This window comes from Clostridium paridis (genome assembly GCF_016765615.1).
Classification (GTDB): Bacteria; Bacillota; Clostridia; order Clostridiales; family Clostridiaceae; genus Clostridium_T; species Clostridium_T paridis.
In genome coordinates, this window is record NZ_JAESWA010000023.1 from 268,093 (window position 1) to 383,435 (window position 115,343).

115 protein-coding genes, 1 other RNA gene, 1 pseudogene and 1 other annotated feature (1 of these 118 running past the window's edge) are annotated in these 115,343 nt (G+C 29.9%); of the genes and pseudogenes, 91 read left to right on the forward strand and 26 right to left on the reverse strand.

Annotated features, from left to right (window positions below):
- Window positions 1-169: 169 nt before the first annotated feature.
- Together JK634_RS14390 and JK634_RS14395 are read right to left on the reverse strand one after the other, a co-directional pair.
- Window positions 170-1,471 (reverse strand): DUF4179 domain-containing protein, encoded by a 1,302-nt coding sequence (locus JK634_RS14390; protein WP_202768370.1) that lies wholly within the window; start codon window positions 1,469-1,471, stop codon window positions 170-172.
- Complete coding sequence (locus JK634_RS14395; RefSeq protein WP_202768371.1) at window positions 1,461-1,988, reverse strand: sigma-70 family RNA polymerase sigma factor; 528 nt, start codon at window positions 1,986-1,988, stop codon at window positions 1,461-1,463. The genes JK634_RS14390 and JK634_RS14395 overlap by 11 nt, the downstream gene beginning before the upstream one ends.
- A 215-nt stretch (window positions 1,989-2,203) precedes the next feature.
- On the opposite strand from JK634_RS14395, the gene tpx reads away from it, so the two are divergent.
- From tpx to ppdK, 18 genes are all read left to right on the forward strand, one after another.
- On the forward strand, window positions 2,204-2,698 hold the full coding sequence (tpx, locus tag JK634_RS14400) for a thiol peroxidase (protein WP_202768372.1): 495 nt from the start codon (window positions 2,204-2,206) through the stop codon (window positions 2,696-2,698).
- Between the two features lie 416 nt (window positions 2,699-3,114).
- Entirely contained in the window at window positions 3,115-4,056 is a 942-nt protein-coding gene (gene prmA, locus JK634_RS14405) for a 50S ribosomal protein L11 methyltransferase (RefSeq protein WP_202768373.1), read from the forward strand.
- Between the two features lie 12 nt (window positions 4,057-4,068).
- Complete coding sequence (locus tag JK634_RS14410) at window positions 4,069-4,815, forward strand: 16S rRNA (uracil(1498)-N(3))-methyltransferase (RefSeq protein ID WP_202768374.1); 747 nt, start codon at window positions 4,069-4,071, stop codon at window positions 4,813-4,815.
- Window positions 4,815-6,128 (forward strand): tRNA (N(6)-L-threonylcarbamoyladenosine(37)-C(2))-methylthiotransferase MtaB, encoded by a 1,314-nt coding sequence (gene mtaB, locus JK634_RS14415; protein ID WP_202768375.1) that lies wholly within the window; start codon window positions 4,815-4,817, stop codon window positions 6,126-6,128. Before JK634_RS14410 ends, mtaB begins: the two co-directional genes overlap by 1 nt.
- Window positions 6,129-6,170: 42 nt before the next feature.
- On the forward strand, window positions 6,171-6,515 hold the full coding sequence (locus JK634_RS14420; protein WP_202768376.1) for a histidine triad nucleotide-binding protein: 345 nt from the start codon (window positions 6,171-6,173) through the stop codon (window positions 6,513-6,515).
- 118 nt (window positions 6,516-6,633) lie between these two features.
- A complete protein-coding gene (gene rpsU / locus JK634_RS14425) occupies window positions 6,634-6,810 on the forward strand; it encodes a 30S ribosomal protein S21 (protein ID WP_021801013.1) in 177 nt (58 codons plus the stop codon).
- Between the two features lie 43 nt (window positions 6,811-6,853).
- The gene (locus JK634_RS14430; RefSeq protein WP_202768760.1) at window positions 6,854-7,303 is read left to right on the forward strand and encodes a GatB/YqeY domain-containing protein; all 450 of its coding nucleotides are present in this window, start codon (window positions 6,854-6,856) and stop codon (window positions 7,301-7,303) included.
- A 147-nt stretch (window positions 7,304-7,450) separates the two neighbouring features.
- Window positions 7,451-7,735 carry a sporulation protein YqfC gene (gene yqfC / locus JK634_RS14435; protein WP_202768377.1) on the forward strand — a complete coding sequence of 95 codons (285 nt, stop codon included), beginning with the start codon at window positions 7,451-7,453 and terminating at the stop codon, window positions 7,733-7,735.
- Complete coding sequence (gene yqfD / locus JK634_RS14440) at window positions 7,736-8,878, forward strand: sporulation protein YqfD (RefSeq protein ID WP_202768378.1); 1,143 nt, start codon at window positions 7,736-7,738, stop codon at window positions 8,876-8,878.
- A 26-nt stretch (window positions 8,879-8,904) separates the two neighbouring features.
- On the forward strand, window positions 8,905-10,962 hold the full coding sequence (locus JK634_RS14445; RefSeq protein WP_202768379.1) for an HD family phosphohydrolase: 2,058 nt from the start codon (window positions 8,905-8,907) through the stop codon (window positions 10,960-10,962).
- A gap of 3 nt (window positions 10,963-10,965) precedes the next feature.
- Entirely contained in the window at window positions 10,966-11,469 is a 504-nt protein-coding gene (ybeY, locus tag JK634_RS14450) for an rRNA maturation RNase YbeY (protein ID WP_202768380.1), read from the forward strand.
- Between the two features lie 58 nt (window positions 11,470-11,527).
- Window positions 11,528-12,226, forward strand: a complete 699-nt coding sequence (locus tag JK634_RS14455) for a diacylglycerol kinase (protein WP_202768381.1) — start codon at window positions 11,528-11,530, stop codon at window positions 12,224-12,226.
- Window positions 12,227-12,237: 11 nt separating this feature from the next.
- Window positions 12,238-12,639 (forward strand): cytidine deaminase, encoded by a 402-nt coding sequence (locus JK634_RS14460; protein ID WP_202768382.1) that lies wholly within the window; start codon window positions 12,238-12,240, stop codon window positions 12,637-12,639.
- A gap of 14 nt (window positions 12,640-12,653) precedes the next feature.
- Window positions 12,654-13,544, forward strand: coding sequence for a GTPase Era (gene era, locus JK634_RS14465; protein WP_202768383.1), 891 nt, complete (start codon window positions 12,654-12,656; stop codon window positions 13,542-13,544).
- An 11-nt stretch (window positions 13,545-13,555) separates the two neighbouring features.
- Window positions 13,556-14,305, forward strand: a complete 750-nt coding sequence (recO, locus tag JK634_RS14470) for a DNA repair protein RecO (protein ID WP_420839048.1) — start codon at window positions 13,556-13,558, stop codon at window positions 14,303-14,305.
- Window positions 14,306-14,307: 2 nt separating this feature from the next.
- The gene (locus JK634_RS14475) at window positions 14,308-14,901 is read left to right on the forward strand and encodes a DUF4342 domain-containing protein (RefSeq protein ID WP_202768384.1); all 594 of its coding nucleotides are present in this window, start codon (window positions 14,308-14,310) and stop codon (window positions 14,899-14,901) included.
- A gap of 216 nt (window positions 14,902-15,117) precedes the next feature.
- A complete protein-coding gene (gene ccpN / locus JK634_RS14480) occupies window positions 15,118-15,747 on the forward strand; it encodes a transcriptional regulator CcpN (protein WP_202768385.1) in 630 nt (209 codons plus the stop codon).
- Window positions 15,748-15,973: 226 nt separating this feature from the next.
- Entirely contained in the window at window positions 15,974-18,604 is a 2,631-nt protein-coding gene (gene ppdK / locus JK634_RS14485; RefSeq protein ID WP_202768386.1) for a pyruvate, phosphate dikinase, read from the forward strand.
- A gap of 43 nt (window positions 18,605-18,647) precedes the next feature.
- Here the strand turns inward: ppdK and JK634_RS14490 are convergent, their stop codons facing one another.
- Complete coding sequence (locus JK634_RS14490; RefSeq protein WP_202768387.1) at window positions 18,648-19,712, reverse strand: CotS family spore coat protein; 1,065 nt, start codon at window positions 19,710-19,712, stop codon at window positions 18,648-18,650.
- A gap of 252 nt (window positions 19,713-19,964) precedes the next feature.
- On the opposite strand from JK634_RS14490, the gene JK634_RS14495 reads away from it, so the two are divergent.
- The 8 genes from JK634_RS14495 (at window position 19,965) to rnpB (ending at window position 27,462) form a co-directional block, all read left to right on the forward strand.
- Window positions 19,965-20,993 (forward strand): deoxyguanosinetriphosphate triphosphohydrolase, encoded by a 1,029-nt coding sequence (locus JK634_RS14495; RefSeq protein WP_202768388.1) that lies wholly within the window; start codon window positions 19,965-19,967, stop codon window positions 20,991-20,993.
- Between the two features lie 206 nt (window positions 20,994-21,199).
- Window positions 21,200-22,978 carry a DNA primase gene (gene dnaG, locus JK634_RS14500; protein ID WP_202768389.1) on the forward strand — a complete coding sequence of 593 codons (1,779 nt, stop codon included), beginning with the start codon at window positions 21,200-21,202 and terminating at the stop codon, window positions 22,976-22,978.
- Window positions 22,979-23,004: 26 nt separating this feature from the next.
- On the forward strand, window positions 23,005-24,117 hold the full coding sequence (gene rpoD, locus JK634_RS14505) for an RNA polymerase sigma factor RpoD (protein ID WP_202768390.1): 1,113 nt from the start codon (window positions 23,005-23,007) through the stop codon (window positions 24,115-24,117).
- Between the two features lie 121 nt (window positions 24,118-24,238).
- Window positions 24,239-25,126, forward strand: coding sequence for a PH domain-containing protein (locus tag JK634_RS14510; protein WP_202768391.1), 888 nt, complete (start codon window positions 24,239-24,241; stop codon window positions 25,124-25,126).
- 12 nt (window positions 25,127-25,138) lie between these two features.
- Window positions 25,139-25,828, forward strand: coding sequence for a tRNA (adenine(22)-N(1))-methyltransferase (locus JK634_RS14515; RefSeq protein ID WP_202768392.1), 690 nt, complete (start codon window positions 25,139-25,141; stop codon window positions 25,826-25,828).
- Entirely contained in the window at window positions 25,825-26,619 is a 795-nt protein-coding gene (locus JK634_RS14520) for a Nif3-like dinuclear metal center hexameric protein (protein WP_202768393.1), read from the forward strand. Before JK634_RS14515 ends, JK634_RS14520 begins: the two co-directional genes overlap by 4 nt.
- Before the next feature lie 94 nt (window positions 26,620-26,713).
- Entirely contained in the window at window positions 26,714-27,049 is a 336-nt protein-coding gene (locus JK634_RS14525) for a hypothetical protein (RefSeq protein ID WP_202768394.1), read from the forward strand.
- 68 nt (window positions 27,050-27,117) lie between these two features.
- Window positions 27,118-27,462: RNase P RNA component class A (gene rnpB, locus JK634_RS14530), an RNA gene on the forward strand.
- 68 nt (window positions 27,463-27,530) lie between these two features.
- On the opposite strand, the gene JK634_RS14535 is transcribed toward rnpB, so the two are convergent.
- Both JK634_RS14535 and JK634_RS14540 read right to left on the reverse strand, forming a co-directional pair.
- Complete coding sequence (locus JK634_RS14535) at window positions 27,531-28,700, reverse strand: tyrosine-type recombinase/integrase (protein WP_202768395.1); 1,170 nt, start codon at window positions 28,698-28,700, stop codon at window positions 27,531-27,533.
- Between the two features lie 362 nt (window positions 28,701-29,062).
- Window positions 29,063-29,446: a helix-turn-helix domain-containing protein gene (locus JK634_RS14540; RefSeq protein WP_202768396.1), complete on the reverse strand. Its 384-nt coding sequence runs from the start codon at window positions 29,444-29,446 to the stop codon at window positions 29,063-29,065.
- 181 nt (window positions 29,447-29,627) lie between these two features.
- Between JK634_RS14540 and JK634_RS14545 the strand changes: the two genes are divergently transcribed.
- From JK634_RS14545 to JK634_RS14595, 11 genes are all read left to right on the forward strand, one after another.
- Window positions 29,628-29,864, forward strand: coding sequence for a helix-turn-helix transcriptional regulator (locus JK634_RS14545; protein WP_202768397.1), 237 nt, complete (start codon window positions 29,628-29,630; stop codon window positions 29,862-29,864).
- Between the two features lie 74 nt (window positions 29,865-29,938).
- Window positions 29,939-30,154, forward strand: a complete 216-nt coding sequence (locus tag JK634_RS14550) for a helix-turn-helix transcriptional regulator (RefSeq protein ID WP_202768762.1) — start codon at window positions 29,939-29,941, stop codon at window positions 30,152-30,154.
- A 1-nt stretch (window position 30,155) separates the two neighbouring features.
- Window positions 30,156-30,365 (forward strand): helix-turn-helix domain-containing protein, encoded by a 210-nt coding sequence (locus tag JK634_RS14555; RefSeq protein ID WP_202768398.1) that lies wholly within the window; start codon window positions 30,156-30,158, stop codon window positions 30,363-30,365.
- Window positions 30,366-30,547: 182 nt separating this feature from the next.
- Entirely contained in the window at window positions 30,548-31,480 is a 933-nt protein-coding gene (locus JK634_RS14560; RefSeq protein ID WP_202768399.1) for a phage replisome organizer N-terminal domain-containing protein, read from the forward strand.
- Window positions 31,422-32,156, forward strand: a complete 735-nt coding sequence (locus JK634_RS14565) for an ATP-binding protein (RefSeq protein WP_202768400.1) — start codon at window positions 31,422-31,424, stop codon at window positions 32,154-32,156. Before JK634_RS14560 ends, JK634_RS14565 begins: the two co-directional genes overlap by 59 nt.
- Before the next feature lie 253 nt (window positions 32,157-32,409).
- Window positions 32,410-32,625, forward strand: a complete 216-nt coding sequence (locus tag JK634_RS14570; RefSeq protein ID WP_202768401.1) for a hypothetical protein — start codon at window positions 32,410-32,412, stop codon at window positions 32,623-32,625.
- Between the two features lie 249 nt (window positions 32,626-32,874).
- Window positions 32,875-33,396 carry a hypothetical protein gene (locus JK634_RS14575; RefSeq protein ID WP_202768402.1) on the forward strand — a complete coding sequence of 174 codons (522 nt, stop codon included), beginning with the start codon at window positions 32,875-32,877 and terminating at the stop codon, window positions 33,394-33,396.
- A 65-nt stretch (window positions 33,397-33,461) separates the two neighbouring features.
- On the forward strand, window positions 33,462-33,707 hold the full coding sequence (locus JK634_RS14580) for a hypothetical protein (protein ID WP_202768403.1): 246 nt from the start codon (window positions 33,462-33,464) through the stop codon (window positions 33,705-33,707).
- A gap of 1,398 nt (window positions 33,708-35,105) precedes the next feature.
- On the forward strand, window positions 35,106-36,338 hold the full coding sequence (locus JK634_RS14585) for a hypothetical protein (RefSeq protein WP_202768404.1): 1,233 nt from the start codon (window positions 35,106-35,108) through the stop codon (window positions 36,336-36,338).
- Between the two features lie 73 nt (window positions 36,339-36,411).
- A complete protein-coding gene (locus JK634_RS14590; RefSeq protein ID WP_202768405.1) occupies window positions 36,412-36,792 on the forward strand; it encodes a hypothetical protein in 381 nt (126 codons plus the stop codon).
- A 144-nt stretch (window positions 36,793-36,936) separates the two neighbouring features.
- Complete coding sequence (locus tag JK634_RS14595) at window positions 36,937-37,248, forward strand: hypothetical protein (RefSeq protein WP_202768406.1); 312 nt, start codon at window positions 36,937-36,939, stop codon at window positions 37,246-37,248.
- 202 nt (window positions 37,249-37,450) lie between these two features.
- On the opposite strand, the gene JK634_RS14600 is transcribed toward JK634_RS14595, so the two are convergent.
- The 4 genes from JK634_RS14600 to JK634_RS14615 form a co-directional block, all read right to left on the reverse strand.
- The gene (locus JK634_RS14600) at window positions 37,451-37,669 is read right to left on the reverse strand and encodes a DUF2922 domain-containing protein (RefSeq protein ID WP_202768407.1); all 219 of its coding nucleotides are present in this window, start codon (window positions 37,667-37,669) and stop codon (window positions 37,451-37,453) included.
- 43 nt (window positions 37,670-37,712) lie between these two features.
- Window positions 37,713-37,937: a DUF1659 domain-containing protein gene (locus JK634_RS14605; protein ID WP_202768408.1), complete on the reverse strand. Its 225-nt coding sequence runs from the start codon at window positions 37,935-37,937 to the stop codon at window positions 37,713-37,715.
- Window positions 37,938-38,016: 79 nt separating this feature from the next.
- Entirely contained in the window at window positions 38,017-38,205 is a 189-nt protein-coding gene (locus JK634_RS14610; protein ID WP_202768409.1) for a YvrJ family protein, read from the reverse strand.
- A 52-nt stretch (window positions 38,206-38,257) separates the two neighbouring features.
- On the reverse strand, window positions 38,258-38,686 hold the full coding sequence (locus tag JK634_RS14615) for a hypothetical protein (RefSeq protein ID WP_202768410.1): 429 nt from the start codon (window positions 38,684-38,686) through the stop codon (window positions 38,258-38,260).
- A 316-nt stretch (window positions 38,687-39,002) separates the two neighbouring features.
- Here JK634_RS14615 and JK634_RS14620 point away from each other — a divergent pair, with 316 nt between their 5' ends.
- Both JK634_RS14620 and JK634_RS14625 read left to right on the forward strand, forming a co-directional pair.
- Complete coding sequence (locus tag JK634_RS14620; protein WP_202768411.1) at window positions 39,003-39,242, forward strand: hypothetical protein; 240 nt, start codon at window positions 39,003-39,005, stop codon at window positions 39,240-39,242.
- 111 nt (window positions 39,243-39,353) lie between these two features.
- Window positions 39,354-40,325, forward strand: coding sequence for a DUF4046 domain-containing protein (locus tag JK634_RS14625; protein ID WP_202768412.1), 972 nt, complete (start codon window positions 39,354-39,356; stop codon window positions 40,323-40,325).
- Between the two features lie 453 nt (window positions 40,326-40,778).
- On the opposite strand, the pseudogene JK634_RS14630 reads toward JK634_RS14625, so the two are convergent.
- A pseudogene (locus JK634_RS14630) lies at window positions 40,779-41,941 on the reverse strand (IS110 family RNA-guided transposase).
- Window positions 41,942-42,203: 262 nt separating this feature from the next.
- Between JK634_RS14630 and JK634_RS14635 the strand changes: the two are divergent.
- From JK634_RS14635 to JK634_RS14650, 4 genes are read left to right on the forward strand one after another with little or no spacing between them, the layout of a single operon-like run.
- Window positions 42,204-42,422, forward strand: coding sequence for a helix-turn-helix domain-containing protein (locus tag JK634_RS14635; protein WP_202768413.1), 219 nt, complete (start codon window positions 42,204-42,206; stop codon window positions 42,420-42,422).
- Window positions 42,415-44,328: a site-specific DNA-methyltransferase gene (locus JK634_RS14640; RefSeq protein WP_202768414.1), complete on the forward strand. Its 1,914-nt coding sequence runs from the start codon at window positions 42,415-42,417 to the stop codon at window positions 44,326-44,328. The genes JK634_RS14635 and JK634_RS14640 overlap by 8 nt, the downstream gene beginning before the upstream one ends.
- Entirely contained in the window at window positions 44,325-46,538 is a 2,214-nt protein-coding gene (locus JK634_RS14645; RefSeq protein WP_202768415.1) for a DEAD/DEAH box helicase, read from the forward strand. Before JK634_RS14640 ends, JK634_RS14645 begins: the two co-directional genes overlap by 4 nt.
- Before the next feature lie 9 nt (window positions 46,539-46,547).
- On the forward strand, window positions 46,548-47,474 hold the full coding sequence (locus tag JK634_RS14650) for a hypothetical protein (RefSeq protein WP_202768416.1): 927 nt from the start codon (window positions 46,548-46,550) through the stop codon (window positions 47,472-47,474).
- A gap of 666 nt (window positions 47,475-48,140) precedes the next feature.
- Here the strand turns inward: JK634_RS14650 and JK634_RS14655 are convergent.
- Entirely contained in the window at window positions 48,141-48,368 is a 228-nt protein-coding gene (locus tag JK634_RS14655; RefSeq protein ID WP_202768417.1) for a sigma-70 family RNA polymerase sigma factor, read from the reverse strand.
- Between the two features lie 282 nt (window positions 48,369-48,650).
- Here JK634_RS14655 and JK634_RS14660 point away from each other — a divergent pair, with 282 nt between their 5' ends.
- The 3 genes from JK634_RS14660 (at window position 48,651) to JK634_RS14670 (ending at window position 53,700) form a co-directional block, all read left to right on the forward strand.
- Window positions 48,651-51,428 (forward strand): TrlF family AAA-like ATPase, encoded by a 2,778-nt coding sequence (locus JK634_RS14660; RefSeq protein ID WP_202768418.1) that lies wholly within the window; start codon window positions 48,651-48,653, stop codon window positions 51,426-51,428.
- A 1,523-nt stretch (window positions 51,429-52,951) separates the two neighbouring features.
- Entirely contained in the window at window positions 52,952-53,422 is a 471-nt protein-coding gene (locus JK634_RS14665) for a hypothetical protein (protein ID WP_202768419.1), read from the forward strand.
- Window positions 53,423-53,436: 14 nt separating this feature from the next.
- Window positions 53,437-53,700 (forward strand): hypothetical protein, encoded by a 264-nt coding sequence (locus JK634_RS14670; protein ID WP_202768420.1) that lies wholly within the window; start codon window positions 53,437-53,439, stop codon window positions 53,698-53,700.
- A gap of 60 nt (window positions 53,701-53,760) precedes the next feature.
- Here JK634_RS14670 and JK634_RS14675 read toward each other — a convergent pair whose 3' ends face one another.
- On the reverse strand, window positions 53,761-54,354 hold the full coding sequence (locus tag JK634_RS14675) for a sigma-70 family RNA polymerase sigma factor (RefSeq protein WP_202768421.1): 594 nt from the start codon (window positions 54,352-54,354) through the stop codon (window positions 53,761-53,763).
- Window positions 54,355-54,422: 68 nt separating this feature from the next.
- Between JK634_RS14675 and JK634_RS14680 the strand changes: the two genes are divergently transcribed.
- From JK634_RS14680 to JK634_RS14740, 13 genes are all read left to right on the forward strand, one after another.
- Window positions 54,423-55,142, forward strand: a complete 720-nt coding sequence (locus JK634_RS14680) for an N-acetylmuramoyl-L-alanine amidase (protein ID WP_202768422.1) — start codon at window positions 54,423-54,425, stop codon at window positions 55,140-55,142.
- Window positions 55,143-55,259: 117 nt separating this feature from the next.
- Complete coding sequence (locus JK634_RS14685) at window positions 55,260-55,478, forward strand: DUF1659 domain-containing protein (protein WP_202768423.1); 219 nt, start codon at window positions 55,260-55,262, stop codon at window positions 55,476-55,478.
- A 566-nt stretch (window positions 55,479-56,044) separates the two neighbouring features.
- Window positions 56,045-58,711: an SIR2 family protein gene (locus JK634_RS14690; RefSeq protein ID WP_202768424.1), complete on the forward strand. Its 2,667-nt coding sequence runs from the start codon at window positions 56,045-56,047 to the stop codon at window positions 58,709-58,711.
- Between the two features lie 1,063 nt (window positions 58,712-59,774).
- Entirely contained in the window at window positions 59,775-60,434 is a 660-nt protein-coding gene (locus JK634_RS14695; protein WP_202768425.1) for a zinc ribbon domain-containing protein, read from the forward strand.
- Window positions 60,435-60,510: 76 nt separating this feature from the next.
- Window positions 60,511-62,535, forward strand: a complete 2,025-nt coding sequence (locus JK634_RS14700; RefSeq protein WP_338031242.1) for a TcaA NTF2-like domain-containing protein — start codon at window positions 60,511-60,513, stop codon at window positions 62,533-62,535.
- 124 nt (window positions 62,536-62,659) lie between these two features.
- Complete coding sequence (locus JK634_RS14705) at window positions 62,660-63,112, forward strand: GNAT family N-acetyltransferase (RefSeq protein WP_202768427.1); 453 nt, start codon at window positions 62,660-62,662, stop codon at window positions 63,110-63,112.
- 447 nt (window positions 63,113-63,559) lie between these two features.
- Entirely contained in the window at window positions 63,560-64,546 is a 987-nt protein-coding gene (locus JK634_RS14710; RefSeq protein WP_202768428.1) for a magnesium transporter CorA family protein, read from the forward strand.
- A gap of 240 nt (window positions 64,547-64,786) precedes the next feature.
- Entirely contained in the window at window positions 64,787-65,062 is a 276-nt protein-coding gene (locus JK634_RS14715) for a hypothetical protein (protein WP_202768429.1), read from the forward strand.
- A 127-nt stretch (window positions 65,063-65,189) separates the two neighbouring features.
- Entirely contained in the window at window positions 65,190-65,531 is a 342-nt protein-coding gene (locus JK634_RS14720; protein WP_243425621.1) for a hypothetical protein, read from the forward strand.
- A gap of 80 nt (window positions 65,532-65,611) precedes the next feature.
- The gene (locus JK634_RS14725; RefSeq protein WP_202768430.1) at window positions 65,612-66,151 is read left to right on the forward strand and encodes a CDP-alcohol phosphatidyltransferase family protein; all 540 of its coding nucleotides are present in this window, start codon (window positions 65,612-65,614) and stop codon (window positions 66,149-66,151) included.
- Window positions 66,152-66,267: 116 nt separating this feature from the next.
- A complete protein-coding gene (locus JK634_RS14730) occupies window positions 66,268-66,519 on the forward strand; it encodes a hypothetical protein (RefSeq protein ID WP_202768431.1) in 252 nt (83 codons plus the stop codon).
- Window positions 66,520-66,595: 76 nt separating this feature from the next.
- Window positions 66,596-66,841, forward strand: a complete 246-nt coding sequence (locus tag JK634_RS14735) for a hypothetical protein (RefSeq protein WP_202768432.1) — start codon at window positions 66,596-66,598, stop codon at window positions 66,839-66,841.
- A 119-nt stretch (window positions 66,842-66,960) separates the two neighbouring features.
- The gene (locus JK634_RS14740; protein ID WP_202768433.1) at window positions 66,961-68,079 is read left to right on the forward strand and encodes an NAD(P)/FAD-dependent oxidoreductase; all 1,119 of its coding nucleotides are present in this window, start codon (window positions 66,961-66,963) and stop codon (window positions 68,077-68,079) included.
- 32 nt (window positions 68,080-68,111) lie between these two features.
- Here JK634_RS14740 and dmpI read toward each other — a convergent pair whose 3' ends face one another.
- The 3 genes from dmpI to JK634_RS14755 all read right to left on the reverse strand — a co-directional run bounded on the left by dmpI (window position 68,112) and on the right by JK634_RS14755 (window position 69,500).
- Window positions 68,112-68,300, reverse strand: coding sequence for a 4-oxalocrotonate tautomerase DmpI (gene dmpI / locus JK634_RS14745; RefSeq protein ID WP_202768434.1), 189 nt, complete (start codon window positions 68,298-68,300; stop codon window positions 68,112-68,114).
- Window positions 68,301-68,444: 144 nt separating this feature from the next.
- Window positions 68,445-69,014: a hypothetical protein gene (locus tag JK634_RS14750; RefSeq protein WP_202768435.1), complete on the reverse strand. Its 570-nt coding sequence runs from the start codon at window positions 69,012-69,014 to the stop codon at window positions 68,445-68,447.
- A gap of 222 nt (window positions 69,015-69,236) precedes the next feature.
- Window positions 69,237-69,500 carry a hypothetical protein gene (locus JK634_RS14755; protein WP_202768436.1) on the reverse strand — a complete coding sequence of 88 codons (264 nt, stop codon included), beginning with the start codon at window positions 69,498-69,500 and terminating at the stop codon, window positions 69,237-69,239.
- A gap of 186 nt (window positions 69,501-69,686) precedes the next feature.
- On the opposite strand from JK634_RS14755, the gene JK634_RS20710 reads away from it, so the two are divergent.
- The 16 genes from JK634_RS20710 (at window position 69,687) to JK634_RS14830 (ending at window position 86,411) form a co-directional block, all read left to right on the forward strand.
- Window positions 69,687-70,049: a DUF5658 family protein gene (locus tag JK634_RS20710; protein WP_420839047.1), complete on the forward strand. Its 363-nt coding sequence runs from the start codon at window positions 69,687-69,689 to the stop codon at window positions 70,047-70,049.
- A gap of 76 nt (window positions 70,050-70,125) precedes the next feature.
- Entirely contained in the window at window positions 70,126-70,287 is a 162-nt protein-coding gene (locus tag JK634_RS14760; RefSeq protein WP_202768437.1) for an aspartyl-phosphate phosphatase Spo0E family protein, read from the forward strand.
- Window positions 70,288-70,383: 96 nt separating this feature from the next.
- Window positions 70,384-71,136 (forward strand): DeoR/GlpR family DNA-binding transcription regulator, encoded by a 753-nt coding sequence (locus tag JK634_RS14765; RefSeq protein WP_202768438.1) that lies wholly within the window; start codon window positions 70,384-70,386, stop codon window positions 71,134-71,136.
- A 26-nt stretch (window positions 71,137-71,162) separates the two neighbouring features.
- Window positions 71,163-71,984 (forward strand): Cof-type HAD-IIB family hydrolase, encoded by an 822-nt coding sequence (locus JK634_RS14770; protein ID WP_202768439.1) that lies wholly within the window; start codon window positions 71,163-71,165, stop codon window positions 71,982-71,984.
- Window positions 71,985-72,062: 78 nt separating this feature from the next.
- Window positions 72,063-72,692: a FlxA-like family protein gene (locus JK634_RS14775; protein ID WP_202768440.1), complete on the forward strand. Its 630-nt coding sequence runs from the start codon at window positions 72,063-72,065 to the stop codon at window positions 72,690-72,692.
- 132 nt (window positions 72,693-72,824) lie between these two features.
- Window positions 72,825-74,009, forward strand: coding sequence for an MFS transporter (locus JK634_RS14780; protein WP_202768764.1), 1,185 nt, complete (start codon window positions 72,825-72,827; stop codon window positions 74,007-74,009).
- Between the two features lie 36 nt (window positions 74,010-74,045).
- On the forward strand, window positions 74,046-74,408 hold the full coding sequence (locus tag JK634_RS14785; protein ID WP_202768765.1) for a TSUP family transporter: 363 nt from the start codon (window positions 74,046-74,048) through the stop codon (window positions 74,406-74,408).
- A gap of 137 nt (window positions 74,409-74,545) precedes the next feature.
- Window positions 74,546-76,186 carry an N-acetylmuramoyl-L-alanine amidase gene (locus tag JK634_RS14790; protein WP_202768441.1) on the forward strand — a complete coding sequence of 547 codons (1,641 nt, stop codon included), beginning with the start codon at window positions 74,546-74,548 and terminating at the stop codon, window positions 76,184-76,186.
- Window positions 76,187-76,205: 19 nt separating this feature from the next.
- Window positions 76,206-76,811, forward strand: coding sequence for a hypothetical protein (locus JK634_RS14795; protein ID WP_202768442.1), 606 nt, complete (start codon window positions 76,206-76,208; stop codon window positions 76,809-76,811).
- A 106-nt stretch (window positions 76,812-76,917) separates the two neighbouring features.
- Window positions 76,918-79,488, forward strand: a complete 2,571-nt coding sequence (locus JK634_RS14800; RefSeq protein ID WP_202768443.1) for a 3'-5' exonuclease — start codon at window positions 76,918-76,920, stop codon at window positions 79,486-79,488.
- 77 nt (window positions 79,489-79,565) lie between these two features.
- Window positions 79,566-80,330, forward strand: a complete 765-nt coding sequence (locus JK634_RS14805) for a SagB/ThcOx family dehydrogenase (protein WP_202768444.1) — start codon at window positions 79,566-79,568, stop codon at window positions 80,328-80,330.
- Window positions 80,331-80,434: 104 nt separating this feature from the next.
- Complete coding sequence (locus JK634_RS14810) at window positions 80,435-80,653, forward strand: DUF6199 family natural product biosynthesis protein (RefSeq protein ID WP_202768445.1); 219 nt, start codon at window positions 80,435-80,437, stop codon at window positions 80,651-80,653.
- Window positions 80,654-80,938: 285 nt separating this feature from the next.
- A complete protein-coding gene (locus tag JK634_RS14815; RefSeq protein WP_202768446.1) occupies window positions 80,939-82,441 on the forward strand; it encodes an NlpC/P60 family protein in 1,503 nt (500 codons plus the stop codon).
- 109 nt (window positions 82,442-82,550) lie between these two features.
- On the forward strand, window positions 82,551-83,009 hold the full coding sequence (locus JK634_RS14820; RefSeq protein WP_202768447.1) for an 8-oxo-dGTP diphosphatase: 459 nt from the start codon (window positions 82,551-82,553) through the stop codon (window positions 83,007-83,009).
- 217 nt (window positions 83,010-83,226) lie between these two features.
- Window positions 83,227-85,710, forward strand: a complete 2,484-nt coding sequence (locus JK634_RS14825) for an ABC transporter permease (RefSeq protein ID WP_202768448.1) — start codon at window positions 83,227-83,229, stop codon at window positions 85,708-85,710.
- 11 nt (window positions 85,711-85,721) lie between these two features.
- Window positions 85,722-86,411, forward strand: a complete 690-nt coding sequence (locus tag JK634_RS14830; protein ID WP_202768449.1) for an ABC transporter ATP-binding protein — start codon at window positions 85,722-85,724, stop codon at window positions 86,409-86,411.
- 21 nt (window positions 86,412-86,432) lie between these two features.
- Here the strand turns inward: JK634_RS14830 and JK634_RS14835 are convergent, their stop codons facing one another.
- Both JK634_RS14835 and JK634_RS14840 read right to left on the reverse strand, forming a co-directional pair.
- Window positions 86,433-87,341 carry a cation diffusion facilitator family transporter gene (locus JK634_RS14835; RefSeq protein ID WP_202768450.1) on the reverse strand — a complete coding sequence of 303 codons (909 nt, stop codon included), beginning with the start codon at window positions 87,339-87,341 and terminating at the stop codon, window positions 86,433-86,435.
- A 210-nt stretch (window positions 87,342-87,551) separates the two neighbouring features.
- Window positions 87,552-88,217: a hypothetical protein gene (locus JK634_RS14840; RefSeq protein WP_207753651.1), complete on the reverse strand. Its 666-nt coding sequence runs from the start codon at window positions 88,215-88,217 to the stop codon at window positions 87,552-87,554.
- Window positions 88,218-88,432: 215 nt separating this feature from the next.
- Between JK634_RS14840 and lepB the strand changes: the two genes are divergently transcribed.
- A complete protein-coding gene (gene lepB, locus JK634_RS14845; RefSeq protein ID WP_338031238.1) occupies window positions 88,433-88,996 on the forward strand; it encodes a signal peptidase I in 564 nt (187 codons plus the stop codon).
- Window positions 88,997-89,059: 63 nt separating this feature from the next.
- Here the strand turns inward: lepB and JK634_RS14850 are convergent, their stop codons facing one another.
- Window positions 89,060-89,389: an SdpI family protein gene (locus JK634_RS14850; protein ID WP_202768451.1), complete on the reverse strand. Its 330-nt coding sequence runs from the start codon at window positions 89,387-89,389 to the stop codon at window positions 89,060-89,062.
- 184 nt (window positions 89,390-89,573) lie between these two features.
- Between JK634_RS14850 and JK634_RS14855 the strand changes: the two genes are divergently transcribed.
- From JK634_RS14855 to JK634_RS14875, 5 genes are all read left to right on the forward strand, one after another.
- Window positions 89,574-90,428 (forward strand): hypothetical protein, encoded by an 855-nt coding sequence (locus tag JK634_RS14855; RefSeq protein ID WP_202768452.1) that lies wholly within the window; start codon window positions 89,574-89,576, stop codon window positions 90,426-90,428.
- 184 nt (window positions 90,429-90,612) lie between these two features.
- Window positions 90,613-91,044 (forward strand): VOC family protein, encoded by a 432-nt coding sequence (locus tag JK634_RS14860; RefSeq protein ID WP_202768453.1) that lies wholly within the window; start codon window positions 90,613-90,615, stop codon window positions 91,042-91,044.
- 103 nt (window positions 91,045-91,147) lie between these two features.
- Complete coding sequence (locus tag JK634_RS14865; RefSeq protein ID WP_202768454.1) at window positions 91,148-91,327, forward strand: YjfB family protein; 180 nt, start codon at window positions 91,148-91,150, stop codon at window positions 91,325-91,327.
- A gap of 366 nt (window positions 91,328-91,693) precedes the next feature.
- Complete coding sequence (locus JK634_RS14870; protein ID WP_202768455.1) at window positions 91,694-94,087, forward strand: diguanylate cyclase; 2,394 nt, start codon at window positions 91,694-91,696, stop codon at window positions 94,085-94,087.
- A 112-nt stretch (window positions 94,088-94,199) separates the two neighbouring features.
- On the forward strand, window positions 94,200-94,946 hold the full coding sequence (locus JK634_RS14875) for a MerR family transcriptional regulator (protein ID WP_202768456.1): 747 nt from the start codon (window positions 94,200-94,202) through the stop codon (window positions 94,944-94,946).
- Window positions 94,947-94,994: 48 nt separating this feature from the next.
- On the opposite strand, the gene JK634_RS14880 is transcribed toward JK634_RS14875, so the two are convergent.
- Window positions 94,995-96,251: a CYP152 family fatty-acid peroxygenase CypC gene (locus JK634_RS14880; RefSeq protein WP_202768457.1), complete on the reverse strand. Its 1,257-nt coding sequence runs from the start codon at window positions 96,249-96,251 to the stop codon at window positions 94,995-94,997.
- A 173-nt stretch (window positions 96,252-96,424) separates the two neighbouring features.
- Window positions 96,425-97,501, reverse strand: a complete 1,077-nt coding sequence (gene asd / locus JK634_RS14885; RefSeq protein WP_202768458.1) for an aspartate-semialdehyde dehydrogenase — start codon at window positions 97,499-97,501, stop codon at window positions 96,425-96,427.
- 211 nt (window positions 97,502-97,712) lie between these two features.
- Between asd and JK634_RS14890 the strand changes: the two genes are divergently transcribed.
- Both JK634_RS14890 and JK634_RS14895 read left to right on the forward strand, forming a co-directional pair.
- The gene (locus JK634_RS14890; protein WP_202768459.1) at window positions 97,713-98,594 is read left to right on the forward strand and encodes a LysR family transcriptional regulator; all 882 of its coding nucleotides are present in this window, start codon (window positions 97,713-97,715) and stop codon (window positions 98,592-98,594) included.
- 23 nt (window positions 98,595-98,617) lie between these two features.
- A complete protein-coding gene (locus JK634_RS14895) occupies window positions 98,618-99,079 on the forward strand; it encodes a phosphohydrolase (RefSeq protein ID WP_202768460.1) in 462 nt (153 codons plus the stop codon).
- A gap of 35 nt (window positions 99,080-99,114) precedes the next feature.
- Here the strand turns inward: JK634_RS14895 and JK634_RS14900 are convergent, their stop codons facing one another.
- Both JK634_RS14900 and JK634_RS14905 read right to left on the reverse strand, forming a co-directional pair.
- Entirely contained in the window at window positions 99,115-99,519 is a 405-nt protein-coding gene (locus JK634_RS14900) for a VOC family protein (RefSeq protein ID WP_202768461.1), read from the reverse strand.
- A gap of 89 nt (window positions 99,520-99,608) precedes the next feature.
- Window positions 99,609-100,814, reverse strand: a complete 1,206-nt coding sequence (locus JK634_RS14905) for a glycoside hydrolase family 18 protein (RefSeq protein WP_202768462.1) — start codon at window positions 100,812-100,814, stop codon at window positions 99,609-99,611.
- A 135-nt stretch (window positions 100,815-100,949) separates the two neighbouring features.
- On the opposite strand from JK634_RS14905, the gene JK634_RS14910 reads away from it, so the two are divergent.
- Together JK634_RS14910 and JK634_RS14915 are read left to right on the forward strand one after the other, a co-directional pair.
- Window positions 100,950-101,918: a YbgA family protein gene (locus JK634_RS14910; RefSeq protein WP_202768463.1), complete on the forward strand. Its 969-nt coding sequence runs from the start codon at window positions 100,950-100,952 to the stop codon at window positions 101,916-101,918.
- Window positions 101,919-102,302: 384 nt separating this feature from the next.
- Window positions 102,303-106,103, forward strand: a complete 3,801-nt coding sequence (locus JK634_RS14915) for a fibronectin type III domain-containing protein (protein WP_202768464.1) — start codon at window positions 102,303-102,305, stop codon at window positions 106,101-106,103.
- Between the two features lie 116 nt (window positions 106,104-106,219).
- On the opposite strand, the gene JK634_RS14920 is transcribed toward JK634_RS14915, so the two are convergent.
- Window positions 106,220-106,903: a YjjG family noncanonical pyrimidine nucleotidase gene (locus JK634_RS14920; RefSeq protein ID WP_202768465.1), complete on the reverse strand. Its 684-nt coding sequence runs from the start codon at window positions 106,901-106,903 to the stop codon at window positions 106,220-106,222.
- A gap of 115 nt (window positions 106,904-107,018) precedes the next feature.
- Here JK634_RS14920 and JK634_RS14925 point away from each other — a divergent pair, with 115 nt between their 5' ends.
- The gene (locus tag JK634_RS14925; RefSeq protein WP_202768466.1) at window positions 107,019-107,699 is read left to right on the forward strand and encodes a Crp/Fnr family transcriptional regulator; all 681 of its coding nucleotides are present in this window, start codon (window positions 107,019-107,021) and stop codon (window positions 107,697-107,699) included.
- 80 nt (window positions 107,700-107,779) lie between these two features.
- Here JK634_RS14925 and JK634_RS14930 read toward each other — a convergent pair whose 3' ends face one another.
- Window positions 107,780-108,172 carry a (deoxy)nucleoside triphosphate pyrophosphohydrolase gene (locus JK634_RS14930; RefSeq protein ID WP_202768467.1) on the reverse strand — a complete coding sequence of 131 codons (393 nt, stop codon included), beginning with the start codon at window positions 108,170-108,172 and terminating at the stop codon, window positions 107,780-107,782.
- A 260-nt stretch (window positions 108,173-108,432) separates the two neighbouring features.
- Window positions 108,433-108,642, forward strand: a binding site (T-box leader).
- A gap of 66 nt (window positions 108,643-108,708) precedes the next feature.
- On the opposite strand from JK634_RS14930, the gene serS reads away from it, so the two are divergent.
- On the forward strand, window positions 108,709-109,986 hold the full coding sequence (gene serS, locus JK634_RS14935) for a serine--tRNA ligase (protein ID WP_202768468.1): 1,278 nt from the start codon (window positions 108,709-108,711) through the stop codon (window positions 109,984-109,986).
- A gap of 50 nt (window positions 109,987-110,036) precedes the next feature.
- Here the strand turns inward: serS and JK634_RS14940 are convergent, their stop codons facing one another.
- Complete coding sequence (locus JK634_RS14940; protein ID WP_202768469.1) at window positions 110,037-111,794, reverse strand: glycoside hydrolase family 64 protein; 1,758 nt, start codon at window positions 111,792-111,794, stop codon at window positions 110,037-110,039.
- A 382-nt stretch (window positions 111,795-112,176) separates the two neighbouring features.
- Here JK634_RS14940 and JK634_RS14945 point away from each other — a divergent pair, with 382 nt between their 5' ends.
- Genes JK634_RS14945 through JK634_RS14955 form a run of 3 tightly spaced genes read left to right on the forward strand, consistent with a single transcriptional unit; the run spans window position 112,177 to window position 114,704 of the window.
- Complete coding sequence (locus JK634_RS14945; protein WP_202768470.1) at window positions 112,177-112,887, forward strand: M15 family metallopeptidase; 711 nt, start codon at window positions 112,177-112,179, stop codon at window positions 112,885-112,887.
- A 28-nt stretch (window positions 112,888-112,915) separates the two neighbouring features.
- Window positions 112,916-113,611 carry a response regulator transcription factor gene (locus JK634_RS14950; RefSeq protein ID WP_202768471.1) on the forward strand — a complete coding sequence of 232 codons (696 nt, stop codon included), beginning with the start codon at window positions 112,916-112,918 and terminating at the stop codon, window positions 113,609-113,611.
- Window positions 113,601-114,704: a sensor histidine kinase gene (locus JK634_RS14955; RefSeq protein WP_202768472.1), complete on the forward strand. Its 1,104-nt coding sequence runs from the start codon at window positions 113,601-113,603 to the stop codon at window positions 114,702-114,704. The genes JK634_RS14950 and JK634_RS14955 overlap by 11 nt, the downstream gene beginning before the upstream one ends.
- A 32-nt stretch (window positions 114,705-114,736) precedes the next feature.
- Here JK634_RS14955 and JK634_RS14960 read toward each other — a convergent pair whose 3' ends face one another.
- Window positions 114,737-115,078 carry a winged helix-turn-helix transcriptional regulator gene (locus JK634_RS14960; RefSeq protein WP_202768473.1) on the reverse strand — a complete coding sequence of 114 codons (342 nt, stop codon included), beginning with the start codon at window positions 115,076-115,078 and terminating at the stop codon, window positions 114,737-114,739.
- Between the two features lie 189 nt (window positions 115,079-115,267).
- Here JK634_RS14960 and JK634_RS14965 point away from each other — a divergent pair, with 189 nt between their 5' ends.
- A protein-coding gene (locus tag JK634_RS14965; RefSeq protein WP_202768474.1) for a flavodoxin family protein crosses the window boundary here: on the forward strand, window positions 115,268-115,343 show its 5' end (the start). Its footprint extends 560 nt past the window's final position; only the first 76 of its 636 coding nucleotides appear in the window; it begins with the start codon at window positions 115,268-115,270; the stop codon falls past the right edge of the window.

The window sequence follows — 115,343 nt, forward strand, 5'->3', positions numbered from 1 at the left end:
TTAGCAGACCAAATTAGTATGAAAGAATATATGGACCCGTTTAAGGGTAGCAAGTAAAGCAGTATGCGGCTGCGAATCTTTTACAGGTGCCTTAAGGCACAACGCAAGTAATATGCCCTTATAGGGCTAAGGCAAAACCACCAGCTAAGCTGGTGGATTTTTATTTTAGCTACTTTACGGTAAGTTCTATTTGTTTATCATATTCAGGTATGATGTTATCTTGGTCTTTAATTACTAATTTAAAATTATCAAGAGTATCTATTTCATAGGTTAATGTACCTTCATCCAATCTTCTTAAGCTAGGATTGAATCCATACTGCTCATTTACATAAGTACCATCGTTATACCTTAATTCTATTAAATTAGGATTAAAGCATATTCCATCAAATCTATACTTAACTTGAAGAACGTTATTTTTATAAGAAATATCTAAAATGTTAATTATTAAGTTATCATTTATTTTTAATGTATGTGGCTTTTGAAGATTCAATAGTTCTGTGGCAGGAATCTCCTTGATTAGTTTACCATCATTCATATTCCCACTATATTTAAAAGGTATAAGTGTTATTTTGTTTGGTTTTTCTTTTATAGGTGAAAAATATGATTCTCCGATAGTAGTGCCATCACTTAAACCTGAGGAACCATGATAGTCAAACAAGGTTTCATTTTTATCAGTTCTAATAATATAGTTAATCAAAGGGAATTTGTCATTTGATACAGTATATTTTGCTTTGGTATAAAATTGTCCTAAAGATATTTCGTTAAAGTGCATGTCTCCATATTCAGTTTTTAAGGCTTTATCTGTATTAGCGTAATACACTTTATCATATAACTTATCTTTGGGGACATTCAAGGAGATGTTCCATTTTCCACTAACTCCATCAAAATTTTTAATAGTGTAATTTAGTTTGTAATTTTCTTGCTCTTGTAAATTCTTAATATCAAGTATGTCAATGATAGACACCATATCATAAGTATAACCAGAATCAGTTGAAGTAAGAGTTCCGTATTCTGTGGTAAGTGGATCTTTTAATGTTTTATTGTTAATTTCTAAATCTGAATCCCATATTCCTGGTAAAGAGGTGAATTTATTCGGAGAATTAACCTTATAACTTAATATTAGTGAATCTCCGCTAATTACTAAGTGACTAAAAGTAAAAGATAGATTAGAGTCCTTTATAGTGGAATTTAAGGTGTTTACGTAGTCCTTATTACTATTTTTATTAAGTACATTTAATGATTTAAACCTATCAAACATGCTATTAAAGCTTGCATATACGGGAGAAAGTGAGACTAGTACGAATAATAATGTGAAAGATGCTACTAATGGAAGAACTCTTTTTTTATTTTTTCTATATTTCTTATCTTCTAACGAGTTTAAAATATCATCAGTAAAACTTATAAAATCACTACTTGGAGTTAGTGTAGAAGTGGTTTCCTTTATTTTATTATCAAAATTATTACTTATCATTTAAATAGTACCTCTCTTTCTCATTATTTAAAATTGAATATAGTTTCTCTCGCCCTCTTGCTAGTCGAGATTTAATGGTACCTTCTTTTATATTTGTTATTTTAGATATTTCACTAATAGATAAATCATTAAAATAATATAAAATAACTATATTTTGAATATCTTCATTAAGAAGCTTAATAGCATTATAGAGATCATAATATTCAATAGGATTATCTTCATGGGTCATTTCAGAAATATCATTATTTAAGAAGATTATTTTTGAATTTTTCTTAAAAGTATCATTACACTTATTTATTAAAATTCTTATTATCCAAGTCTTAAAAAGTTTTTCATTTTCTAATGTATTGATTTTTTCATATGCTGTTAATATTGTTTCAGAAATTACATCTTTAACATCTTCTTCGTTTTTAAAAAAGCCTTTTGAGATTTTATATAAATCCACACGTATATCTTTAATTAATTTTGAAAAGGCTTCTTTGTCACCTTTTTTAGCTTTGTTAACTAATAAAAACAATTCTATCCCTCCTTTTTCACCTATTAGACAGTTGAAGGTGAGGTTTGGTTCCAAGAAGTTTATAATAAAATTTTACCATGTATTATGTAAAGTTAAAATTAAACTATAATGGATAATGTTTATTGACAAATAAATATTATCCATTATAATAAAAGTATAAAGAGTTATAACATAGCAAATATTAATTTCAGATAAATTTGAGAGGAGATAGAAATATGACAGTAAAATTTCAAGGAAATCCTGTTACTTTACAAGGACAGAAAATTAATGTAGGAGATGAATTTAGAGATTTCGTGGTAACTAAAAATGACTTAACTCCATTAACATTGAAAGATACAAGTGGAGTGAGAGTATTTTTAACAGTCCCATCTATAGATACACCAGTATGTGATTTGGAAATTAGAACTTTTAACGAAAAGATAGCAAATGTTCAAGGGGTTACAGTATATACAATCTCTCATGACTTACCATTTGCACAAGCAAGATGGTGTGGTGCAGAAGGAATTAAAAATGTAATTACTGCATCAGATTACAAAGATAGAGCATTTGGAGAGGCTACAGGAACATATGTTAAAGAGTTAGGATTATTAGCTAGAACTGCTTTTGTAGTAGATTCTAATAATAAGGTTGTTTATGCAGATTACTTAGAAGAGATAACAAGTCAACCAGATTTTGATGCAGTACTTAATGCAGCAAAGGAAGCAAAATAAATTTATAGGGTTTTGAGTTCAACTAATAACTTATTTGTGTAGGAATAAATTAAGTTTCATATAAAAACCCTCTAATTAACGCTCCAACCATATTCTCATAGGGTTTTCTAAAAGATTAATTTCATCTTTTGGAAAACCCATTTTTATTTAATAGAGATTTAAATAACTGTGTGAAATCTTAGGAGAAAATTGTTAATCCTCCCCATAGACAGAAACGCCCTTTATGTGTAAAATATAATATTAGTCAATGGTAATAGGGTTTTAAGATCAACTAATAATTTATTAATGCTCGAAAATGTCCAGAACCCGACATTTTCAAACAAGAATAAATTAAGTTTTCTATAAAAAACCCTATAGTAGGGCGTATAGTAAAATACATTAAATATGCCCTGTAATAAAGAAAGGATTGAAGTTAAATGCAAGGAACATGGATTGAAGTTAAGGTTATTACAACAAGTGAAGCACTTGAGCCTGTATCAGGTATTTTTTATGCTTTAGATTGTAAGGGAGTAGCAATAGAAGATCCAAATGATATCTTGGATAGAGAACAAGGACCTTTAACTTGGGATTTTGCAGATATAAATATATTAGAATATAAAGGTAAGGCAGCTTGTGTAAAGGGATATTTTGCAGAAGAAGATAATATTCCAGAAGTTTTAAAATATATAGAAGAAAAGTTACAAGAATTAAAAGATATGGGTATAAATTTAGGTGAGGCTCAAGTGATCTCTACTGAAATGAAGGAAGAAGACTGGGCAAATAACTGGAAGCAATACTATAAGCCAACTAAGATTGGGGAAAAAATTGTAATTAAGCCTATATGGGAAGAATATGAAGCAAGTGAAGATGAGCTACTTGTGGAATTAGATCCAGGTATGGCATTTGGAACTGGAACTCATGAAACTACTAGAATGTGTGCTCAAGCATTAGAAAGGTATGTAAAAGAAGATTCGGTAGTATTTGACGTTGGAACTGGTTCAGGGATACTTGCTATAATAGCAGGGAAACTAGGGGCTAAACACGTGGTTGGTGTTGATTTAGATCCTGTAGCTGTAGATTCAGCTAAGGAAAATCTTAAATTTAATGATGTAAGCAACATTGAAATACTACATGGAAATTTATTAGATGTTGTTAATGGAAAAGCTGATTTAGTAGTAGCAAATATTATTGCTGAAATAATATGCATTTTAACCCCAGATGTAAAGAAAGCCTTAGATAAAGATGGTATTTTTATAACTTCTGGAATTATTCATGATAGAAGAGAAATGGTTATTAATAATTTAGAAGAAACCGGATTTGAAGTTTTAGAAGTAAATAAAGATGGGGAATGGAATTGCATAGTAGCAAGGTTGAAATAAGGAGAGAAGGTAATGCATAAGTTTTTTACTCCAAATGAATTGTTTGGTGAAAAAGAGGCTATAATCCAAGGAGAAGATGTAAAACACATATATAAAGTTCTTAGATTGCAAGAAGGACAAGAGATTATCGTAAATAATTTACAAGGGGAGGAATACCTAGGAATTATAGATGAAATCTCAAAGTCAGAAGTTAGGGTGTTGTTAAAAGAAAAATTAGAAGTTAACAATGAAAGCCCACTAGAAGTGTATTTATTTCAAGGTATGCCTAAAGCATCAAAAATGGATTTAATTGTTCAAAAGGGAACAGAACTTGGAATCAAAGAAATAACCCCGGTAGTTACTGAAAGAGTTGATGTTAAGCTTAAGGGTGAATTTAAGAAATTAGATAGACTTGAAAGAATTGCACTAGAGGCTTGTAAGCAGTGTAAAAGAACATTAATACCTAAAATTAATGAACCCCTATCTTTTCTTGAATTAAATGAAGTTATAAAAAATATGGATTTAGTTGTGGTTCCTTATGAAAATGCAGAAAACTTTGGGATAAAAACTTTAGTAAAAAATATAGATAAAAAAATTAAGACTGTGGCTATAATAATTGGACCTGAGGGTGGTTTTGAAGAGAGTGAGATAATTAAATTAAAAGAAAATGGAGCTTATATTGTTACATTAGGACCTAGAATACTAAGAACAGAAACTGCAGGGTTTACTGCGGCGTCTTTATTACAATATGAGTTAGGAGATTTAGGAGGTATTATTTAATGAAAGTTGCATTTGCTACCCTTGGATGCAGAGTTAATGTATATGAATCAGAAGCGATGATGGAAAAGTTCATAAGAGAAGGTTATGAAATAGTTGACTATAGTGAAGTTGCGGATGTTTATGTAATAAATACTTGCTCAGTAACCAATATGGGAGATAAAAAATCAAGACAAATGATTTCTCGTGGAAGAAGACAAAGTCCAGAGTCGATCATCGCAGTTGTAGGATGTTATTCTCAAATTGCGACAGAAGAAGTTGGAAATATTGATGGTGTAGATGTTGTTCTTGGAACAAGGAATAAAGGAGAAATTGTTTATTGGGTAAATAAAGCTAAGGAAACAAAAGAGAAGCAAATACAAGTTGGGCAAGTTCTAAGAAATAATGAATTTGAAGATTTGAAAATAGAGGAATATCAAGATAAAACTAGAGCATTTTTAAAGATTCAAGATGGATGTAATAGATTTTGTGCATATTGTTTAATTCCATATGCTAGAGGAGCTGTTTGTTCAAAAGATCCAGAAAAAGTAATAACAGAAATCAAGTCTTTAGCAGAAAATGGATTTAAAGAAATAATTCTTTCAGGAATACATATAGCATCCTATGGCGTAGACTTAGATAAGAAGGTTACTTTAGTTGATATTATAGAGGAAATTGAATCAATAGAAGGAATCGAGAGAGTAAGAATTGGTTCTATTGATCCAACATTCTTTACAGAAGATGTAGTAAAGAAGATAGTTAACTTTAAGAAGTTATGCCCACATTTTCATTTATCTTTGCAAAGTGGAGCTAATGAAACTTTAAAGAGAATGAATAGAAGATATACTAAGGAAGAATATGAGAATATCGTTAATTTCTTGAGAGAAAACTTTAGGGATGTTGCTATTACAACAGATGTTATAGTAGGCTTCCCAGGAGAAACTCAAGAAGAATTTGAAGAAACATATGAGTTCTTGAAGAAAGTAAAATTGTCCAAAATGCATATATTTAAGTATTCACCAAGAAAAGGTACTAGAGCAGCGGAAATGGAAGAACAAATTGACGGAACCATAAAAGATGAGAGAAGTAAACTTTTAATTAAGTTAAACGAAGAAAATGAAAAAGAGTTTATAAGCAGATACATTGATAAGGAAGTAAATGTACTATTTGAACAACAATATAAAGCAGAAGAAGGAACTTATGAAGGATATACAGAAAACTATATAAAAGTAGTTTCAAAATCTTCATGTAAAGATATTATAGGTAAAATTGCTAAGGTAAAAATAAACTCTGCAGGAAATGAACTAGCTTATGGAGAAATTATATCTATAGATTAGAAATATTACAATTGCATAGATATTATTAAGGAGGTGAAAAAAATGGAGGACTGCATTTTTTGCAAAATTGTAAAAGGAGAAATTCCTTCTAATAAAATATATGAAGACGATAAGGTATTAGCTTTTTATGATATAAGTCCTGAAGCACCAGTACATTTTTTAGTTATACCCAAAAGCCATATAGAAAGTGCTAACTCATTAGACGAAAATAATGTATCAATAGTTTCACATGTTTTTATAGTTATTAATAAAATAGTTAGTGAGTTAGGAATTGCAGATAGTGGTTATAGAATTGTAAATAATTGCGGAGAAGATGGTGGTCAAACCGTAAACCATATGCATTTTCACGTGCTAGGTGGAAGGGGCTTAAAGTGGCCACCAGGCTAACAGTAATTCCATGAAAATCTTGACATTATACGAAAATTTATTGTATAATATAGCGTGTGTTGTTTAAGCCCACAGCTGTGCATAAGAAAATATTAGCTAGCGGAGGGAGGGATAGTCAATGTCAGAAATCAGAGTTGGAGAAAATGAAACATTAGAGAGTGCATTAAGAAGATTTAAAAGAAAATGTGCTAGAGCGGGTGTTCTTTCAGAAGTTAGGAAGAGAGAACATTACGAAAAACCAAGTGTTAAGAGAAAGAAAAAATCAGAAGCTGCAAGAAAAAGAAAATTCAAGTAGTAGCTAAGATTTTAAAAGAATTTCTTTGAAAGAAGGTAGTACATTGCCAACAATAAAAGAAAGACTTCAAGAAGACTGGAAACAGGCTTTAAAAGCTGGAAATAAATTTAAGGCCGGTACTTTAAGTACAGCAAAATCAGCAATTCTATTAGTAGAAAAAACTGACAATGTTAAGCTTGAGGACGAACAGGTTATTGAAATATTAGCAAGAGAAATCAAGCAAAGAAGAGAAGCTATGCTTGAGTTCGAAAAAGGAAATAGACAAGATCTAGTTGATGGCAACAAGGCTGAAATTGAGATTTTGTTAAGTTACCTTCCTCAGCAGTTAGAAGAAAATGAGATTCTTGAAATTGTTAAACAAGCAGCGATTGAAGTGGGTGCTAGTAGCATGAAAGAAATGGGCAAAGTTATGGCAAAAGTTAGACCTCAAACTGTAGGTCGTGCTGATGGAAAACTTGTTAGCTCAATTGTAAAAGAATATCTAAGTAAATAAATTACTTTAATAAAAAGGAGTTCACCGTGTGAACCCTTTTTTTTTACTCTTTGACGATTTTTTATTCTCTTGAATTTTAAGAAATATGTAATTTAATAAATGTTTTTTTCATAAATTAGTTTGAGAGTATTTTTTAGGAGTGTAATTATGGAATCAAAATGGGTGAGGGCAAAAGATAAAGTTATAGAAGAACTAGAATTGCCTAAGGATGTTATGTTTAACCTGCCTAAAATAACCATAGTCGGCAATGGTGAGGTGTGTATAGAAAATCATAAGGGGATTATATCTTTTGATAGAGAATCTGTAAAAGTAAACTCAAAGATAGGAACTGTTCTAATAACAGGAGAATCTTTTGAGATCTCATTTATTGGAGGCGAGACTTTAGTCATACAAGGTATATTTAAATCAATAGTTTATGAGGGGATAATATAGATGAATTTTATTGAGAGAGTAAAAAGAGGAACAATAACAATAGAAGTGAGGGCATTTATACCTGAAAAATTTATTAATTTACTATGGAGTCAAGGGATATATGCATCTAATATAAAGAAGATAGATTTAACAACTTTTTTAGTAGATATTGATTTGAATGATTTGAAAAACATAGATAAGATAGCTAAAAGAGCTGGAGCAAAGTATAAAGTTGTGGGTAAAAAAGGATTGGCTTTCTATATTATACGAGCTAAGAGGCAATTATCTTTGGTAATTGGCGCACTGCTATTTATTGGAGTTATGTTTTACTTATCAACATATATTTGGGGTATAGAAATCAATACCAAAAAGGTTCTTTCACCTTTTGAGGTTAGAAGACAATTAGACAAGTTGGGAATAAAACCAGGAATTAAAAAAACAGCATTAAATGTATATTCTCTTGAAAAACAAATAGAAGATTCTAATGGAGAAATCATGTGGGTAAGGGCAAGAATAGAGGGCTCAACTTTAAAAATAGATATAGAAGAAAAAACAAATCCTCCGATTTTAAGAAATGAAAATCAAAATGGTGGAGTTGTTGCAAAAGAGGATGGAGTAATCGAAAGAATTTATACTATATCGGGAAAACCAATGGTGAAGTCTGGAGATGTTGTTAAAAAAGGTGATTTATTAATTGCGCCTACACAAGGGAAAGAAGGATTTGAATATACCGTTAAGGCAGAAGGACAAGTACTGGCAAATACTTTTTACGAAAAGGATGTTGAAGTACAAGTTAGTGGTAAAATAAAAGAAAGATCAGGTAATAAACAAAATGCATTGTATTTTGAATGCTTAGGAAAGAAAATTTATATAAAAAAGCCTATAAAAAACTATGTTGACTATGATAAAATAGAATTTACAGGGAATTTAATTAAGGGTGAAACTTATTATGAAATAAATGAAAAAGAAATTGCTTTAGATGTAGAAAAAGTAAAAAAAGAAACTGTCGATAAAGCAAGAGAAACTGTATTAAAAGAAATAGATAAAGATGCTAAGATTACGCAAGAAATGGTTAATGTAGAAAATGAGGAAGAAGGAAAAGTTATCATTAAAGCAATTTTTGTAGTAAAACAAGATATAGCAGTTACTAATAGTCAAACGTAAATTTATTAAGTAGGTGATTGATATCCATGGGGAAAGAAAGGGAAAACAAAGGAATGATAGATCCTAAGAGAATGCTAACATTTATCTTAAGTTTCGTCATAATTTATGTTATAGTAATGAGTTCTTTCATTAGTAAAAAGTATAATTTGAAGGCAGGAGATATTGCCAAGGCTGATATCAAAGCTCCAAGGGATACTATAGATGAAAATGCAACTAAGGCAAAAGAGCAGGAAGTTGTAGAGAAGATAGATAAGCAATATACTTTAAAGTCAGATGTATCAAAGGATGCGTTAAATAATACAAAGAATTTTTTTCAAAAAATAACTGCATTAGTAGATTCAACAGCTAATGAAACAGATAAAATAGAAGCCTTAAAAGGCTTGAAAATTGTTCAATTAGATGATGAAGATTATAAATATTTATTGACATTAACTAAAGACAATGTTTTAGCACTTCAAAATAAGGCAAATGACGTAATTGGGAAAGTATATCAAAAAAATATTGAAGAAGACAAAATTGAAGATATACAAACTGCCAGGAATACAGTTGAGGTGGAAATATCCAATAGTGAGTTTATTAGAAAGCAAAAGGAGATTCTAATAACTTTATTAGAATCTCAAATAAAACCTAATTTTATATATGACAAAGAAAAAACCGATGAGACCATTGCAGAAGCTAAAAAAAATGTCCCTAAAATAGTTATAAAAAAGAACCAAATAATAGTCAAAGAAGGGGAACCAGTTACAGAAGACCAGGTAACGCTTCTAAATGAACTAGGACTTCTAAAAAATTCCGGAAATGAAAATAGCATAATATTATATCTAACACTAGGGATATTTGTCGCAACGATCTTGGTACTTCAATACTTTTATGTAAATAAGTACTATAAAAAAATATTCGATAACACAAACAACCTTATTCTTATAAATATAATTAACATAATATCACTTATATTGGCTAGAACCTTAGCACTAATTTCACCATATTTAATTCCTCTAGCCTTTGGACCAATTCTATTAGAATTATTGTTAAATTATAAGTTGAGTTTGGTACTAAGTTTATTTAACTGTGTGCTAATAAGCGGAGTGGTTGGCTTTAAGCCAGAAGTAATGCTTTTAGCATTTGTTTCAACTATACTTGGAGCTACCTCACTCAGAAAAATGCAACAGAGAAATGACATATTACTATCTACTGTATATATAGCAGTTACCATATCTTTAGTATGTTTTTCAGCTGGTATGCTACTTTCTAATGATATAATTGAAGTTCTTAAAGCCACAGGAATGGCTGCAATAGGGACAATAGTATCAGGAATATTATCAATAGGATTTTTGCCAATATTTGAAACTACCTTTGATATTGTTACCATAGTAAAGCTATTAGAATTATCAAACCCAAATAATCCGTTATTAAAGAAACTATTGATGGAAGCTCCTGGAACATATCATCATTCAATATTAGTTTCAAATTTAGCTGAACTTGCAGCAGAAGAAATTGGGGGAAATTCAGTTTTAGCTAGAATAGGGTCTTTCTATCACGATATTGGTAAAACTAAAAGGCCATACTTTTTTAAAGAAAATCAGATTGGAAATGATAATCCACATGATAAAATAACACCAAATTTAAGTACTTTAATTATTACATCACATGTTAAAGAAGGTTTAGAACTGGCAAAGGAGTATAATTTACCAAAAGCAATTACTGAAATGATTGCAACTCATCATGGAACAACATTAGTTAAATATTTCTATCACAAGATGAAAACTACTGCTGAAAATCCAGAGGAGATTAATGAAAAAGATTTTAGATACCCTGGTCCAAAGCCCGAAAGTAAAGAGGCTGGAATTATAATGCTAGCGGACTCAGTAGAGGCAGCAGTAAGAAGTATAAGTGAGCCAACTAAGGGTAAAATCGAAGAGATGGTAAATAATATAATTAAGGATAAACTTTTTACAGGCGAATTAGATGAATGTGAGCTTACACTTAAGGATTTAGATAAAATTCAGAAGAGTTTCTTGAAGGTGTTAACTGGTATTTATCATAAAAGAATAGAATACCCTAAAGATGAAAAAGGAGTAAAATAGCAGATGATATATTTTGATAATAGACAAGAAAAAATAGAAATAAATGAGGAATTTGAAAGATTAGTAGAGGAAATAGTTCAATTTGCCTTGAAGGAAGAAGAAGTAGATGAAAAAGTGCAAATATCAATAGTGTTTGTAGATAATAAAGAAATTAGAGAAATTAATAATGAAACTAGAGGGATTGACAAGGAAACAGACGTTTTAAGTTTTCCTATGTTAGATTATGAAGATGGCAAAGTGTTTAAGGAACAGTATAAAAACTTTTCCTTTGATGAAACTTATTACGATGGAGAAGAATTAGTTTTAGGTGATGTTGTTTTATCGCTAGAAAAATCACTTGAGCAGAGTGAAGAATATAATCATTCCTTTAAAAGAGAAACATCATATTTAATTATACACTCTATCCTTCATTTATTAGGCTATGACCATATGGAGGATAATGAAAAGGGTATAATGAGAAAAAGAGAAGAAGATATATTGAATAAATTAAACATTAAGAGAGATTAAGATTTAAAAGAGGGCTTAGTTAACATTCATGTTTAAAGCACTATGAGGGTGGGATTATATGAAATTTAAAAAACTTGTAGATAGTTTCAATCATGCTATAAATGGAATAATTCATGCAGTGAGAACACAGAGAAATATGCAGATACATATGGCTGCGACACTAGCTGTACTTATCGCGTGTTTCTTTTATGATATTTCAAGATTTGAATTTCTAATACTTGCAATTACAATAACAATGGTAATAAGTGCAGAATTAATAAATACTGCTATAGAGGCAGCAATAGATTCAACTACTAATTATTATCATCCCCTTGCAAAGATTGCAAAAAATGCAGCTGCTGGAGGTGTTCTAGTTACTGCCATTAATGCGATAATTGTAGGATATATAATCTTTTGGGATAAACTAAGCAAAGCTACATATGTAGTAATTAATAAGATAAAAAACTCAGAACCCTACACTATATTTATAGCTCTAGTAATTGTATGTATAGTTACTATAATTGTGAAGGCTATATTTGGAGAAGGAACGCCGTTAAAGGGTGGAATGCCATCGGGACATAGTGCCATAGCTTTTTCAATTGCTACAGCGATATCGTTAATTACAGAAGAGCCTATTGTTGTTAGCTTAAGCTATCTTATGGCATTCATTACAGCACAAAGTAGAGTAGATTCTGAGGTGCATTCTGTATCTGAAGTGGTCGTTGGGGCCATTTTTGGATCAGCACTTACACTGGTCATTTTTAAATTATTTAGTTAGGAGGTATTTTAATGGATATAGAAGTTTTAATTGATGAGGCAATAAAAGCTAGAGAAAAGGCTTATGTTCCATATTCGAATTTTAAAGTAGGAGCAGCAGCTTTATTTGAAGACGGAAAAATTTATTCAGGCTGTAATATAGAAAATGCATCGTTTGGTGCAACAAATTGTGCTGAAAGAACAGCTATTTTTAATGCTGTAGCAAAGGGAAATAGGGTACTTAAAGCCATTGCAGTAATAGGCGATACAAACAATTTTACAGCACCCTGCGGTATATGCAGGCAAGTAATTGCTGAATTTGCAGAAAATCCAGAAATTAAAGTTATAATTGTAAAAAATCATAAAGAATATATAGTGAAAACTTTAGATGAAATATTGCCAGGATCCTTTACAAAAAAAGATCTTGAAGTATAGGAGGAAAAAAATTAATGTTCAAATCAGGATTTATAACTATCGTAGGTAGGCCTAATGTTGGAAAGTCTACACTAACTAATCATATAATGGGTGAAAAGCTATCAATAGTTTCTCATAAACCTCAGACAACTAGAAATAATATTCAAACTATTTTAACTCGAGAAGACTATCAAATGGTGTTTGTAGATACTCCTGGTATACATAAACCTAAACATAAATTAGGAGAATATATGGTTAACTCCGCAAAGGATTCTATAAGAGATGTGGATTTAGTCTTATTCTTAATAACTCCAGAAGGAGAATTAGGAAGAGGAGATAAATTTATAATTGAGGCTCTTAAAGGCCAAAAAGCGCCTGTTTTTTTAGTTGTAAATAAAGTGGATGAAAATACACAAGAAAAAGTAGCTGAAACGTTAGTTAACTATTCTAAGGAGTATGAATTTGCGGAAATTATCCCTATATCTGCTCTAAAGGGCAAGAATACTGATAAACTTATAGAACTTATGGTTAAGTATTTACCAGAAGGTCCTCAATACTATCCAGAAGATATGATTACAGATGTTCAAGAGAAGTTTGTAGTAGCTGAAATCGTAAGAGAAAAGGCATTAAAAACACTTCGTGAAGAAATTCCACATGGAATAGCTGTAGACATAATTCAAATGAAGCAAAATGAAAAAGGTAAATACACTATTGAAGTAGAACTAATATGCGAGAAAGATTCACATAAAGGTATAATTATTGGAAAAAATGGGCAGAGTTTAAAGAAGATTGGTGAGACTGCTAGGTATGAAGTGGAAAGATTCTTGAAAGCAAGGGTTAATTTGAAGATTTGGGTTAAGGTTAGAAAAGAATGGAGAGATAATCCACTATTACTTAAAGAATTAGGATACAAGAAGCTTAAATAAAGTAGGAGGAGATTATCCTGTCATCATTTGAAACTAAAGGAGTTGTAATTAAAACTCAAGATTTTAAAGAAAATGATAAATTAGTGTGGATATTTACTGAAAAGATAGGCAAGATTACTGCTATTGCAAAAGGTGCAAAAAAAAGTAGAAGTAAATATCTATCGGTTACACTTCCACTATGTTTTGCTGATTACATGCTATTTAGAGGTAAAAATCTATATACTTTATCTGAAGGAAAGATTAATAATTCATTTCAAGGACTACTAGGCAATCTTGAAAAGCTTACATACTCCTCATACCTATGTGAATTGATAGATATATGTTTAGTAGATGAAGAAAGTAACAGAGGATTGTTTAAAGACTTTGTAACTTGCTTATATTTATTAAATACAGATGCAATTGATTATGAACTATTGGTTAGAGCATTTGAACTTAAGATATTAAAGGCAACTGGCTATGCATTAAAATTAGATAATTGTGTATTATGTAATAGCAGGATGAATACTGGAAGCTATATTAGTATATCGAGCTTTGGAGGCGTTTGTGAAAAGTGTGAAAAGGAACATGGAGTTTATATTTCAAAGGGGGCATATAATGCTCTGAGATTCTTGAATTCATTAGATATGGATAAGATGTACAGAGTAAATATCACCCCAGAAATAAAAGAAGAAATTTCAAAAGTCACATCCTTAATTTTTTCATCAAATTATTCCAAAAAACCGAAAAGTTTAGAAATGTTAGATTATATTAAGGAGAGATAAGTATGAGTGAAATATCATTAGAAAAAGTTGATAAAGTTATTGAAAGAACTGGGGTAAGTTATGGAGAGGCTAAAGAAGCTTTAGAAAGTTCTGAAGGTGATGTTTTAGATGCAATAATATATATTGAAAATCTAAAGAAGCAAAGAGAACAAGAAGAAGAAAATAATACTGGAGAAAGTATAGAAGAGTTTAAAGCATACTTAAAGGATTTAATTAATAAGGGGAATGTAACTAGAATTAAGATTAAGAAAGATGAAAAAGTAATTGTTGATGTTCCAGTAAATGCTGGTATTGCAGCTGGAGTTATAGGTATAATACTTCCTCAACTAATGGCTATTGGAGTTATTGCAGCTATTGTTACAAAAATAACAGTTGAGATCACAAAGGAAAATGGCGAAGTAGAAGTTGTGAATAAGTATATAAAAGGAGCGTATGAGGATATAAAATATAAAGCTACAGATGCCTATGATATTATAAGAAATAAAGTGAATGATATGAAAAGTGGTGTTAAAGGAACTGCTTATAAAGCTAAAAAAGGAGATTCTTCAGACGAAAAGTTTTATACTTATACAGTTAAATTTGATGATGAAGAATAAAAAAATTACACCATTATCTAAAATGGAGAAAATGAAAGCAATTTAGCATTAATTGGACGTAAAATAAACTGGTGAGGGAATATTCAGTAAATTTGGTTGATTTTTCAGAAAATTTAGTATAGTAAAACTATTAATACATGATATAATAATCATGTGAATAGCAACGCAAGTTTGAATAGTCTGAATATTCCCAAAGCTAAAAAGAGAGGGATTACTGTGAAATTTTCAAATAGGCAAGAAGAAATAATTAGACTAGTAAAAGAGGGACAGCCTATTACATCAGAGGCAATAGCAGAAAAATTAGGACTTACAAGAGCGGCATTAAGACCAGACCTATCAGTTTTAACCATGATGGGAATATTGGATGCAAGACCAAAAGTAGGATATGTTTATTCATCAAATCCTTCAAGAAGTCTAGTATATGATTACATTTCCAACATTAAAGCTAAGGATATCATGTCTAAGCCAGCGATAGTTTCAGAAGAAACTATGGTTTATGATGCTATTGTATATCTTTTCTTGAAGGATGTTGGAACTCTTTTTGTTGAAAACGATGGAAATTTGACAGGTGCGGTTTCAAGAAAAGATTTTCTTAAAATTGCAATTGGCGGTACTGATATTCACAAAGTACCCGTTGGGGTAATTATGACTAGAATGCCTAACATAATATATGCAAGAACAGATGATACTGCCTTTAGTATTGCACAGAAGATAATTGGGCATGAAATTGATAGTATACCTATTATTGAAAAAGAAACTAGGGATGGTAGAGACATAATAAGAATAGTTGGAAAAGTATCTAAAACAAACATAACAAAGTTATTTGTAAGATTAGGAGATAGCTAATCATAAATAGCTAAATACAGAATTAAAGCACTATGGTAGATAATATGGGTATTTGTATCAATAACAAAATAAATAAGGGTAAGTTCAGCTAATAAGTGTGTCTAATATGCAATTAATTAATTTTTTTAGTTGAATCCTTTAAGTTAATGTGAAACTTTCGGGGCTATAACTGATTCCCGTTAGTATATATAACAATAATTTTTGTATTGAACGGAGGAATATTGAGATGGAGAAAAATAAGTACGTATACCTTTTTAGCGAAGGTGACGCATCAATGAAAAACCTTTTAGGTGGTAAAGGAGCTAATTTAGCTGAAATGACTAAAATAGGAATACCTGTACCACAAGGTTTTACAGTAACAACTGAAGCTTGTAACAAATATTATGAAGATGGAAGAGTTATAGCTAAAGAAGTTATTGATCAAATAGAAGAAAAAATGAGTGAACTTGAAAAAATATCTGGCAAAGAATTCGGAAGTATTGATAACCCTCTATTAGTTTCAGTAAGATCTGGAGCAAGAGCATCAATGCCAGGTATGATGGATACAATCCTAAATCTTGGATTAAATGATGAAACTGTAGAAACTATGGCTAAGCTAACAAATAATGTTAGATTTGCATATGATTCATATAGAAGATTTATTCAAATGTTCTCTGATGTTGTTATGGGTGTAGAAAAGAGAATGTTCGAAGATCTTATTGATGAAATGAAAGAAGAAAATCATGTTCATTATGATACAGATTTAACAGCTGAAAATTTAAAAGAATTAGTTAAGAGATATAAGAATTTATATAAAAAGGAAAAAGGAACAGATTTTCCACAAGAACCAAAAGCTCAATTGATTGAAGCTGTAACTGCAGTATTCAGATCATGGGATAATCCTAGAGCTATAGTTTACAGAAGATTGAATGATATTCCTAGTGCTTGGGGAACAGCTGTAAACGTTCAAGAAATGGTATTTGGTAATAAAGGAGAAACATCAGGTACTGGGGTTGCATTCTCAAGAAACCCTTCAACTGGTGAAAATCTAATATATGGAGAATATCTAATGAATGCTCAAGGTGAAGACGTTGTTGCAGGTATTAGAACACCTCGTCCAATATCAGAATTAAATGATCAAAATGCAGAAATATATACTCAATTTGAAAACATAGTAAATACATTAGAAGATCACTATAGTGATATGCAAGATATGGAGTTTACTATAGAAGAAGGAAAACTATACTTCTTACAAACTAGAAATGGTAAGAGAACTGCTCAAGCAGCTTTAAAGATTGCAGTTGATTTAGTTGAAGAAGGAGTTCTTTCTAAGGAAGAAGCTATTCTAAAAGTTGAACCAAAACAATTAGATTCTTTACTTCATCCTAACTTTGATGAAAAAGAAATTAAAAATACAGACGCTATAGCTAAGGGGTTACCAGCATCTCCAGGAGCAGCTTGTGGTAAAATAGCATTTACTGCAGAAGAAGCTAAGGAAAGAGCTGAAAAAGGTGAAAAAGTAGTATTGGTTAGATTAGAGACTTCACCAGAAGATATAGAAGGTATGATTGCAGCAGAAGGTATACTTACTGTAAGAGGCGGTATGACTTCTCATGCAGCAGTTGTTGCTAGAGGAATGGGAACTTGCTGTGTAGCTGGATGTGGAGCTCTTAAAGTAAATGAAACAGCTAGAACAGTAGAAGTAGAAGGAAAAGTATTAACTTCAGAAGATTGGATATCTATAGATGGATCAACAGGAAATATTTATCCAACAGCATTAAAGACTGTAGCACCTGAAATATCAGGATACTTCGCTACATTTATGGGATGGGCAGATGAAATAAGAAAGTTAAAAGTAAGAACTAACGCTGATACTCCAAGAGATACAAAGCAAGCAGTTGAATTTGGAGCTGAAGGTGTAGGATTATGTAGAACTGAGCATATGTTCTTTGCTGAAGATAGAATAATGGCAGTAAGAGAAATGATCGTTGCTAAGACTGAAGAACAAAGAAGAAAAGCACTTGAAAAATTACTTCCAATGCAAAGAGAAGATTTCGTTGGAATCTACGAAGCATTAGAAGGAAGACCAGCAACTATCAGATTCTTAGATCCACCACTACATGAATTCCTTCCACATGCTGATGAAGATATAAGAGCATTAGCAAATGAAATGGGATTAACTTTTGAAGAATTAAAAGCAACTGTAGAAAGCCTACATGAATTCAATCCAATGATGGGTCATAGAGGATGTCGTCTTGCAGTATCATATCCAGAAATTGCAGAAATGCAAACAAGAGCAGTAATTGAAGCTGCAATTGAAGTTAAGAACAAAAAGGGTTATGATGTTGTTCCAGAAATCATGATTCCATTAGTTGGGGAAATTAAAGAACTTAAGTATGTTAAAGATGTAGTAGTTCATACAATAGAACAAGTTCTTGCAGAAAAGAATGTAGAACTTAAATATAAAGTAGGAACTATGATTGAAATACCAAGAGCAGCTATTACAGCTGACGAAATAGCTAAGGAAGCAGAATTCTTCTCATTTGGAACAAATGACTTAACTCAAATGACATTTGGTTTCTCAAGAGATGATGCAGCTAAATTCTTAAATGCATACTATGAAAAGAAAATATATGAATCAGATCCATTTGCTAAGTTAGACCAAACTGGAGTTGGAAGCTTAGTAAGAATAGCAGTTGAAAAAGGAAGATCAACAAGACCAGATATTAAATTAGGTATATGTGGAGAACATGGTGGAGATCCATCATCAGTTGAATTCTGTCATGATCTTGGATTAGATTATGTAAGTTGTTCACCATTTAGAGTACCTTTAGCTAGACTTGCAGCAGCTCAAGCACAAGTTAAAAATAAAAGATAATATGTAATAAATTAAAAGGCTTCAAGATTAATTCTTGAAGCCTTTAAATTTCTAGGTTATAATATTTATTCATAGCAGATATAATTGAGTTTGAAAAACTAACTTGATAGTCAGTTTTATTTACAACTTTTAATAGCAGAGTCATAAAAGAGGTTTTATTGCATTTCTTTATATTCTTATAGTAATCTCTAGATAACTTCCAATACTTTTGAGGGAATATTAAATAGGCTAGAATATACTTAATATCATCTTTTGTTAATGGATTAACTGAAATATAATTATTGAGACAAGATATAGCTAGTTCTAGATCCCATTTTGTGTTATTTCGTTTAAGAAGTCTCCTTAAAAAGTAGGATAGATCTTTTGCAACATAATCGTATTTACATTTATCGAAATCAATTACTTTAACAACGTTATCTTCAGAGATAAGTATATTCTTGTTTACATAATCACCGTGACATAGAGATACAGTTAAGTTGTTATTATTTACAGAGGATAATATCTCTAAGGATTGTTTAGCTAACATAAGGTTATCATCAAAATGTGTTAAGAATACTTTTGAAAATTTATCTTTATAATTAAAAGCAGAGTTTGAACATTTTATCAAATCAGAAAAGTGCTTTTGAATAGATATGTAATAATTATCAAAACCTTTTCTTATGCTTGAGCCATTAATAGGAATAAAGTTTTTGCCGCAATTATGCATTAAAGCTAAATTCTGAATAGATAGTATAATTTGTTCTAGGTTATCAAAGTCACATTTCTCTCCAGTAAGCCAAGGTGTCAATATGAAAATCATTCCTTTATAAATAACGTATCTACCTTTTGAATTAGTTGGTAAAAGTTTCGGAACAATAATTCCTTTTTTACTATACCACTCGATAGCAGAATAAACGTATAGCAAATCCATTTCATTATAATAAACTTTTTTTAAACAAAAATCTCCATGGTCAGTGGTTATTTTAAAAACTGCACGTTGCTTTTCGGTATCTTTAAATTTAACTGGGGTAACTTCACAACTATAAATATTATAGTGGGACAAGATGTTATCTTTTATTTCTTCAACACTTAAGAGTTGAGCCTGTTTCTTAAGAGCTTCCTTTGGCATAAAACCTCTCCTTATTAAATGCTTATATTTATAAGATATTAGTTGGTTTTTAAAATTATTCTAATAATAATTAATTAAAATATAATTAAAGGAGATATAATGCACTAAATAATTTACACTTCGTCACCATGAGATGCAATATGATTTTTGCATATAGATACATAAATATTATTGTTTTTATAAACTATATATAAGAGAAAAATGAAGGAATTTAATGTTTCATATAGAATAAATTAATAAGAGGTGAATTATATGAATATAAGAGAAAAAATAGAAAGAAATGAAGAGTTGACTCTAATAAATGAAGCCTCCTTCTCCAAAAAGACAAAGGGAAGAAAAATGCAAGAAGAAAAAGATTTGACTAGAACTGATTATATGATAGATAGGGATAGAATACTTCATTCGAAATCTTTTAGAAGACTTAAGCATAAAACACAAGTATACATTAAAACTTTCGGAGACCATTATAGAACAAGACTTACTCACACACTAGAGGTTTCACAAATTGGGAGAACAATAGCAGCTGGTATAGGCTTAAATGAGACTCTAGTTGAAGCGATGACACTTGGACATGATTTAGGGCATGTAGCATTTGCACATAATGGAGAAGAGGTGTTAGCTAAGTTTTTGCCTGGTGGGTTTAGACACAATGAACAAAGTGTTAGGGTTGTTGAAAGATTAGAGAAGAATGGCGAAGGCTTGAATCTCACTGAAGAAGTTTTAGATGGAATTTTACATCATAGTGGCTTCTCGAATGGAAGGGCTGATGCTAAGACATTAGAGGGACAGGTGCTTAAATATAGTGATAAAATTGCTTACATAAATCATGATATAGATGACTCAATCAGGGCGGGTTTATTGACTGAAGATATGCTGCCTAAAGAATTGATAAAAGTTCTTGGTGATTGTCATGGTGAAAGAATAGAAACTTTGGTTAATGATTGTATCAATAACACGTTAGATAATATATCAAAAGGAATAGTTAAAGTGAGCTTAAGTGAAGAAATAGGATCAGCTATGGCAGAACTTAGAAAGTTTATGTTTCAAAATGTATATTTAGGTGATGTGTTAAAAGTAGAGAGAAATAAAGCTAAGTTTGTACTAGAGCATGTAATTAATCATTATTATAAAAATCCTGATGAAATGCCGGAAATTTATAGGAATATAGCTGAGACAGAAGGGCTTCATAGAGGAGTTGCAGATTATATTGCCGGAATGAGTGATGATTATTGCTTAAATTTGTTCAATAACATTTATGTTCCAAAGTTTGTAATTTACTAAAAAAATTAGGAATAATACTATAGAATTATTGGTAAAATAAGTGTTGTCGCTATAAAATTAATAATTATCACTAAAATATTTTAATTATATTTCAGTAAAATTTTTAAAAAAATAATAAAAAAAATTTTTTTATGAAGGAATTAATATTTTTTTGTCGAATATAAAGTAAATTGTTGAAAAAAATTAATAGTAAGGAGGGGAACTCCTTGCAGATTCAAGAATCACTCATTGAGAGAATCAAGGAAGAAAATGATATTGTTGATATCATTTCAGAAACTGTAAGGCTTAAGAGATCTGGTAGAAATTACACGGGATTATGTCCATTTCATAGTGAAAAATCCCCCAGCTTTTCCGTATCACAGGATAAACAAATTTATAAATGCTTTGGTTGTGGAGAAGCAGGCAATGTTATTACATTTGTAATGAAAAGCAGAAAGTTAGACTTTATTGAAGCATTAAAAATTCTGGCCGATAGAGCTAACATTCCTCTGAATTTAGAAAATAAAGAGAATAGTGCAGCTGCAAGTAAAAAAGAATTAATGTATAAGATTAATACAGAGGCAGCTAGATTCTATTTTTCTAATCTCTTTAATGATAAAGAGGCTATGAGCTATTTTCAAAATAGAGGTTTATCAATTAAGACTATAAGAAGTTTTGGGTTAGGATTTTCCAAAAATCAATGGAATAATTTAATGAATTTCTTAAAAAGAAAAGGATACAAAGAAGAGATTTTAGAATCATTAGGACTTATCATTAAGTCAGAAAAAACAGGTAACTATTATGATAGGTTTAGAAACAGAGTGATGTTCCCAGTTTTTGATTTTAGGGGACGGATTATTGGATTTGGAGGAAGAGTACTAGATGACTCTAAACCAAAGTATTTAAATTCTCCAGATAGTCTTATTTTCTCAAAGGGAACAAATCTTTACGGACTAAATTTTGCAATAAAAGATGGTCTTCCAGAAAGATACTTTGTAATAGTTGAGGGATATATGGATTGTATTTCTTTGCATCAACATGGTATCAAAAATGCGGTAGCCTCATTAGGAACTGCTCTTACGACAAATCAAGCTAGATTAATGAAAAGATATGCTGACAAAGTAATAATATCTTATGATGCTGATTTAGCAGGTCAGAATGCTACATTAAGAGGATTGGATATATTAAAAAATGCAGGCTTCGATGTAAGAGTATTAACAGTACCACAAGGTAAAGATCCTGATGAATATATTAGAAGTAATGGAAAAGAAGCCTTTATGAATTTAATTGAAGGAGCACTACCTCTAATTGAGTATAGGCTTAAAAAAGTAAAGGAAGGAATTAATTTTTCAAATAATGAAGATGTAATACTGTATAGTCAAAGAGTTACGGAGATTTTAGCAGAATTAAATCCAGTAGAAAAAGATGTGTATGTGAAAAAAATATCTGAAGAAACAGGTATAAGAGAACAGGCATTATATGACCAACTTTCTGATAATATGACGAAATTCCAAAAAGAAGAGTATTCTATGAATAATAAGGAAGAAAATGGAACAAAATCATATATAGAGCCTGCATACTTAAAAGGCGAAAGAGCATTACTTAAATTAATGCTTAAGGATGAATATTTCAACTTTATCCTTGAGAATATTACTGAGAGTGAATTAATACTTAAAGCTCATAGGGAAATATATGGATTAATAGTAATTGCAAAGACTGAAAAGAAGAATGGGTTAGAAAGCTATGTTGAAAATAATTGTAAAACAGTAGATGCTCAGAAGGAATGGATTGAGATTGAAGAAATGGATATCTTTGATGAGAATATGGAAACATCTATAAAAGATTATATATACAACATAAGAAAACATAGACTTGATATAAGAAAAGAAGATGTAAAAAGAAGTCTAAAGGAAAGTGAAGATAAAGGCGTGTTTGAGGAAACAATTAGCTTAGCAAAAGAGTTAAAAGATATAGATATAGAGCTCAAAAGATTAAAAAGAGGTTAGTGGAGATAGCGGAAGGAGGTAAATAAATGACTGAAAAAGTAACGAAAGCAGTGGGAAAACAAGATAAAGGTGTGGAATTAAAAGATAAAAGTGCTAGAATGACGGTTGTTAAAAAACTTATAGAAAAAGGGAAGAAAAATGGAACCCTTACTTATAAAGAAATTATGGATGAGTTAGACGAGATAGATTTAAGTCCAGAACAAATAGAAAAGATATATGAAGTATTAGAGTCTATGAGTATCGAGGTAATGGGTGATATTGGTGAGACTGAAATTGAAGAGGATTTAGAACTTACAATTCCAGAAGGTATTGCAATTGATGATCCAGTTAGAATGTATTTAAAAGAAATAGGTAAAGTTCCGCTATTGTCCTCAGAAGAAGAAATAGTTTTAGCACAAAGAATAGAGAACGGTGATCCGTATGCTAAGAAAAAACTTGCAGAAGCTAACTTGAGATTGGTTGTTTCTATAGCAAAAAGGTATGTTGGAAGAGGAATGTTATTTCTAGATCTTATTCAAGAAGGAAATTTAGGATTAATCAAAGCCGTTGAAAAATTCGACTTTACAAAAGGATTTAAGTTTTCAACATATGCAACATGGTGGATAAGACAGGCGATTACTAGAGCCATAGCTGACCAAGCAAGGACTATTAGAATACCAGTTCATATGGTTGAAACAATTAATAAATTAATAAGAGTTCAAAGACAATTACTACAAGAATTAGGAAGAGATCCTTTCCCAGAGGAAATCTCAAAGGTTATGGATTTGCCAGTTGAAAAAGTTAGAGAGATACAAAAAATTGCTCAAGAACCAGTTTCTTTAGAAACTCCAATAGGAGAAGAAGAAGATTCTCACTTAGGAGACTTTATTCCAGATGATGATGCTCCAGCACCAGCTGAGCAAGCTGCATTCACAATGCTTAAAGAGCAATTAATTAATGTTTTAGATACCTTAACCCCTAGAGAAGAAAAGGTGTTAAGACTTAGATTTGGTTTAGATGATGGAAGAGCGAGAACTCTTGAAGAAGTTGGTAAGGAGTTTAACGTAACAAGAGAAAGAATTAGACAAATTGAAGCTAAGGCTCTTAGAAAGTTAAGACATCCAAGCAGAAGTAAAAAATTAAAAGACTATTTAGATTAAAAAAATTAGCACCTTTAGGGTGCTAATTTTTTTAATAACATATGGAAAAAAATTACTGCAACAGGCATTTTATAAGATTTTTTTATAATACTATGCTATAATAAAATTTGAGGTGATTTTCATGAAGGAATTTAAACCTAAAAAAAGTATAGTTATACTTGAAATATTTATATATTTAATACTAGCAAATGCTGCGTTATTTTTAATGTCTAAATTTGTGGATTCGTATGTAGAGATAAATTTATTTAAAGTATTAGTAGGAATGTTTGATATATATTGTTTATATTATATATTTCTAACAGGATCACTAAAGTATTTTATTAATGAAAGAGGAATAGTTATAAGTACTTTATTCGGTATAAGAAAGATTAATATAGATTTTAATACAATAGATGGATACTATACAGTATCAGGAGCCATAAAAGGTTTTAAGTTAACAGGCTTTGGAAGATTCAGATATGCTTTTGGAAGGTATGTAATAGAGAATGTAGGTGTAACACATATGTTTGCAACGTCAAGCAGTGAATTAGTATACATTCATACAAATAGTATGTCTTATGCAATATCACCAATTGAAGCTAATGAATTTGTAGATTCACTTAAAACAAAAGGAAAAGAATTTAAGACGTTTAAAATAAACAAAAATAAACATACCGAAATTTATAAAGATAAGAAGGTATTTATTCCGTTCATCTTAGTAACAATAATAATTATTGTTATGATATTAGTACCATTCCTTTTATATCTTAGCAATAAACTTCCTGTACAAATGCCGTTAAGTTTTGATTCGAATTTCTACCCATTAGTACAGGGGACAGGCAAAAATTTTGCCTTTAAGCAAATGTCATATGGGGTATTGAATATGATAATTCTTGTATGTATGTATTATGCATCATATTTTCACGCAAAATATGATAAGAAATCAGCATACAAATATATTTATATATCTTTAGCAATTGCATTAACATTTCTAATAGTTCAGATTAGAATATTAAATAATTTCATGTAGGCAGGAGTAATTATGGAGTTAAGCCAAAGATTAAAGTGTATAATTCAAAATATGAATAAATGCCAAAGTATAATTGATGTAGGAACAGATCATGGATATATACCAATTCATGCAGTTGAAAATGGAATAGTAGACTTTGCTATTGCATCTGATATTAATAAAGGACCAAAGGAGAAAGCAGAAAGAAATGTTAGACTACTTGGGTTATCAGATAAGATAGAATGCAGATTAGGGGCAGGTCTTAATACTGTAAAGGAAAAAGAAGTTGAAGCAGTAATTATGGCTGGAATGGGCGGAAATTTGATTAGAGATATAATCATTCAGGATATTAATAAAGTGAAGTATTTTAAATACATGATTTTAATGCCTGCTCAAAATCCAGAAATTTTAAGGGAATTTTTATATAATAATTCCTTTGAAATAATAAAGGAAGACCTATGCTTTGAAGATGGTATTTTTTATGAAGTATTTAAAGTAAGATATAGTGAACAAGCAATAAATGATAATATGGATGCATTTGATTATGAATTTAGTCCAATACTTATAAAGGATAAACATAAATTACTTAAAGATTTTGCAGAAAGTAAAATAAGTAAATATACAGCAATTCTTTCATATATAAATGATGATAGTCCTGGAGCAAGAATTAGAAAAAGCGAGATAGAAAAGAAGATTCTGAGGATAAAGGAGATTGCTATATGAAGGTAAATGATATTATTGATGTGATGGAGAATATAGCACCACCATTTTTAAAAGAGGATTATGATAATGTTGGTCTTATGGTAGGAAGTAGAGAAGCAGAGGTATCTAAAATACTTATTGCCTTAGATGCTACTCTTGAAGTTATTGAGGAAGCAAAAGAATTGGGGGCTGAATTAATAATAACTCATCATCCGTTGCTTTTTAGAAAGCCATCAAGTATAACAGATGATACTTTGCTTGGTAAAAAGATAATATCTTTAATTAAAAACAATATAAGCTTATATTCGAGTCATACTAATTTTGATTCAGTAAAAGGCGGCTTAAATGATAAGATAGTTGAATTATTGGGTTTTGAGAGTAAAGAAATAATGAGTCCAATTAATATTAAGGGTTTCAATGAAAGTGGACTTGGAAGAATAATAGAATTAGGTGAGGGGATTTCTCTTGAAGAATTAAATAATAGAATAAAATCTTCACTTAGAATAAGAAATTTAAGATGTGTAATAGGCAATAATAGGCCAATTAAGAGGATAGCGATAATAAATGGAAGTGGTCAAGATTTCTTCGCGTTAGCATATAGTAAAAATGTAGATTGTATAATAACTGGAGATACTACATATCATTATGCTAGTGATTATAGAGAGATGGGTGTTAATATAATGGATATAGGCCATTATGGAAGTGAATGGCCAGTATTTGTAGCCTTATCTGAGAAAATAAAACAAAATTTAGAAAGTAAAGTAGAAATAATTATTTCTAAAAAAACTATGGATCCTTATGATTTCTTTTAGCTTAGAAAAAATTCTAAGCTTTTTTTATTATATTATAATAACAATAGATAAAGTAATCATAATATATAAAAACAATATATTTATCGAGGGAAAAATGGGAAAAAAGAAAGATAGTAGGTATAAGCCTGGTATTGGCTATATGAGAGGAACAATAGATGACTTAACTGAAGAGTCAAAGAAGTTTTTTCATGATGTTAAAGATAATTATAACCCGTCTAAAGTTAAAAAAAGCTTTAGTGGATTTTCTAATTCGTTTTTAAGAGGGTTTGGGCTCGGCGGCATTAGAGGTTGTGGATGTGGAAGAAGGCGCTTTGGATCAATAAAGTTAGGGATATATATAGGTTTATTTTTGTTTCTAGTTTTTTGTGGACTTAGGCTTTCAGCTATAATATTAGTAATGTTATTAATTATAGCTTTAGAATTTTGCTGATTATTCCAAAAATTTTTCCAAATAAAATAATTTGCAAAAGGAAAATATATATGTTAAGATAATTCTTGCGAGTAAGCCAGACAATCGCTGCTAGTTTTAACTAGGAGAGGAAAGTCCGAGCTCCGTAGGGCAGGGTGCTGGTTAATTGCCAGTGGAGGTGACTCTAAGGAAAGTGCAACAGAGATATACCGCCTAGTTTTTTGCTAGGTAAGGATGGAAAGGTGAGGTAAGAGCTCACCAGCATATAGGTGACTATATGGCTATGTAAACCCCACCTGGAGCAAGACCGAATAGAGAGGCATATGGGATTGCCCGTCCCGCCTCTGGGTGTGTCGCTTGAGCTTATTGGTAACAATAGGCCTAGATAGATGATTGTCAAATACAGAACTCGGCTTATAGACTTATCTCGCCTTGTTAAATCAAGTGCTCAGGAAGAAGAGAAGCGAAAACTTCCGACATTCTTCCTACATTGATTTATTTATTAATAATAAGTAATTAAACTTGATAATTTTTCAGTTGCAGACTTTTGCATGTCTGTAGAAACATGAGAATATATATTTAGGGTTGTGCTGATATCTGAGTGACCAAGTCGCGATTGGATAACTTTGAAATCAATACCCTGTTGAAGAAGTAAGGTTGCATTGGTATGGCGAATATCATGAAATCTTACTTTTTTATTTATATTTAAATCTTTAATTAATCTACTAAACTTTAAAGTAAAGTAATTAGGATGAACATATTTTCCACTTTCCCAAGTAAATATAAAATTCTTCTTTTCATCATTAAACATATTTTCTTCGTACAAATTACCATATTTCAGCTTATTAGTAGATTGAACTATTTTATGTTTTTTTAATCTTTCTAATAAATCATTGGATATATATATACTCCTTTTACTTTCTTCAGTCTTAGGAGTCCCCAAAAGAACATTATTGTTTGTATAGATAAGATTATTTTTTATTTTTATAACATTGTTCTCAAAATCAATATCATCCCATTCTAATCCTGCTAATTCACCACGTCTTAACCCAAGTTCTAAGACTGTAAGTAAAGCTAAGTGAAACATATAATCTCCATAGCTGTCTTTATCAAGTTTATTAAGTAGTAAGTTGAATTCTTCAATAGTTAATGTATTTGCAGTAAATTTATCTCTTTTAGGCCTTTCAACGAACTTACACATATTATCATTAATAACTTGTAGCCTTACAGCTCTATTAAGAGAAGAATTAATTACTCCATATATTGCTTGTAGGGTAGAGTTACTTAAATTTTTATCATTTTTTAATTTCTTCTTTTTTTCAGATTGAAGAGCATTTTCTATGTGGATGGCTTTTAAATCCTTTAATAATATATTGCCCAAATGTGGCTTTATATTATTTTTATATAATTCTTTATATCTTTCATAAGTATTTATTTTTCTATTCTCTTTAATGAAGTTTTCTAACCAATCAGTTATATATTCATCAAATGTTAGTTTCTTAGGTTCTACATAACCGTTATTATATTTATACATAGCATCATTTAGAGCCTCTAGTGCTTCTTTTTTAGTATTTCCACCACTTCGTTCTATGCGCTTCCTCTTTCCATCTACTTCTGAAACTTCAAAGGAATAATACCATTTTGATCCCTTTTTCCTCACACTTCCTTGCATATTAACACCTCCGTATCCAATTCTAAAGAATTAGCCGAGTTTTTCCCACTGGTAATATTATCCCCTTTCGGTATACAGTCAACTTCTTTATTTTTAATATATACAACGTTTCCATTTACTTTAATACATAAGATATTCGCCTCCAGCACAATAATCCCCCCAGTATAACCAAATACAATTGAATGCTCTGATTTTTAAAATTTTAGCACAATAAAAAGTTATTAAAGAATCGTTAACAAATATTATACTATTATACATAATATAACGAAAACAATTAACATGTGCAAACATAATTGGAAATATTTAATAAATTTGTCATAAAACAGAGAAAGAAAAAATATGTAGTATTGTATATATCAATACTACATATTTTTTTCTTTTTTAGCCTTTTCAATTAACTTATCTACATCAAAACCAACGTTTCTTAACTGATTGATTAATAGTTCTACTTCTTCAGGTGACAAATCATGAGGATAGTTTTTATGTATTTCAACCTCTATCTCATCACCATTTACATTAGCTTTATAGGTTTTTGCTTCAGGGTTATCAGTTCTGCATAAGAGGTAATCTATGGATACGTCAAAATAATCTGCTAATTTAATTAACATACCTTTATCAGGAAACCTATCATCGCTTTCCCATTTAGCAACACCAACATTTGTTACATTGAATATCTTTCCTAATTGTGCTTGAGTTAATTCTTTATTTAATCTTAATTGTTTTAATCTTTTACCAAAACTATCCATAAAATCTCCTCCTTTCTCAATTATAACAATATGCTAATAAATTAAAATATAATTTAGCAAAGTGTATATTATTTTGCGAAAATTATAAAACTTTTATTGACATTAGCAAATTGCTAAGTTAGTATAAAAATATAAATATTAGCAAATTGCTAAGGTTAAAATTTAATATGGAGGTGGATAGATGAATAAAAAATTAGTAGCTTATAGAAAAATGCTTGATATTACTCAACTTCAAATGGCACAAGAAATAGGAGTAAGCCTTACAACTTATAATCATAAGGAAACAGGTAAAAAAGAGTTTAATCAAAGTGAAATGGTTTCTATAACAGATATAATAAAGGCAAAAGTACCAAACGTAACTATGGATGAAATTTTTTTTAACAATAGAATTGGCAATTTGCTAAATAAAGTTTTATAGATAGTTTATACAATTTGCAAACTAAAAAACTAGGGAAAAGATGGGTGCTAGGAATTTGTTCTTTGGAGGAATTTCTGATGATTTTAAAAACAAAAGAATATAGAAAAATAAACAAGTTATCAATAAGTCAATTAAGTTATAAAAGCAAAGTTGCAAGAAGTTATATTTCTGAACTAGAGGAAGGGAAATATGATAATCCAGGAATTCAAGTAGTATGTAAACTATGTAAGGCTCTAAAAATTACGCCTAATGATTTAATTAATGAAGAATTATGGAAGTGGGGAGATTAAGATGGAACAAATACTTTATACAGTTTCAGAAGTATCTGAACTATTGAAAATAAATAAAAATGCAGTTTATGAATTGCTTAAGAAGAGAAGGCTTCAAGGATTAAAACTTGGAAGTATGAAAGTCACTAGGAGTGAGTTATTAAGATTTCTAGAAGAGAACACAGGAAATGATTTATCAAATTTAGATGATGTTAAAGAACTAACTTTTTAATAAAAAAGAGACTTTTTAGAAAAATCATATTGTATCTACAGCTAAAGTTAAGGAGAGAATGATTTTGAATATTAAGATCTTACAAGCGTACATTCGAAGATGTGAAAATATGAAAATAGAACCAACTTGGAATGGCTTAAAAAACTTCAAGTGGTTTTATTTTTAATGGGGGGGAAGAGGAGATGGCAGATAATAAGCGCTATTACTATTTAAAATTAAAGGATAACTTTTTTGATACTGAAGAAATAAGGATATTAGAAAGTTTACCTAATGGAATATTCTACTCGAATTTGTTAATTAAGTTATATTTAAAATCTTTAAAGTTTGATGGAGCACTTAAATTCAATGATTTTATACCATACGATGAACAGATGATCTCAACAATAACAAATTTAAATATCGATATTGTTAAAAGTGGTCTTAATATATTAAATTCTATGAAGCTTATAGAACGTTTAGATGATGGAACAATATATTTGATGAACATACAGAGCTTTATAGGAAAATCAAGCAGTGAAGCAGATAGAAAGAGACTATATAGAGAAAAAATAGAAGAAGAAAAACTATTAATAGTTCAAGGGAAAAGTTCTACTGATGGACAAATGTCACAAGCGTGTCCTGATGATGTACCTAAAACTAATGGGACAATTTTTGGCAAACATCCTCCAGAGAAAGAGAGAGAGGATAAAGTTAAAGAGTTAGAATTAGAGTATAAAGATAAAGAGAAAGAAAAGGAAAAGAAGGTTAATAGTAAAAGCATGAATTTAGATGAACTCTCTCTAAATCTTCTCTCTTATTTTCAAAACATAGCAGGGAATATAGGAGAAGTATCATTATCAGCACTAAAGGTGGCTATAGCAAATCACGGATTTGATTATGTAAAGATGGCAATAGATACTGCTTTAGAAAAAAATAAACTCACCATTACTTATATTAATGGCATTTTAAGAAATTGGCTTAAAGAAGGATATCCAATGAAAGGAGATACTACTTTTAATGGAGGCACTAGAGAGGATATTGAAACAGATCAAGGAGAGAAATATCAATACAAACAACATGAAGGAAGAAGGCTTTCAGAAGAGGAGCGAAGAGAAATTAGTCAAGAAATCTTATAATTGTGGAAAGTGTAATGATACTGGGTGGATATTAGCACCTCAAGAACATAGCGCTCCAATAGCTATTAGTTGTAGCTGCAGAGAATTAGATAGAATAAAAACTGATTGGGAAAGATCAGGAATAAAAACAGAACAAAGTAATCTTACATTTTCAAATTTTTGCATATGGAATGAAAGTTCAGGAAGAGCTAAAGATATAGCTTTAGCATATTATAAGGATTTTAACTCAATAAGAAGAACAAGAAAAAACAGCATCCTCTTCTGTGGACAAGTTGGAAGCGGAAAGTCTCACTTGTCCATTGCTTTAGCTTTGAACTTTTTGAGGAAGAATGTCAAGGTTGTGTACATGCCGTATAGAGATGCCATTATGAAGATTAAGCAAAATATAATGGATGATGAATACTATCAGAAAATTATTTCAAAATATCAGCTGGCAGAAGTGCTTCTAATTGATGATTTGTTTAAGGGAAAGATCAGTGAATCAGATATAAGTATAATTTTTGAAATTTTGAATTACAGATACTTAAATAATCTTCCAATCATCGTAAGTACTGAATGTGTTGTAGATAAGCTTCTTTATATTGATGAGGCAATTGGTTCAAGGATATATGAAATGAGTAAGGATTATATAATGGAGATTGGAAAAGGTAAGGAAAATAATTATAGACTTAGGTAGAAGAGGGAAGATCTTAAATGAAACTAGAGATTCAGTATGATTAAAGCAGGAGAAATCCTGCTTTTTTATAAGGTGATTAGGTTTAACACTGAAAATATTGTGAATCAAATATGTTCTTGAAAATTTAATAATGTGATATTGAAATATGTTATAATTTACTAATAGGTAAATATTAATTTATCGCGATGTTTATTAAATTATGATGAAAACTTATAAACACTTATTGTACAAATCAGAATTTGGAGGACTAATTATGACGAAGAGAACTATTGCAACAAACCGGGAAGTAATTATTAAAGATGAAACAGGAGCTATGGTTAATATCGATTATACTTGTCCATACTGTCATTATAACACTGGTGAACTAATAACCATCGGAGCTGGTGACGTTGACAAAATTGATAGCGGTTTCGAAACGGATCAAGTTTGTGGTGTCTGCGGAAAAGATTTAATAATTGAGTGTCGATAATTAAGCTTGGGATTTTCCTCAAGTGCTTTGCGACATACTTGATGATGATAATTCCCCAAAGGTTCAGGATGTTACAAATACTGTTTCCGGATTATCTGTTGGTGGCAAACCGACTGAAAAACATGATGATGTTTTGTGCTACTTACAGCTTCGCTTCCGCTTATTGCACTTATTGTGGGAGCGATATTAGGAGATACATCTAATTGGTCGAAGAAACTATTAAAATGAAATTTATTGAGGTGAGTTTATATGGGAATTCCTGTTGGGCATCCTTTTTTCGGTAATCAATATACTGATGGTGGTTACAAACCCGGCACATTTAAGTATGTTCCTGAAATAGCTGAGAACGTTGTTGATTATTCTTCAGCACTGGTTTCTGAGAACACTGATAAAGCTACTACTAAAATAGTAACAAGACAGAATCCAAAGAATCTAATTCCGAAAAAGCTCAATACCAAGGGTATTAGTAAAAATGCGTTAATCGCTTTGGGTATTGGATTAGTTGCTACTGTAGGTGGGTACTTTGCTTATAAACACATAAGTAAAAAAAATAAAGTTAAAAAAAACGCTCTGCAATCCGTCGAATTGAGTCATGTAGGTACTTGCATATATTGTGGTCAACCTCTAAATGGATCAACATACGTTCCGGAAAGTGAAGACAATAGTCAAAAGGCATACATTATTTGCAAAAATTGTGGAGAGCAAAACTTTGCATGGTATCCCGACGAAAACGACTCGTCTAGCAAAGATTTTGAAAACCAAAATGAATAAGAGTGTGTAAAAAATATGCAAAGCTGTAATTTGAAACTCGCAAATAATTAAAAGGAGGATATAATATGGTATCTTATGGATGTGGTAAAGGTTGTGGGGTTGACATGGAATATATAGGTAACGGAGATTGGAAATGTCCTACCTGTGGTCGTGTTATTGCTTTTGGAGAACCTGATGAAGAAGATGATGATAACGGAGAAACGCTTAGCTTATGGGATGCAGCAGATATCTATTTATCACGAGGTTTTGATGAGGACTATCGATTTGGCTACACACATGAGGAGCTAATGAAAGCACTTGGTAAATGGTAGTTTGTAAATTGTGTAATGTGACTTTAGGTTCAATTTGAAAAATACAAAGCAAGGTAAATTCAAATTTATAACTTAATATAAACTCCTAAAAAGAAAATAAAAATTCCAAAATCATATTATTCAAAATCATATATGAATAATATGATTTTTTACTACTTATTACAAAAATGATGTGCTTATTTATTATTTAATGTTGTTGTCCAGCCAAAGTATAATGAAGTAATTCAAAGGAGGTTTTAAAAATATTTCACTTTAGTCTAAAGGCATAGACTATAACATAGTTCAAAAAGTTCTTTGTTTCTAATCCTCTTATTTAATTTATTTATGATTATATAGTTTTCAGCAGAACTATTTGAACTATACCCATAAGGAAACTTTGGACAACCTTATCAGCTACTGCTCCGGAGCAGCTTTATTTGGAGTAGCAGATAATCTAGTCCAAAGCAGATAATCCGCTTAGGCGTAATTCGGTAAAAGGTTCTTGTTGGCTACAACATATATATTTGTATTTTATTATCTTTGTCATATGGACCAACTTATACAAGTGAACCATTTGACCTTGGTACCATAAAGGAATCTTTGGACAAGCGTATATTTGTTTTATGGGGTATTCCTTTGGGGGACAAAAATAAGCTTGTCCAAAGTAAAAAAAGAAAAAAGAAAGCTTGTACCATTGAAGTTCATTTAGTTGTTATAGTGCTATTAATTTATAACAGGAATAAGTATAGTATGATATTAGTATATACACTATTGATACATTACCAATATATTTAGATTTTGGCACTTTAACTGCCACCCCAAAAAGTACAAGCTCCTGTCTAGTATTTCTAAGCTTGCATAAGTCTCTCCTTTAAATCCGAGCCTTCTACAAACTAAGAACTATACGACTTTAGCTGGTCCTTTATTTGGGTCCCCGGCAGAGTGCGTGAGGGTAGACATGCTCCCTGCAGAAATCTTTCATGGACATGCATTAAAAAGACATGTCCATATAAGATTTCACAGCAAGACAAGTCCACCCTTTCTTTGTATTTCACTGGGGTCTTTTTTAGGTATTCCTTATGGGTCCTTTTGGCTGAATTAAACTAATGATGAGAATGAATTAGAGTTTTCGAGCTATTTTGTACCTCCCACCCACCCCCTACAAAATAACACGAAAATAGAAAAAATAACTTTTATTTCAATAAAACAATATTGAAAACTGTAGTTATTTATATACTATGTCATCTGTCTTTTATATAATGTAATTAATAGATGAATCGAATATGTCATGAAGTAAAAGTTATTTGTACAATATAAAAATAATGGTAACCTGTAGAGACTTATGATGAGGAGATTAATATCTTATTAGACACATAGATGCGATGATATTATATATCTGGAAGGATTGGAGAGTTTATTATGCCACAGACGAGAAAAAGTGATAAGATTGCAAATTCAGGTGAAAATGTCCATATAGAAGAAACTAAAAAGAAAGAAATACATTATAAAAATGTTGAAGCAAAAATCGGTAAAGAATCTATTTCAGCTGAGGAACTCGCTGTATATTTAAGTCGTAAGAGAGAATTGTCTGATGGAGATATGTCGGAAAAGACTATTCGACGCTACATTAAGAAGTTGTGTAGGATGAGCAAAGGGCTACTGAAGGATTCTGATTTTAAAGATGGAAATGAAACCAATAGCCCATATTTGTTTAAACCAGAATATCATGGTTTATTGTTATCATTTTTAGATACAGAGTATTTTGGTGGAAAAAAGAATGACCAAAAGTTGTCAGAGAGAATCGTCTTGCATGAGCAGATTGCTGAAAATGTGTCAAAGTATCTTGAGCCAGATATGCAAAAAGATATAATGGAAGATCCCTCATATTTAAATGCGCTCGTTGAAGGACGGTTATCAAAGCGTATTAATAATGAGTTGGCTGGATTGATAAATACAATGTATAATTCTGAACCTGTAATGAGGTATCAGTTCATGATAGAATGTTTGGATAGACTTGTGGCAATTAGAAGATGGATGAATGAATGGGAAGAGAGAATAAAACTAATAAGATGTATGTTTGCGAAGGATGATGAAGATTCAGTGAAACAAGAAGGTGTAGAAGATGATTTATTTAAGTATGATATGCTGGATTCGTTGATGATAAAGTTAATTTATTCAAAGGTTCATAATAAAGAGTATAAATATGTCTCTGATAATGAGTTGCTATCATATCCGACTGCATATATGGCAATGAAACTATATGACATAACTGGACTAAAAGACCATGAAATATATATGATCTTAAATCAAATAGAAGAAAAAGTATCAAATGATTGCCGGTATAGAAATATAATGGAAAAAGCTCACTTATTATTGGATTCACATGATTACCTTGAAGGCAAAATTCTGGATTCTCTTGATAAGATTGTAAAATCTCAAATTGTATCAAATGAAGCAGATATATTTCCAGCGGATTTTAACAGATTGATTCGCTTTATTGAAACTGCAGTACAAGCAGACAAAGCTGCTATAAAAGATATTCTGGGAGATACCTATACTGATGTTGTATTGGATAAGCGAACTATAGATGAAATTATGAAAGTTAAGGATAGAATAGAAAAGCAAAAGTTGTCGGACACATCAAATAAATAATCTTTCCGTCGCCAATGAGGAATATTTATTTTATATTAGAATCAATAAGATAAAGAAAGGATTGGTGACTATAATGGAAGCAAAATGCATTTCATTGCGTTATGAAGCTGGTAACTACAGTATTGGACAAGGCATCTCTGGAGGAGGCATTCCTGGAAAAAGTTATTTTGAGAAAGGTAAAGTGCATCTGCAGCAGGGGTGCGGATGGGAAAAACAAATTGCTCCATCTAGACTTATACTTATGGTAGAAATAAATGGTTGTAATGGTGAAATTTGGGTAGATAGATTTTTTAAGGATGCCGTAGGCAAGTTAACAGCGAAAAGGGTAGAAAAGCTTGAAAAGAATATGCCTGAGAAAATTCATGTGAACGAATATAAAAAGGCTGATGATAGTTTTTATTATACTGTCGACGAGAATGACCTTTACAAGTGGAAAGAGAATGCCAGTTTGTAGAAGTAATAGTATTATTATAATTCAAATTAATCAATGTCAAATTCCAATTTAAAGTTGAGTATTATAAATAGTAATTTATGTTTTGAAAATTAAAATAAATGTTAAAAAATGATACTAAAAAGTAAATGAGAAAGGAAATTTGGTATGACAAAAGCAGATAAGTATATAGGTGAAGGAACAATTATAGTTAGTAATGGTGAGGTTTTGGTTGCAGATGACAATTGCTTACCGAATGTTATTGGGAAAATAGGCCACATTGAGTTATCAATAGAGCAACCTAAAGAAATGATTGGCATATATAGAATTGAACATGTAATGTTATTTAATGAAGATAATGAGGAATTATATGACGATCAAAGTATAGTAGATAATACGGAATATCATGAAGAAGATGAATTAGTAAAAGCACTTACTAATGCTTATGGAGTTTCAATAGACATTGTAGAGATTATATAAATTAGAACATAAGAAAATAAAAAGAGAAGATGTGTGCACCATCTTCTCTTATGCTTTCCTGATTAAAGGAAAGACTCGAATGATTAACTATTTAATCATACCATATGGTGTAATTATATGCAATATTTGGATTTTATTTTAATTAGAACTAAATAAAAGAGTTCAGCATGAAAGCTGAACTCTTTTATTTGGAAATATATAATTACTGAACGTCAAATTTAGTAACTTGTCTTTCAGTTAATTGAGCAGCGTATTTTGCAGTTAATGATCCACCCTTAGTTAAAAAGATATCTTTAGCTATAATTGTATCCATCAAAGTTGATACTTCAGCTTGAGAGATATCGCTTCTAACTCCAGTAACAGTCATTGATATCTTGTCCCCACTTGATGTAACAAAGGTCATTGCTAATGAGTATTCCATAATTTCACCTACTTTCTATAATTAGATTTATGATTTTAAAATACTAGATGTTTGAGATTTTTGATGTTTCACTTAAGAAATAATCTCTAGTAGGATTACTTAAAACTGCTTTCACAGCTTCAGCTACATCAAAAACATTTTGTGCAGCAGCATCAAGTTTAACTCCAGAAAAACTCTTCTTTTTGTAAACTGGATGGCCAGTAGCATCAGTTCCACTTTGAACCTCTATACTTAGAGAAATGGAATTTAAAACCTTATTAACAGCCATATATAGCACCTCCTTTGAAATGTATTCAAAAAAGATATATGCTAAAAGACAAAGTATTGTTGGATTTTCAGAAAAAATATTATGCAACTTTATCGTCATTTCCATTATCTATAACAACTCCAAGTTTAGTTGAAATTATTGTATTAAGCTTATTTATGGATGAAGTTAACCCTGTGATGTTTTTCTCAAGTCTAATCAACAAATAAGCACTAATGGCAACGGGAAACCCTACATTACCAATTAGATTAATAAGTTCATTTACTTCCATATGAAATCACCTCCTTCTCATATAAGATATATGGCGAAGAAAGTGATTTTTATTATTTTTGAACCCCATTTTCAAAAATAATATGATTATAATAATGATTAACTGCAGCATCGAGTATGGAGCTAAGGTAAGCATTGATATCTGGATGCTGAGCTTTAAGCTCATTAAGTTTTCTTACAGTTGATTTTCTAAAGGCATAAGTACGCTTAATTTCAAAAGCTTCTCCATCAATAGGAGGAGTCATACCAAATGCTGTAGGTTTTCCTACACGATTATCAATTAATCCTTCAGCTTTTGTATTTTTAGGTGAGGGCATTTCTTTCGGAGCTATAGGTGGAATAGATTGGTTGCTTTCATTACAGAAGGAAAAGTTTGATAATGGAGTGCCTACTATCACATTACTAAAACCATTTTCTTCATAATTATCTTCAAATGATAAATCATCGGTACTCATAGATTTTTTTGAATTCTTTTTAGCCATTTTAGTTCTCCTTTAAAATTTCTATTCTAAATTAGATATATGAAAAAATAAGAAGTTTTTAATGGGATTTTATAATTTTTGTTAGTTTAAAACTCCTTAAACTAGCATAGAAACTATATATTCTTATGTTTTTATATTTTTTTATGGTTAAGTTCTAATATTTAAAGCTTTATTTAAATATTTAAATTTATATTTTTTTCTTTATAAATTCATATATTGCCTTAAAAATTCCTGATTAAAGCATATATATTTTGTGATGGATTATTAAGGTATGAGGGATTTATCACAAAAATATATAATACAGGAAGGTGTTAATATGATTGAAGATAGGATAACTGTAATTTCTGAAGGTAATCAAAGTTTTGACAAAATGCAAATAGCTCTTGCAATAAAGAATTCAACTTATGAAGATAACTTAAGTTGCTCACTTTTAGAAAATAATATTGTAGATGGATGTGAAGGGTGCAATTTGAAAAAGATATGCAGTGGAATAGAGGAGATTTCAAAGGAATATTATGATAGAACCACAGGGGTTGTGGGGACATTTAGTTTTTAGAGGAGAATAGATGCTTTGAGGGGCATCTATTTTTTTTATGTTCATATTTTGAATATGACTAAGTAATGATGTTAATAATTGTAATATTAATTAGTTAAGGAGTTTTATAAATTGTACTATAAAGGAATGAATATAACATATTTAAATGAATGCGAGATATATGATCTCGTACTAGAAAGAAAAATACCTATTTTCCCACAAGGATTTTGGAATTCAGTATCAAAGGCAGAAGGTAAGAAAATAGCTTTACAGTTACTTAAATATCTTATTGAGAAAAGATTAAAGTTAGATAGGGAAGAAATTTTAAAAAGCCTATCAAAGGATTTTATCCTGAATAATAAGCTTTGGACTCCATGTAAATTATATTTTGGTAAATCTGCAGTTAGATATTTAATGGAGGCTTATCCAAATGAATATAGAGCATTTGAATTTATTGAATGTAGAATACCTCAGGGTTATTGGTGCAACAAGAAAAATAGAATTGATGCAATTAAGTATCTCCTAGAAGAAAAACTTCAATGGAATTTAGAAGATATTAAAGAAAAATTCTATAGGACAATGTTGCTTGAACATGGTTTAGCTACGTTAACAACTTATTATATTAGCAGTTTTGAGATTGTAAATGAAGCGTATCCAAATAAGTTTTATCCTTGGGAACTTAAAAGAAGTTCTGTTGCAACAAATTATTGGAAGGCTGAAGAAAATAGAGTAAGAGCAGTAAAATGGCTTATTGAAGTAAAATTAAAACTTACTCATGATGAGGTTGTAAATGAACTTACCATAGAAGATTTTCATAATAATAAATTAACAACTTTGATAGAGAATTTTTACAATAGATCAATTCCAAGAGCAGTGATTGAGGCTTATGGAGAGGAATATATGCCTTGGGAATTTGGCTATCATAGATGGAATGAAGAGGATGCAAAAAAAGCTGTAATGTGGTTAATAGATAAGTTAAAGAAAGAAAAAGGAAAAGTTCCAAGTGAAATAAGTTATTATGATTTCCAAGATAATAAATTAAGGTTAGTTATTGATAGGTATTATAAGAGTTCACCTAAAAAGGCCGTTTTGGATGTGGGATGAGCAGTGTCTATACGATTATTCTCGTATATGTCTCCTCATACTAATATATTTAGGTGTGCTTTAGGGGAGTTAACAAATACGCGGAACTTAGTATATTTGCGTAAAGGTATAACTTTTACTTAAAAGGTTCTAGTTCCTTTATTATTTTTACTTTTACGTAAGAACTATAAAAGCCTCGATTTGAAATGAGAAATAAAAATAAAAGAAAACCATAAAAGATAAAAAGATGTGTACTATTAGAAATAAATATTTAGTTAAGTAAAACTAATGATATCTAAAGTTTTATGGAGATAATGTAAATACTATGCTATACTATGCTTATCTGTTATTGACTGGAACAAGAGACTAACTATATGAAGTCAATATAATTTAATAAAAAAATTATATTTTTTAGTTTATTAAAAAATTGCATGACAAATAAAGCAACAGTGTTGCTTAGAAAAAAATAAGTGACTACATTTGTGGAACAAATGAGGTGTTGGTTTTTAAGAGATAAAAGATGACACATATTAGTTTTTTATCTACATGGCTCATAGCAACGTGATAATGCTTACCTTCAAGATAGTCCGAAAAGGTTAAATTACGCATAGAAACTGTTCTAGCGTATATTAATATAGCCCAACGTAAGTAGGTAGAACCACGTTTCACCATAGGAGTATGTGAAGCATTATATTTTCCTGATTGATATGTTGATGGATCAAGTCCAGCGAAAGCTAAAAACTTTGCCGGATTAGTAAATCTATCTATATAGCCGATTTCTGCTAGAAGTATAGATGCTAGTGTATAGGAGATTCCCGGAATGCTCATTATAGGAGAATCTATTTCTATAACAACTTCTTTAATTTGATTATCTAAAGCATCTATTTGAGCTTGAACGGATTGAATTAGCCTAATTGTTTGTTGAAGTTCAAAAGATAAAGAACGGGTGCTAGTTCCAATAGAATTTATAGCTGCATTCTTTATTTCAATAGCTTTATCTCTACCATATTTGCCGTTAGTTGCCTTATATAAAATGTTTGTAAGCTTAGTCAAATGACAATTAGATATTTCCTTCGGGTTCGGTAATTCTGATAGGAGAGCATAAGCAGAAGTCTGATGAATTGACCAAACGTGTTTAGGCAATTCGGGAAAATTTATATCAATAAGCCTTGTTATTGATAATTTAAGTTTAGACCTATACCCAATTAATTGAAAGCAATGTCTAGTTAGTGACTTTAACTCTTGAATCTGATATGATGCAGGGGAATAGGATTTTGTATCATCAGATAAAGGCATTTTGGCAATAACTAGTGCATCTGTTTTGTCAGTCTTAGTTCTTCTAAGAGTCTGAGTTTTACGGAAAGGTTTGTAGCCAAGGGGTTGAGACTCGCCAGTTTGAAGCCTTTAGAATACAAGTAATTTTGCAGATTAGTGCTATAATGACCTGTTGATTCAAGTCCTATTTTTACGCTAGAAATATCCTTATTAGGCAGGATGGAAAGTATTGAAGAATAAAGAAATTCAAAACTATCTCGCGAGTTGGATATATGTAAAGAATCGTTAAGAAGAACACAATCTGAATCAATAATGCAGCAATCATGATTGTCTTTAGCTACGTCAATTCCAATATAAATCATAAGAACAGCTTCTTTTTTAATTTAGTCCGCTATGTTCCACTTGCTTCATGCTAAATGTATCCTTGCTCTATATAAAACGTCATGCGGTATCTAACTAATTAACAAATAAGCATAAAGCTGTGGTTAGATCCTCAATTAAAATAGTCTAGCTATAGGTGGAAAAACTAATCCACAGCGTCTTATGACAAGTATAGTAAAAATAATTAAGAAAGGGAAAGTATAATGGATTTTTACTATATGTTCATTATACAAGGTTGATAAGATGGAGTATAACTATAAAAAATTATTTCATTTGTTATTGGAAAAAGACTTGAAAAAGGCTGATTTAGTTAGCTACAAGGTAGCAACAAGTAACGTTCTTTCAAAAATGACTAAAGGTGAACCAGTATCTTTGGAGAGCCTAGGTAAGATTGCAGTATATTTAGAGTGTCAGATTGGTGATTTAGTGGAAGTAATAAAGGAGGGAATTTTAAATGACTAATATATCAAAGCATAAACGTGAAGACATGATTTCATTTCTTAATCAACTACGAGAGCAACATGCCGATGATACGTCGATTATTGCTTTTAATGAGATAGAAACTGCTTTAGTTGAAAAGAAGTATGGTTTAGTTTGGGAAGAACACACCGAAAGAGTTGATGAAGAACTAAAAACAAAAATTCCTGTTTTCGCAGAGGTAAGTGAAAAGAAGATAAATCTGTCAGAGAGCGAAGACTATAATTTTTTACTAGAGGGAGATAATCTTCATAGTCTTTATTTATTAGAAAAAACTCATAGGGGTAAGATAGATATTATATATATAGATCCTCCATATAATACTGGAAACAAAGACTTTAAGTATGACGATAACTATGTAGATGAAGAGGATGGATTCAAACATTCAAAGTGGCTTTCATTCATGGCAAATAGATTGAGATTAGCTAAGTCCTTACTATCAAAGGATGGAATTCTATTCATGAGTATTGATGATAATGAACAGGCTCAATTAAAGATGCTAGCAGATACTATCTTTGGAGATAGTAATTTTATTATTGAAATGCCAAGACAGACGAAAAAAAGTGGTAAAACTACTGGTTCATTCTCAAAGAATCATGATTATGTATTGGTTTATGTGAAGGACAATAAGGACGTATTTAGAATGGAAGAGCATATTGATGATAATTATAAGTATGAAGATGAATTTGTAGAAGAAAGAGGAAAATACAAGTTAAATCAAACATTGGACTATGATAGTTTATCATATAGTGCTAGCTTAGATTACCCACTGGAAGTAGAAGGTGAAATTTTCTATCCAGGTGGAGATTACGATAAATATTTGGAAAGAAAGAATGGTAATCATAAGAGGGCGGATTGGGCATGGAGATGGAATAAAAATCTATTTGATTTTGGTTATGACAATGGGTTTGTTGTTATTAAAAGGAAGAATGATGGAACTGCTAGAATTTATACAAAGACATATCTAAATGCTAAAATAAAGAAAGACAAACAGGGTAAATATTACATAGACTTTGAAAAAAAGACAAAGCCAATGAGTTCTATCGAACTTACAGCAAATATTTATTCAAATGATAGAGCAAAAAAAGATTTAGCTTTCTTTGGATTAGAAGATGAGTTTGATTATTCTAAGCCAGTAGAACTAATTAAAAAACTAATCAAGTGTCATAAAAATAAAAATGCCATTGTGCTCGACTTTTTTGCTGGTTCGGGTACAACTGGCCAAGCTACATTGATTGCAAACATTGAGGATGGTGGGAATAGAAGGTTTATACTGTGCACTAATAACGAGAATGGTATATGTGAAAATGTAACGTACAAAAGAGTACATGATACAATGACACGTTTTGAAGCTACTTTAGAAACAAGTGAATTATTATATGAAGTTCCATTCAATCAGAGACTACTTCAAAATGCAGATAAAATCTTAAGTGAAATCGAAGCAATTAAAAAAGAAAATAATGGACGTTATGATAAAGTAAAAGTTGCATTTGAAGAGAAAAGAGTGTCTGTATATGGAATTGACATTACATCTGTTAGCGAAGGTATAAAGGCGAATTTGAAATATTTTAAAACAAGTTATGTTAATAAGTACGACAATCAAGATATTGTAATATCAGATGAACTATCTCAGTATATAAGTGAGATGATTGAATTAGAAAATGGAATTGACATATCAACTGAGTATTATAAATTAATTATGTCAGAAGAAACTTTAGATGAGTTTGTAAGTAATTCACCGGCTATGAAGAAGTGCGGAACATTGTATATTTCATCTGATATTTTGTTGACTGCAAAACAAGAACGTTTGCTCAAGGAAAATAACATTGAGGTTAATATTGTCCCAGATTGTTACTTTGCAACAGAGCTAAAGGAGGTTGGAGAACTATGATAAATTTACTAGATGGACTGTTTGAATTTCAAGAGAACTGTGTAAGTTTTCTACTAGATAAATCGTCAGACTTAAATAGCAAACAGGTAATTCTTGTGAAAAGCCCTACTGGAAGTGGCAAGACGATTATGCTAATAGATTTTATTGATAAATATCTTGATAATATAGATCCTGAGACATGTTTTGTATGGTTATGCCCAGGAGACGGTGAATTGGAGGAACAAAGTAAGTCTAAGATGGATAAGTTCCTAAATAACCGTCCTACAAATGATATTAACGATGTATTGTTACAAGGGTTTAATCAAGGAGAAACAACCTTTATAAATTGGCAAAAGGTTACTAAGAAAGGTAACAAGGCGATTACTGATAGTGAACGTTCAAATTTATTTGAGAGAATTGCTGATGCCCATCGTAAGGGAATCACATTTATGGTCATTATCGATGAGGAGCACAGAAATAATACGTCCAAAGCAAAAGATGTTATTGATGCTTTTTCAGCAAAAAACATCATTCGTGTTTCAGCAACAACTAAGGAGGACAAGTTATCTGAATGGTATGAGATTAATGAAATTGATGTTATTAACTCTGGATTAATAACTAGAGCTTTATACGTAAATGAGGGAATAGAGGATTCCATAAGCTATGATATTGCAAATGAGCACGATTATTTGATTAATCTTGCTGATGAAAAACGTAAAGCAATAGCAGAGGAGTATCAAAGATTAGGGAAGGTAATTCGACCACTTGTTATAATACAATTTCCCAACTCATCAGATGTAATGATAAAAACAGTAGAGAGAAAGCTTGAAAACATGGGTTATAGCTATAAAAATGGTATGTTAGCTAAGTGGTTAGATAATGACAAAATCAATATAGATAATATCACACCTAATGATAGTATTCCTGTTTTTTTATTGATGAAACAAGCAATATCCACTGGTTGGGATTGTCCAAGAGCAAAAGTGCTTGTAAAACTACGTGAAAATATGAGTGAAGATTTTGAAATTCAAACAATTGGTAGATTAAGACGTATGCCAGAAACTAAGCATTACGATAATACCTTATTGGATAATTGCTATCTTTATACTTTTGACGAAAAGTACAAGGAGAGTGTTTTGGGTGGGGGGAATGCCTTTGAAGTCAAAAGAGTATTCTTAAAGGATAAGTGTAAGACATTTACATTAACTAAGCAGACAAGAGACCTTGATTTTGACATGTTAGGTGAAAAGGAAACTTTAATTAAAGCATATAAGTTTTTGCAGGAAAAATATAAGCTTTCTGAGAACTTTAATGATAATAAGAAAATATTAGAAGCCAACAGCTTTATCTTTGGAACAACACTAACAGAAAATGTGCGACAAGGGAAATTTATAAAAACTGCAGACATAGCACGAAATGATTTAGGTGGCTTCTTAAGTGTTAATTTTGAGGTCAACACACATAGCAACGGAATAGATTTACTTCACTCTATTGATATGATTAAACGTGAAATAGGAATGACAAGTCAAAAGACAAAAGCAATACTAAAACATCTATTCTTTTCCAAGACTAGAAGTCAGTATAAGCTATTAAAATTAGATAACCGTGAATGGTATGCATTTATGATTAATAATCGCAGACAGTTACGTGATGATTTTGCAGATTTAACCGCACAAAGCGTACGTCAGATAAATATGGCGTTAATGCCAAAAACGAGTGAGTTTAGGATACCACTTGAAGAACTATATAGGTGTGACCCTACGGATACAGATGTAGAAGAAATTTTAAGTAGTGCCTATGAAAAGTATAATAGTAGTATGGTAGTTGAAGGCATAAGGTCAAAGAGCGAGAGGTTGCTAGAAAATTATTGTGAAGATAATGAGAACGTTGATTGGGTATACAAGAATGGAGATAAGGGATTACAATACTTCTCAATTGTGTATACAACTTCACTACAACACCAACAGTTATTTTATCCAGATTACATTGTGAAATTAAAAAATGGTGATGTATGGATACTTGAAACAAAAGGTGGGGAACTAAATGGACAGGATAAGAACATTGATAAACAAGTATGCAACAAGTTTAATGCTTTTAAAGAATATGCTGAATTTTACAATGTTAAATGGGCGTTTGTGAGAGATAAGAATGAAAAATTGAAATACAACAATACAGAATACTCTGACCAATTGATTAGTGAGAATTGGAAACCACTAAAGGATTTATTTTAGGTGAACGCTATGGAAGTAAAATCGAGTAAAAAGTATAGGTACTGTCAGATTTCAGAAAATGTCATAATGTTTATGAAGAATGATAGTATAGGACAAGAAGTATATGATACTGTTGAAAAGATAGTTGATAATACTGTGAATACTTGGCAAAAAAGTAGGACAAGAGAAGAAATGGTTCATGACACCTTGCAGGGTAAATTGGCTGAGGATATGTACTCTGATTTCATCCAGTTTTATCAACCTGAACAGACTATTTTGTATTTATCTTATGATGACTTTCGAGAAGATGAGTTTGAGAAACATGCACCTATAGATGGGATACTATATCTATCAGGGAATAAATGGTTGCAGGCTGGATTGGACTTAATAAATAATGATGTTCAGAATAATCAGTACGGAAAAGTATCACCAAACACGCTAGCATATTTAAAATCAAAAGGGTTATATACTGTTGAAGTTAAGTCATCTCGAGTACCAGATAAGGATTACAATGGAATTAATAAAAAAGAATTCAGTAAAGCACAACAACAGCAGCAACTTATAAGCAATTTGAGAAAAAGAGATTTTTTTGTTTACCCAGAATTTTCGAGGACTATAGGAAAGACAGTTCATAATTTTAACGATTATTGCAAGTATGTAGTAGAATATCATAGCCAGTTTGCTGGACTTTCAGAGCAAGAATTGATTCAAGAAATAGTTATTAAAGAGCTAGAAACAAAGTGTGATATATATACAAGAATTTTTATGGACTGGAATACTACTGAATCAATTATTGGGTATATAACAGGATATGCATTAGGAACTGACTTCTTTATAGAGCCACGAATTATAAATATGTCAAGAAAAGATAAATCAGAAAATGCTCTTTACTACGTATTCCCAATAGAAAGCTGTAGAAACTTATTAGATATTTTCCACGACAATCGACTTTGGTAAAAGCGACTATTTAAAGTATTACTTGCTAGTTGATTTGGAAGATTTAGGTAAGTGACTTATCGTGAAAATTTCCTTTTTTATTTAAAATAAGAACTTCCTGTTTCAGATCTATAACTTTTGAAATGAAAATTAAATTTCAGGTTGCTGTTGAAGTTGAACTGGAGTTAGGAAGTCTGACTATGGCTATGGTGAATCATAAACGTGTAGACCATGGTTTATGCTGAAATGTTGCAATAGATTTCCTCATAAGGTATTATCAAGAGGCTTTAAAAACATCTAGGGTTGTTGAACCACAGAAATTTGCAAAGAATATGGGCTTTACAGTATAAATGATGTATTATTAGATTTATCACTTTTCTTTTATTATCTTTTTACCAATAATATTTGTTCATGAAATTCTTTATGTAGCTTCATATAAGTTATTTTGTAGTAGAATAAAGTATGGTGCCTGAGATAAAAAAAGTGGAAAATAAATATGTTAATATTATAATTAAATAAAACAATGAGAACAGGCAATGTACGGTGATTGTCTGTTTTTTAATATTATATTTTAAATAGAGTTATGTCTATTGGTTAAAATATAAGATATATAAATAGAAAAGCATCATGATAAAATATTATTTGATGCTTTTATTACGTTGCTACTAATTATCAAATACAACTAAATTATATTTCATTAATAAGAGCTAATTTCAATTTATTAAGAATACTATTTTTCAAATTAACAACTTTTGAATAGGAAATGTTACTATTTAAAGAATATTGTCTTAAGGTATGCTTTTTGAGGAACACATAGTCAACAAGATTCTTTTCATCAGGACTAAGCTCATTAATTGCCTTCTTTAGCTTGGAAATAGCAATTCTTTTAATAATCTCATCTTCAAGAAATTCCATGGCATATGAAAGTATTGTTCAAGATTATCACTAAAAATTAACGTAACTTCACCACAATTTATTTCTTTTGATAGTAGAGAGATTTAAATTGATTGGGTAGTTTGAAAAGGGCGTGAACTTTTGGGGTTCATGTCCTTTTTTTATTTTGTATTATATGTTTGATGTTGTAATAAATATAATATTATGTAGAAATATGGTAATAGTTATTATAAAATGAATATGAGCATAAGAAATTATGATTTGAAAGTTGATATTTATATGGAAGTAAGGAGAGGATTTGCTATGAAAATAGATTTTAAGGGTAATAGGTGGTATAAATGTGATTTTCATTTGCATACGCCAGCAAGTGAATGCTTTACTGATAAAAGTATTACACCAGAACAATTTATAGAAAAGGTAATAGAAAGAGGATTGGACTGTATTTCAGTAACAGATCATAATTCAGTTGAGTGGATCGATAAAATAAGAAATGAAGGGAATGAAAAAGGGATAACAGTTTTTCCTGGAGTGGAGATAACATGTAGTGATAGTAAAATTCATCTATTAGTACTTTTTGACATAGATGTAGAGGTGGTTAGAATACAGGATTTTATGAGGGATGCAGGTATTAAAAGAGAAGATTTTGGAAAACAGACTGCTCATTCTATTAAGAGCGTAATTGAGGTTGCAAAAATTGCAAGTGAATCCGGTGCCATTGTAATCCCAGCACATGTAGATAGTTATAGTGGGTTAGCTAACACTTCATATCAAATACAGAAAGATTTCTTAAATCTTAAGACTATTTCAGCAGTACAAATGGTAAATAAAGAATTAATAATAGGAAAAAAAGTAGATATTAAAAAGGAAGAATTGTATTTAAAGTTGTCTCAGGCTGATTCTGAATTATCTATGGGAGTGGTCGGTGATTATGTAGAGTGTAGCAAGCTTGTGAAAGATAGAGAATATGGAATATTAACATTTTCAGATAATCCGGAATCGGAAGGTTCTAGTAAACATGGATTATGGGGGATTGGAAAAGAATATTCATGGATTAAGATGGATGAAAGTCCTAGATTAGAAAGTTTAAGGCAAGCAATGTTATTTCCAAGTATAAGAATAAAAACATGTTATGAAGAAGATAATTCAAAAGTTAATAAGTTGCCGGATTTATGGATAAAAAGTATTTATGTAAAAGACATTGAGGTATTAGGGAGTAAACCATTAGAAGTCGAATTTAATCCACAATTAACAGCAGTCATAGGTGGTAGAGGTAGTGGGAAATCAACTATTGTAAGGTTATTAACTGCTATTTTTGCAATGGATAATATAAAAGAATTAAATGATTTATACGAAGAATTTCTTAGTTTTTATAAAATAAAAACAAAAACTGAAGGAGTTTTAAAATCTACTTCTGAAATAAAAGTAGAAGTTGTAAGGAACTCTATACTATATAAAGTTATTGCAAAGAATTTTAGTGGTAGTAATAGTTGTGATTTAAAGGTCGAAAAATATGATTCGGATTCACAGATATTTGTACCTATAGATGAAAGCGTTGAAGATTTATTTAGAGTAGATATATATAATCAAAAGCAAATATATAAGTTAGCACAAAATACAAATTCACTTAGAGATAAAGTTGATTCAATGATAGATTCAATTGAATCTCATAAAAAAGAAGCTAATATGTGTATGTCTAGATATAAGATTCAATATTCAAAAATTAGAGAAATTGAAATGAGTTTATCATCTAAGCGAAAGTTATCTGCTGAGTTGAACGATATTTCTGAAAAGATAGATACATATAGGCAAAGTGGGATAAAAGATTTATTACAAGAATATGAGATATTTAATAAAGAATATATTTTATTATCACGATTTGCTAAAGATTTAGATGAAAAAATTAATTTGATAGATAATTTTAAAGAAGAATTTAGTAGAAATAGCGAAGTAATAGATTTAAGTGCATTTAATGATAATTATAATAGTGAGTTGAATATGATATTAGAGGGTAGTAATAAGGAGTTTTATAGAAATGTACATGCACTGGTAGAAATTAAGGCTTCACTGGAAAAGTTAAAATTTAATTATATGGAAGGTATTAAGGGAACAAATTGGTATAAGGATTATATAGATCTAGAGAAAAGGTATAATGATAAGATAAATATCCTAAAAGATATGGGAGTAGATATAGAGAGGATAAGTGTATTATTAAAAAATAAAGAGGAGAAACAAAATGAATTAGATATACTTGAGAGAAAGGAAAGTCAACTGAAAGATGAGTATGGAAAATTGGGAAATATAAAAGATGAGTATATTAAATTAAGAGAACTTATAAGTAATGAAAGGGCTCAATTCACAAGAAAACTGTTGGAATATACCAACATTAAAATAAAGATAAAGAAGTTTAGAGATTATGACAACTTTATTTTTAAGTTCAGAGAGATATTACAAAAGCCTTCTGGATTTAATGATGAAATTGATGAAATAGCAAAAAAGTGCTTTGAAAGAGATATAAAAAGAGGGGTAACTTCATTAATTGAAGAAATAAAAAGTGTTAAGTATGATAATATGATGCTATTTAGAGGCAAATTTAATAAGGTTATTAATTCTTTGAATGATGAGCAGATAGCAGAACTACAATTGTTATTGCCAGAAGATGATATTCAGATAGAGTATAAACCAAATAATTCATCTGGATATAAATCATTGCAAAATGCTTCAGCCGGACAAAGAACATCTGCAATTCTTACATTTATATTAGCAGATGGGATAGTTCCGCTTATTTTAGATCAACCAGAAGATGATCTAGATAACCATTTAATTTATGATTTAGTTGTAGAAAGAGTGAAAGAGTGTAAAGAAAAACGACAGATAATAGTTATTACTCATAATGCGAATATACCTGTAAATGGTGATGCAGAATTAATTATTGCAATGAATTCAGATTCTAAGAATATAGAAGTATTTAAACAAGGAACTATAGAAGATAATAAGTTAAGAGATGAAATTTGTAATGTTATGGAGGGAGGAGAAAAAGCTTTTTTAATGAGGGCTAATAGATATTCATTATTAAATATATAGACTTTGAAGGGTTATTTTGCCTGTTTACTAGTGTATATTATAGTAATATAAATATAATACTTTTCGTAATATAAATACTTTTTATGAGTTTTGATGAACAATGATGGAAAATGAGTAGTATCTGTTTGTAAGTTAATCAACTTTAGCGGCAATTGAAATATGATAGATAGTGAATGTATGTGAATTGTGTTTAAATGAAAAAAATTTAAATAGTTTATGTATAGAGGACTAAGAAAATGGATAAACATTTGTATCAAATATAAGGTAATGTAAATATAAAAAAGTATAAGTTAATATATTATGTCCTTAAAAACAAGGGATTGGTTTATTAGAATTTAGAAGCTGATTATCAGCTTCTTTTTATTCTCGTGTTATTTTGTAGGGGGAATGTTGGTGGAATAAAATAACTCGAAACTCTGATTTATTGAAATTAATTGTTCATTCACATAAAGACCACATAGGAATACCAGTAAAGGGTGGACATGCCTTGCTGTGAAACTTTATATGGACATGTCTTTTTAATGCATGTACATGCAAGGTTTCTACAGGGAGCATGTCCGCCCTCGTGCACTCTGCCGGGTACCTAAATAAAGGACCAGCTAAAGTCATGCAGTACTTAGTTTGTAGAAGGCTCGGATTAAGGAGAGACTTATACAAACTTAGAAATGCCAGACGAGAGCTAGTCCTTTTTTGGGTGGCAGTTAAAGTGCAAAAAGATATAATGTAGAGAGAAATATAATAATAACTACTATATAGAATATAAGGTACTGTAAATACATCTTTAGGTATATGAAGATAGTAGAAACGGATTAATCAAAAATTCATGAGCAATGTATTATTTGTAAGAATGTTATATTGAGAAGTAATATATTCTAATTATTACCTTTGGACATGCTTATTTTTGTTCTTAAAAGGAATACCACAGAACAAACAAATATATGCTTGTCCAAAGCTTCCTTTTTGGTATTAAAGTTCAAATGGCACTCTTAAGGAATTAGTTGTTCGTATATATAGTGAGATGAACAATATATGTTGATAAAAATAGAAAGTGTCTTTTGAACTGATACGCCTTAGCGGATTTTATGCTATGGACTAGTTTATCTGCTGGTTCATCAAAGGACCTCTTCAGAGTTCCAGCTGATAAGATTGTCCATAGTCTCCATTCGACAAGAGGGAGACTATTATGAGACTCCAGAAAAATGCTACCTGGGAGTGGGGCGGAGCATCCCATTATATTTAGGTGTCCATGAACTAGATTTAATTCTGAGGAACGAAGATTTAAAGATAGAGCATGGCTACAATATATATAGTTATAGATTATGTTATAAGTCTTCTTAGTAATTATTTAAATCCAAGACTAAATTAGAATTACTACAAAGCACTCTATTATGTACATAGGCATATCTAAAAAAATTAAAAAAATTAAAAAAAATAATTGTTCCCATTGTAATTTATTCTTGAATTAGGATATAATACTATAAGAACATATGTTCTTAAAATATTATGAGGGAGTGCAATCATTTATGTATAGAGATGACTACTATAAATTTACTTATGAATTAATGCCTAATATTGTTTATAATTTTGGACCATTGATGATTTATAGATTGCTAAGAGATGAAGAAAAGTTTATAGATAATTTAAAGATAGAATGGTCAAATATTGAATTAGAGAATCAAGAACTTAGGAATCAACCTCCCAATTTTATTATGAATATAGTTCAATTGAATTTTGAACATACAGCAATAATATTATCTATTCCTGAAGCAACTATGCTGCAAGAGGCAATATATATTGCAATTGTATATGATAATAATGATACCTTCAGATATTTTACATATGAAATTTGCAAAGGGAAACAGGATGAGATGGGATATTTACTTAGGGAAATTTACTTAAGCGAACCGCCAACTGATTATGGATTTCATAATGAAATTGATAAAGAAGTATTTCAAAATAAGTTATCTGAAATTGTATTTTATGACTTATTATAAAGGAGGTTTTTTATGTGAAGGTTGTTGCGAAGCCCATAGATATGGTTGCATGGTTTGATAAGGAGGGAGTACTTCATCCAGTGAGATTCAGATTTCACAATGAAGATCAATCAGATATGCGAGTAAAAGTTGACAGAGTAATCACAAGAAACATAGAAAAACTCGCCGGAAATAAGATGATTGTTTATAATTGTATAAGCGAAATTGAAGGAATAAGTAAGCAATTTCAATTAAAGTATGAATTGAGTACATGTAAATGGATATTGTTTAAAATATGATATATATAAATAAGGAAGCACCAAGAGATTAAAATATCACTTGATGCTTTTTTGCATTTCCTAATTAGGAAATGAAGTTAATGAAATCTCAGTATTAAGAATTCTTTTCAATTTTCTTAAGATATTATTTTTCATATTTACAACTTTGGAATAAGATAAATTTTTATAAATGGAAAATTGCATTAAGGTATGCTTTTTAAAGAATACATAATCAACAAGTTCCTTTTCATCGCAGCTAAGAGTATTAATTGCCTTCTTTAGTTTGGAATTAGTAATTCTTTTAATAATCTTATCTTCTACAAATTCCATATCATAAGAAAGAATATTTTCAAGATTATCGTTAAGAATCAATGAAGCTGCACCGTCCATGTTATTTCTTTTATTAGTGGACCTTATTAATAAGCCTACTGAGTTCTTTATTGAAATAGTAGCGTAGGCCACAAACCTATGTTTATCTGGGGTGTAATGTCTTAAACAGTTAAATAAGCTGTTATAGCATTCATTCTTGATATCTTCAAAATCAAAACCATGTATAAATGATTTCTTTGAAAGATTCAATATAAAAGGTTTAAACTCTTCTGCCAATTCCTCCTTTGCCTTCATGTCTCCATTCTTTGATAGTAGAGCTAGGTTCTCAACTTTAACAAAATTCATTTTTACCACCTCTTCACTTATTAATTTTTTTGATATCTCCATATATCTTTTAAGAGGAGGGTGATAAAATGAGTAACGCACTTAAATTGGCAATTGATATAGGTCATAATGCTCCTTATGACGGGGGAGCCATTGGAATTAAGTCAGAAGATAGTTTGAACTTAGATGTAGGCACAAAACTAATAGGGAAATGTTCAGCTGCAGGTATTGAAGTTATAAATTGTGCACCCAATAATGTTCAAAGTCTTTTTGATTCCTTAAATAAAAGAGTTGGTATAGCAAATGATTCAAAAGCTGACTTTTTCATATCAATACATCACAATGCTTTCCCTGGAGCCAACGGTACTGAGATACTTTGTATTCCAGGTGGCGGAGGAGAAGAAGTTTCTAAAATTATACTTCCAGAGATAATCAAACTTGGCTTCACAAATAGAGGTGTGAAAGCTAGACATGATCTCTATGTATTAAATGAAACTAATATGTCAGCTATACTTATTGAATGTGCTTTCTGTGATAGCGAGATAGATATGAGAAGCTACGATGCAGAAAAAATGGCTAGTTCTATATTTAATGGAATATGTAAGGCTTTTAATATTCCTAACAATATGGGACATATACCAGAAAGTAACAAGACTATAGATGAAGGAATATATCATGTTGTTAGAAAAGGAGATAACCTTTGGGTTTTATCAAAGCAATATAATACAACTGTTAAAAATCTTATAGCGTTAAATAGTATTAATGATCCTAATCTTATTTATATAGGACAAAGGATTAGGGTGAGATAAGCATGATTGTTTAATAAATGTAAGAGTATTCCTATTAATAATTATAAATAAGAATACTAACGATTGCAAACACATGTTCAGATTAAAGCTCAATAATTAAGAAAGGAGGGTTATTGTATGGCAGAGGCATTACTAGCATCACAATCATTGGTGATTAAATACAAAGCAGGCATAGATAAAGAGGGAAAAGATGTATTCAGAAGACAAGGTTTTTCTAATATATCAAATGAGGCTACTGTTGATAATTTATCTGCAGTAGGACATGCTATAGGAGATATTTTGTATACACAAATTTGTAGTGTGTTGAAGGAAGAAAGTTTTGAATTGATGGGGTAAATAAGTTAATAATTACTTGAAAAGGATGTGAGAATTTTGATTTTCATGTCCCTTTTATTTTGAGTAATAATTAGTAGTTTTGTTTATTTATTATGGAGTAAATTTTTGATGATACATTAGTCCTTTGGATATATTTGATATAACTTAGTGATTGATGTCAAAAAAGGGATGATATAGTATAATAATAGAAGGTAAAATGAAGTTAAATTTGAAGTATGTTAATAATGTCTATAATGGGAAGTTTTCATTTTGTACAGATATAGTAATAGTATCAAGAATATATGGATGAAGCTAATTAACTGCTGGGCTCGAGGTTAAAGGTTGGCATAATCAATATTTTATTGTGCTAATACTGAATGTGATAAAGTAGTGAGTATGAATTTGAAAATGTTTTATAAAAAAACAAATCAGAAATTTACCTATATAAATGAAATCAGTAAAATTGTTATCAATATCAAACTGAAAAGATGAAAAAAATTATATTATTACTGTATTAATAAATAACAATGGATCGATAAAAGAATTTTGAAAGCGAGATTAATATGTTGGAAAAAGAAATTTTGAAAATGAAGAATAAGATTAATGAAAAGGGAGTACCACCTATTTTTTTCATAGGCGCAGGAATTTCAAGAAGATATATTGAAAGCCCAACTTGGGAAGAATTATTAATGCAGATAGCTAGCACAACAGATTGTAATTATTATGAGTTGAAGAATAATGTTAATAACAATTTTGAAAGATTGGCACAGGAAATAGAATATTTTGTATTTCGCTCACTAATGTCAAGTGAGATTATTAATGAAGATAGAAGATTTTTTATGAGAAACAATATTGCTGATATATTAAAAAAATGTTTTGAATCTCAAAGGAACTCTTTAGTTGTAAATAATGAAATTGTAAAATTGAAAAAAACAAGACCAGCAGCAATAGTAACAACAAACTATGATGAACTTCTGGAACATATTTTTGGGGATGATTATAGTGTCCACATAGGGCAGGATTCAGTCTTAAATAAGAATGTTTTAGGGGTTGGAGATATATATAAAATTCACGGATGCGTAACTGATCCAAGCAGTATATTGATAACAAAGGAAGATTATGACAACTTTTTTGAAAAAAGCAAGTACCTATATGCAAAATTACTTACGATATTTTGGGAATACCCTCTGATTTTCATGGGGTATAGTATAAGTGATAGAAATATTTTAGACATCTTAACTATTATGACAGAAATTATGTCAAAGGATGAGATAAATAGTTTTACAGAAAGGATATGGTTATTGGATTATTCTAGCAGTTCAGAAGATGTTTCTGTAGAAATGAAAAATATCACATTACTTAATGGTAGAGTGATAAGTGTTACTTGTTTTAAGTTGTATGATTATGGCGTTTTTTATGAAGCTATAAGTGATATAACATCAAAAAAATTGCCTGTAAAGTTTTTAAAGTTTTTAAAGAAGAATTTATATGAAGTATGTACATATAACGAATATAATAAGCAGTTATTAGATGTTAATATTAAAAATATAAATGATATAGACGAATTTACAGAAGAAAACACTTATATTGGAATTACAACAAAAAATGAAAAGGAAGATTTAAAATTCCAAATATCAGAAGAAGTAATTGAATTACTAATTGAACCTTTATATAAGCAGCAAGATAAAAAGAAAGTAGTAGTTCGAGAATTGCTACAAAATTCATTAGACGCATGTAAAAAGGTCAGGAATAAAGTTAAATATGAGATAAATATTTATTATCTCAAAGAAGAGGATAAACATTATTTAAAGATTGTTGATAATGGGATCGGAATGAATTTCAATGAAATTAAAGAGAATTATTTAACTATTGGCAAATCAAGCAAAAAGGATACACGAGAAGGATTGGTGGGAAAGTATGGTATAGGGGCCTTATCAATGTTTTTAGTAGGTGATAATGTAGATATAATTACAAAAAAATCATACGAAGATATGATACATTTTAAGTTGTTTATTAAAGATGGTAAAAAGCAAGTGATTATGCTAGAGAATAATTCTAAAGAGACTTCTATCAATTCATTTACAGAAATAAAAATTCAATTGAATGATAATTGGAACTGCTCAAACGTAAATGAGTTTATTTCAAAAATTGGACTGGATAATTATATTACTAATAAAAATTTTGAAATAAAAATTACTTATGATAAAGAATCAACAATATTAAAGAATATAGAATCGAAATTAGATGAGTGGTTTGATATAGTTACTGATAATGTATATTTGATTAATGAAGACAAAATGAATGAAAAGACTCAAGAAGGTAATAAATCTGATGAGGATAAAGTACTATATAATATTTTTAAGCAAAAGAATATAGTGTTTTATAATGATATGATTTCAAATGTCATTTATGAAAAAGATAATTATAAGCAACTTGGAAACTATTCAATTCCATTCCTAATAATTAATGGAAAGCTTGAGAGTATGGGCTTGGAAACTGAACTTTCAAGAAATACTATTAAAATAAGTCATAAAATAGTTGAATCCATTGCTGTTAAAATATATGAATCTGAAATAATCAAGTTGATTAATTTTTTAGTTGATGAAAAAGAAAATTATCAACTTATAGAATTAAAAAAGATAATAAAAAATAAGTTCACATTGATAAATAATAATTGTGATATTCTATTTTATAACAACAAATTAGCATTAACTTGTAGTCAATCGTGTTATCATATAGAGATTTGGAGTAATCATTTTACTGATTTTCAATTTGAAACTGATTATAAATACTTAATAGAACAATATATTATGGATAAAAAGAGCATTGCTGATCAAATTGAAAATGAGAGTATTATATGTATTTCTGTAAAGTATTTGTATGATTATATTATAAATGCTACTGGTTCAAGAAACGGGCTTAGACAGAAAGCCTTATTGATGATTTTAAAACATATTCTCCCAGAAGAACATTGGTATAAGGATACCAATGCTGATATTTGGAGTAATGTAATGAGTAGAAAATCAGATATTAAAGATGCATGTAATCAAAATAATTATAATGGGCTTATATTTTTAAAAGATGAATATAGAATGTTATTTAACAAATTATATAACAAATCATATAACCAATATTATATTATTGCCTTTAAAAATAAACATGTAGAAAAAAATATTGATAACAATTTTTCAAATATACTGTCTAGATATCTAGAAGAAAATAAAGAAATTCAAGGTATATTAGAGATTATATAAGTCAATGAGTATTTTAACATGAAATTATCAAGGTGATGAGATATTAATATACATGTTAGAAATAAATGAACAAAAATTATGGATATTAATAAGTTTTGTTATTTGGAAATCAATGTATATAAGCAGTAGTTAGCTGTATGAAGGGTGTCTTCAGTCCTATTTATGATGCACTCAATGAATTATAAGGATCAGGGAGAGTAACTTATCAATAAATAAGCTACTAATAAGCATTATATAACAAACTTGAGCATTAAATGAAGTCAGATAAATTAAGATGAACTTCATATTATCTATATTTCATGAACTAAACATAATGTAAATAGTTATCAATAACTTATATATAATTTACATAAATAAGAGGGTGCCTCAAAATTACTATATTTCTAAGAAGTAATTAGCACTTGCTTTTTATTTTCGTGTTTTTTGAAAGGGCAGGGTGGGTGTAACCAAATATCTCGAAAAATTTGATTCATTCATAGAAGTGGTTCATTGAGCAAAAAAGGACCCGCTAAAGTCGTACAATTATTAATTATAGAAGGCTCGGAATTACTGGTTCACCAAAGAACCTATTCAGAGTACCAGCTGATAAGGGTGCCAAATGTTACATTACGACCAAATGGAGAGGCATATAAAGTTCCAGGGCAATACTACCTGGGATTGGGGCTGAGCAGACCGTTAAGTTTATATGGCCATGGATACTGTGTTAAGGATAAGTAAAAACTTCCGACATTCTTCCTACCATCCATAAAATATAATTAGGTAAACGTTGATGCAATATAATGTAAAATTAAAATAAAGTCCAGTAAAATCAACACTTTTAAGATACAAAAAGATAAATATAGACAAGCCTTGATATAACTTACAAGGAATACAGAACTCGGCTTATAGACTTATCTCGCAAGGATATGAAAACCACCACGTTAAAGCGTGGTGGTTTTCTGCGTTGTGGCATTGAGGAAATGACATTTTAAATATATTTAGATAACGTAGAATTAATTGGAACAAATTGTGAAAAACCGAAATATACTATTTTTAGCTGTTCTAAATAAAAAGGGGGAATAAAATGTATTGTAGAAATTGTGGTAAAGAAATTTTAGAGAATGACAAATTTTGTCCTGAGTGTGGTACAAAAAATGAGGCAGGAGCAATACAAAATAAATCTTCAAATATACCAAATGTAACTCAGGTTACCAAATCAGTATTAGATTCAATTAATCTTTCAAAAGATAAAAGTGTTGATTTTTATATTACTTTTGGATCTTCTGTAATAATGGTATTTTTAATGTTTGGCGGCTGGGTAAAAGCATCATTTTTAGGTATACAAAGTAATAGTTTTTCATTATATAGAATATTTAGTTTAGCTAGCCAATTTAAAAACTTTGATAGTCATAATAGTTTTGTATCCGCATTTAATTTTTTTGCTTTTCTCTTTTTTGTAGGTGCTATTTTGGGCTCTTTACTATTATGCGTATACTGTTACAAGCTCATTAAGGATTTTAAGAGTAGTTTGCTATGGGGGAATCGTGCAATGATAACAGTTAGTTTATTATCAGTAGGATTTATTGTAGTGATAATGATAATAAATTCAAGTTTAAAAAGTGAAAGTTACGGATTAGTATCTAATTTACTTTCTTTTACGGCAACACCTTTTATTGTATTAGCGGGAGGACTTGCTAATAAATTTTATTTTTTGAAAAAATTAGAGAGTGAAATTCCGCATTAAGTGCACTTAAACAATAAATCCTAAAGATTTAATATATAAGCGGTTTTAAAATATAGGGGGGATTTTTTTGTATTGTGTGAAATGTGGAAAAGAAATGGAATCGAATGCAAAGTTTTGCACGAATTGTGGAGAGCCTGTAGGACCGAATGAAACGGAAATCGTTAGTGTGTATGTTGATAAATCTGAAGAAAATACTATAAATGCTGAAGATTTAACAATATCAGAAGATCAAAAAGAAGAGAAATCTTACGATGTTGATAACAGTGAAAATGAAATTAATAGTAAAGAAAATATAGATGAATTTAAAAAGAGTGATGAATTAGAATTTGCTTCTGCGACTCAAATTAACAACAGCAACAGCAAGTTAAACAAACAAAAAAAGTTGCCCAAAAAGAAATTAATAATAGCAGCATCTGTTTTCGCAATCGTTTTGCTGGGTGTATTTATTGTAACAAGTATGTTAAAGAATACAAAATCTATGCTTAAAGAAATTGAGACTACATTGGCTTCTTGTGATGAATATATATTAGATAACTATAAATCAGAATATGATACTCTAAAGAGTAGAGTAGCCACTGAAAAAAAGGAACAAAACAATCAAAAAATAAAAGAATTATTAGCTGATACTAAGAATTTTATAACTAAATTAGAGAAAGACAATAATAATATAATAGATAATATGCTTAAAGAAACAAAAGCAAAAGATAATTCCAGGGCATACCCTGAGGAACTTGAAAAAATAAAAGGTTATGAGGATAATGTTACAGCCTATAAGAAAGAAAACAAATTTATTAGTGCTAAAAAGGTATTAACTGATTGGAATAACCTACTTATAACAATTAATACTAATCATGATAATTATAATGTAGTCGTTAATCAAATCGATTTTAATAGTTATCCAAAAATAAAGGTATATTTATCAATAGAAGATAAAAATACAAAAGAAGTACCTAATAATTTAGATCCTCGTTTTTTCTATATTTCAGAAAAAAATGCGGATAAGAATGAATTCATAAAGCAGACAATTCAAAAAGTAACACAATTAAATCAACAGGAGAGTTTAAATATTAATATAGTAGCAGATGTAAGCGATAGTATGACTGGTGCTCCATTACAGAAAGCTCAAGTAATAATGACTAATTTTTTGGATCAAGTTCAATTTGATATAAAGGATGAAGTTGAGTTAACAGCCTTTTCCAATGGGGTTCGTACATGTGCACCATTTACAGACAAAAAAGAACTTTTGAAAAATCAAATAGCTAATCTTAAAACTGAAAATCTTACAGCACTGTATGATGCTCTCTTTGCAGCAGTTAATAATACTGCCGTACAGAATGGTGCAAAATGCGTAGTAGCATTTACTGATGGACAAGATAACTTCAGTAAAGTTACACCTGATGAAGTAATTCAGGTAGCAAAGAGATATAATGTGCCAATATTTATTATAGGTATAGGTTCTGGACTCGACACTTCAAATTTAGAGAATATAGCGAAGAGTACGAATGGGTTATATAAGCAAATAAACAATATATCAGATATGTCAGATCTATATCAGAAAATTTATAAACAGAACAAGGAAATGTATCTTATTGAATACGAATCTCAGGAAAAAAATAATATGATTGATGAAAGAACATTAAAAATAGATATTCAAACACGTAAAGAAGGTGGAGGAACAAGTTACGCATTTACTCCAAGAATGCTTATTTCAACTCAATCAGATCTAAACAACACTGATGAGATATCAGGATTGATTGGAAATTATTTAAGAAATTATATTAAGGCAATTAACAATCATGATTATTCTTATATAGAAAGCTATTTAGTTCCTGGTGGAGGTGTTGAAAAAGAGGTTAAGCCATATATCATGAATGATATACAGGAACAATTGCTCTCACTTGAAATAATAAACAAAGAATTTAAAGACTCAGATACCTGTATTGTTACTACAAGAGAAACCTATGAAGTACAAAATCATGATGATCCATTACACATGAGGGTATTGGAAGGAAAATACGAAGTTAAGAAGCAGTCAGATGGAAAGTGGAAAATTTTAAATTTTGCAGACCTATATAAGGTTATATCAAAAATAAATTATTAAATTAGTTAGAAATAAAAACCATCACGTTAAAGCGTGGTGGTTTTCTGCATTATGCCATATAATTATTATATGCTATCATGGTTATTACTACTGCTAGAGATAACCAAGTATAAAGGAGGGTAAAATGAATATAGAAATTATAAAGGCTGATAATAAAAATAGTGATTTCATTATGCTTATAAATGAATTGGATAAGGATCTTAGGGAAAGAAACGGAGAAATACAAGATCAATATGATAAACATAATAAGGTTCATAATATAAATGATGTTATAATTATATATGTTGATAACAAGCCTGTTGCTTGCGGTGCTTTTAAGGAATACAATACTGAAACTGCGGAGCTTAAAAGAATATTTGTATTAAAAAGTTTTAGGGGACAAGGGTTATCAAAGTTATTAGTTAATAGCTTAGAGGAATTTGCAAGTAGTAAAGGTTATAGATATGCTATTTTAGAAACAGGAAGAAAACATATTGAAGCAATTAATCTATATAAAAAAAGTGGATATACAATAACTGAGAATTATGATCCATATATAGGTATGCCAGAGAGCATTTGTATGAAAAAAACTATATAGAAATGTTAATATGAATACCGTATTTTTCACTAATGAATGATACGGTATTTTTGTACATTTTTTTAATTATATTTTTTGAGATAAGTAGCAAATATAACATTTGAAGCATTATATATTATAGCTCTAAATCAAGGATAAATTAAACTTGTATAAATATAAAACCTTAAGGTAAATATAGACATAACAAATTTATCATAAATTAATATATTTTATGTGACCAAATTGTTAATATGTTTAATCTATGTTAACTTGTTTGTTTTTATAAATACTATTATAATCTAAAAGTTGATATATAATAAAAGCGTTGAAAGGCGGTGAGTAGAGTGGAAGATAGTCCCGAACCTAATAATGACACGATATTTGAGTTAAAACTAAAAAGGTGGGGGATATTATACACTTTGTATAGTTAGCTTAATATCCTCCATTTAGAAAAGGAGGATGCTTACTATGTTTACACTACCATTCAAAAATGATAAAAAACAGCAATCAATTAACATTAAGAGTATAAATACAGAGGTGAAGATAGTAGAATTTGGTGGACTTAAATGGATAGATATCATAAAGCCTACTAACAATGAAATTAATATGCTTAAGGAGATGTATGACTTTCATGATCTTTTATTAGAGGATTGCATGACTGAACATCAAAGACCTAAAGTAGATTCCTATGAAGATTATAGTTTTATCGTGCTACATCTTCCTAGATATAAAAAAGAATATTTTAGACTTGATTTTGAAGAAATAGATATTTTTATAGGACATGATTATTTAGTTACACTTCATGAAGGAGAACTTAAGCCGTTGGTAGAGCTAGCACAAAAATGCGAATCAAGTGAAATTTCACAAAGTGAGTATATGGGAAAAGGGTCTGCGCTATTATTGTATGAGATAATAAAAACACTGTTTGATTATTGTTTCCCTATGCTAGACAAGATTGGTAATATTGTTAATGAAATAAACAGGCAAGTATTTACTAATCGATCTAAAGAAATGCTTGAAGTTATATCAAGAACTAAGATGCAGATCATTAACTATAGAAGCGTTATAAAACCATTAAGACCTGTTATTTTAACATTGGAAAAGGTTATTCAGAAATATCTACCAAAGGATATGGATATATACTTTGATGATATAACAGATAAAATAGAAAAGATATGGGATATGCTTGAGAATTATAAAGAAGTAATAGAATCAGCAGATAATACTTTCGCTTCATTGACTAATCACACAATGAATGGGTTAATGCGTACCTTTACTATAATTCAAGTTGCTATATTGCCAATGACACTAGTAAGCGGGTTGTTTTCAATGAATGTGCAAGGAATTCCTATGCACAATTATGAATTGGCATTTTGGATAGTATTTGGGATGATATTTATTCCAACAATATTTATTGGTGTGTTATTCTTTGTTAAAAAGGATAGGTGGTTTTAATCACATAATAAGCACATAAAATTGACACACAAATGAAATATAAATCATTTATTATAATAATAAGATAAGTTTTTTTATAAATTTCCCCCTTTAAAAACAGCTAGTAATTTTATATATTCTAGCTGTTTTTTATTTTTTGCTTTTTCGACATAAAAGGAGAAATTTAGAAGGTATTTGAATATAATGGGTATTATAGAAAGTAATTCAATTAGAAGTATTATATATGTTAGGAGGTTTAGAATGAGAGAAATGGATCCAGATATGTTTAAGGCAATTAATGATAATTTCAAGAAAATGCTTGAACATGAAGGCTTTGATACAAGAAATATTGATTCTGATAATATGGAGAATTTTTTGGGTAAGTTATTGCAAGGAGGATATCAGATTAAACAAGAAAGACAGGCAGAGGCAAATACAATGGCTTATATCCTAAAAAAGAATGGCAAAGTATTATCAACATTTGCTATAAAAAGAGAAGGGACCAAAGTAAATGTATCAAAAGTAAAGTTCTATTAGAGTTACTAATTTTAAATTGGTAAATTAGAAAAAGCATTTAGGGATGTTCTAAATGCTTTTTATCTTTACTTAGAATGTTATGCATATTTTTATCCCTCATGAAGAAAATTAATAAAGTGAGGTGAATATGATGAAAATTAAAAAAGTTATATATCTTTCATTATTGTTAATTTGTTCTTTTGCAACAGTTTCAAAAGCAACTGAATCTCTTGACCCAATATCTAATACATATAAGCAAGGTGTTTATAGTATTGCAGAGCTTCAAGACTATAAAGCAACAGCCACACTTGTTACCCCTAATAATCGCACAAGTGTTTCAATTCTTGATCGTGAAGGGGATATAAGATTTTTTAAAGAATTTGACACAGTAAATGAGATTATAAATTTAGGAACAATTCGGAATGGAGATACTATTTCCATTGTAGGAAGTGGAGAAATAGCAGTGATTTATAAAAATAGTACTCAATAAAAGATTGAGTACTTTTTTATTTGAATTATTATTATATGGTATAATATGGACATATGAAATGAGAAAATAGGATGGAAATTATGGATAGAAACATTCCTAATATATTATCAATCATGAGAATTGTATTATCAATTTCTTTATTGGCACTTATACCTTACAAAATTATATTTGTAACTCTGTATATATTTATTGGTATAACAGACGTATTAGATGGATATATTGCTAGAAAATATGGATTAGAAAGTGATTTAGGAGCAAAATTAGATTCATATGCTGATTTCATTTTTTATTTAATATTTGTAATAATTTTTTTAATTAAATACACTTCAATTATAAAGTATAAGCATATGATTATGCTTATGGTTATAATAGCTATTCGCTTACTAAATTTGATATTTACTAAAATTAAATACAAAGAGTTTGTATTTATTCATACAATTGGAAATAAGTTATCGGGATTAATTATTTTCCTTATGCCTATAATGCTTATATTTATTAAAAGTTCCATCTTGGCATGGATTATTCTAACAATTGTATTGATTTCAGCAGTAGAAGAATTTTTAATTACAGTTAAATATAAAGAACCAGATTTAAATAGGAAGAGTATATTTTTAAAATAAAAAAGGGGTATTACTATGGCAAAGGATATATTTTCACTAGAAGAAATTAATAAGTAAATATAACTATTATCAGCTGGAGTAGTATAACTACTATTACAAAAGGAGAGACACTTAAGATGATAGGAAAACTAATGAAATATCTAAATGATTTATTTTGGATAGAAAAGTTTAAGGGAAAAAATAAGTTTTTTCTATTTTATGCTAGGGTAGCAATGAATGGATATTTGGTATTTGTTATAGTAAGCCTAATAGCATCCATGGTTACATTGAATTTGGATCTGTTTTTTGAAAGTATATTCGTTATGATTTTCTTTCCTATTATATATCATATAATTATGGGAATACATAGACGTTTACATGGACTATAAAAGTTTATTCAGATTTAAGAAAACTTAAATTAATTAGAAGATTAAGAATTAATTACAAAGAAAGAGAGAAGTTTGTATGTTATTTTTACTTTTACTTATTCCTATACTTATAACTATAGCTATATTAATTAGGTTTACGGAAAATATCAACTCAATAAAACTAATGTTATTAGGAATTGAGATTTCTATTATTGGAGTAGCATTAATAGCATTAGTTGGTGGAGGAATATCATCAAGTGATGGATTTATATATAGCTTAGTAGGCTTGGTGATAGTTTTAGTTGGAATTACAACTAGTATATTTGGATTTATAAAAAAATAGATTTTATTGATATTAAAAGCAAAAGCTCCTCAAAGAAAATAGAGGAGCTTTTTTTACTTGATGATTTTTTATGTATAGGGAATATGAAATTATATAAACTATCAAAAGGAGATGATTTTATGGAAGTTGCAATAATGGGAGCAGGCATGTCAGGTTTATCCTGTGCGTTGACGTTGGAAAAACATGGTATAAAGCCTCGTATCTTTGAAAAAAGAAGCAGGGTAGGAGACAGATTTGTTAATGGAGAAGCAATGTTTAGTATACTAAATAGACCGATTAAAGATAGCATAGAGTATATATCAAAAGAATTTGATATCCACTTAAAGCCAATTACTGAAACAAATAAAATAGTAATACATTCAAAAAATGAAGTAGGAAGTATTGAAGGCAAAATAGGATATTTAAATATTAGAGGAAGACATGAAAACTCATATGAATCTCAACTAGCAAAGCAGGTCAAAACAGAAATAAATTACAATTCAATCTATAGCTATGAAGATTTATGTAAGAAATATGATTATGTAGTATTAGCTACAGGAGATGGTGAATATGCATGTGATTTGGGGAATTATAGATGCGATTTAACTTGTAAAATGAAAGGGGTATCAGTAGAAGGTGAATTTAACAGAGATGTTCCAGAAGTATGGTTTAATTATGAGGTAGTCCCTAAGGGATATGGGTGGCTTATTCCATATAGCGAAAGAGAAGCTAATATTGTAATTGCATACCCGTGTACTCCTAATAATATTAAGCTAGATTTAAATCAAGTTTTTGAAAATTTTTATAGTTTAATATGCGAGGATATAAATCAAAAGCCTAGGATAACTGATGAATTTCAATTTACTAGGTATATGATGGGAATATGTAACTCACCAAAAATAGATAATACATATTTTGTTGGAAATTGTTTTGGAGCAATCTCTCCGGGGTTAGGGTTTGGTCAATTTACGGCGATATTAACTGGAGTTTATTCTGCATATGATATTTGTGGTATAGATAAGTATGAAAAGCTTGTTAGGCCTTTATTTGATAATTATAATAATTCACTAGAGTTAAGGAGATACCTACAAAATCTAACAGATGATAAGCTGGATTCATCTATTAAATTACTAGACAATAAATTTTTTGACAAGCTAATAGACAAAATATTCTCCGCTGAAAGTCAAATAGATTTAATGGAATTTGCAACTCCAGTTATGAAATTAAATAATTATTATAAGAAAAAGCTCAATAATTAAAATGCTAGGAATATACCTAGCATTTTTAAAATTTACTTATGAAGGTTTGATAATAAGTTTGTACCATTACCAATATTGTCATAATCATTCTCTTTAATTACTGTAACAAAAGCTTGTTCTGGAATGTTAAGAATTTTACTTGCAGAAGAAACAAACTCTTTTACAAGTTGTTCCTTTTGTTCTTTAGTAATCTTAGGTCCATCAATTTGTATTACTGGCATAATCTCATACCTCCTTAATTATATTCATAGTTAAATTATATAAAACTTTAAGGAATATTAACATAAGTGTTTTACATAAAAAAGAATCGTGTTTATAGGTTTTACCATATAAACACGATTATATGTATATATTATTAGCTATAGTTAAAATCTAGAATGAGAAGATGAACCACTTAATCCAAAACTATTTTGTTGCATGCTTTGTTGACTTCCTTGATGACTGCCTTGTTGGCCACCTTGTTGATTTCCTTGCTGCATGCTTTGTTGGCTACCTGTTTGTTGAGTATTTTGACTCATTTGATCAAGCTGTAGCTGAGTTTGTTCAATTAGTTGGTTCATTTGTACTAAAGTTTGATTTGATTGTAAGTATTGGTTTGCTTGATTTAAATCATTTATTGCATGAATTATAGAGCTCTGTAGTTGTTGTTGAGTTTGTTGTTGCTGCTGTTGAGCTTGATTTTTAAAGTCTTTTATTTGTTGTTGTAAGTTATTTACAACTTGTTTGCCTTGTTGATTAGATTGCATTTGTGAACCATTACTTTGAGAACTCATAGATGAACTCATTGAAGAACTCATTGATGTTTGTTTTAATTGATTTAATGTGCTTTCCATTGCGCCTATTTGTTCTCTTAATCCAGATATTTCTTCACCGATTTCAGCATCTACCTTTTTTTCTAAATAACCTTCTAAAGCTTTTTTATTTTTTTCGTCCATTACAATCACTCCTTCATATTTATAGTACAAGTATATGTTAACCATAAAATTGAGTAATATACCGTGAATCATAAAACCAAATTCTATAAATACTTAGGAAGTATAAGACAATCATTTGCGAAAAAAAACACTACATTGAATGTGGTGTTTTTACGTGAAATAAAAAACAATTATGTAATAATTAAATAAATTGTTCAATTTCCGATTAAATATGTAAATTTTTTAATAATCAAAATTAAATACTTCAAAGGATATTGAGCTAGGATTTAAATCAGTAAGATATCTCAAAATATCTTTTCTACCGAAGTATGTAGGAATAGTAAGATCATTGGCAGACATCAAAATTATAGGCAATCCAGGAAAATATTTAGCATAAGATGCTTGGATATTTTTTGCTGTGGTTGAATCCATTACAATAGAATAATCAACAGGAATTAGTGCAAAAGTTAATTCGCTATTATTAATTATTGCTGCCTCGAATTGCACATAAACCCCTCCTTTTAAAAATTAATTAGGATATAATAACTATCTCTTTAATAACAACATAATTTATTTATCGTAGAAAAATTCAAATAATTAATATTTTTTGGTAAAAATTATAGTTTGAGTAAATAATTAATTAAATGTTTAATATATTTTATTGTGGTAAGAATTTAAGTAAGAGGAGATATGATGGAGATAATAAATAGGTATAAGGGAATAAGCTATATTAAGAGAAAATTTATTTTTTTATTTATTTTAAATATTATAGATCTTTTTTTTACTTGGATTGTACTTTTTACAAATGGAGAATATTTTAGTGAAGTAAATTTGGTAATGAGTAAAATTATATATAATATTCCTCAAGCATTCGTTATAAAAATTGGGGGAGTTGGGTTAGTTATTTTTTATTGGTATTATAGGCTTAGAGGTTCAAACGAAAAAGAAATTCTACTCTCTAATAAGGTTCTTAATTTTTTAATAGTTGCATTTTGCATCATTACCTTTGTACATCTGTTTAATTTAGGTTTATGTTTTTATATAAATAGATCATAAAAAAATAATGGAAAATTAGCCCAAGGACTTATAGAAAATATCTCTGTTGGAAATAATAGTAATGGAGGTGTTTTTTATGTCAGAAGCTGAGGATTTATTAAAAGATATTGAAACATTAAGAGAACAATTAGAAAATACCATTAAACAGAAACAGGAAAATTTAATTAATTTTGAAGTTATTAGTGTTAGTAGAATGTTGAATTCGCTTTTGAACAAATATAATGAAACCATTAAATAAAGATAGAGCTTAGGCTCTTTTTTATTTGCAAAAATTACTTAAAAGTATTGATGAAATACTTATAAATACTTAAAATAGAATTAGAGGTGATACTATATGTTTCAAGAAGAAAGATTATTAAAGATATTAGAATATTTAAATGAACATAGTAAAATGTCAGTACATGATATTTGTGAAACTTTAAATGTATCGAGAGATACAGCACGCCGTGATATTATAAAGCTTATTGAGCAAGGAACTGCCATAAGAACACATGGGGGAATAGCAATACCAGCCATAAGAAATACGATTAAAGTTTATAAAGAAAGACTTAAATCTTATTCTGAAGATAAGAAAAATATAGCTAAAAGAGCATTGTCATTTATTCATTATAAAGAATTCTATTTTTTTGATGTATCAACAACAATAAGTTTTTTATCAGAATATTTAAATGAAGAAGTTACAGTTGTTACGCATTCTCTAGATAATATTGAAGTTCTTTCAGAAAAGGAAAATGTAAAAGTTTATTCTACGGGAGGTTTTCTTAATAGAGATAATAGATTTTTCTATGGGCCAGATTCAATAAGCTATTTTAAGAATATGTTTTTTGATGCAGTGTTCTTAGGTGCAGCGGCTATAATGGAAAATGGTATATATTATATGGATGAAGAAGATGCATATATAAAAAGCGAGGTGGTAAAACATTCTTCAAAAGTTATAGTACTTGCAGAATACGAGAAATTTATGTTGAGCAGTTATCACATGGGAGTAGCTTTAGATAAAATAGATATTATAATCACCGATAAGACTCCTCCTAAAAGCTTTTTAGAAATAATTGAATCAAAGAGTATTGAAGTAATAGTTATTTAAATTATTTATGTTCTGGGGGAGTTTCAATGTGTAAATATAAAATGGTATGTTTAGATATAGATGGGACATTAATAAATTCAAATCATAAGATTACTGAAAAAACAAAAGATATAATTGATATAGTTGCTAATGAGAAGAAGATTCATACAGTTTTAGTATCAGCAAGAATGCCAAAAGGAATAATTCCACTGCAAAATGAACTTAATATTTCTGAGCCTCTTATTTGCTATAGTGGAGCATTAATAGTGGACAAACATTCAAATGTATTAGTTAATAAAGTTATAGATTCCAAGGTGATTAAAAAGATATATGATACTTCAAAAGATTTTAAGGTGAGTTTAAGCATATATAAGGATGATGAATGGTATATAGAAAACCTTGATAAATGGGCAATAAATGAAAGTGAGATTACCAATATATCTCCTGAAATAATAGATTTCAATAAATTAATTAAACAATTAGAAAACCAAAATTCTGGAGCAAATAAGGTTTTATGTATTGGTGAACCGGAAGATATTCAGTTACTATATAAAAAGATTAATTCAATTAGCAAGGAGGATATAAATGTATATCCATCAAAACCAACTTACTTAGAAATTATGGCAAAAGAAGTATCTAAAACATCAGCTATAGAATTTCTATGCAAAGAATTTAATATTGAAAGAGGGCAGGTTATTGCTATAGGAGATAATTACAATGATATAGATATGATAGAATACGCAGCACTTGGAATTGCTATGGGGAATGCACCTATCAAGGTTAAAGAACATGCAGATGAAGTTACTTTTACCAATGATGAAGATGGAGTTGCAAAAGCATTAGAGAGACATTTAATAAAGTTATCATAGTAAGCACTTGGAGGAATTTGTAATATATACGTGAAATGTTGTATAATTATATATAAGTTTTAGCAATGGAGGGTAATCATGAATATTACAGCGATTAGTTCTAGTACAAGTGTAACAACTTCATATACTAAAGATAACAATGAAATTGATATATTAGAAAAACAGAAGATGAAACTACAAGAGCAGTTAAAAAATTTAAATGATAGCAAAATTGATGAAAGTACTAAAAGAGAAAGACGTAAGATGCTTGAGAATCAAATAGAGCAGATTGATACTGAAATACAATCTGTACAAAGTGAAAGACTAAAAGATAATTTAAAGTCAAATAAAGAAAGTCAGAATAAAAATACAAGCACTAGTAAAAGTAGTTCGAGTAGCATTTATGGTGAAAGTGATTTATTTCAATTAAATACCACATACTCTAAAGAACAAATAATTAATAAAACAAAAAAAGATTTTAATGGAAAAGAAAGAGTACTAAAGATAGAAATAAAATTAGATGAGGGCAGAGGCGCTGCAACTGAAAGAAAAGAAGCAGAACTTAATGAGATAGATAAGAAAGATAAGGCCCTAGACAAAAAACTAAGTAAAGTACATATGGAAAATAAAGATAAGAAAGAGGATAATATAAATTCCTCTATAGAAAACAATAAGGAAGTTCAAAAAGAAGAAGAAATAATTTATAAAAAGATAGACGCGATTGTTTAATAACTGAGGCTTGTCAGAATACGGACAGGCCTTTGTCATTTATAAACTTAACAGGAAATGCAAAGGGTATGATAAATATTTAATGGTATAATTAAGAGAGTGATTTTTACGAAGGAAGGTTGTTAAATGTTAATGGAGCAAGAAAAGCAGATACAAAATGGCTTTAAATTAAGTCCTTTTTTAATAGTAGTAATGGCAGCAGCATGTGGAATTACAGTAGCTAATCTATATTATATTCAACCATTACTTGCAGAGATAGCAAGATTTTTTTATGTTACTCAGGGAAGTATAGGTTTTGTTGCAATGCTTACGCAAGTGGGGTATGCAATAGGAATGTTGTTTTTATTACCTTTAGCAGATATAAGAGAAAAAAGAACTTTAATTGTAACAATGTTAATTTTCGCTGCAATGTCACTTGTTCTAATGTTTCTCTCTCACAATATTGCAGTAGTAGCAGTAGCAGCTTTTGCAATTGGGTTTACTTCAGTAGTACCACAATTAATTGTATCATTAGCAGCTCAGCTAGCAAATCCCAAGGAAAGAGGAGAAATAATAGGGTCAGTAATGAGTGGTTTGTTAATTGGGATATTGTTATCACGTACCTTTAGTGGAATTGTTGGAAAATATTTTGGATGGAGAATTGTATACCTTATTGCAGCAATTATGATGTTGATTTTAGCATTAGCTTTAAAAAATATTTTGCCTAGAAGTGAACCAATTTCGAAAATGAAATATGGAGAACTATTTAAGTCAATGCATTATCTAATAAAAACAGAGCCAGTATTAAGAGAAGCTTCAATTAATGGAGCAATGATGTTTGCAGCTTTTAGTGCGTTTTGGACAACTCTATCATTTTTGCTTGAAAGTCCTTATTATAACATGGGCTCTGAGGTAGCAGGACTATTTGGCTTAGTAGGAGTTACAGGAGCACTAGCAGCTCCTATTGTAGGGAAAATAGCTGATAAAAAGAGTCCAAGGTTTACTATTGGAATAGGTATGATAATTGTTACTAGTGCGTATATATGTTTTACAGCATTAGGGTTTAAACTTTGGGGATTAATTATTGGAGTTATTTTATTAGATCTTGGAGTTCAGTCTTGTCAGATTTCAAACCAAGCAAGAGTTCATGCTTTAAGTGAAGAGGCTCGAAATAGAATAAATACTGTTTTTATGGTTTCGTATTTTATAGGAGGTTCACTAGGATCCTATTTAGGATCATTAAGTTATGCACATTTTGGTTGGTATGGGGTATGCTTTATAGGAATAATAACTCAATTAATAGCAATAATAATTCATAAAATTAGAAAATTTAATTAGTATTATTTTATTAATAATTTAGGAGGAAGTTTTATGATAACTAGTATAATAATTGATATTTTAATTGGAATTGCAGCAGGTGTTTTAAGTGGATTATTTGGAATAGGCGGAGGTATAATAATTATCCCTGCATTAATTTTCTTTAGACATTTTCCTCAATTGAAAGCACAAGGAACTTCTTTAGTAGCTATGCTACCACCAGTAGGGATATTTGCATTTTTAGAGTATTATAAAAAAGGAAATGTTGATGTATATTCTGGGATTATTATATGTGTAACTATGCTAATAGCTGCAAAATACGGTGCGCAGCTTGCAGCTGTACTTCCAGTCGATATTATGAAGAAAATATTTGGGATTTTTATAATATTAGTAGGAATAAAGACCTTTTTTGGGAAATAATAAGAAATAATGTTACAATGCGATTACAAACCAGTAAAAGAAGTGTAAAATTTGTAAATGTAAATATATGCTTGTTGAGAAATGGCAAATTTTTATATATAATTGAAAATGAAATCAGTTTTTAAAAGGGGGATACTATGAGAATTAAACTAAAGAGTGTTATTAGGTTAGCATTAATAGCAGTAGTTTCTTTGTCACTACTTCAAACTAATAGCATAAAAACATCAGCAGTAACAATTGCAGGACAAACAAGATATAGTGGTAGTACAAGAATTGAAACAGCAGTAGAGATAAGTAAAGCTGGTTGGACAAGTTCTCAAAATGTTGTACTAGCATATGCTTATGATTTTCCCGACGCACTGAGCGGAGTTCCTTTTGCATTTTTAAAGAATGCACCAATTTTATTAACGGACAAAACTTCTATTCCGCAAAGTACAATGAATGAAATTAAACGTTTGAACGCAAGTAATGTTTACATATTAGGTAGTAATGGAGTAATTTCGGATGGTGTGCAAAATAGTTTAACAAGTTCTGGATACACAGTAACAAGACTTGGTGGTACAGATAGATTTGAAACATCTTTAAAGATATCAGATAAAGTTAATGCTAGTAATTCATCTCATACAGCAGTTATTACTATTTATGATAATTATCCAGATGCACTTTCCATAGCTCCATACGCAGCTATGAAGAATATACCAATATTATATACACAGGCTAATTCATTAGAAGCAAAAACAAGAGCTTGGCTAAAAAACAATGGTATAACTAAAGTTATAATTAGTGGTGGAGTGGGAGCAGTTTCTTTAAATGTTGAAAATCAACTTAAAAGTGATGGAATGACTGTTCAAAGATTAGGCGGATCTAATAGATATTTAACAGCATTAAATATAGTCAAAACGTTCCAAAGTAGTTTTAATAACAATGTAATATTAACAACAGGTGATGACTTCCCAGATGCCTTAGCAGGTGGTGTTTTAGCAGCAAAAACTCAAACACCTATTCTACTAGCTCAGAACAAATCTATGGAGAAAGACGTTGAAGATTATTTAGATTCAAAACCAAGTTTTAATCTATTTATACTTGGCAGTCCAGGTGTAATACAAAGTAATATAAATAATTATTTTGGTAAATTAATCGTAGTAGACCCAGGACATGATTACGGTGCTGATTATGGTTGCGTAGGAAACGGATATGCTGAATCTGACTTAGATATGCAAGTAGCGTTGAAAGTTAAGGCAAGCTTAGAAGCTAGAGGAAACAAAGTGGTTTTAACTAGACAAGGATGGGAAAGACCTGTATCAACAAGCTTAAGTCAATCATTACAAAGTAGAGTGGACTTAGCTAATGGATTAAAAGCAGACTTATTTATCAGTATTCATCACGATAAGTCAGAAAATTCATCTGTATCAGGTGTAAGTGCACACTATAGTACATATAGACCTAATATAGATACTAGTGGAGTTATAACTGGGGATGATCCTAAGGGATGGTATTCAGGAGTATATATTGATACAACTCCAAGTAATGTAGCTATTGTAAGCCGAAATTTAGCAACTACAATAGTAAATGATTTATCATCAAAAATGGGATATAATAATAGAGATGCTCACGACCATAATTTATTTGTAACTAAGAATACAAATATGCCATCTATATTAGTTGAATGTGGATTCTTATCTAATTTAGATGAAGCTAGAAGATCAGCAAACTCAGATAATCAAACGAAAATTGGAGAAGTAATTGGAGATGCAGTACAAAAAACATTAAGTAATTAAATGTTTTGGAGGTATAGTAGTGAAAAAAATTTTAAATATAATTGCAATATTAATTGTATCTACCTTATTTTTAGTAGCATGTAATAATAAAAAGGAAGATGCATCTAAGGCAGATAATAAACAAGTAGAAGCAAGTCAAAATAATGATACAGAAAATAATACTTCAGATAAAACCACTGATGAGTCTAAGGCAACTGATAATCAAAGTGAAGAGATAAAGATTCAAGATGCTAACATCAATCAAGAGGATAAGAAGGATGAAACTAATGCAACAGTAAAAAAAGAGGCTTCTTTAGATGATAAGGTAAAAGCTGTAACTAAAGGAGTTATGGATAAGTGGTTTAATGGAAAATCATATGAAGTTTCAACTAAAAAGGAAGATAATAAAGTTATTGCAGTTATAAATCTTAAAGAAACTAAAAGCGTACAAGATGAAGGTAGTTGGTACCAACAGTTTCAAGGGGATCAACAATCTCTTATAAATGCTAAGAGAATAGTAAATAATATTCTTCAAAAAGGTTATTCTGGAGAATGGGTTCAGGGAGTTAAGGTTTTATATGATGGACAAGAGTGTCAGTTTGAGCATGCTCCACAACTAACTGAAACAAACTATAATACAATATAAAAAGAAGATTGGATATCTCAAAAATTAAAATGAGATATCCAATTTTTTACTTTAATCAGTATTATTGGTATTATTTATATATGTTATGTATAGGTGGTGAAATACTATGGATTTAAATTACGAGCAAAATTTACTTATAAATGAACAAGAAAGAAACATAATTTTACTTGCGTCAGCAGGGACAGGAAAAACAGATGCTTTATCAAAAAGAATAGCAGATATAATATCAAAAGGAAAAGCTAAAGCATCAGATATATTATGTATTACATTTACCAACAAGGCCTCTAAGGAAATGAAGGAAAGAATTGAAAAAATAGTGGGGACAGAGGCTAAAAATATTACAGTAAAAACCTTTCATAGCTTTTGTTTTGACATTTTAAAAATGGAAGTTAAAAAGAAAACTGATATATTTTCTGATTTTATTATCTTTGATGAGGATGATTGTAAGGATATAATTAAGAGTTGTAACTATTTTGATTTTTCTATATATCAGTTGCAGAGATTTATTGAGATAGTTAAATTAGTGAGGGTTAATAGAGAAATCTTTAGTGATGATCTTCAAAAAGATTATAAAGAGGCAGTAGTCTATTTAATAAATGAAAATAAAGAAAAATTAGAGGAGATATGTACTGAAAGAGGAGAATTTAACAGTAAGTTAATGGATTTTTTAATAGAGAAAGGCCATATTCTAGTTAATTCATATAATTCTTTACTTTATAATAATCATGGACTTGATTTTATTGATTTGATAGCAAAGACAAAGGAGTTATTTAATAATAATGAAGTCGTAGAGGCGCTTAGAAATAAATATAAATATATAAATATAGATGAAGTTCAAGATACAAGTCTGTTAGAGTACTCAATTATTGAAAAGTTATTTGAAGGAAATAATGTTTTAATTTGCGGAGATGTATTTCAGACTATTTATAAATGGAGAGGCTCGGAGCCAAGCAAGATATTTAAAAGTTTTAGAGAAAAATATGATCCTTTAGAAATAGTATTTTCAGTGAACTATAGAGCAAGTAAAAATCTCACAGAAGCATCTCTAAAATTTTTGCAAAATGCATTTCCAATTGAGATGAAAGATTTATATAAGGAAGGTATTAAGGCAAAATCTCAAGAAGAGGGAGAAAAGATAATAATAAAACCTAATTCAAATATTAGGGAAGAAGCAAAATTCATATTAAACGAAGTAAAAGAATTAGAAAGAAGAAATATTGATATAAGTAAGGCTTGTATACTTACAAGAGATAATCGGTATAACATAAATTTAAGTCAGTATTTAAGGACTTTAACACAATATGAAGCTTTGAATTTTGAATTTATATTGGTAGACCAATTTAAGTTCTTTAGAAGACAAGAAATAAAAGATATAATAGCTTTTCTAAAGCTTGTGGGAAATAGATATGATTCAGTTAGCTTGAAAAGAATATTAAAAAGACTTCCTACTGGTGTTGGAGATAAAACCTTTGAAATTATAGAATCAGAGGAATATAAGAAAGTAGGGATATCCCTAACAGATTTTGTAGATGAGGATGTACTAAAATTTGGAGAAAAGTATTCATTGCTTATAGAAGAGTTTAATAATGACAATATAGTTGTTTTTGATGTAGAAAGCACAGGAGTAGATGTAACTGAGGATGAAATAATACAAATAGCAGCGATTAAGATAGATAAATCAGGGGAAGTAATAGATGTATTTGAAAGATTCTTTAAAAATAATAAATCAGTTAAAGATTCAGAGCATGTACATGGCTTTAGTGATGAATTTTTAAGAGAAAATGGTGGGGACAGAGGCGAAGTTTTAAAGGAATTTATTAAGTTTTCGGAAGGGACTGTCATTGTAGGCCATAATGTTCAGTATGATATAAATATATTAACTAGTGAACTTACGAGACTTTCACTTGGTAAACCAGGATTTAAGACCTTTTACGATACATTAGATATTTATAGGAGATTTTATCCTAATACTATAAATCACAAACTAGAAACTTTAAGCAAAATATTTAAAACTAAGCATATACCAAGTCATGATGCAATGGATGATATTCTAGCAACAAAAGACCTTTTAGTAAGAGCAATAGAAACTGATATAATTCCTACATCTTTAGACAGGGTTTCATTAATCAATAAACATATAAAGTCATTTTCAAATATCTCACAGAAGATAAATAAATTGTTTAGTGATGCTGAATATATAAGGCCTTATGATATAGTAGGTAAAATCGTAAATGACTTTAATTTAAAAACTTTATACTCAGGGGATGCTGGTAAAGAGAAAATAGAGAGAATGAAAGACTTCTATGTACTATTAAGAGAATTAGATGATAAAGAAAAGAGTAATAGAGATTCTTTAATTGATATCATAAAACTTACTTCTCTTTCAAATGGAGAACTAGAAGGGTTGATTGTTAATAGAACAAAGAAAGCAAGAATACCAATAATAACAGTACATCAGGCAAAAGGATTAGAGTATGAAACGGTATTTATAGCAGGAGTTCAAGATAATACTTTTCCGTCTTATATGGCAATAAAAAATAACAATATAGATGAAGAAAAAAGAACTTTTTATGTAGCAATAACTAGAGCTAAAAAGAGACTTTATATAACCACTAGCATAATGGATAGAGATAAGAGAAGTTTTATAAATTTGGTCTCTCCTCAGTTTGTAGATTAATTATAGTAACATAGGTTACAGATGTTTTTAGTCAATATGTTTATTATATTAATTAAACGAATTAAGGAGGATAAGTAATGGGGAGATACGAAAAACAGAGAAGCTTTTTGAAATCAAATTTTACTGAATTTAAAAACATAAAAACAGATAAAATGAAGGGTATGCCAAAACCTGATGAAGGCAAAGCATATGATTCATGTTCAGAGCTTATTAATCTTCCAAAGGTAGGTAGTGAGATTCTAAGAAAAGAAAATATCTACGAGTGTATAAATAGCAGAAGAAGTACAAGATTCTATTCAAAAGAATCAATAAGCATTGAGGAATTGTCATATTTATTATGGGCAACTCAAGGAATTACTGGTATAAATAAGGCAGGGCTAACACTAAGAACAGTTCCATGTAGTGGAGCAACACATTCATTTGAAACATATTTATTCATTACGAATGTAGAAGGAATACAAAAAGGTGTGTATAGATATCTTCCAGCTGAGCATAAACTTCTATTTATGTTTGAAATTGAAGGTATAGATGATAAAATTGATGAGATTACGCTAGATCAGCCATTTGTACCTAACTTTGCAAAAAAGGCAGCAGTAATATTTGCATGGAGTACAACTCCATACCGTTCTGAATGGAAGTTTGATATTACAGCACATAAAAAAATACTAATAGATATTGGACACGTATGTCAAAACCTATATTTAGCAAGTGAATCAATTGATGCAGGAGCTTGTGCTATTGGTATTTACGATCAAACTATGATAGATGGTCTTTTAGGGCTAGATGGGGATGAAGAATTTGTAATATATCTTGCTGCTGTGGGGAAAAAGAAAGAAGAATAATTTATAGTAGATTAGGGCTCACCCTTCTTATTTTACAAATACTGGGTTTGGTGATGTTCTTAATTTGTAATTGTATTTAATATACTTTGTTAGGGGGAGAGGCTTTGAAGTTTATTACAATAATGCTTTTTATACCTGTTATAGTGTTGCTTGTTTATATGGTAATTTATCCAAGAGAAAGCTCGTTATGGGGTAAGAAGTGGCAGTTTAAAAATGATAACCTTGAACCAAGTGATGAAGTCATTAAATATAATAGATTTATGGCAGCAATAGCTTTAATTGTAATAATAATTTTATTGATAGTAGCATTAGTTAAAGAGTGAGAAAAGCAAAAACCTGAACGTTTTGATTCCATATATGGTAAACAAAACGTTCTTTTATATTTTAAGCCATAATACCCTACAATCTCATAGTGTATTACGGTTGTAACATAGAAATATGTCAAGTATAATATACGGTATCGGGCGTAACAGTAGATAGGTAAAGTACTGTTATAATAAGATAACGATTACGAAAGTTGTATATTAAGCAGGGGTAACCCGTAAGACTTTTAAAGAAATCATATATTAATTCTTGTTAATATGATCTTAATACAGGAGGGCATAAAAATGGCTAAAAAAAGGTTTTTTAAAAAGACGTACAAGCCGTACATGTCTCTAGTAGTATGCGGAATGGTAGCACTTGGCACATTGTTAGCAAACCCAAAGGAAGTGAAAGCTTATAGTAGTCCTGGAGATAATAGTGTTAAACTTGATACTTGGAATATGGAAAATGGGACTTCAAAAAGTACAAGCTGGAGTGGCACTATAAATACATATCAACCAACTAAAACAAATAATAAAATTGTAACAGGTGATTTTGATGGTGATGGACATGATGAAGTAGCAGCATTTTATGATTATGGAAATGGTGACACAGGACTTCATGTATGGAATCCAAATTCATCTGGAGATGAATTTAAGTGGACTAGCGTATGGAAATCAAATGACTTCGATGCAAGATTAATAGATGGTAGAGTTGTAGCAGGTGATTTTGATGGTGATGGTAAGGATGAAATAGCAGCATTATACGATTATGGAAATAATAAAGTAGGGTTATTTATTTGGAATGCAACAAGTGATACATCTTATAATTGTAGTAAAAAGTGGGAATCAGGTGTATTTGATGCTTCAAAAATTGTTGGAATGGTGTCAGGAAACTATGATGAAGAAGGAAAAGATGAAATAGGAATAGTTTATGATTATGGTAATAGAACTACTGGTGTATGGATTTTAGATGAAAATCCAGATAAATCATTTAAAGCTAGCAAGTCGTGGGAATCAACCACCTTTGATGCACAAAAAGTCAAAGGTAGAATAGTATCTGGTGATTATAGTGGTGATTCAAAAGATGAGATAGCTATGTTTTATGATTATGATAATAGAACTACTAAAATGTGGGTACTTGCCCAAAATTCAAAAGGAACCTTTGATGCATCAAAGGGGTGGGAATCAACAACATTTGATGCAGATCTAATTACAGATAAAGTGGTATCAACAAATGATAATTCAACTACTAAAGATAAGATTGGTGCATTTTACGATTATTCAAACAATGCATCAAGAATGTTTGTCTGGAATCCAACAGGAGATTCCTTTACTTGTTCGAATGTATGGGAATCAAAAAGCTATGATGCAGATAGAACTGTAGGTAGGGTATTTGCTGGGAAGTTTGATGGAAATACATCCAAGTTAGGGGTTATATATGACGGCACTGCAGAAGTAGTCCAATCTAAAGAAAGTAAATTAATATCTGAGTCTAAAAAGTATATAGGAATTCCGTATGTTTATGGGGGGACAACTACAGCTGGTTTTGATTGCTCAGGATTTGTTCAATATGTATATTCTCAAATGGGCATACAATTAAATAGAACAACCTTTGATCAAATCAATCAGGGAACCCCAGTATCTCAATCAGAATTAAAACCAGGAGATTTAATTTTCACTGAAAATGGTGGACATGTTGGGATATATGTAGGAAATGGACAAATGATTCATGCACCAAGAACTGGAGATGTAGTTAGGATAACAGCTATTTATCATTATTACTCAGCTAGAAGAATAATGAATTAAGAATAATAAAGTAAGTTTATGGAGTGATGCAATATTAAATAGTGCATCACTCTTTTTTATAGAATGATATAATCAATATATATTAAATAGTAGTATTGAGGTGAGCATAATGAGTGATAGCGTGGAATTAACAAATATGTGTATGATTTATGATAAAGAGAATAACAAGGTATTAGTTCAAGAGAGAATAAAATCTTGGAAAGGAATTTCATTTCCAGGAGGACATATCGAGGTGGGGGAGAGTATAGTAGAATCTACTATAAGAGAAATAAAAGAGGAGACAGGCCTAACTATTTCGAATTTGGAGCCTTGTGGAATAATAAACTTATACAATAGTGAAACTGGTGAAAGATATTTTGTCTTTAATTATAAAACAGAGGTATTTAGCGGAAAATTATTAGATCAAACTTCCGAGGGGAAAATATTTTGGGTAGATAAAGATGAATTATATAAATTAAATCTTGCAGAAGGATTTGGAGAAAGATTGCCGATGTTTTTTGAAAATAAATACTCTGAAGGCTTTGGAATCTGGAATGAACAAAGCTCAGGAAAGTTAAAATTAAAATAGGGGACGGTTAACATTTATTTATTAAAATGCTTGTTCAAAGAGGGCTTAGCTATTGAAAGACTATGGCTAGTTTAGGACAAGCATTTTTGCAAAAAGTTGTTAACCGTCCCCTAAAACTTAACGAATTCTTAAGTTTTTATAATATAAAACTTAAGTGTGATTAAAGCATAGGAAAATATGGTAGTATTAGGTTTATAAGATAAAAGGAGGATTTTTAATGAGAATATTCTTAAAGTATGTACTAAAAAGCATGTTTGAGAAAAAAGCTAGATTTTTTCTTCTCTTAATAGCTATCTTGCTTAGTACAGGACTGTTTGTAGGAAGTATGGGAGCAGTAGATTCAGCAATTGACAGTATAGCGAAACCTCAACTTGAACAACTAGAAAATAAAGAAGTTTATATATCATCTAAAAATGGAGATATTGCATTTAACTTAGATGGAATTAATAAAGAGGGAATTAAAGATTTAGTTCCAGAGATGAATTATAATGCAATATATGATACAGATGAGATGCAATCAATTAAATTAACAGGAATAGAAAATGAATACATTAATATAGATTCTTTAATAGAGGGAAAAGATTTAAAGAATTTTAAAAATGAAAAATGTATTATTTCAAAAAGAGTTAGTGATAAGTTTAATTTAAAGCTTGGAGATAAATTAAATATAGTTTTAAAAGGAGAGAAGGTTAAACTTGAAGTAGCAGCTATTTCTTCGAATGAAGGAGCTTTTTATATGGATACAAAGGATAACTTTGAAGTTATAGTTCCTTATAAATATCTATCAGATAAGCTTAATCAACCAGGAAAATATAATAGTGTATTTGCAAGTAAAACGGAAGCTACCATTAAAGATACAGTAGAAAAGTTTAACGATGCAAATAGCAAATTTGTAGCAAAAGAGCTTTATGATGAAGAGGCTATAAAAAGTCAATCATCTCAATTAAACAGCATGCTCTACATGATGCTGGCAATTGTTGTGTTTATGAGCTCGATTATTATATATAGTTCGTTTAAATTAACAGTAACTGAGAGGATGCCTGTGATAGGGACATTCCTAAGTCAAGGAGCGACTAGGGGAGTAATAAGAAGAATACTATATTTAGAAAGCATATGTTACGGAGTTATTGGAGGAATTATAGGAGATGCTTTAGGGGTAGGAATACTATATGCAATTAATTATTTTATATCCCCACTAAAGGATTATGGAATTGTAGAAAAACCAAATATAAATCCAATGTATTTAGCAGCTGGACTAGCGTTTTCATTGATTCTATCAATATTATCAGCAATAATTCCTATTATAAAAACAAATAAACTTCAAGTTAAAGAAGTAATACTAAATACTTCTAATAATTCTGAACAAATAGGTATAGGTAAATTTATTATAGGATGCATATTATTAGCAGCTGTTATAGCTATCAATTCTATAAAATCTAAATGGGTACTTAATATAAGTCCGATATTAATAATTTTCGCAACAGCAGCAGTTATGCTTATTTTCCCTAAAATTATTGATTTCATATCAAGGAATATATTTAAAAGAGTAAAAGATGTTTTTAGTATAAATGCATTATCACTAAACAATATGAGAACATCAAAAGTATTACTTGGGAATGTTAATTTGCTTATAATAGCAATAATATCAATAGTAATTATAAATTCTTTGAGTGTGAGTATAAAAAATGTTGTTAGTGAAGCTTATGAAAAAACAAAGTATGACTTAGAAATAAGTGTACCTGAGGATGGCATTGGAAATACAAAAGAGGAAATTGAAAATATTCTTAAAAAGCAATCAGGAGTTAAAGGAGATTCAATACAACAGCAATGTTATGCCAATGGTAAAATAGATGATAATAATTTTACGGTTATAGGAATGGAGCCTGATAAGTATCTTGATTATGATAAATATGTAGCCTGGGATAAAAAGGAATATGCTGATATATATAATGAATTTAAAAATGGAGCATTAAATGGAGTAATACTATCAGAGAAGGTTGCAGAAAAATCAAAGTTAAAAGCAGGAGATACCTTTAAAATGCAGCTTAGAAATGATACAAAAGAATATAAAGTTGTAGGTGTAATAGATGGTAAACTTTATTATAACGGAGTATTTATACTTATCAACTTTAATGGATTGCCTAAAGAATATATAACAGGGGCTCCTGTAGAGCTATTCGTAAATACATCAAAAGATCCAGCGAAAGTAAAAGAAGATATTAATAAGAGCATTAAACAACTAGGTGGAAATGTATTAACTTTTGAAGAAACAAGGGATAAAAATATAGAAGCAAATAAACAACTTATGGATATATTGAGTATTTTCTCCTTTATGGCAGTAGTAATTGGAGCATTTGGAGTACTTAATAATATAGGGATAAGTTTTATTCAAAGAAAGAAGGACTTAGCGGTATTAAGTTCAGTAGGAATGAGCAAATTCCAGAGGGCTAAAATGCTATTGATTGAATCTATACTTACGGTAGTATGGTCAATAATTATAGTAATTCCATTCTCATATTTGGCTATTTCCATAACTACAAAAATTACTAAGTTAATAGGATTTGATATGGAAGTTTACTTTAATATATCCTTTGTACCAATTGCTTTTGGGGTATCATTACTACTTGTATTAGTGGCTACGATACCAGTTCTATTTAAGAGTAAAAAGCTCTCAATAATTGAAGAATTAAAGTACGAATAGGAGGAAAAATCATGAATGCAATAGAGGTAATTAATTTAAATAAAAATTTTAAAGTAGGTAAAGAAGAAATAAGTGTATTAAAGAAATTGGATTTCTCAGTTAGTAAAGGCGAATTTTTATCTATAATGGGGCCTTCTGGCTGTGGAAAATCAACATTGTTATATTTACTTGGAGGATTAGATAAACCTACTAGTGGAATAGTAAATGTGAATGGAAAAGATTTAAGTAAATTAAGTGAAAAGCAAAAAAGTATTATGAAGAGAAGAGAGTTAGGTTTTGTATTTCAATTTTATAATTTAGTACCTAACTTGTCTGTAGAAGATAATATTTTACTTCCAATAATCTTAGATGGAGGTAAAATAAAAGATTATGAAAAGAAGCTTAAAGATATATTAGATAGAATAGAGATGACTCATAAAAGAAAAGTTACTCCAAGAGAATTATCAGGAGGACAGCAGCAAAGAGTTGCTATTGCAAGAGCACTAGTGTTTGAACCAGATATAATTTTGGCAGATGAACCTATTGGAAACTTAGATTCTAAAACCGGAACAGAGATAATGAAGCTTTTCCAAAATATAAATCAGGACCTAGGAAAAACAATAATTCAAGTTACTCACTCAGAAGAGGCTGCTCTTTATGGTACATCAATACTTAAATTAAAAGATGGTGAAATTCAAATAAAAGAAGAAGTAGCATCATAATAAAAACAAACCGCCATATCATTAGATAGGGCGGTTTGTTTTTTCACATATTTCATAATTACCACATTGATTATTACACGATTCTAGATGAATCATTACTTCAGTATTCCTTAATTTATTCTCTAAATCAACCTCTATATTATCACATATATTGTGGGCATTTTTTACAGACATATTCTCAGGAACTACTAAGTGTAAATCAATATATTTGGTACTCCCTGATTTTCTAGTTCTAAGATTGTGAAAGTTACAGTATACAGACTTATAATTATCTATAGTATCTTCAATGATCATAATTTCATCATCTGATAATCTGGCATCTAATAATGGACTAAAAGCATTTTTTAAAAGCTCAAATGCTTCTTTTAAAATAAACAAAGCAACTATAATAGCAACTACAGGATCTAAGAAATTTAAATGAGTTATCCATATTAATAATAGTCCAAATCCAACCCCTAATGCAGTGTAAACATCAGTTCTTAGGTGTAATGCATCTGCTTCTAAAGCAACTGAATCTTCTTCTTTAGCTATTTTATATAATTTTTTAGAAACAATGAAGTTTACACCTGCAGAAATAAACATAACTATAAAGCCTACGGCAAAGGATTTAACTTCGCCCCCAGGATGAGTAATTTTATTAACAGATTCTATTATTATCCACATTGAGGCAGCAAAAATAAGTAAAGCTTCTATTACTCCAGAAATATTTTCGAATTTTCCATGGCCATAAGGGTGATTTTTATCTGCAGGTCGACTTGATAGTCTAACTGAGAAGAAGGCAATTATAGAAGCTGCTAAATCCATCGTTGAATGAATTGCCTCAGATATTATACTTACAGAACCTGAAAAAATACCCACTATTAATTTCAAAAATATTAGAATGGAGTTAGAAAGAATTGATAGTCTAGCAACCTTTGTCTTTCTATTCATATATATGTCCTCCCATAAATTGTATTATCACTTGATAACAATATATAAGTAATATGATAAGGCTATAATCATGTAAAGTCAATAAAAATCAGCTACGAAACATATTATCAATTGATAATGAAAGCTGATTTTATAAAGCTACATTAGTTTCATAAATAGGGAAATAAAAAAGCGTATTTAGAGATAAATACGCTTTGGGAAATTTGAATATTATATTTGAATATTTTTCAGGTTATTTCTTCTATTATCTAAAGGATTAAGATTTATATGGTAAACTGTTTCACCATCACCGGGATTCATAAGTAATTTATCTAAATGTATTCTTCCGTTAGGAGTGTTAGCGATAACAATAATATCACCATGAGTTTTATATTCCACCCAGCTATATTCATCAGTTATAACATTTTTTAAATCTTTTTTAGATATTAAAGCTTTTGAAGAAACCCTACCATTTTTATCTTCTAAAATTATAGCAACTGTGTCTTCATCTATAATTTCATAATCATTTTTAGAATTTCTTTCAACTATTTCTAGGTTAGATCTTCTATTATCTAAAGTATCACCATTAATATGTCTGATTGGAGCTTTAGGATTAATATCTAAGATAACACTTTGAAGACTTTGTTTTAACGGTTTAGATTTCTTATTAAGTTTAGTTGAACTTATGTTTTGTACTAAGTAACTATTAAAATCTTTATGCCATTCAGCAAACCAAGTACCTATATTTATAACTTTTTCAATATCCTTAGCATCTATTTTAGCAATGAGCTCCGTACCATTCTTTTTTAATACTGTAATTAGTGCTATGTCACCTTTGATTTCATATTTATTTCCTATGTTATTGTTATTTGTATTTATATAAAACACCTCTTTCATAATTGAACTTAGAAAACAAGTATAACAGAGTAGAGGATAAAATAATACAGATTATGAAAATAATAAATAGCAAAGTGAGTATACTGCCAATAGTCAATAAAATTCATTTCTCATACTTTCTTTTCTAGGTATATACTGGTAAAATTAAACTTAATTAATAAATTAATAATATTAGATAAAAATATTTCTATAATAAGTATTGGGGAGTGTATTAAGTGATAAATAATGACAGTATAGACTCAAAAGTTGAGAAAGAAAAAAGTTCTGTAGCTGATACTGTAAAAGAATACATAAAAGTTATAATAGCAGCCATAATACTATCTTTTATAATTTCAATTTTTGTTAAGCCTGCTCAAGTAGTTGGAGATTCCATGAATAGTAACTTGCATAATAACGATATGCTTTTATTAAATAAGATTGCGTATAAATCACATTCACCAAACTATAAAGATATTGTGGTTATAAGAGCGAATATTAATGATGCAGAATATATTGTAAAGAGAGTAATAGGTACACCTGGAGATAAGATACAAATTAAAGATAATCAGATATACGTTAATGGTAAAATATTAGATGAAAAATATATAAAAGAACCTATGACAAATAACATGGATATGGATATCGATGTACCGGAGGGAAAGATATTTGTTATGGGTGACAATAGAAACAATAGTTTAGATAGTAGAGATCCCAGTGTCGGATTGGTTGACTATAAAGAAGCTGTTGTTGGAAAAGTAATGTTTAGAATGTATCCTTTTAAAGGAATTCCTAAATACTAGAAGTTGAAGCTATCTTAGAATATTATTTTAAGATAGTTTCTCATTTTGTTAAAGTGTTCTTTTTTATTTTCTAGTACCATCGTTATTAAAAACTTTTCTTAAATGCATTTCATCAAAGAAAAGCATAATTAATGCACCAATTAAAAGAATAGTACCTTGAAAAATTTCACTTGTGTTCTTAATTAATGCGTTTAAAATAAAAGCAATTATTAAAAGGGTAAAGCCAAAAGTAATAAGGCTAATTGCTGAATAACGCTGGGCTTCATCCCAGGTATCTTGATTTTTCATAGAAAAATTAGTTCTATGGCCATAAACACTATTGATTTTTTGGGGAGGAAATGCCTTGAAAATTAATCCAACTATTATAAATATTATTGATACTACATATAACAATATATACGCCTCCAGATTATTTGTTAGAAATAGAATTACCTATATGTTAAATTATACCATAAATGAGGGAGGAAAGCTTATTTAATTAGGAACGTTTAACAAAGTTATTTAAATGCTATTTGAGTACGTTTAGACAAGCAATATAGCAAAAAATTGTTAACCGTCCCCTAAAAAAGGAGGCAAAATGAGATTGGATAAACAAGTTAAGAAACTAATTATATACATATTAAGCTTAGTATTACTGAATTTTATTTCAGTAACCTGGAATAAGTATGATCAAAAGAGATTAATTGAAAAGCAAGCAGCAGAGGTAAAACTATATCATGAAAAAGTGATGAGATTCGAAGCAACAATAGACAGAGGTTCCTATGATTTTGTTGATGATAAGAATAAAAAAGATCCATACTTTTTTGAAGAAATGGACAATGATTTTATAGCTAATAGTGCAAAGATAGATATAAATAAAGATACTAAGGTTAGATTCTCAGAGTATATTCTGACAGCAAAAGCTCAGTATTTTCATGTGTCGATTAACGATAGAGAAGGATGGATAAAAGATAATTTACTTAATGATAATGAAAGTATAAGTTATTTACAAAAGTTCATTAAAGAAAAGAATAAAGTAACTGTCTTTCCTTTTAATTCAGGAGATTATGCACTAATATCTGATGATACAGAACAATATATAGTTAATTTCAATAACAAGGTAATTACTTGGCAAAGAGGAAACTACTATGAGGTTCCAAAGGTTGACATAAATTCAGATACATTAAAATGTGGAGGAGATTTAAGTTCCAATACATATGAATTTAGTAAGGAAGGAAAATTAATAAAAACCAGTAAATATGGAATTTCTATTATTAATATTATTATTGCATTTCTAAATGTTACATTAATAATTCTTATACTAAATTCTATTAGGAGACTTTTAATAAGAGGAACTGTGAGCAAGGCATTAGTTAATATTATATTTTTTATAATAGTTGTAATTATAGTAATAATTTCATTGCTTCTATTTGGACTATTTCTTGCGACTTAAAATAGGGGACAGTTAACAACTAATTCAATAAGTGCTTGTACAATAAATGAATTTTGAGACAAGCATTATTACAAAAAGTTGTTAACCGTCCCTTAAAACGTTCCAAGTTATAAGCATAATAAAATAGCCAAAGAAAATAATAACTATTGAATCACAAACGAGAGAAAGGGAGGAATTTTAATTTATGGGTACAAAAATATTTGTTAATTTGCCTGTTAAGGATTTAAAAAAATCAGTAGATTTCTTTACAAAGCTTGGGTTTACATTCAATCATCAATTTACTGATGAGAATGCTGCATGTATGATTATTAATGAGGATATTTTTGCAATGTTGCTTGTAGATGAGTTCTTTAAAAATTTTACACAAAAAGAAATAACAGATACAACTAAAAGTACTGAAGTTATCTTAGGATTATCAGCAGAAAGTAAGGCAATGGTGGATGTTATTGTTGATAAGGCTATAAATATGGGGGGGAAGTTTTCGAAAGAAGCAGTGGATTTTGGACATATGTATCAAAGAAGCTTTCAAGATTTAGATGGTCATCTTTGGGAATTTATATATATGGATCCTGAGGCTATAAAGGAAGATGAGGAATTGGCTTCATTAGTTCAATAAAAGCAATCATATGACAAGTTATATTTGGGATATTATATAGCATTATCTAAAATGGTGTGATAGTATAAGTTTATAAATAAACTTATTGAAAAGAGGATGTACTATGGATATTGCAAGCACTTCAATGACATTAAGTCAGTATAATTTAGGAAATGCGGTTGACATTAGTTTGATGAAACTTCAGATGAATACACAAAGTCAAATGGCTGAAGGACTTAATAAAATAATGGAAGTATCAGCTATTGATCCTAACTTAGGAAAAGTGATAGATGTAAGAGTTTAAATAATACATAATTTAAGTCTCATATTTAGCTTAATTGCTAAATATGAGACTTTATTTTTATTAACTTTTAGAGCATTAAACTATAAAGTGTAATTTTTAATGGAAGTATTACCTATATTTTCTGACATAAAATTATAGAAGTAAGGCGAAAAGCCTTTTTGAGAAAAAATAATATTACATTATAGATATTAAGAAAAATTAAGTCGCATTTAAAAATATTGTTGAAAAAAATCGAAAGTGCTATAATGTAAGAGACAAATTATAGATATATACTAGTAAGGATAAAGTTGTGTAAAGCAAATGATTAAAATTGTTTACTATAGATGAAACTCCATTAATCAAAATATAATATTGGAGGAAAGATAAGTGTTGAGTAATAGAATTTGGGACAAGTTTAGAATGCTAATAGTTTTTGTAGTAGTTCTAACAATTATTTTAACTTCACTTTTAATGGAAAGTGAAATAAAGAGAATTACTCAGAATGTTTCAAAAGAATATGCACGATTACATACAAATGAACTGGTTGCACATGTTCAGGAAAAACTAGCTAGAGATAAAGCATTAGCTGAAAAAGCATCAAATTCAGTTGAACTTATAAAGTGGATGGAAAATGAAGATAATATTAAAGATAAAGAAATTGCTTATAATGAACTTAGGGAATTTAGTGATGTATTTCAAGACTCTAATTCGTTTATAGTCTTAAATAAATCAAAGCAAATGTATTATGTAGATAATCAAACCACATTCGATAAGTTCAATTCAATAGGAAGACTTGATGAAAATAACGTATTTGATAAATGGTATTTTCAGTATATAACTTCAAACAGTAAATATTCATTATTTACTACAAATAATAGGTTTTTGGAATCTAAAGATATATGGATTAGTGTAAAAGTTCAGGATGGAGATAAATTATTAGGAATTGTGGGTTGCACAATAAACTTAGAAAAATTCTTGAAAGAGACACTAATTAAACATCAAGATAATGAATCAAAAACATTAATTATTAATGAGCATGGATTAATAGAAATGAATTCTGATAGTAGTAATTCGCAAATTAAAGATGAAGACTCTAATTTGAAAACTCCAAGATATGCTTATGATTTAAGTAGTGACCAGGAATTTAAGCAAAAAGTAGAGGCATATCTTAAATCTCCAGAAGAACCTATAATTATACACTTGAATGATAAGGAATATCAATATGCAGCCATAGCTCCAGTTAGTAACAGTAATTGGCGAGTGGTAACATTCTTTAATTCAAAGAACTTATATTCACCATCTAAACTAATGGGAATTATAGGCCTAGTCTTTCTTATAATGATGGCCATGGTTTTAATTATAAGCTATTTGGTAAAGAAAGTATTTATGATTCCATTTGGAAAACTAAAGGAGAGTATCGAATTAAAGGAAATTACACAAGATCAGAATATATATGGGCTTAATAGAAAGGATGAGTTTGGAGAACTTGCCAAGTCAATCCAATCCATGACAGATAGATTTATTAGCTCTACACCAATAGGAGTATTCTTGCTAGATAAGGGAGGGGAATTCCTATACGGAAATCCATATTTTTATACTCAATTTGAATGCAAATCTAAAGAGGAATTTGAAAAATTAATATGTAATGGACAAGATGTAATATTTAGAAATAATGATTCATTTGAATATTTTAAGAGTGTAATAAAGAATGAGCTTGAACTGCCTATTGTAGATTTAGAATTAGTTAATAGCAAGGGTGAATCTTTTTGGGCAGAGTTAAGACTTACAAAAGTTCCATATCAAATTGATGATTGGCAATATGAAGGGATATTACTAAATATTCAGGAGAAAAAAGACTATGAAGAAGAACTATTTAGTTTAGCCACAAGAGATAAGTTAACAGGTTTATTTAATAGACATTATTTAGACAAGATTTTGTCTGAGGAAATTTCTATAAGTGATCAATTTAATAGGTCAATCTCTTTAATAATTTTTGATATTGATCATTTTAAAAAGGTAAATGATACATGGGGACATATTAAAGGAGATGAAGTTTTAGTAAGTGTAGCAAATATAGCTGAACAGAATATAAGAAAATCTGATATACTCTTTAGATGGGGAGGAGAAGAATTTGCGATATTAATGCCTTGCACAAACATAATTGATGCAGGGAATGTTGCAGAAAAGATCCGTCAAAAAATTGAAGCAGAGAATATTGAAGAGGTAGGCGTAGTTACTGCAAGCTTTGGTGTTTCTGAAAGAAAACAATATGAACCTTTCTCAGTCTGGTTTAAGAGAGTTGATGAAGCTTTATTTGAGGCAAAAGAGAAGGGAAGAAACCAAATAGTATTAGATGATATAGAATGCAAAATTCCTAATCATTTTTTAGAACTTCATTGGAGTGATGAATTCAATTGTGGTGAAAGAACAATAGATAAACAGCATCAAATAATTTTTACTTTATCAAATAAGTTATTGACGTACTCAAATAAAGAAGAGATTTCAGATGATGCAGTCCAAGTATTTCAAGATATATTAGAGCATATGAAAGAGCATTTCTTATATGAAGAAAAAGTAGTTGAAAACTCTAATTACTCAAGAGATGAGCTAAATAAACATAAAGAAAGTCACAAAAGTATTATAAATAAGCTGGAGATATGGAATAGAGATTTAAAAAAAGCTAATATAAATATTTCTGAAATCTTTGTATTATTTATAGGAGAAGTAATAGTAGAACATATATTTAAAGAAGATAAAAAATTCTTTGAGAGTTTAAAGTAACAGTATATACTAAAATAAGAGGCAGCCTGAATTAAGGCTGTTTTTTATTTTATAAAAAAGTATTGACACTCCCCTTAGGTAAGGGATTAGTATTATAAACGAGGTGATAATATTGCAATATTATACTGTAAAAGAAATAGCAGATTTGACAGGAGTCACAATAAAAACTTTATATCATTATCATAAAATTGGATTGCTAGTACCATGTAATATCACAGAATCAGGTTATAGGATATATGGAATAGAAGAATTAGAACGACTTCAGCAAATCTTGTTTTATCGCGAATTAGATTTCTCACTTAATGATATAAAAAAGGCTCTTGAAAATGAAACTAGTAGAATTGATTGCTTAACTAAACAACATGAAATGCTTAAAGCGCGCAGGCAAAGAATGGATAGTTTAATAAGCACAATTGAACAGTCAATTATTTTCACAAAGAAAGGAGAAAACATGGAAAAATCGGATATGTTTAAAGGCTTTAATGAGGTAGAATGGGTGAAAGCTCTAAAAGAACAAAATGAGTATCTTAATCACAATTATGGATATGATATGCTTAAGGAGCAAGAAATAGAAGTTGAAAAAATGAATAGAAGTGCCGTAGAAGCACAAGGATTTACTAAATTTATGATAGAAGCATTAAGAAGTGGAATAAAGGCAAGTGATGAAAAAGTTCAAAAGGCAGTAGAAGATCATATTGTATTTATAAACGATAATTCAATAGATATGGATGCGAAGAAGTATTTAAACACTTCAAGATTTATGCTAGAAGATGATTTTCATAGAAATATGTTAGAAAATCAGCAAATAGGATTAGCTTATTATCAATATGCAGCAGCTGAGTTGTATGCAGAAAAATAACTTAAATTATAAGAGTTGTTTGTTATTGAAGGCAAACAACTCTTCTCTTTATCTTCTTTTTATGTTGTACATAACAAATCCACTTTCAGGTAATGTAGGAATTCTAGATAAGTTATAGCTTAAGTTTTGGCTAGGGACTTGGTAATCAATTTTACTAATTAGAATATTCAAAAATGTTTTCATTACTTCAACAGTAATACCTTCACCTGGACAACGGTGGCTGATGGAAGGATCACCGCCTCCTTGAGGCATGAAATTAAATAAATCTACTTTAAAATTGCTAAATCTATTTGGATTAAATTTATTTGGACTATTCCAAATTCTATGGTCATGGTTATTGCCATAGATATCAAGTAAAACAAGGTTTCCTTGTTTAAACTCATATTCATTCCAAATAAAATCTTTTTTAACTCTTGCACCAACAAAAGGAGTAAAAGGATAATAACGTCTAACTTCTTGTGTAAACATTTGAAGATAATCCTCATCCCCAGATTGTAAGCATTCTCTACATTCAATATAATCATGTAAAGCTAAGGCTGCAAAGGTAATGTAGGTTGAAATTGCTACAATTGGGCGTAGAACATTAATTAACTCAACTGCAGCCATATGAGGATCTAGTTCATTTCCCTCCAAATCTTTATGAAAAGCCATAGCATGAAGCGCTGAATTTTCTCTAACCTTTAGATTGCCAGAACGAACATCTTTTATAATACCTTTTATCCAAGCTTCAGCTCTCTCTCTTGAACCTTTCCCAATCCAATAACGTGGTCCAACAGATCCAAAACCTTCTACCATAGCATTAAAATCATTTGCACGCTCTTTTATTTCAGTTTCGCCTATTGGAACCCCGGACCACTCACAGGCAGCTTCGCATAATATATATTTTGCTTCATCAAAGAGTACTACATTATCTGAAGTTTCCCACCTAGGTATAGAAGCTTCAAGTTTATTCCTCACAAGACTTGCCAATTCATTTTGATGTTCAGTAGTCATTAATGACATAAATACACTTTTTCTATGAGAATGTGCCTCGCCGTCCATTGTTTGAATAGCATTTTCTCCAAACAGAGTTTTTTGAATTCTTTTAGGAGCTGCACCATTTCGTTGAAACTTTTCAGCATTATAAAATAATTTTGCATATTCTTCACCACTCATACAGATTACTTTTTCTCCAAATAAATGAGTTTCAAAGATATCTGATTGATGTTCTTGAGTTCTTTTTTTAATAAAAAGATATCCTTCTCTAGAAAGAGCAATAGTATTATCTAATGTCTTGTCTTTAGGAAGTTGTGTGATTGTTTGCATAGCTATATTCACTCCTTTTTATCTTAAGTAAGGATTTTTATCTAACCGATTACATATAATACTTTTCCCCAGGGGAGAAAGTATTTATTCACATATAATTGGAACCTTAAAAGAATAAAAAGAAAGACGTTTTGTCTGACTTAAATAAACAAACAAAGCGTCTTTATGAAAAATTATAGATAACCTTCAGATTTTAATAATTCTGCAATGAGAACAGCACCTCCAGCAGCACCTCTTAGGGTATTGTGAGATAGGCATACAAATTTATAATCATATAGTTTGTCTTCTCGAAGTCTTCCAATAGTTATTCCCATTCCATTCTCAAAATTTCTATCTAGCTTGGTCTGAGGTCTATTATCATCCTCAAAATAATGAAGAAATTTTTTTGGTGCACTTGGAAGGTCCTTTACTGATGAGGGTATCTTGAAATTATTCCACAAATTAATGATCTCTTCTTTTGGTGGCTTTTTATCAAAACTTACAAATACAGCAGCTAAGTGACCATCAGTTACAGGAACTCTTATACATTGGGTAGTTATTATGGGTTTATAAGTATTAACTATTTTACCATCTTCAACCTTTCCCCAGATTTTTAAAGGTTCATTTTCACTTTTTTCTTCCTCACCAGCGATATATGGTATAACATTATCTATCATTTCAGGCCATTCATCAAAATTTTTTCCTGAACCAGATATAGCTTGGTAAGTGGTTGCAAGTATAGTATTTGGTTTGTATTCTAGTAGTGCACTTATAGCAGGAACATAACTTTGTATTGAGCAATTAGGCTTAACAGCAATAAAGCCTTTTTTAGTTCCAAGTCTCTTTTTCTGAGTATCTATTATTTCAAGGTGATGTCCATTTATTTCTGGAATAAGCATAGGCACATCATCGACATATCTGTTAGCTGAATTACATGAAATAACAGGCAGCTCATGCTTTGCATAATTTTCTTCTAATATTTTAGTTTCTGCCTTATTAAGAGATACGGCACAGAAAACAAAATCAACTTCTTTTGAAATGGCATCTATTTCAGCGCTATCTTTTATTCTAATATCCTTTATATTCTCAGGAATAGGTGATGACATTTTCCATCTGTTTTTTACCGCATCACTATAGGTTAACCCAGCTGATTTTTTACTTGCAGCTATGACTTTAACCTCAAACCAAGGATGATTATTTAAAAGGCATATAAGTCTTTGTCCAACCATACCAGTTCCGCCAATTAAACCAACTTTTAATTTATTACTCATAGTTTCTACCCCCATTAATTAGTCATTCGAAGATATAATATGAAACATATTTAGAATTATCTAAAAGAGTAGTAGTATATCTCCCTACTTATATGGTATCATTGGGACAAGCATTAGTAAAATTGAAAGTTTTGATTAAAATGTTCAATATTTTTGATGGAAAGCATAGAATAGAGTATTAGTATTAATTTATAAAAGGAGAGAGTGGTAAATGGATTTAAAACAACTAAAAAGTTTTGTTACTATATGTAAACTTCAAAGTTTTACTGGAGCAGCAGATGAATTAGGATATGCTCAATCGACTATTACTACTCAAATAAAATTACTTGAAAATGAATTAGAAGTTAAACTATTTGAAAGAATAGGAAAGAATATTTCACTAACACATCAAGGGAAAAAACTATTACCTTATGCAAAGCAGATGCTAAAGATGTCAGCAGAAATAAAAGATGTTATTACTAATGATTCAGTGCCAAGTGGAGTACTAACTATAGGAGCAGCAGAGTCTCTTTGTGTACTAAGGCTTCCGGAAATATTAAAGAAATATAGAAGTCTTTATCCAAAGGTTGAAATATCATTAAAGTTTGGAAGTTGTTCTGAATTTAGACATTTTTTAAGGGATAATATAATAGATGTAGCATTTTCTCTTGGAACCAAAATTGAAGGAAGTGATTTTGTTACTGAAATAGTTTCTAATGAGGAAATGTTATTATTAACAGCACCAGGTCACAAACTAATAAATAAAAAAATTGTGTACCCTAAGGATATTGAAAATGAACAACTCATATTAACAGAAGTTGGGTGCAGTTATAGGGCCGTATTTGAAAATATGCTAGGAAGTTATAATATAAAACCTAATCTAATTTTGGAAACAGGAAGTGTTCAAGCAATTAAACAATTTACAATGAGTGGGCTTGGAATAAGTTTACTTCCTAGAGTTGCAGTCGAGGAGGAGTTAGCCCAAGGAAGACTAGTGAAATTAAATTGGGCAATTAATGATTTTGGTATAGTATCTCAAGTAATCTATCACAAAGATAAATGGGTTTCACCAGCTTTAAAAGCATTCCTAGAGTTATCTAAAGAAATGCTATAAAATAAATTACAAGGAGAAAACATATGCAGGATTACATATTAACTTATTCAAAAACTAAATTTTATCCGTTGGATCCAATAGAAGATGATATAAAAATCATAGATATAGCGCATGCACTGTCAATGTTATCAAGGGCAAACGGTCATTTTAAACATTTTTACTCAGTTGCACAGCATTCAATAAATTGTTATAAAGAAGCAAAGTTTCGTGGATATTCAGAGAGAGTTCAACTTGGTTGTTTATTACATGATGCAAGTGAAAGTTATATTTCCGATTTGACTAGACCTGTTAAGAAAAACTTGCCTGGATATTTTAAAATTGAAGAGAAATTACAAGGAATAGTATATAAGAAATTTGGAGTAGATGACTTTTCAAAAGAACCTTATCTAACTATTAAGCATGATTTTTCCCAGAGAGATTTTAGCTCTGTAGAGAATGAATTCATATATATTTTTAATGAGTTAAGTATAGGAGGGATCTCTTAGCTATATTATGGCAAGGGCACCCTCCTTTTTAACTATTATTTTAGTACAAGCTGCCAGGTTACCCCAAACTTATCAGTTACCCAGGCTACGCTCATTAAAGCAAGTACTGGTTCAGGCCCCATAAGGACTTTACCATCAGTGGAAAGACTTTTAAAAAGTGAATTAAATTCCACCTCATCTACGCAATCTACATATAATGACATTGACCAAGTGAAATCTGGATGATAGCTTTTTTCTATGTCCATCGCTAAAAACCTTTGACCCTTAATTTCAAAAGCTCCATGAAGCACGCTACCTTCTTCACCTCTCATGTTTTCACCTACCCTAGTAAGTTCTAAAATCTTAGAATCAGGAAATATAGAAACATAGAAATTCATTGCCTCATCAGCATTACCGCCAAAAGTAAGGAATGGGATGATTGGGAAATTCGTATCACTCATTTTAATTTCTCCTTTAGGATTAATTTAATATAAAAGTAGTATTCCCCAATTGAGTAGTTTTCTAAATATTCATGAGAACAAGTTGTATCTCATTGATTTAAGTTATTATTTATTATCGATATCATGGGAAAGTCATTAATTACATCTCCTGAAATATCCCAGACAAAAATCCCTCCATAATTATTATAGATAACATAATCACATTTTATCTTTAGAGATTTTTCATCTTCATATGAAAACATTATTCCGCTTATATCATTGTATAAATAGGGAACCATGGAATAGGGATCTCTATATTTCAGAAAGCCAGTTGCAGATTCTATTTTTCTAAGTTCATAGTATGGAAATTTACCATTAGGAGCTTTAGGATTATCCCATGTTCCAATGGCTGGTCCAGTAGCTGGAGCAAATAGCCCAGGATGACTACCGTCAATATTTAATACTCCTTTCCAACCAATTGAATAGAGAGGCACACCAAGGTTTAGTTTATATGAAGGAACTTTATAGATATCTCTATAAGTTTTCATCGCTGCATCTGAATTATATCTATTTCTAATATCAATTGGATAAATTGGTGATGGGTCATTCGGATTTGGATAAAGTGGTGAATGATGATTAGTTATTTTTTCTTTTGCAGTATGAAAATTATAGGCCATGACATTTAAGAAATCTAAATACTTATTGTATATTTCGGGCTCTTGATAAAATAATAAATCGTATTCAGCTGGAACAGCTGCTGTAAGAAGTTTTGTAGACATATTATTTAAATTGAAGGCCTCACGTATTTCTTTTAAAAGCAAGGTAAAATTTATCTTATCTTCAGGTCCACCTGGACATCCTTTATCATCTGGTATTTTAGGATTAGGTTTTCTATCTATGCCAGGAAATTCCCAATCAATATCTATCCCATCGATAAAAGGGTATCTCTTTAGAAAATCAATAAGGCTATTAATAAAAACACATCTATTTTTTGAGTTTAGTGACATGGAATGAAAGTTATGACCTCTAGTCCAGCCACCTACTGAAATCAAAACCTTTACGTTGGGGTAAAGATTTTTATAGTACTTATATTCTCCAAAGTGTCCTTTTAGGCCATTAGAATGAGGAAAAGATTTGTGAAAATCCAAATAGCTGTCTATACTTTTTAACTTATTTTTATTATCTACTTCAAAGAAGGCATGACAAATAGTTGTAACTTTATCCCAAGGAATTTGACCTACCTGAATATAATTGTGAATAGCTTGTGTTGCACCCCAACTTGGGAAATATATTAATATATTTTTATTAGTAATCATTATTTATCCTTTAAATTACTTTGATATATAAATATTCCATTAGAATAGTTTTCATGTCATATAAGAATCCCCCTAACATAAGGTTAATTAAAATATTATAATAATGATTAGTATTTTTAATATAGGAGGAAGCTTATGGAGGATTGTAATAAACCACAATTAGTAGTAAGCAGATGTTTAGGATTCAGTAAATGTCGCTATAATGGGCAGGGTTACAATGATAAATTTGTAGATAAGCTTAAGGATTACGTAAATTATATTACTGTATGTCCAGAAGTTGAAATTGGACTTGGAGTTCCTAGAGAATCCTTGAGATTGATAAAGGAAAAGGATGACATTGAACTTTTCCAACCTACAACTGAAAAAGTATTCACTGAAGCTATGGAGAGTTATTCATCAAGATTTTTAGATAAAATTAAAGATATTGATGGCTTTATACTTAAAGGTAAATCTCCGTCATGCGGAATAAAAGAAGTAAAAATATATTTAGGAAAAGTGAAAGCGGTAGGTACAATAAAGGGATCTGGAATATTTGCTGTAAAAGCTATGGATAAATATCCTTATCTAGCCATTGAAGAAGAGGGAAGACTAAAAAATTTAAAGATAAGGGAACACTTCTTAACTAAAGTATATATAATGTTTGAGTTTCGTAAGGTTATGGAAAGGGGATTAATTGGGGAATTAATTGACTTTCATGCCCACAATAAATTTCTTTTTATGGCATATAATCAAAAAGAACAAAAGATCATGGGGAGAATTCTAGAAAATCAAGAAAATAAAAATATAGAAAAAATAATGAATGAATATAGAGAACATCTTGGATTGACTTTTGCAAGATTACCCAGGTATACAAGTTACATTAGCACCTTAATGAAAATATTTGGACACTTTTCTGATAATATTACCTCAAAGGAAAAAGGGTTTATCTTAAGTACTTTTGATAAATACAGAGAGGGGAAGATACATTTAAGTGTGCTTGTCAACCTTATTAGATCATATGTTATAAAATATGAAGAAGACTGCTTAATAAATCAAAGTATTTGGACTCCTTACCCAGAAGGATTACTTGATATAAGTGACTCTGGAAAAGAAGGGGGTTTATAAAATGTTCACGCTTTATTAAGAGTTATGGGACAAAAGATTCTTAGAAAATAAAGAAAACGTTCTTACTATATTCATTTAGATAATGAAAGTTTTGTAGAAAAATCCAATGAAATGGAAGTTGATGTGATTAACATAATGAATCAGAAATTTATATAAGAAATAATCAAAAGGGCGTTTTTGCTTGGGTAATAAGCAAAACGTCTTTTTTTAATGTAATAAAGTGTCAGATAAAATTACGAGGAATTAAGGAATAATGTAGTTTCAAGTATGTAGATAGAGGTTTTTTTTTATTGACATAAATATAAAAAGAAATATAACATTGTATTGGGCAATTTACATTATGTGTAAAAACTACAAAATAATAGAAGGGGGAAGGGTAGAGGAATGTTTAAAAAAGTTTTTTCAACACTGTTAGCCGTTAGTGTTCTTGTCATGGGTTTCCCAAGTGTTGCTTTTGCTGCAAGTGAAAATGGTTACACACCAAATGATCAATATTCTTATATTGTGTCTGCAAAAACAGGAAAAGCTGTTCAAGTTTCTGGAAGTAGTGCAGATCCAGTTACAGCTAATGCGGATATCCAAAATATGAATGGTAATAATCTAACTGCTAAAGCTCTATTCAAAATGTTAAAATCTAATACTAATTCAAACTTAGTAAGTTTTTCATCGGTGGGTAACCAATGGAATATGCTTAAGTCAGAAACTGTAAATGGACTAAATGCTATAACAGATAGCAACCCAAAGAAAACTACAGTTGATGGGTGGGAGTCATTTACATTAGAAAAACAATCTGATGGAAGTTTTACTATGAAAGACGGTCATTTTAGTAGATTTGTCTCCGTAAATGATGAAGGAAAATTAGTAACTACAGAATCTACAGCAGTTACTGATGCAGAAAAATTCTTCATAGTAGAGCCAACTTATCCACCAGAAGAAGATCAAGTAGCAAATGATATTTATATTGAACATGTAGCTACACACAATATTGTAACAGTGGATGGGGTAGTAGGCAACCCTATTGATGTAAAAACTCCAATGCCTAGTGACGCAGCAAATGTTCCGGCAAATGGCATATTTAAGTTAGGATATGGTTCTTTCCAGAACAATTCCACTGTTAACTTCAAATCTAATAACAACACATTATGGACTGGAAGCAATAGCTTTGTTAGACAGGTAGGAGATATGACAATTGGAGGATGGGAATCCGTTCAAGCTGTGCCTCAAGGGGATGGTACTGTTGCTTTTAAACAAACAGAAGGATGGAAGTATATCACAGTTAATGAAGGAAAGATGGCTCCAGGAAATTTAACTAGTGCACCTACAGATAATGAAAAATTCATTATTCATACAAAATCAACACCTAAAAAAGTAAGTAAGATTACTATGTCAAATATAGAAGGTAATTCTGTAACACTTTCATGGAGTGCTTTAGAAGGAACTATTTTTAGTGGATATGAAGTTTGGAGATCAGAAACTTCAGGAGGTCCATACGCAAAGGTTGGTAAAGAAACTGCACAAACAACTTATACGGATACAGGACTTCAATTTAACACTAAATACTATTATGTAGTTCGCACAGTTAATGGACAAAGTCCTTATGCACAAAGTTCAGAATTCTCAGTAACTACACTTGCTGGAAATCGTCCAAGTACACCACCATCTGGCATAGATATTAAAAAATCTGGTAAGGATATTAAGTTAACTTGGAATGCAGATCCGAGCGTAAATAAATATGAAATTTATCGTGCTGGTGGTAAATTTGGCAACTATGAAAAAATAGGAGATACTACAGAAGCAAGATTTACAGATACTAAGCCAAATGCTTCTAAGTATGAAAACTACTACAAGATTATTGCCGTTAATAACTATGGTACAAGTGATTATTCAAACAGCATTTCATTAGAGACCAAGATGTTTGGAAGTAATATGATTTTCTATAACGCTAAATATGATGATATGAAGGCAATAGGGCAAGAAGTAAATGCAATTCATGATAATACAACATTCCAAGGCCAATTCATTCCTAATCGTTATGGTATATATTTTAAGCCTGGAAACTATAATAATGCAGGTTTATTAAATATTGGATTCTACACTCAAGTAGCAGGACTTGGAAAAACACCACTAGATACAAAAATTCAAAATCTATCTACTCCAGCATGTTTACCAAATAATAATGCAACACAAACTTTCTGGCGTAGTGCTGAAAACTTTACTGTATCAAGTGAAATAAACCCAAATGACAAAATGCCTTGGGCAGTTTCACAAGCTGCACCACTTAGAAGGATGAATGTTGAACGAACTACCCAATTTGACTGGAATTATGGATGGGCAAGTGGCGGCTTTGTTGCAGATAGTGCATTTACAAAGAATGTTGGTTCATACACTCAACAACAATGGTACACTAGAAATAGTGATTTAACTGGAGGTTGGTATGGAGTAAACTGGAATGGAGTGTTCCAAGGGGATGTAAGTGCTCCAGATAGTAACTGGGACAAGAATCCAGGAAATCCATATACAACTATTGATAAGACCCCAATCGTTAGAGAAAAACCATTCCTATATTTAGGTGACGACGGAGAATACAAGGTATTTGTACCTGATCTTAAAAGAGATAGTTCAGGAATTTCTTGGTCAAAAGACAATATGGGAAGTGGCCAATCATTAGATATTAGTAAGTTCTATATTGCTAAAGAAGGTGTAGATACAGCTGAAACACTAAATGCTGCATTAGATTCAGGAAAGAATCTATTCTTTACACCTGGCATCTATGAATTAACTAAACCACTTCATGTAAAGAATGCTAACACAATAATTCTAGGAACAGGACTTGCAACTCTTGTGCCTAAAAATGACAAGGGTGCAATGCTAGTTGATGACCAGTCAGGTGTAATTGTTGCTGGACTTTTATTTGATGCATATTATAGCTCAACAAATATGCTTCAAGTTGGTCAAAAAGGTAGCAATAAAGATCATAGTGATAATCCAATATCATTATCAGACTTATTCTTCCGTATTGGCGGATTTAAAGAGAACAATGTTAATGTTGATACAACAGTTGAAATCAACAGTAATGATGTAATAGGTGATCACTTCTGGGTATGGAGAGCAGACCATGGTGCAGGCGTTGCATGGGATAAGAATACTGCTAGGAATGGCTTAGTTGTAAATGGTAATAATGCTACAATGTACGGAATGTTCGTTGAACATTTTAATGAATACCAAACAATATGGAACGGTGAAAATGGTCGCCTATACTTCTATCAATCAGAAACACCATATGATCCACAATCTCAAGAAGGATGGATGAGTCATGATGGTACTGTTAAAGGATACGCTTCATATAAGGTATCTAATAGGGTTAATAACCACTTAGCAGTTGGTTTAGGAGTATATGATGTATTTATCAATACTAATGGTGCAAGTATCTTTATGGATAATGCAATTGAAGTTCCAAATAAAGAAAATGTAACTATTCAAGATGCATGTATAGTTGAACTTGGAAGCTCAACTGGCCCACTTGTTGGAGTTAACAGTATAGTAAATGGAACTGGTAATGCAACAAGTACTGGTAAAGGCGGAAAAGGCTATGCAAAAGAAAATCTTCTTGAATACAAAAATGGTATTGCAACCTTATTAGATATAAGTGGATCAACCCCAGTAAAATACACAAAGCAAGGGACAGAGCCTGCAAATTCTGTAGAAGACTGGAGATCCTATATTCCAACATTAGTTGATAAAGCTGATGCATTGAATAAAAAAGACTATACTCCAGAAAGTTGGTCAGTATTAGTACAGGCTTTAAAAAATATTAAAGCTCTTCTAAAAGATAATACTGCAACTGCAACAACTCTTGAAAATGCTTATAATGCACTTGATAAAGCTATCAAAGATTTACAAGCAAAATCACCAGTAGATAAGTCTTCACTAGAAAAGTTATATAATCAAAATAAAGATAAGACACAAGGAAAGTATACTGATTGTAGCTGGAAGGCATTCCAAGATGCATTAACAAGTGCAAAAGCAGTAATTGACAATAAGGATGCTAAGCAGACAGATGTGGATGCTGCATTAAAGGATTTACAAGATGCTATAGCTAACTTAAGGAAAAACCAATTGAATACACAGTTGTATGAGATTTTCCTAAGACTGTTTCACCAATTGATACTTCACTCTAATTATTGATTGGTGCAATCGCAATAGTAGGTGGAGTAACTTTAAGAAGAAAGAAAGCTTCACAAGAATAATAATTAAATGATGCTATGTTTGTCGTGGGTGACAAACATAGCATCCTCTTTGTTTTAAAGTATTTTCCTTATATCTACTAATGAAGTAATTTCATAAGTAGGCTTAATATCAGATTGATTTTTAGTATTAGAAGGATTAAACCAACAGGTATCAACCCCAAAGTTTAGTCCACCCCTTATATCAGAAGTTAAACTATCACCAATCATAATTACTTTGCTTTTATCAAAATGCTGTATATAATTTAAAGCAACTTCAAATATCTTAGCGTCTGGTTTTGAAGCTTTCACTTCTTCGGAGATTACTATGTGCTCAAAATATTTGGCTAGAGATGATTTTCTAATTCTTTTATCTTGAACATCAGTAAGCCCGTTAGTAACCATAACTAGTTTATAATTTTTGTGAAGTTCTTCTACAAGAGTAGTACTTTCTTCATATAAATGGGATTCATTAGCTAAGTTTTTTACATAAGCAGCTGCAAATTCATGTGAATCAAACTTAATCCCTATTTTATCTGATAATCTTTTAAATCTTTCTATCTTTAATTTTTCTTGAGTAATATTTCCCTTTTCGAAATCATTCCATAATGCCTTATTAATTTCTTTATATACTTTTAAATGATAATCTTCATCATAGCTTATATCAAACTGAATCATCGTATTTTTAAAAGCATTGTTTTCAGATTTTTTAAAATCAAATAAAGTATCATCCGCATCAAATAATATAACTTCGTATTTCATAGTATCCTCCATTTAAGTTGTTTATATAATTATACCATGCTTTACATGTGGTAATTCATAAGTTACCATATTTATATAAAGTATAATATGACATGTGTCCTATTCTGGAGGAGTTATGAAGAGAATTTATGATAGAAACCTTTTAGAAAAGTATCTTGATAAATATGATATAGAAAAGTTGTTTGATGAAAATATAATTAATTATGCTGAACTTCATTTTTACGAAAATGGGGAATTAATTTTAGAAGCAGAAGAGAAACTTGATTATTACTATTTACTTGTGGAAGGAAAGGTTAAGATATCGTATTTATTTGAGAATGGAAAATCTATGTTTTTAAAGTTCTACAGTCCATTTAAAACCATTGGTGATATAGAATTATTAAAAAATATTCCTATACGCTGTGATGTAGAAGCCATATCAGAAGCTCACTTAATAGCAATCCCATCAAAGATACTTCAAGATGAGTATTATAATAATTTAAATTTTTTGCATCATCTAATTAATTCCTTAAGCGAAAAGTTAGATGCAACTATCAATAATAGCTCATATAACTTTATATATCCTCTTATAAATAGGTTAGCAAGCTACTTGGTTGAATACATAGATAATAATGAGTATATAATTTTAAACTCATCATTTAAGGAAATAGCTCAATTTTTAGGTACTACCTATAGACACTTAAGTAGAACCTTTAATGAACTTGAAGAAAAAGAAATTATAAGATGTGATGATAAGAAAATATTTATATTAGATGAAGTTAGGTTAAGAGATTTATCTAAAAATTTATATAAGTAGATAATATTAGGAATTAAGATAAAGCATCACTTTTGAAAACCCAGAGATGCTTTATCTTTTTAATTTACGGATTTATATTGCTATTGAACTGCTAGTAAATCAACAGTTGGAATATTTGCATTAATCCATTTTAATGAAGGTAAATATTCTTTATTTAACCATAGAAGCTTAGAATGTTCTTTTGAATTTGGAATTCCAGATACTAATTTACATTTAACTGTAACTAAAGTCATCATAAAATCATGATATTCTTGAGTGTTATATTTAACTACATTTATAAATTCAATGGAGCAGTTTAATTGCTCCTTTATTTCCCTTTCTACTGCTTCCTTATATCCTTCACCTTTTTCTAGCTTTCCAGAAGGAAATTCCCAGTGGTTAGGAAGAGACATTTTAGGAGATCTAAGTGCACAAAGTATTTCTTTATTTTCATTTTCAATAATTGCTCCAATAACTGTTATTATCTTTTTCATGTAATTCACCTCTATATGTATTGTAAAATGAAATTTAAAAAGTAAATCTTTTTATTCTATGTAAAAATTTCAACTACTAACAATGTTTTTTTATACTATTTATAATATCGACTATATTTTAATAAAATTTATTATAAGGTGAACTTTAAATATAGGCAATGAATATTTAAAGTATTTATAATTTATTTATGGTTAAATAAACTAAAGTTAGTTTATACTTGAAATTAAGTATAAAAAAATATATAATTAAGCATAATGATATATAAGCAGCGATGATAAAAACTACGATTTATAAATTTCTTAAGAGAGCCGATGGTTGGTGTGAATCGGTGAAAGGTTAAGTCTTTCCACTTTTGGAGCTGTCGATGATGAATCGAAAGGTTAGTACCCTTTATCATACTTTGTTGAGTGGCTGGTTATAATTTTATCCAGCAATTTGGGTGGCAACGCGGATTATCTCCGTCCCATTATTATATGGGATGGAGTTTTTTTATTCTTATTTAGTAATTATTATATATTTATTTAGGAGGAAGAATATGTTAGATTTAAAATTTGTAAGAGAGAATCCAGAGATAGTAAAACAAAATATAAAGAATAAGTTCCAAGAGAGTAAACTTGGATTAGTTGATGAAGTAATTGCTTTAGATATTGAACTTAGAAATGCAAAGCAAGAAGCAGAGGCCTTAAGAGCTGATAGAAACAAGATTTCTAAGCAAATTGGTGGATTAATGGCACAAGGTAAGAGAGAGGAAGCAGAAGAACTTAAGAAAAAGGTTAATGCAGAATCTGAACACTTAGCTGAACTAGCAACAAAGGAAAGTGAATTAGATAAAAAAGTTAAAGAGATTATGATGGTAATACCAAACATAATTGACCCAAGTGTTCCAATTGGAAAAGATGATAGTGAAAATGTAGAATTAGAAAAGTTTGGTGAGCCAAAGGTACCAGAGTTTGAAATTCCATACCATACTGAAATTATGGAGAAACTTAGTGGAATAGACTTAGACAGTGCAAGAAAGGTTGCTGGAAGTGGATTCTATTACTTAATGGGTAATATAGCAAGACTTCATTCAGCAGTAATTTCTTATGCAAGAGATTTTATGATAGATAGAGGCTTCACATATTGCATACCACCTTTCATGATAAGAAGTGAAGTTGTAACTGGTGTTATGAGCTTTGCTGAAATGGATGCTATGATGTACAAGATTGAAGGAGAAGATTTATATTTAATTGGTACTAGTGAGCATTCAATGATAGGTAAATATATCGATACAATATTACCAGAAAGTTCATTACCTCATACTTTAACTAGTTATTCTCCTTGTTTTAGAAAAGAAAAAGGGGCTCATGGTATAGAAGAAAGAGGAGTATATAGAATTCACCAATTTGAAAAACAAGAAATGATTGTTGTATGTAAACCAGAAGATAGCATGAAATGGTATGATAAACTATGGAAGGATACAGTAGATTTATTCCGTTCTTTGGATATACCAGTTAGAACTTTAGAATGTTGTTCAGGTGATTTAGCAGATTTAAAAGTTAAATCAGTTGACGTAGAAGCTTGGTCTCCAAGACAAAAGAAATATTTTGAAGTAGGAAGCTGTTCAAACTTAGGGGATGCACAAGCACGTAGATTAAAAATCCGTGTAGATGGTGAAAGTGGTAAGTACTTCGCTCACACATTAAATAATACAGTAGTTGCGCCACCAAGAATGCTTATAGCTTTCTTAGAAAACAACTTAAATGAAGATGGATCTGTAAATATCCCAGTTGCATTACAACCATATATGGGTGGTATGACTGTAATAAAATAATAAAGTTTAAAAATCCAATGTCAAAGTTGACATTGGATTTTATTATTTTATTACCAGCCTACATTAATTATTGCATACTTAGGATCAGTTACTTGAAGTGTACTACTAAAATCAAAAGCATCATCATAGCAGAAACCATATGCTCTATTTTCATAAGAGTGTTGATGCCAGAAAGCTGCATAGTAATTTGCAGGTGCTGCTTGATAGAAGTAGCTTGAGTTATTCCAATGTGCAGGATCAAGAATTACATGTCTATTAAATGCTGCACAAATTTGAGTCTTAATTGCTTTTTCGTCGTCATTTCCGCCATCTAATATACCATTACCTAACAATACTTCCTGAGTAGTAGGTTTTCCATGTATATATAGATTATATGCTCCACCATTTTTACTAAATATAAAATCGCTACCTACTACATGACCACTGTAAGTTCCACGGTCACAATTAAAGGTTAGTTCATGAGTTGTATAGTAGTTATAAACATCATTTATATAGTTATCAAAATAGTGAGCATTAGCTTTTGAAGCAGCAAATGTACCAAGTCCAGATGCAGGAGCATAAATTCTATCAGATTGAACTAGTGATTTAAATTCATTTGGTACAGAATTCTGGAAGGCACTCATAAGCTCTGCTCTTGTTCCAATATCACCATTTGTTCTATTATATCCACTCTGACCAACTAATTGTATATTATATGGGAAGCAGAATTGATCAACTCTTGTATTATTGATCCAGAAACCATTATTAGTCCATGCAAATTCAGACCATTCAAACATTATACCTTTATTTGGGTCTGATGTGTTTGCTAGGTTAGGCCCAGCATATCCGATTAATCCGTCAGCAGCTTGATTAATTCTTATATAAAGAGGCTCACCATAGCTTATATACATTCTTGCACCTATCATCTTTGGAACAAATGCGTAATTTCGATCACTCGCTTTGGTGAAGTAATTTGTGTAGTTAAAGGTACCATCTGGAGTAGTCTTAGTTAAGTGACCAGCCGCATCATTATCACTTAGTGACATAGGAATAAGATTTCCATTTAGATCAACATGAACAAATTGTTTAGTTACAGGGTCTTGTCCAACAATTGCCCAGTAAATCTGATTATCAGAATATTTACCATTGGTATTATTCTTAACTTGCAAAGTTACATATCCAGATTTTTGTGGCGGTTCAGTAGAAGAGGAACCTGTGTAGATCTTAACAGAGGTCATTTTATCATTTGCATCAGTTCCAATCCAATCAGAACTTGAGGTGTAGGTCCATTTTGTTCCCGTAAAGTTATCTCCATCATATACTTCAACAGTCCATCCACTTGGTATCTTTAAAGAAGACATCCAATTGTCTGGGATTCCAGCTGAATTTAATTGAGAAAGTGTGTAATTACCTAATCCTAATGTTTTTGAGGCGCCGCCATAATATATATCTTGGTAGAAGGTAACCCCAGTAGTTGGATTTGTAGATGAGCCAACAGTATAACTATACCAGCTTGTATCATAAGCAGGAGTTCCATTGTTATAAGTGAAAGAGTAATCGATGATATTACCAGAAGCTACTGTAGCAGTTTGCTCATATCTTGAAGCACTGCTATTATAAGTCATTCTAAGATTTTGTTGAGCCCCTGAATTAACTTTATAATGAACATCAACCCAGGAAGTATTTACAGCAGATTTAAACCAAATAGTAGCAGTAGAACCTGAGACATCTACACCATAAGTATAGTCTGCTGCATGAACATTGATTTTAAACATAGTTGTACAAAGAAATACGAAAACTAAACATAGTCTTAAAGCTTTTTTAAACATTACATACCCTCCTAAAATTTTCATGAAATTTGAGAAATAAATTTACATTTCACAAACTAGGTAAATCCCACGTAATTCATACCAATTCCTCCTACTAAAATCAAATTTCTACACCGTTGATTTAAGCAGATAAAGTTGAGAATGAAATTAAATGATAAATTTTAGTAATGTTATGTAGTTTAAGATATTTTACCATTATATATATAATTTTTCCATGAATTTCAAGAATATTATGACAATTTTGAAGAAGTTTTTTATAAATTGACCATTTGATTATTTTAAACTTAAGGTTTTGTAAGAATTTCTTATAAGTGATGTAAAGTCTCTCTTCTACAATGAATTCATAAGATAAATTTGAGTTTTCAGGAAGAGGAGCAAGGGTATGAAAAAAATATTTAAAAGATTTATAGCATTTGTAATTATAATTTGTGGATTTTGGTACATGTTTGATCATATAGCATCAAAGTCCAAAGGAGAAGAGGTAAAGGAAAGTGTATTAAATTTTAGCAAAGAAAATAAGGCAGAGACTATAGAAAATAATGATGGAGATGATAAACTAGTATTAGTTAATGAGGAACATGAACTAGACAAAAACTTTAAACCTAAGGATTTAACTATACCCAATATAACATTTGTTCACGGAACAAGTAATGAGGAAAAGCACGTTTCTGAAATTATTAAAGAGCCACTGGAAGGATTATTTGATGCAGCAAAAAAAGATGGCATAACCCTTCTAGGTAATTCAGGATATAGATCTTATAAATCACAAGAAAATACATATAACAACAGAGTGAAATCACAAGGAGAAAATATTGCAGACTCATATGTAGCAAGACCAGGGTCTAGTGAGCATCAAACAGGATTATGTATAGATGTAACAAATCAGAAGCAAAGTTTTGTAAAGGGAACAAAAGAAGCAGAATGGCTTGATAAGAATTGTTATAAGTTTGGATTTATAATAAGATATCCTTATGGAAAGAAATATATAACAGGTATTGAATATGAACCTTGGCATATTAGATATGTTGGGAAAGATGCAGCTAAATATATTCATGATAATGGGATTACATTAGAAGAATATTTAGAAAAATAATTATACATTATCGAAGTTGGAGGGTAAAATGAATAACAATATTCTTGTGGTAGATGATGAAAAAGAAATAAGAGATTTATTAGAAATAAATCTTACAAATGAAGGTCTTAATGTATTTAAAGCAAGTAATGGTATTGAAGCCTTAGAAATTTTAGTTAGAGAAAAAATAGATTTATTAGTTTTAGATATAATGATGCCTGGAATGGATGGACTTGAGGTATGTAAGCGTGTTAGAGAAAAATATAATATGCCAATTTTAATGTTAAGTGCAAAGGCAGAAGATATGGATAGAATCCAGGGCATAATGACAGGTGCTGATGATTATGTTTGCAAGCCATTTAATCATTTAGAGTTAATTGTTAGAGTAAGAGCATTACTAAGAAGAGCATATTTCTTTAATGCTAAAATGCAGACAGAAGAGGATATAATTAGAATTGAATCAATGATTATAGATAAGAGTAAACATAAGGTAACAAATGAAGAGGGAGAAGAAATATCATTAACTGCAAGAGAATTTGAAATACTATATCTTTTAGCTACTAATAGAGGAAGAGTATTTAGTGCAGAAGAGATTTTTGAAAAGGTATGGAAAGAAAAATACTTTCAATCTAATAATACAGTAATGGTACATATGAGTAGACTAAGAGATAAGTTAGAGAATCACATGGAAGGAAATAAGGTAATTCACACTGTATGGGGAGTTGGATATAAAATTGAAAAATAAAAGATTATATAAACATTATTTATTATCCTTAGCTGATATAGGGATAGCAGCATTAATAACATATATTTTGTATGGAATAACTAAGAAAATAGTAATTTTATCATATAATAACGTAACAAATGAAGGTAAACTTAGTATTTGGGATATCTGGGCGTATCTTAGATATATATTGTTTAGGGAAAATACAAAAATATTTTTAGGCATAATTGTATTTGCAATAAGTTATTTCCTTATAACCTATAGGAAGAATAAGAACTTAGCAGCTATTATAGATGAAACAGAGATAATGGCAAATGGAGACTTAGATAGGCTAATCACAATTAATTCCAGCGGGGATTTTGAAAATTTAGTTACTAATATTAATAGCATATCAAAACAGTTAAAAGAAATAACAATTGAAGAAAGAAAAGCCCAGCAGACTAAAAGTGATTTAATAACCAATGTATCTCATGATTTAAGAACCCCATTAACTTCAATAATAGGATACTTAGAAATTATTGATAGTGATAAATATAAGGATGAACTAAAACTAAGATACTATGCTAACATTGCCTATGAGAAAGCAAAAGGACTAAATTTACTTATTAATGATTTATTTGAACTAACTAAAATGCAAAACAATACAATTAATTTAGAAAAAGAGGAAATAAATTTAGTTGAGCTACTAGGGCAGGTAGTTGCATATTTTGAATATCAATTTAAAAATGCAAAGATGCAATCAAGAACTAGATTTTCAGAAGATAAGTTAATAGTAGATGCTGATTCAGGAAAACTAGTTAGAGCCTTTGAAAATTTACTTACAAATGCAATTAAGTATGGAAAAGATGGGTTGTATGTTGATGTAGTTACAAAGCTAGAAGATAATATGGCTTTAGTTCAAGTAATTAACTACGGTCAAGCAATATCTCCAATTGATTTACCATATATATTTGATAGATTTTATAGAGTAGAAAAATCAAGAAATAGTAAAATAGGAGGTTCAGGATTAGGTCTTGCAATAACTAAAAATATAATTGAATTGCATGGGGGAACTATAATAGCTTATAGTGATAATGAAAAGACTATATTTGAAGTTAAGTTACCATTAATATAACTTTAAGAGACGTTTTATTAAATAAAACGTCTCTATTCACATTTATTATCTAATTCAGGATAATACTTTATGGACCAACCCTCAATTTCTTTGATTATGCTTGTTAAGTCTTTGCCTTTAGTTGTGAGAAAATACTCAACCTTAGGTGGAATTTCAGCAAAAACCTCTTTGTTTATTAATCCATCATTCTCAAGTTCTTTAAGTTTTTCATTTAATACTTTTTGACTTATGCCACTTGTTATTCTTTGAAGTTCTAAGAATCTTCTAGGTCCATTATATAGGTGACATAGTAAAACTGCTTTCCACTTACCTCTTATTAAATCCATTGCAAAATCTAATAAACATATATATTCTCTACCGTTAAATTCTATCATTTAAGTACCACCCTTTAGTTTGATTTATGTAAAGTGTAAAAATATTTTCAATCTAATAATATAAGATAATGATAAATAACACAATAAATCTTACCAAAAAGTAAGAGACTAACAAAAAAGTGCGTACTTGTGGGTTAGTATATGGAGTCATATAATGAGCACAGAACAAAAATATTGGAGGTATATATTATGAAAGTTGTTGCATTTAATGGAAGCCCAAGAGAAAATGGAAATACTTATGAGGCAATAAAAGCTGTTGCAAAAG

Excerpts from the sequence above, each read along its gene's own strand:
- JK634_RS14390 (WP_202768370.1), bottom strand. The coding sequence starts at position 1,471 with ATGATAAGTAATAATTTTGATAATAAAATAAAGGAAACCACTTCTACA.
- tpx (WP_202768372.1), top strand. The coding sequence starts at position 2,204 with ATGACAGTAAAATTTCAAGGAAATCCTGTTACTTTACAAGGACAGAAA.
- prmA (WP_202768373.1), top strand. The coding sequence starts at position 3,115 with ATGCAAGGAACATGGATTGAAGTTAAGGTTATTACAACAAGTGAAGCA.
- JK634_RS14410 (WP_202768374.1), top strand. The coding sequence starts at position 4,069 with ATGCATAAGTTTTTTACTCCAAATGAATTGTTTGGTGAAAAAGAGGCT.
- mtaB (WP_202768375.1), top strand. The coding sequence starts at position 4,815 with ATGAAAGTTGCATTTGCTACCCTTGGATGCAGAGTTAATGTATATGAA.
- JK634_RS14420 (WP_202768376.1), top strand. The coding sequence starts at position 6,171 with ATGGAGGACTGCATTTTTTGCAAAATTGTAAAAGGAGAAATTCCTTCT.
- rpsU (WP_021801013.1), top strand. The coding sequence starts at position 6,634 with ATGTCAGAAATCAGAGTTGGAGAAAATGAAACATTAGAGAGTGCATTA.
- yqfC (WP_202768377.1), top strand. The coding sequence starts at position 7,451 with ATGGAATCAAAATGGGTGAGGGCAAAAGATAAAGTTATAGAAGAACTA.
- yqfD (WP_202768378.1), top strand. The coding sequence starts at position 7,736 with ATGAATTTTATTGAGAGAGTAAAAAGAGGAACAATAACAATAGAAGTG.
- JK634_RS14445 (WP_202768379.1), top strand. The coding sequence starts at position 8,905 with ATGGGGAAAGAAAGGGAAAACAAAGGAATGATAGATCCTAAGAGAATG.
- ybeY (WP_202768380.1), top strand. The coding sequence starts at position 10,966 with ATGATATATTTTGATAATAGACAAGAAAAAATAGAAATAAATGAGGAA.
- JK634_RS14455 (WP_202768381.1), top strand. The coding sequence starts at position 11,528 with ATGAAATTTAAAAAACTTGTAGATAGTTTCAATCATGCTATAAATGGA.
- JK634_RS14460 (WP_202768382.1), top strand. The coding sequence starts at position 12,238 with ATGGATATAGAAGTTTTAATTGATGAGGCAATAAAAGCTAGAGAAAAG.
- era (WP_202768383.1), top strand. The coding sequence starts at position 12,654 with ATGTTCAAATCAGGATTTATAACTATCGTAGGTAGGCCTAATGTTGGA.
- JK634_RS14475 (WP_202768384.1), top strand. The coding sequence starts at position 14,308 with ATGAGTGAAATATCATTAGAAAAAGTTGATAAAGTTATTGAAAGAACT.
- ppdK (WP_202768386.1), top strand. The coding sequence starts at position 15,974 with ATGGAGAAAAATAAGTACGTATACCTTTTTAGCGAAGGTGACGCATCA.
- JK634_RS14490 (WP_202768387.1), bottom strand. The coding sequence starts at position 19,712 with ATGCCAAAGGAAGCTCTTAAGAAACAGGCTCAACTCTTAAGTGTTGAA.
- JK634_RS14495 (WP_202768388.1), top strand. The coding sequence starts at position 19,965 with ATGAATATAAGAGAAAAAATAGAAAGAAATGAAGAGTTGACTCTAATA.
- rpoD (WP_202768390.1), top strand. The coding sequence starts at position 23,005 with ATGACTGAAAAAGTAACGAAAGCAGTGGGAAAACAAGATAAAGGTGTG.
- JK634_RS14510 (WP_202768391.1), top strand. The coding sequence starts at position 24,239 with ATGAAGGAATTTAAACCTAAAAAAAGTATAGTTATACTTGAAATATTT.
- JK634_RS14515 (WP_202768392.1), top strand. The coding sequence starts at position 25,139 with ATGGAGTTAAGCCAAAGATTAAAGTGTATAATTCAAAATATGAATAAA.
- JK634_RS14520 (WP_202768393.1), top strand. The coding sequence starts at position 25,825 with ATGAAGGTAAATGATATTATTGATGTGATGGAGAATATAGCACCACCA.
- JK634_RS14525 (WP_202768394.1), top strand. The coding sequence starts at position 26,714 with ATGGGAAAAAAGAAAGATAGTAGGTATAAGCCTGGTATTGGCTATATG.
- JK634_RS14535 (WP_202768395.1), bottom strand. The coding sequence starts at position 28,700 with ATGCAAGGAAGTGTGAGGAAAAAGGGATCAAAATGGTATTATTCCTTT.
- JK634_RS14540 (WP_202768396.1), bottom strand. The coding sequence starts at position 29,446 with ATGGATAGTTTTGGTAAAAGATTAAAACAATTAAGATTAAATAAAGAA.
- JK634_RS14545 (WP_202768397.1), top strand. The coding sequence starts at position 29,628 with ATGAATAAAAAATTAGTAGCTTATAGAAAAATGCTTGATATTACTCAA.
- JK634_RS14555 (WP_202768398.1), top strand. The coding sequence starts at position 30,156 with ATGGAACAAATACTTTATACAGTTTCAGAAGTATCTGAACTATTGAAA.
- JK634_RS14560 (WP_202768399.1), top strand. The coding sequence starts at position 30,548 with ATGGCAGATAATAAGCGCTATTACTATTTAAAATTAAAGGATAACTTT.
- JK634_RS14565 (WP_202768400.1), top strand. The coding sequence starts at position 31,422 with ATGAAGGAAGAAGGCTTTCAGAAGAGGAGCGAAGAGAAATTAGTCAAG.
- JK634_RS14570 (WP_202768401.1), top strand. The coding sequence starts at position 32,410 with ATGACGAAGAGAACTATTGCAACAAACCGGGAAGTAATTATTAAAGAT.
- JK634_RS14575 (WP_202768402.1), top strand. The coding sequence starts at position 32,875 with ATGGGAATTCCTGTTGGGCATCCTTTTTTCGGTAATCAATATACTGAT.
- JK634_RS14580 (WP_202768403.1), top strand. The coding sequence starts at position 33,462 with ATGGTATCTTATGGATGTGGTAAAGGTTGTGGGGTTGACATGGAATAT.
- JK634_RS14585 (WP_202768404.1), top strand. The coding sequence starts at position 35,106 with ATGCCACAGACGAGAAAAAGTGATAAGATTGCAAATTCAGGTGAAAAT.
- JK634_RS14590 (WP_202768405.1), top strand. The coding sequence starts at position 36,412 with ATGGAAGCAAAATGCATTTCATTGCGTTATGAAGCTGGTAACTACAGT.
- JK634_RS14595 (WP_202768406.1), top strand. The coding sequence starts at position 36,937 with ATGACAAAAGCAGATAAGTATATAGGTGAAGGAACAATTATAGTTAGT.
- JK634_RS14600 (WP_202768407.1), bottom strand. The coding sequence starts at position 37,669 with ATGGAATACTCATTAGCAATGACCTTTGTTACATCAAGTGGGGACAAG.
- JK634_RS14605 (WP_202768408.1), bottom strand. The coding sequence starts at position 37,937 with ATGGCTGTTAATAAGGTTTTAAATTCCATTTCTCTAAGTATAGAGGTT.
- JK634_RS14610 (WP_202768409.1), bottom strand. The coding sequence starts at position 38,205 with ATGGAAGTAAATGAACTTATTAATCTAATTGGTAATGTAGGGTTTCCC.
- JK634_RS14615 (WP_202768410.1), bottom strand. The coding sequence starts at position 38,686 with ATGGCTAAAAAGAATTCAAAAAAATCTATGAGTACCGATGATTTATCA.
- JK634_RS14620 (WP_202768411.1), top strand. The coding sequence starts at position 39,003 with ATGATTGAAGATAGGATAACTGTAATTTCTGAAGGTAATCAAAGTTTT.
- JK634_RS14635 (WP_202768413.1), top strand. The coding sequence starts at position 42,204 with ATGGAGTATAACTATAAAAAATTATTTCATTTGTTATTGGAAAAAGAC.
- JK634_RS14640 (WP_202768414.1), top strand. The coding sequence starts at position 42,415 with ATGACTAATATATCAAAGCATAAACGTGAAGACATGATTTCATTTCTT.
- JK634_RS14645 (WP_202768415.1), top strand. The coding sequence starts at position 44,325 with ATGATAAATTTACTAGATGGACTGTTTGAATTTCAAGAGAACTGTGTA.
- JK634_RS14650 (WP_202768416.1), top strand. The coding sequence starts at position 46,548 with ATGGAAGTAAAATCGAGTAAAAAGTATAGGTACTGTCAGATTTCAGAA.
- JK634_RS14655 (WP_202768417.1), bottom strand. The coding sequence starts at position 48,368 with ATGGAATTTCTTGAAGATGAGATTATTAAAAGAATTGCTATTTCCAAG.
- JK634_RS14660 (WP_202768418.1), top strand. The coding sequence starts at position 48,651 with ATGAAAATAGATTTTAAGGGTAATAGGTGGTATAAATGTGATTTTCAT.
- JK634_RS14665 (WP_202768419.1), top strand. The coding sequence starts at position 52,952 with ATGTATAGAGATGACTACTATAAATTTACTTATGAATTAATGCCTAAT.
- JK634_RS14675 (WP_202768421.1), bottom strand. The coding sequence starts at position 54,354 with ATGAATTTTGTTAAAGTTGAGAACCTAGCTCTACTATCAAAGAATGGA.
- JK634_RS14680 (WP_202768422.1), top strand. The coding sequence starts at position 54,423 with ATGAGTAACGCACTTAAATTGGCAATTGATATAGGTCATAATGCTCCT.
- JK634_RS14685 (WP_202768423.1), top strand. The coding sequence starts at position 55,260 with ATGGCAGAGGCATTACTAGCATCACAATCATTGGTGATTAAATACAAA.
- JK634_RS14690 (WP_202768424.1), top strand. The coding sequence starts at position 56,045 with ATGAAGAATAAGATTAATGAAAAGGGAGTACCACCTATTTTTTTCATA.
- JK634_RS14695 (WP_202768425.1), top strand. The coding sequence starts at position 59,775 with ATGTATTGTAGAAATTGTGGTAAAGAAATTTTAGAGAATGACAAATTT.
- JK634_RS14705 (WP_202768427.1), top strand. The coding sequence starts at position 62,660 with ATGAATATAGAAATTATAAAGGCTGATAATAAAAATAGTGATTTCATT.
- JK634_RS14710 (WP_202768428.1), top strand. The coding sequence starts at position 63,560 with ATGTTTACACTACCATTCAAAAATGATAAAAAACAGCAATCAATTAAC.
- JK634_RS14715 (WP_202768429.1), top strand. The coding sequence starts at position 64,787 with ATGAGAGAAATGGATCCAGATATGTTTAAGGCAATTAATGATAATTTC.
- JK634_RS14720 (WP_243425621.1), top strand. The coding sequence starts at position 65,190 with ATGATGAAAATTAAAAAAGTTATATATCTTTCATTATTGTTAATTTGT.
- JK634_RS14725 (WP_202768430.1), top strand. The coding sequence starts at position 65,612 with ATGGATAGAAACATTCCTAATATATTATCAATCATGAGAATTGTATTA.
- JK634_RS14730 (WP_202768431.1), top strand. The coding sequence starts at position 66,268 with ATGATAGGAAAACTAATGAAATATCTAAATGATTTATTTTGGATAGAA.
- JK634_RS14735 (WP_202768432.1), top strand. The coding sequence starts at position 66,596 with ATGTTATTTTTACTTTTACTTATTCCTATACTTATAACTATAGCTATA.
- JK634_RS14740 (WP_202768433.1), top strand. The coding sequence starts at position 66,961 with ATGGAAGTTGCAATAATGGGAGCAGGCATGTCAGGTTTATCCTGTGCG.
- dmpI (WP_202768434.1), bottom strand. The coding sequence starts at position 68,300 with ATGCCAGTAATACAAATTGATGGACCTAAGATTACTAAAGAACAAAAG.
- JK634_RS14750 (WP_202768435.1), bottom strand. The coding sequence starts at position 69,014 with ATGGACGAAAAAAATAAAAAAGCTTTAGAAGGTTATTTAGAAAAAAAG.
- JK634_RS20710 (WP_420839047.1), top strand. The coding sequence starts at position 69,687 with ATGGAGATAATAAATAGGTATAAGGGAATAAGCTATATTAAGAGAAAA.
- JK634_RS14760 (WP_202768437.1), top strand. The coding sequence starts at position 70,126 with ATGTCAGAAGCTGAGGATTTATTAAAAGATATTGAAACATTAAGAGAA.
- JK634_RS14765 (WP_202768438.1), top strand. The coding sequence starts at position 70,384 with ATGTTTCAAGAAGAAAGATTATTAAAGATATTAGAATATTTAAATGAA.
- JK634_RS14770 (WP_202768439.1), top strand. The coding sequence starts at position 71,163 with ATGTGTAAATATAAAATGGTATGTTTAGATATAGATGGGACATTAATA.
- JK634_RS14775 (WP_202768440.1), top strand. The coding sequence starts at position 72,063 with ATGAATATTACAGCGATTAGTTCTAGTACAAGTGTAACAACTTCATAT.
- JK634_RS14780 (WP_202768764.1), top strand. The coding sequence starts at position 72,825 with ATGGAGCAAGAAAAGCAGATACAAAATGGCTTTAAATTAAGTCCTTTT.
- JK634_RS14790 (WP_202768441.1), top strand. The coding sequence starts at position 74,546 with ATGAGAATTAAACTAAAGAGTGTTATTAGGTTAGCATTAATAGCAGTA.
- JK634_RS14800 (WP_202768443.1), top strand. The coding sequence starts at position 76,918 with ATGGATTTAAATTACGAGCAAAATTTACTTATAAATGAACAAGAAAGA.
- JK634_RS14805 (WP_202768444.1), top strand. The coding sequence starts at position 79,566 with ATGGGGAGATACGAAAAACAGAGAAGCTTTTTGAAATCAAATTTTACT.
- JK634_RS14815 (WP_202768446.1), top strand. The coding sequence starts at position 80,939 with ATGGCTAAAAAAAGGTTTTTTAAAAAGACGTACAAGCCGTACATGTCT.
- JK634_RS14820 (WP_202768447.1), top strand. The coding sequence starts at position 82,551 with ATGAGTGATAGCGTGGAATTAACAAATATGTGTATGATTTATGATAAA.
- JK634_RS14825 (WP_202768448.1), top strand. The coding sequence starts at position 83,227 with ATGAGAATATTCTTAAAGTATGTACTAAAAAGCATGTTTGAGAAAAAA.
- JK634_RS14830 (WP_202768449.1), top strand. The coding sequence starts at position 85,722 with ATGAATGCAATAGAGGTAATTAATTTAAATAAAAATTTTAAAGTAGGT.
- JK634_RS14835 (WP_202768450.1), bottom strand. The coding sequence starts at position 87,341 with ATGAATAGAAAGACAAAGGTTGCTAGACTATCAATTCTTTCTAACTCC.
- JK634_RS14840 (WP_207753651.1), bottom strand. The coding sequence starts at position 88,217 with ATGAAAGAGGTGTTTTATATAAATACAAATAACAATAACATAGGAAAT.
- JK634_RS14855 (WP_202768452.1), top strand. The coding sequence starts at position 89,574 with ATGAGATTGGATAAACAAGTTAAGAAACTAATTATATACATATTAAGC.
- JK634_RS14860 (WP_202768453.1), top strand. The coding sequence starts at position 90,613 with ATGGGTACAAAAATATTTGTTAATTTGCCTGTTAAGGATTTAAAAAAA.
- JK634_RS14865 (WP_202768454.1), top strand. The coding sequence starts at position 91,148 with ATGGATATTGCAAGCACTTCAATGACATTAAGTCAGTATAATTTAGGA.
- JK634_RS14880 (WP_202768457.1), bottom strand. The coding sequence starts at position 96,251 with ATGCAAACAATCACACAACTTCCTAAAGACAAGACATTAGATAATACT.
- asd (WP_202768458.1), bottom strand. The coding sequence starts at position 97,501 with ATGAGTAATAAATTAAAAGTTGGTTTAATTGGCGGAACTGGTATGGTT.
- JK634_RS14890 (WP_202768459.1), top strand. The coding sequence starts at position 97,713 with ATGGATTTAAAACAACTAAAAAGTTTTGTTACTATATGTAAACTTCAA.
- JK634_RS14895 (WP_202768460.1), top strand. The coding sequence starts at position 98,618 with ATGCAGGATTACATATTAACTTATTCAAAAACTAAATTTTATCCGTTG.
- JK634_RS14900 (WP_202768461.1), bottom strand. The coding sequence starts at position 99,519 with ATGAGTGATACGAATTTCCCAATCATCCCATTCCTTACTTTTGGCGGT.
- JK634_RS14905 (WP_202768462.1), bottom strand. The coding sequence starts at position 100,814 with ATGATTACTAATAAAAATATATTAATATATTTCCCAAGTTGGGGTGCA.
- JK634_RS14910 (WP_202768463.1), top strand. The coding sequence starts at position 100,950 with ATGGAGGATTGTAATAAACCACAATTAGTAGTAAGCAGATGTTTAGGA.
- JK634_RS14915 (WP_202768464.1), top strand. The coding sequence starts at position 102,303 with ATGTTTAAAAAAGTTTTTTCAACACTGTTAGCCGTTAGTGTTCTTGTC.
- JK634_RS14920 (WP_202768465.1), bottom strand. The coding sequence starts at position 106,903 with ATGAAATACGAAGTTATATTATTTGATGCGGATGATACTTTATTTGAT.
- JK634_RS14925 (WP_202768466.1), top strand. The coding sequence starts at position 107,019 with ATGAAGAGAATTTATGATAGAAACCTTTTAGAAAAGTATCTTGATAAA.
- JK634_RS14930 (WP_202768467.1), bottom strand. The coding sequence starts at position 108,172 with ATGAAAAAGATAATAACAGTTATTGGAGCAATTATTGAAAATGAAAAT.
- serS (WP_202768468.1), top strand. The coding sequence starts at position 108,709 with ATGTTAGATTTAAAATTTGTAAGAGAGAATCCAGAGATAGTAAAACAA.
- JK634_RS14940 (WP_202768469.1), bottom strand. The coding sequence starts at position 111,794 with ATGTTTAAAAAAGCTTTAAGACTATGTTTAGTTTTCGTATTTCTTTGT.
- JK634_RS14945 (WP_202768470.1), top strand. The coding sequence starts at position 112,177 with ATGAAAAAAATATTTAAAAGATTTATAGCATTTGTAATTATAATTTGT.
- JK634_RS14950 (WP_202768471.1), top strand. The coding sequence starts at position 112,916 with ATGAATAACAATATTCTTGTGGTAGATGATGAAAAAGAAATAAGAGAT.
- JK634_RS14960 (WP_202768473.1), bottom strand. The coding sequence starts at position 115,078 with ATGATAGAATTTAACGGTAGAGAATATATATGTTTATTAGATTTTGCA.